Source organism: Nocardia sp. NPDC046473 (assembly GCF_040645995.1).
In the GTDB taxonomy this organism is placed as follows: domain Bacteria; phylum Actinomycetota; class Actinomycetes; order Mycobacteriales; family Mycobacteriaceae; genus Nocardia.
In genome coordinates this window covers 746,032-861,374 of sequence record NZ_JBEYZJ010000002.1, presented here as the reverse complement: position 1 = coordinate 861,374, position 115,343 = coordinate 746,032, and the positions used below count along the sequence as shown (strand labels likewise).

97 protein-coding genes (2 of these 97 only partly in view) are annotated in these 115,343 nt (G+C 67.2%); 50 read left to right on the top strand and 47 right to left on the bottom strand.

Going from position 1 to position 115,343, the window contains the following annotated elements:
* Positions 1-282: the 5' portion of an MBL fold metallo-hydrolase gene (locus ABZ942_RS09380; protein WP_357380215.1), read on the bottom strand. The gene continues 684 nt to the left of window position 1, outside the view; the window shows 282 of its 966 coding nt (coding positions 1-282); it begins with the start codon at positions 280-282; the stop codon falls past the left edge of the window.
* 165 nt (positions 283-447) lie between these two features.
* On the opposite strand from ABZ942_RS09380, the gene ABZ942_RS09375 reads away from it, so the two are divergent.
* The 5 genes from ABZ942_RS09375 to ABZ942_RS09355 all read left to right on the top strand — a co-directional run bounded on the left by ABZ942_RS09375 (position 448) and on the right by ABZ942_RS09355 (position 8,851).
* Entirely contained in the window at positions 448-687 is a 240-nt protein-coding gene (locus ABZ942_RS09375) for an acyl carrier protein (protein WP_357380214.1), read from the top strand.
* Entirely contained in the window at positions 684-5,552 is a 4,869-nt protein-coding gene (locus tag ABZ942_RS09370) for an SDR family NAD(P)-dependent oxidoreductase (protein WP_357380213.1), read from the top strand. The genes ABZ942_RS09375 and ABZ942_RS09370 overlap by 4 nt, the downstream gene beginning before the upstream one ends.
* On the top strand, positions 5,549-7,258 hold the full coding sequence (locus ABZ942_RS09365; RefSeq protein WP_357380212.1) for a fatty acyl-AMP ligase: 1,710 nt from the start codon (positions 5,549-5,551) through the stop codon (positions 7,256-7,258). Before ABZ942_RS09370 ends, ABZ942_RS09365 begins: the two co-directional genes overlap by 4 nt.
* A 61-nt stretch (positions 7,259-7,319) precedes the next feature.
* Positions 7,320-7,709, top strand: a complete 390-nt coding sequence (locus ABZ942_RS09360; protein WP_357380211.1) for a hypothetical protein — start codon at positions 7,320-7,322, stop codon at positions 7,707-7,709.
* A complete protein-coding gene (locus ABZ942_RS09355; RefSeq protein WP_357380210.1) occupies positions 7,706-8,851 on the top strand; it encodes a cation:proton antiporter in 1,146 nt (381 codons plus the stop codon). Before ABZ942_RS09360 ends, ABZ942_RS09355 begins: the two co-directional genes overlap by 4 nt.
* 3 nt (positions 8,852-8,854) lie before the next feature.
* Here ABZ942_RS09355 and ABZ942_RS09350 read toward each other — a convergent pair whose 3' ends face one another.
* The 3 genes from ABZ942_RS09350 to ABZ942_RS09340 form a co-directional block, all read right to left on the bottom strand.
* Positions 8,855-9,274, bottom strand: a complete 420-nt coding sequence (locus ABZ942_RS09350) for an RNA-binding S4 domain-containing protein (RefSeq protein ID WP_357380209.1) — start codon at positions 9,272-9,274, stop codon at positions 8,855-8,857.
* A gap of 3 nt (positions 9,275-9,277) precedes the next feature.
* Positions 9,278-9,913, bottom strand: coding sequence for an NlpC/P60 family protein (locus tag ABZ942_RS09345; protein WP_357380208.1), 636 nt, complete (start codon positions 9,911-9,913; stop codon positions 9,278-9,280).
* Between the two features lie 406 nt (positions 9,914-10,319).
* A complete protein-coding gene (locus tag ABZ942_RS09340; protein WP_357380207.1) occupies positions 10,320-10,598 on the bottom strand; it encodes a hypothetical protein in 279 nt (92 codons plus the stop codon).
* A gap of 159 nt (positions 10,599-10,757) precedes the next feature.
* Here ABZ942_RS09340 and ABZ942_RS09335 point away from each other — a divergent pair, with 159 nt between their 5' ends.
* The 4 genes from ABZ942_RS09335 (at position 10,758) to ABZ942_RS09320 (ending at position 15,974) form a co-directional block, all read left to right on the top strand.
* A complete protein-coding gene (locus ABZ942_RS09335) occupies positions 10,758-11,939 on the top strand; it encodes an ATP-binding protein (protein WP_357380206.1) in 1,182 nt (393 codons plus the stop codon).
* A 163-nt stretch (positions 11,940-12,102) separates the two neighbouring features.
* On the top strand, positions 12,103-14,058 hold the full coding sequence (locus ABZ942_RS09330) for an acyl-CoA dehydrogenase family protein (RefSeq protein WP_357380205.1): 1,956 nt from the start codon (positions 12,103-12,105) through the stop codon (positions 14,056-14,058).
* A gap of 405 nt (positions 14,059-14,463) precedes the next feature.
* Positions 14,464-15,429 (top strand): alpha/beta hydrolase, encoded by a 966-nt coding sequence (locus tag ABZ942_RS09325; RefSeq protein ID WP_357380204.1) that lies wholly within the window; start codon positions 14,464-14,466, stop codon positions 15,427-15,429.
* Between the two features lie 257 nt (positions 15,430-15,686).
* Positions 15,687-15,974, top strand: a complete 288-nt coding sequence (locus tag ABZ942_RS09320) for a hypothetical protein (protein WP_357380203.1) — start codon at positions 15,687-15,689, stop codon at positions 15,972-15,974.
* 84 nt (positions 15,975-16,058) lie between these two features.
* Here the strand turns inward: ABZ942_RS09320 and ABZ942_RS09315 are convergent, their stop codons facing one another.
* The gene (locus tag ABZ942_RS09315; RefSeq protein ID WP_357380202.1) at positions 16,059-17,282 is read right to left on the bottom strand and encodes an acetyl-CoA C-acyltransferase; all 1,224 of its coding nucleotides are present in this window, start codon (positions 17,280-17,282) and stop codon (positions 16,059-16,061) included.
* A 469-nt stretch (positions 17,283-17,751) separates the two neighbouring features.
* Here ABZ942_RS09315 and ABZ942_RS09310 point away from each other — a divergent pair, with 469 nt between their 5' ends.
* Genes ABZ942_RS09310 through ABZ942_RS09300 form a run of 3 tightly spaced genes read left to right on the top strand, consistent with a single transcriptional unit; the run spans position 17,752 to position 21,302 of the window.
* Positions 17,752-18,582, top strand: a complete 831-nt coding sequence (locus ABZ942_RS09310) for a hypothetical protein (RefSeq protein WP_357380201.1) — start codon at positions 17,752-17,754, stop codon at positions 18,580-18,582.
* Between the two features lie 30 nt (positions 18,583-18,612).
* Positions 18,613-20,553: a fumarate reductase/succinate dehydrogenase flavoprotein subunit gene (locus ABZ942_RS09305; protein WP_357380200.1), complete on the top strand. Its 1,941-nt coding sequence runs from the start codon at positions 18,613-18,615 to the stop codon at positions 20,551-20,553.
* Positions 20,554-20,555: 2 nt separating this feature from the next.
* A complete protein-coding gene (locus ABZ942_RS09300) occupies positions 20,556-21,302 on the top strand; it encodes a succinate dehydrogenase/fumarate reductase iron-sulfur subunit (RefSeq protein ID WP_357380199.1) in 747 nt (248 codons plus the stop codon).
* Between the two features lie 48 nt (positions 21,303-21,350).
* On the opposite strand, the gene ABZ942_RS09295 is transcribed toward ABZ942_RS09300, so the two are convergent.
* From ABZ942_RS09295 to ABZ942_RS09285, 3 genes are all read right to left on the bottom strand, one after another.
* Positions 21,351-21,488, bottom strand: coding sequence for a hypothetical protein (locus ABZ942_RS09295; RefSeq protein WP_357380198.1), 138 nt, complete (start codon positions 21,486-21,488; stop codon positions 21,351-21,353).
* Positions 21,489-21,633: 145 nt separating this feature from the next.
* A complete protein-coding gene (locus ABZ942_RS09290; RefSeq protein ID WP_357380197.1) occupies positions 21,634-21,861 on the bottom strand; it encodes a DUF397 domain-containing protein in 228 nt (75 codons plus the stop codon).
* Between the two features lie 99 nt (positions 21,862-21,960).
* Complete coding sequence (locus ABZ942_RS09285) at positions 21,961-22,860, bottom strand: helix-turn-helix transcriptional regulator (protein WP_357380196.1); 900 nt, start codon at positions 22,858-22,860, stop codon at positions 21,961-21,963.
* Between the two features lie 356 nt (positions 22,861-23,216).
* Between ABZ942_RS09285 and ABZ942_RS09280 the strand changes: the two genes are divergently transcribed.
* The 3 genes from ABZ942_RS09280 (at position 23,217) to ABZ942_RS09270 (ending at position 25,336) form a co-directional block, all read left to right on the top strand.
* Complete coding sequence (locus tag ABZ942_RS09280) at positions 23,217-23,537, top strand: hypothetical protein (RefSeq protein WP_357380195.1); 321 nt, start codon at positions 23,217-23,219, stop codon at positions 23,535-23,537.
* Positions 23,537-23,743, top strand: a complete 207-nt coding sequence (locus ABZ942_RS09275; RefSeq protein ID WP_357380194.1) for a hypothetical protein — start codon at positions 23,537-23,539, stop codon at positions 23,741-23,743. The genes ABZ942_RS09280 and ABZ942_RS09275 overlap by 1 nt, the downstream gene beginning before the upstream one ends.
* Positions 23,744-23,842: 99 nt before the next feature.
* Entirely contained in the window at positions 23,843-25,336 is a 1,494-nt protein-coding gene (locus tag ABZ942_RS09270; protein WP_357380193.1) for an alpha/beta fold hydrolase, read from the top strand.
* 108 nt (positions 25,337-25,444) lie between these two features.
* Here ABZ942_RS09270 and ABZ942_RS09265 read toward each other — a convergent pair whose 3' ends face one another.
* Together ABZ942_RS09265 and ABZ942_RS09260 are read right to left on the bottom strand one after the other, a co-directional pair.
* A complete protein-coding gene (locus ABZ942_RS09265; RefSeq protein WP_357380192.1) occupies positions 25,445-26,653 on the bottom strand; it encodes an FAD-binding oxidoreductase in 1,209 nt (402 codons plus the stop codon).
* Between the two features lie 314 nt (positions 26,654-26,967).
* Positions 26,968-28,848, bottom strand: a complete 1,881-nt coding sequence (locus ABZ942_RS09260) for an ABC transporter ATP-binding protein (RefSeq protein ID WP_357380191.1) — start codon at positions 28,846-28,848, stop codon at positions 26,968-26,970.
* A 142-nt stretch (positions 28,849-28,990) separates the two neighbouring features.
* Between ABZ942_RS09260 and ABZ942_RS09255 the strand changes: the two genes are divergently transcribed.
* Positions 28,991-31,831: an FAD-binding and (Fe-S)-binding domain-containing protein gene (locus ABZ942_RS09255; RefSeq protein WP_357380190.1), complete on the top strand. Its 2,841-nt coding sequence runs from the start codon at positions 28,991-28,993 to the stop codon at positions 31,829-31,831.
* 362 nt (positions 31,832-32,193) lie between these two features.
* Entirely contained in the window at positions 32,194-33,141 is a 948-nt protein-coding gene (locus tag ABZ942_RS09250; protein WP_357380189.1) for a DNA-3-methyladenine glycosylase 2 family protein, read from the top strand.
* 26 nt (positions 33,142-33,167) lie between these two features.
* Here ABZ942_RS09250 and ABZ942_RS09245 read toward each other — a convergent pair whose 3' ends face one another.
* Positions 33,168-33,884 (bottom strand): TetR/AcrR family transcriptional regulator C-terminal domain-containing protein, encoded by a 717-nt coding sequence (locus ABZ942_RS09245; protein ID WP_357380188.1) that lies wholly within the window; start codon positions 33,882-33,884, stop codon positions 33,168-33,170.
* Positions 33,885-34,010: 126 nt separating this feature from the next.
* Between ABZ942_RS09245 and ABZ942_RS09240 the strand changes: the two genes are divergently transcribed.
* Positions 34,011-35,522, top strand: coding sequence for an MFS transporter (locus tag ABZ942_RS09240; protein ID WP_357380187.1), 1,512 nt, complete (start codon positions 34,011-34,013; stop codon positions 35,520-35,522).
* Between the two features lie 66 nt (positions 35,523-35,588).
* Here the strand turns inward: ABZ942_RS09240 and ABZ942_RS09235 are convergent, their stop codons facing one another.
* Both ABZ942_RS09235 and ABZ942_RS09230 read right to left on the bottom strand, forming a co-directional pair.
* On the bottom strand, positions 35,589-36,584 hold the full coding sequence (locus ABZ942_RS09235; RefSeq protein ID WP_357380186.1) for an oxidoreductase: 996 nt from the start codon (positions 36,582-36,584) through the stop codon (positions 35,589-35,591).
* Positions 36,585-36,654: 70 nt separating this feature from the next.
* Complete coding sequence (locus tag ABZ942_RS09230; protein ID WP_357380185.1) at positions 36,655-37,725, bottom strand: DNA polymerase IV; 1,071 nt, start codon at positions 37,723-37,725, stop codon at positions 36,655-36,657.
* Positions 37,726-37,848: 123 nt separating this feature from the next.
* Here ABZ942_RS09230 and ABZ942_RS09225 point away from each other — a divergent pair, with 123 nt between their 5' ends.
* Complete coding sequence (locus ABZ942_RS09225) at positions 37,849-38,445, top strand: DUF1707 domain-containing protein (protein ID WP_357380184.1); 597 nt, start codon at positions 37,849-37,851, stop codon at positions 38,443-38,445.
* A 101-nt stretch (positions 38,446-38,546) separates the two neighbouring features.
* Here the strand turns inward: ABZ942_RS09225 and ABZ942_RS09220 are convergent, their stop codons facing one another.
* From ABZ942_RS09220 to ABZ942_RS09205, 4 genes are all read right to left on the bottom strand, one after another.
* Positions 38,547-40,166 (bottom strand): FAD-dependent monooxygenase, encoded by a 1,620-nt coding sequence (locus ABZ942_RS09220; RefSeq protein WP_357380183.1) that lies wholly within the window; start codon positions 40,164-40,166, stop codon positions 38,547-38,549.
* A gap of 95 nt (positions 40,167-40,261) precedes the next feature.
* Positions 40,262-42,622, bottom strand: coding sequence for an endopeptidase La (gene lon, locus ABZ942_RS09215; RefSeq protein WP_357380385.1), 2,361 nt, complete (start codon positions 42,620-42,622; stop codon positions 40,262-40,264).
* 176 nt (positions 42,623-42,798) lie between these two features.
* A complete protein-coding gene (locus ABZ942_RS09210) occupies positions 42,799-43,068 on the bottom strand; it encodes a Txe/YoeB family addiction module toxin (protein ID WP_357380182.1) in 270 nt (89 codons plus the stop codon).
* Between the two features lie 4 nt (positions 43,069-43,072).
* The gene (locus tag ABZ942_RS09205; protein WP_357380181.1) at positions 43,073-43,687 is read right to left on the bottom strand and encodes a type II toxin-antitoxin system Phd/YefM family antitoxin; all 615 of its coding nucleotides are present in this window, start codon (positions 43,685-43,687) and stop codon (positions 43,073-43,075) included.
* 270 nt (positions 43,688-43,957) lie between these two features.
* Between ABZ942_RS09205 and ABZ942_RS09200 the strand changes: the two genes are divergently transcribed.
* Positions 43,958-44,500 carry a hypothetical protein gene (locus ABZ942_RS09200; protein ID WP_357380180.1) on the top strand — a complete coding sequence of 181 codons (543 nt, stop codon included), beginning with the start codon at positions 43,958-43,960 and terminating at the stop codon, positions 44,498-44,500.
* Positions 44,497-45,540: a PrsW family intramembrane metalloprotease gene (locus ABZ942_RS09195; RefSeq protein ID WP_357380179.1), complete on the top strand. Its 1,044-nt coding sequence runs from the start codon at positions 44,497-44,499 to the stop codon at positions 45,538-45,540. The genes ABZ942_RS09200 and ABZ942_RS09195 overlap by 4 nt, the downstream gene beginning before the upstream one ends.
* A gap of 8 nt (positions 45,541-45,548) precedes the next feature.
* On the opposite strand, the gene ABZ942_RS09190 is transcribed toward ABZ942_RS09195, so the two are convergent.
* Entirely contained in the window at positions 45,549-46,262 is a 714-nt protein-coding gene (locus ABZ942_RS09190; RefSeq protein WP_357380178.1) for a cupin domain-containing protein, read from the bottom strand.
* A gap of 202 nt (positions 46,263-46,464) precedes the next feature.
* On the opposite strand from ABZ942_RS09190, the gene ABZ942_RS09185 reads away from it, so the two are divergent.
* The 6 genes from ABZ942_RS09185 to ABZ942_RS09160 all read left to right on the top strand — a co-directional run bounded on the left by ABZ942_RS09185 (position 46,465) and on the right by ABZ942_RS09160 (position 52,368).
* On the top strand, positions 46,465-47,820 hold the full coding sequence (locus ABZ942_RS09185; RefSeq protein ID WP_357380177.1) for a hypothetical protein: 1,356 nt from the start codon (positions 46,465-46,467) through the stop codon (positions 47,818-47,820).
* A 199-nt stretch (positions 47,821-48,019) separates the two neighbouring features.
* Complete coding sequence (locus tag ABZ942_RS09180) at positions 48,020-48,811, top strand: TIGR03084 family metal-binding protein (RefSeq protein WP_357380176.1); 792 nt, start codon at positions 48,020-48,022, stop codon at positions 48,809-48,811.
* Positions 48,812-49,333: 522 nt separating this feature from the next.
* Positions 49,334-49,921, top strand: coding sequence for a hypothetical protein (locus tag ABZ942_RS09175; protein WP_357380175.1), 588 nt, complete (start codon positions 49,334-49,336; stop codon positions 49,919-49,921).
* Between the two features lie 22 nt (positions 49,922-49,943).
* A complete protein-coding gene (gene lhgO / locus ABZ942_RS09170) occupies positions 49,944-51,152 on the top strand; it encodes an L-2-hydroxyglutarate oxidase (protein ID WP_357380174.1) in 1,209 nt (402 codons plus the stop codon).
* 162 nt (positions 51,153-51,314) lie between these two features.
* Positions 51,315-51,785, top strand: coding sequence for an SRPBCC family protein (locus ABZ942_RS09165; RefSeq protein ID WP_357380173.1), 471 nt, complete (start codon positions 51,315-51,317; stop codon positions 51,783-51,785).
* A 10-nt stretch (positions 51,786-51,795) separates the two neighbouring features.
* On the top strand, positions 51,796-52,368 hold the full coding sequence (locus ABZ942_RS09160) for a ribonuclease H (RefSeq protein WP_357380172.1): 573 nt from the start codon (positions 51,796-51,798) through the stop codon (positions 52,366-52,368).
* Between the two features lie 80 nt (positions 52,369-52,448).
* Here ABZ942_RS09160 and ABZ942_RS09155 read toward each other — a convergent pair whose 3' ends face one another.
* The 9 genes from ABZ942_RS09155 to ABZ942_RS09115 form a co-directional block, all read right to left on the bottom strand.
* A complete protein-coding gene (locus tag ABZ942_RS09155; protein ID WP_357380171.1) occupies positions 52,449-53,261 on the bottom strand; it encodes a hypothetical protein in 813 nt (270 codons plus the stop codon).
* A gap of 132 nt (positions 53,262-53,393) precedes the next feature.
* Complete coding sequence (locus ABZ942_RS09150; protein WP_357380384.1) at positions 53,394-54,563, bottom strand: MlaD family protein; 1,170 nt, start codon at positions 54,561-54,563, stop codon at positions 53,394-53,396.
* Positions 54,563-55,654 (bottom strand): MlaD family protein, encoded by a 1,092-nt coding sequence (locus ABZ942_RS09145; protein ID WP_357380170.1) that lies wholly within the window; start codon positions 55,652-55,654, stop codon positions 54,563-54,565. The genes ABZ942_RS09150 and ABZ942_RS09145 overlap by 1 nt, the downstream gene beginning before the upstream one ends.
* 8 nt (positions 55,655-55,662) lie before the next feature.
* A complete protein-coding gene (locus ABZ942_RS09140; protein ID WP_357380169.1) occupies positions 55,663-56,772 on the bottom strand; it encodes an MlaD family protein in 1,110 nt (369 codons plus the stop codon).
* Positions 56,769-57,767, bottom strand: coding sequence for an MCE family protein (locus ABZ942_RS09135; RefSeq protein WP_357380383.1), 999 nt, complete (start codon positions 57,765-57,767; stop codon positions 56,769-56,771). Before ABZ942_RS09135 ends, ABZ942_RS09140 begins: the two co-directional genes overlap by 4 nt.
* On the bottom strand, positions 57,767-58,810 hold the full coding sequence (locus ABZ942_RS09130; protein ID WP_357380168.1) for an MCE family protein: 1,044 nt from the start codon (positions 58,808-58,810) through the stop codon (positions 57,767-57,769). The genes ABZ942_RS09135 and ABZ942_RS09130 overlap by 1 nt, the downstream gene beginning before the upstream one ends.
* Positions 58,811-58,883: 73 nt before the next feature.
* Positions 58,884-60,374: an MCE family protein gene (locus ABZ942_RS09125; protein WP_357380167.1), complete on the bottom strand. Its 1,491-nt coding sequence runs from the start codon at positions 60,372-60,374 to the stop codon at positions 58,884-58,886.
* Between the two features lie 6 nt (positions 60,375-60,380).
* Complete coding sequence (locus tag ABZ942_RS09120; RefSeq protein WP_357380166.1) at positions 60,381-61,244, bottom strand: ABC transporter permease; 864 nt, start codon at positions 61,242-61,244, stop codon at positions 60,381-60,383.
* On the bottom strand, positions 61,245-62,063 hold the full coding sequence (locus tag ABZ942_RS09115; RefSeq protein WP_357380165.1) for an ABC transporter permease: 819 nt from the start codon (positions 62,061-62,063) through the stop codon (positions 61,245-61,247).
* 560 nt (positions 62,064-62,623) lie between these two features.
* On the opposite strand from ABZ942_RS09115, the gene ABZ942_RS09110 reads away from it, so the two are divergent.
* Positions 62,624-63,298: a serine protease gene (locus tag ABZ942_RS09110; protein WP_357380164.1), complete on the top strand. Its 675-nt coding sequence runs from the start codon at positions 62,624-62,626 to the stop codon at positions 63,296-63,298.
* A gap of 73 nt (positions 63,299-63,371) precedes the next feature.
* On the opposite strand, the gene ABZ942_RS09105 is transcribed toward ABZ942_RS09110, so the two are convergent.
* On the bottom strand, positions 63,372-64,835 hold the full coding sequence (locus ABZ942_RS09105) for an MFS transporter (protein WP_357380163.1): 1,464 nt from the start codon (positions 64,833-64,835) through the stop codon (positions 63,372-63,374).
* A gap of 60 nt (positions 64,836-64,895) precedes the next feature.
* Positions 64,896-65,516, bottom strand: coding sequence for a hypothetical protein (locus tag ABZ942_RS09100; RefSeq protein ID WP_357380162.1), 621 nt, complete (start codon positions 65,514-65,516; stop codon positions 64,896-64,898).
* A 231-nt stretch (positions 65,517-65,747) separates the two neighbouring features.
* Here ABZ942_RS09100 and ABZ942_RS09095 point away from each other — a divergent pair, with 231 nt between their 5' ends.
* From ABZ942_RS09095 to ugpC, 8 genes are all read left to right on the top strand, one after another.
* Positions 65,748-66,287, top strand: a complete 540-nt coding sequence (locus ABZ942_RS09095; RefSeq protein ID WP_357380161.1) for a DUF6764 family protein — start codon at positions 65,748-65,750, stop codon at positions 66,285-66,287.
* A 148-nt stretch (positions 66,288-66,435) separates the two neighbouring features.
* On the top strand, positions 66,436-67,641 hold the full coding sequence (locus tag ABZ942_RS09090; RefSeq protein ID WP_357380382.1) for a serine hydrolase domain-containing protein: 1,206 nt from the start codon (positions 66,436-66,438) through the stop codon (positions 67,639-67,641).
* A 48-nt stretch (positions 67,642-67,689) separates the two neighbouring features.
* Positions 67,690-69,075 (top strand): cytochrome P450, encoded by a 1,386-nt coding sequence (locus tag ABZ942_RS09085; RefSeq protein ID WP_357380160.1) that lies wholly within the window; start codon positions 67,690-67,692, stop codon positions 69,073-69,075.
* Between the two features lie 301 nt (positions 69,076-69,376).
* Positions 69,377-70,282, top strand: a complete 906-nt coding sequence (locus ABZ942_RS09080) for a L,D-transpeptidase (RefSeq protein WP_357380159.1) — start codon at positions 69,377-69,379, stop codon at positions 70,280-70,282.
* 170 nt (positions 70,283-70,452) lie between these two features.
* Positions 70,453-71,382: a sugar ABC transporter permease gene (locus tag ABZ942_RS09075; protein ID WP_357380158.1), complete on the top strand. Its 930-nt coding sequence runs from the start codon at positions 70,453-70,455 to the stop codon at positions 71,380-71,382.
* Between the two features lie 50 nt (positions 71,383-71,432).
* Complete coding sequence (locus tag ABZ942_RS09070) at positions 71,433-72,245, top strand: carbohydrate ABC transporter permease (RefSeq protein ID WP_357380381.1); 813 nt, start codon at positions 71,433-71,435, stop codon at positions 72,243-72,245.
* A 16-nt stretch (positions 72,246-72,261) separates the two neighbouring features.
* Complete coding sequence (locus ABZ942_RS09065; RefSeq protein WP_357380157.1) at positions 72,262-73,590, top strand: ABC transporter substrate-binding protein; 1,329 nt, start codon at positions 72,262-72,264, stop codon at positions 73,588-73,590.
* Positions 73,591-73,659: 69 nt separating this feature from the next.
* Positions 73,660-74,739 carry a sn-glycerol-3-phosphate ABC transporter ATP-binding protein UgpC gene (gene ugpC / locus ABZ942_RS09060; RefSeq protein ID WP_357380156.1) on the top strand — a complete coding sequence of 360 codons (1,080 nt, stop codon included), beginning with the start codon at positions 73,660-73,662 and terminating at the stop codon, positions 74,737-74,739.
* 47 nt (positions 74,740-74,786) lie between these two features.
* Here ugpC and ABZ942_RS09055 read toward each other — a convergent pair whose 3' ends face one another.
* From ABZ942_RS09055 to ABZ942_RS09045, 3 genes are all read right to left on the bottom strand, one after another.
* The gene (locus tag ABZ942_RS09055) at positions 74,787-76,805 is read right to left on the bottom strand and encodes a M13-type metalloendopeptidase (RefSeq protein ID WP_357380155.1); all 2,019 of its coding nucleotides are present in this window, start codon (positions 76,803-76,805) and stop codon (positions 74,787-74,789) included.
* A gap of 93 nt (positions 76,806-76,898) precedes the next feature.
* Positions 76,899-77,279, bottom strand: a complete 381-nt coding sequence (locus ABZ942_RS09050; protein WP_357380154.1) for a DUF397 domain-containing protein — start codon at positions 77,277-77,279, stop codon at positions 76,899-76,901.
* Between the two features lie 10 nt (positions 77,280-77,289).
* On the bottom strand, positions 77,290-78,141 hold the full coding sequence (locus tag ABZ942_RS09045; protein ID WP_357380153.1) for a Scr1 family TA system antitoxin-like transcriptional regulator: 852 nt from the start codon (positions 78,139-78,141) through the stop codon (positions 77,290-77,292).
* 138 nt (positions 78,142-78,279) lie between these two features.
* Here ABZ942_RS09045 and ABZ942_RS09040 point away from each other — a divergent pair, with 138 nt between their 5' ends.
* Positions 78,280-78,786 carry a hypothetical protein gene (locus ABZ942_RS09040; RefSeq protein WP_357380152.1) on the top strand — a complete coding sequence of 169 codons (507 nt, stop codon included), beginning with the start codon at positions 78,280-78,282 and terminating at the stop codon, positions 78,784-78,786.
* Here ABZ942_RS09040 and ABZ942_RS09035 read toward each other — a convergent pair.
* Complete coding sequence (locus ABZ942_RS09035; protein ID WP_357380151.1) at positions 78,773-79,258, bottom strand: DUF4190 domain-containing protein; 486 nt, start codon at positions 79,256-79,258, stop codon at positions 78,773-78,775. The genes ABZ942_RS09040 and ABZ942_RS09035 overlap by 14 nt on opposite strands.
* Before the next feature lie 186 nt (positions 79,259-79,444).
* A complete protein-coding gene (locus tag ABZ942_RS09030) occupies positions 79,445-80,230 on the bottom strand; it encodes a pirin family protein (RefSeq protein ID WP_357380150.1) in 786 nt (261 codons plus the stop codon).
* A 313-nt stretch (positions 80,231-80,543) separates the two neighbouring features.
* On the opposite strand from ABZ942_RS09030, the gene ABZ942_RS09025 reads away from it, so the two are divergent.
* Entirely contained in the window at positions 80,544-81,008 is a 465-nt protein-coding gene (locus tag ABZ942_RS09025; protein ID WP_357380149.1) for an NUDIX domain-containing protein, read from the top strand.
* Positions 81,009-81,130: 122 nt separating this feature from the next.
* Positions 81,131-82,501: an MFS transporter gene (locus ABZ942_RS09020; RefSeq protein ID WP_357380148.1), complete on the top strand. Its 1,371-nt coding sequence runs from the start codon at positions 81,131-81,133 to the stop codon at positions 82,499-82,501.
* Positions 82,502-82,509: 8 nt separating this feature from the next.
* On the opposite strand, the gene ABZ942_RS09015 is transcribed toward ABZ942_RS09020, so the two are convergent.
* Positions 82,510-83,112, bottom strand: a complete 603-nt coding sequence (locus ABZ942_RS09015; RefSeq protein ID WP_357380147.1) for a hypothetical protein — start codon at positions 83,110-83,112, stop codon at positions 82,510-82,512.
* Between the two features lie 251 nt (positions 83,113-83,363).
* Between ABZ942_RS09015 and ABZ942_RS09010 the strand changes: the two genes are divergently transcribed.
* Positions 83,364-84,869 carry a DUF4185 domain-containing protein gene (locus ABZ942_RS09010; protein WP_357380380.1) on the top strand — a complete coding sequence of 502 codons (1,506 nt, stop codon included), beginning with the start codon at positions 83,364-83,366 and terminating at the stop codon, positions 84,867-84,869.
* 1 nt (position 84,870) lies between these two features.
* On the opposite strand, the gene ABZ942_RS09005 is transcribed toward ABZ942_RS09010, so the two are convergent.
* The gene (locus tag ABZ942_RS09005; RefSeq protein WP_357380146.1) at positions 84,871-85,569 is read right to left on the bottom strand and encodes an allophanate hydrolase subunit 1; all 699 of its coding nucleotides are present in this window, start codon (positions 85,567-85,569) and stop codon (positions 84,871-84,873) included.
* A 37-nt stretch (positions 85,570-85,606) separates the two neighbouring features.
* Entirely contained in the window at positions 85,607-86,362 is a 756-nt protein-coding gene (locus tag ABZ942_RS09000; protein ID WP_357380145.1) for a 5-oxoprolinase subunit PxpA, read from the bottom strand.
* Between the two features lie 167 nt (positions 86,363-86,529).
* On the opposite strand from ABZ942_RS09000, the gene ABZ942_RS08995 reads away from it, so the two are divergent.
* Positions 86,530-87,345, top strand: coding sequence for a hypothetical protein (locus ABZ942_RS08995; RefSeq protein WP_357380144.1), 816 nt, complete (start codon positions 86,530-86,532; stop codon positions 87,343-87,345).
* On the opposite strand, the gene ABZ942_RS08990 is transcribed toward ABZ942_RS08995, so the two are convergent.
* On the bottom strand, positions 87,342-88,802 hold the full coding sequence (locus tag ABZ942_RS08990) for a CCA tRNA nucleotidyltransferase (protein WP_357380143.1): 1,461 nt from the start codon (positions 88,800-88,802) through the stop codon (positions 87,342-87,344). The genes ABZ942_RS08995 and ABZ942_RS08990 overlap by 4 nt on opposite strands.
* Before the next feature lie 99 nt (positions 88,803-88,901).
* On the opposite strand from ABZ942_RS08990, the gene ABZ942_RS08985 reads away from it, so the two are divergent.
* The 8 genes from ABZ942_RS08985 (at position 88,902) to ABZ942_RS08950 (ending at position 101,508) form a co-directional block, all read left to right on the top strand.
* Positions 88,902-89,438 carry an NUDIX hydrolase gene (locus tag ABZ942_RS08985; protein WP_107659875.1) on the top strand — a complete coding sequence of 179 codons (537 nt, stop codon included), beginning with the start codon at positions 88,902-88,904 and terminating at the stop codon, positions 89,436-89,438.
* Positions 89,435-92,086: a hypothetical protein gene (locus tag ABZ942_RS08980; RefSeq protein ID WP_357380142.1), complete on the top strand. Its 2,652-nt coding sequence runs from the start codon at positions 89,435-89,437 to the stop codon at positions 92,084-92,086. The genes ABZ942_RS08985 and ABZ942_RS08980 overlap by 4 nt, the downstream gene beginning before the upstream one ends.
* Positions 92,087-92,308: 222 nt before the next feature.
* Positions 92,309-96,718 carry a lipid II flippase MurJ gene (locus ABZ942_RS08975; RefSeq protein ID WP_357380141.1) on the top strand — a complete coding sequence of 1,470 codons (4,410 nt, stop codon included), beginning with the start codon at positions 92,309-92,311 and terminating at the stop codon, positions 96,716-96,718.
* A gap of 385 nt (positions 96,719-97,103) precedes the next feature.
* Complete coding sequence (gene sigM, locus ABZ942_RS08970) at positions 97,104-97,664, top strand: RNA polymerase sigma factor SigM (protein WP_357380379.1); 561 nt, start codon at positions 97,104-97,106, stop codon at positions 97,662-97,664.
* Positions 97,665-97,766: 102 nt separating this feature from the next.
* On the top strand, positions 97,767-98,558 hold the full coding sequence (locus ABZ942_RS08965; RefSeq protein WP_357380140.1) for a hypothetical protein: 792 nt from the start codon (positions 97,767-97,769) through the stop codon (positions 98,556-98,558).
* Positions 98,559-98,711: 153 nt separating this feature from the next.
* Positions 98,712-99,698: a thioredoxin-disulfide reductase gene (trxB, locus tag ABZ942_RS08960; protein ID WP_357380139.1), complete on the top strand. Its 987-nt coding sequence runs from the start codon at positions 98,712-98,714 to the stop codon at positions 99,696-99,698.
* An 88-nt stretch (positions 99,699-99,786) separates the two neighbouring features.
* Entirely contained in the window at positions 99,787-100,125 is a 339-nt protein-coding gene (gene trxA / locus ABZ942_RS08955; protein ID WP_150400455.1) for a thioredoxin, read from the top strand.
* 189 nt (positions 100,126-100,314) lie between these two features.
* A complete protein-coding gene (locus ABZ942_RS08950; RefSeq protein WP_357380138.1) occupies positions 100,315-101,508 on the top strand; it encodes an N-acetylmuramoyl-L-alanine amidase in 1,194 nt (397 codons plus the stop codon).
* A gap of 153 nt (positions 101,509-101,661) precedes the next feature.
* Here the strand turns inward: ABZ942_RS08950 and ABZ942_RS08945 are convergent, their stop codons facing one another.
* The 9 genes from ABZ942_RS08945 to rpmH all read right to left on the bottom strand — a co-directional run bounded on the left by ABZ942_RS08945 (position 101,662) and on the right by rpmH (position 112,992).
* Positions 101,662-102,393 carry a GNAT family N-acetyltransferase gene (locus tag ABZ942_RS08945; RefSeq protein ID WP_357380378.1) on the bottom strand — a complete coding sequence of 244 codons (732 nt, stop codon included), beginning with the start codon at positions 102,391-102,393 and terminating at the stop codon, positions 101,662-101,664.
* A gap of 294 nt (positions 102,394-102,687) precedes the next feature.
* Positions 102,688-103,737 carry a ParB/RepB/Spo0J family partition protein gene (locus tag ABZ942_RS08940; protein WP_357380137.1) on the bottom strand — a complete coding sequence of 350 codons (1,050 nt, stop codon included), beginning with the start codon at positions 103,735-103,737 and terminating at the stop codon, positions 102,688-102,690.
* Between the two features lie 70 nt (positions 103,738-103,807).
* Positions 103,808-104,818, bottom strand: coding sequence for a ParA family protein (locus tag ABZ942_RS08935; protein WP_357380136.1), 1,011 nt, complete (start codon positions 104,816-104,818; stop codon positions 103,808-103,810).
* Between the two features lie 4,499 nt (positions 104,819-109,317).
* A complete protein-coding gene (rsmG, locus tag ABZ942_RS08930) occupies positions 109,318-110,106 on the bottom strand; it encodes a 16S rRNA (guanine(527)-N(7))-methyltransferase RsmG (RefSeq protein ID WP_357380135.1) in 789 nt (262 codons plus the stop codon).
* A 156-nt stretch (positions 110,107-110,262) separates the two neighbouring features.
* Positions 110,263-110,769, bottom strand: coding sequence for a protein jag (locus tag ABZ942_RS08925; protein WP_357380377.1), 507 nt, complete (start codon positions 110,767-110,769; stop codon positions 110,263-110,265).
* Between the two features lie 150 nt (positions 110,770-110,919).
* A complete protein-coding gene (yidC, locus tag ABZ942_RS08920; RefSeq protein ID WP_357380134.1) occupies positions 110,920-112,014 on the bottom strand; it encodes a membrane protein insertase YidC in 1,095 nt (364 codons plus the stop codon).
* Between the two features lie 4 nt (positions 112,015-112,018).
* The gene (gene yidD, locus ABZ942_RS08915) at positions 112,019-112,417 is read right to left on the bottom strand and encodes a membrane protein insertion efficiency factor YidD (RefSeq protein WP_357380133.1); all 399 of its coding nucleotides are present in this window, start codon (positions 112,415-112,417) and stop codon (positions 112,019-112,021) included.
* A complete protein-coding gene (rnpA, locus tag ABZ942_RS08910; RefSeq protein ID WP_357380132.1) occupies positions 112,414-112,830 on the bottom strand; it encodes a ribonuclease P protein component in 417 nt (138 codons plus the stop codon). Before rnpA ends, yidD begins: the two co-directional genes overlap by 4 nt.
* A gap of 18 nt (positions 112,831-112,848) precedes the next feature.
* On the bottom strand, positions 112,849-112,992 hold the full coding sequence (rpmH, locus tag ABZ942_RS08905) for a 50S ribosomal protein L34 (RefSeq protein WP_005516618.1): 144 nt from the start codon (positions 112,990-112,992) through the stop codon (positions 112,849-112,851).
* 666 nt (positions 112,993-113,658) lie between these two features.
* Between rpmH and dnaA the strand changes: the two genes are divergently transcribed.
* A protein-coding gene (gene dnaA / locus ABZ942_RS08900; protein WP_357380131.1) for a chromosomal replication initiator protein DnaA crosses the window boundary here: on the top strand, positions 113,659-115,343 show its 5' portion. Its footprint extends 355 nt past the window's final position; the window shows 1,685 of its 2,040 coding nt (coding positions 1-1,685); the start codon lies at positions 113,659-113,661; its stop codon lies beyond the right edge, outside the window.

Sequence of the window (115,343 nt, the reverse complement as noted above, 5' to 3'; positions counted from 1 at the left end):
CAGGAAGGCGCCCATCGACATCGGCAACTCGCGCAAACTTCGCACGCCCTCGGCGACGATGATGGTCGGCGCGGCCATGGTGGCCTGCGGCAGCGCGGTCAGCCGGACCGTCGCGGTGGCCTTCGGGGCGGGCGCGACGACCAAGCCCGCCAGAAACGCCTGATCAGGGCGGCGCGGCCGGACCAATCGGCCGGGCGTCGCGGCCAGCGCGGCGCAACAGCGCCCCAGCGTGCGCAGAGTGCCGGGGCGTCCATCGGCCAGTCGGGTGGAGTTTTCGCTCACGTCGCAACGGTAGGTGATCGGCCTGGTCGGCGCAGCGGGACACAGGCCACGCAAAAGACTCTTCTCCATAGTGCGATATCTCGGCATAATCGCGGGGGTGTACCTGGGCGGTCGAGACGAGCCGCCGCTGCGGGGGTAGTGCGTCTCGGGATGGATCGGAGCTCGATGGTACGCAGTCGTGCGGCGCTCACGACCACGGCGATAGCGGCCGTGGCCGAGCTGCTCGGCGTCGACGCGGCCACCGTCAGCACCGACGCGCCGTTTTCCGATCTGGGCCTCAGCTCCACCCAGCTGGCCCGGCTGACGGCGCGGCTGGAGGATGCGATGGGTGTCGAGGTTTCGCTGACCGCGATATACGACTACCCCGACATAGACCAGTTGGTCGAGTATCTCGCGATGCGATGACCGGGATATCCATCGTCGGGATCGGCTGCCGGGTACCGGGAGCCGAGGGCGGCGACGAGTTCTGGCGGATGCTGCTGGCCGGACGCGATGCCACCGGGCCGCCACCGGCCGGGCGGCCCGGCACCGGGCGCGGCGGATATCTGGCCGGTGTCGACGCGTTCGACCACGAGTGGTTCGCCCTCACGGACCGAGAGACCGCGCTGCTCGACCCGCAGCAGCGGCTGGCCATGGAGGTCGCGGTCGAGGCCATCGATGACGCCGGGATCGGCTACCGCGCCAAGGGGTCCGGTGCGGCGGTGGTCTTCGGCGCGGGCAGCTACGACCATGGCATCGCCGTGCTCGGCCGGGACGGCTTCGACGCGCGCTACGCGGTCACCGGCGCCGCGCTCAGCATCATCGCCAACCGCCTGTCCTATGCGCTCGATCTGCGCGGGCCGAGCCTGGTGCTGGACACCGCGTGCTCGTCGTCGTTGGCCGCCGTCGATGTGGCGGTGCGGCTGCTCGCCGACGACGCGGTGCCCTTCGCGATCGTCGGCGGTGTCCATCTCATGTTGCTGCCGCATACCTCGAACTACTTGGCAGCGGCGGGATTCCTGGCGTCGGACGGGCGTGCCAAGCCGTTCGATGCCGCTGCGGACGGCTTCGCGCGCGGCGAAGGTTGCGCCGTGGTGATCCTGCAGCGCACCGAAGACGCGGTGCGCGAAGGCAATCGGGTGTACGCGGAGATCGCGGGGACGGCGGTCGGTTCGGACGGGCGCTCCAACGGACTCTACGCACCGAACTGTCGCGCGCAGCAGGACACAGTGCGCGCCGCTTGGTCGCGCGCCGAGCTCGATCCACGGACCGCCGGATACCTCGAATGTCACGGCGCCGGAACACCATTGGGCGATGCGGTGGAGGTCGGTGCGCTGGCTAGCGTTGTGGCACAGGATATTTCGGCACGTACCGCGCCGATCTGGATCGGCTCGGTGAAGTCCAATATCGGGCATCTGGCGGCGGCCGCGGGCGTGACCGGCCTGATCAAAGCGGCGCTGACCATCCACCACGGCGTCATCGCGCCCACCATCGGATTCCATACCGAGAACCCGCTGCTGAAGCTGGCCGAGCGCGGCCTGCGGGCGCCGACCGCGCCCGTCGACTGGAGCACAGTACCGCTCGGTGAACGCCGGGCGGGTGTCAGCTCGTTCGGCTTCGGCGGCACCAACGTGCATGTGGTGTTGCGCGGTGTCGAGGTTCCCCGCGTTGTCCGCGGCGACGACCCGCCGGTGCTGATCCCGGTCACCGGTCGCGACGCCGCGGAGCTGGGCGCCCAGGCCCTTCGGTTCGCCGACCGGCTCGAACTCGGCGGCGAGCCGCTGCGCGAATTCGCCTCCGCTGCCGCCAGATTACTGCCCGCCCGGATGCGAGCCTGCGTGCTGGTGCGTGACCGATGCGATGCGGTGCGGCAGCTGCGGGCGGTCGCGCAGGGCGATTCGGGCACGGCGGCGCTCGGTCCGTCCGCGATCCGGCGGCAGGGTGGCGTGCTGTTCCTGTTCGCCGGGCAGGGCGGCCGACATCCCGCGATGGGGCGGGCGCTCGCGGCGCGGCACAGCGCTTTCGCCGCCGCGTTGGCCGCGGCCGCCGACGCGATCGTCGCGGCCGGTGGGCCTCGGGTCTGGACGCCGCGACACGGGTTCGCGATGGCGGACTCGGGCGACGGGAGCGACGGAAACGGCTCGCGCGCTATGGCATTCACACAACCCGCGATCTTCGCGTTCCAGGTGGCGCTGGCGGAGTTGCTTGCGGCGTGGGGCATCCGACCGGACGCGGTGGCCGGGCACGGACTCGGCGAGCTCGCCGCTGCCGTCGCCTGCGGGGCGCTATCGCTGTCGGATGCGGCGCTGATTGTGGTGCGGCGCAGCATGATCCCGGCCGCCGGGGGCAGCACGGCAATGGCATTGCTGGCGGCGCCGCCGCACGAGGCGGCGAAGCTGGTGGAACCGATGCGCACGCAGGTGGGTATCGCGGCGGTCAATGGACCGCGGTCGGTGCTCGTCCGTGGGACACCGCGCTACATCGATACGCTGGTCCGGCGGGCCAAGCGCCGCGATATGTCCGCGCTGCGGATCGCCGACGAAGCCACCGCGTACAGCCCGCTGGTCGACGCCGTGCCACCGGAATTCGTCGAAGCGCTCGCGGACCTGGAGCCGATGACGCCGCGTGTCCCCGTGTATTCCACCGCCCGTCGTGCCGAATTGATCACCACGGCAGTCATGGACGGCGCGTACTGGGCCGAGAACGCCTCGGGAACAGTCGAACTCGCTGCCGCACTGGAGCGCGCCGCAGCGGACGGGCTGTCGACTGTGCTCGAAATCGCGCCGCAGCCGATGCTGAACCAGGCCGTCCAGGAGTATCCCGAATTCCGTGACGCCACCCACCCGGTGGCGACTCGTGACGACGAGGCGGGCGAGTTCCTCAGCTGCCTGGCCCGGCTGCATCTCGAAGGTCGACCGGTCGATTGGTCCGCGCAAGGCCCGTTCCGAATCGCGCCACGGCGAGTGTGGCGCAAACGGCGGTTCCCCTTGATTACCGCTCGTGCGGAGTCGGACGACGCCGAATCCGATTTTCCCCCTGACGATCTCACCGATCATGTGATCAACGGCGTGCCGGCGGTGCCCGTGGCGTTCTGGCTGCGCAGGCTGCTGCATCTGGCGCGCACCGGCACCGGGGCGACGACGCTCACCGATTTCATGGTGCACGAACGCACCGAGCTCTCGGCCCTGCCGCAGGTGCGTTATCGCGGGCACGGCGACGGAAGTCTACGGGCGGAGGTCACGGAGGCCGCAGCGCTGGCATCGGCGCGGCCCGGCGGTGACCCCACACCCGCGGATATCGTCGCATGGATGCGAGTCGTGGATGCCAACCGGGCTGGGCGACACCGCATGCGGATGATCGCGCCCGCCGCCTTCTACACCGAACTGCACGGCCTGCGGCTCGACTACGGGCCGCGCTTCCGGGTGCTGCGCGGCATCGCGACCGGGCCGGACAATGCCATCGGTCTGTTCGACGTCGCCGAATTGCACCGCACCGCAACGCTGGACGGCTGTCTGCAACTGCTCGTCGCGACCGTATACGACGATCTGCCCGCCGCGGTGGTCCCGCTACCGATCGGCCTCGAATCCGGATGGCTGTCCGCCGAACCGAATCGGACTGTCCTAGAAGCGCACGCGTTCCTGCGGGAGCGCACGGCCACCGGACTCACCGGCGATGTGATCGGTACCGACCAGCACGGGGTGCCGTGTCTCGCGTTGTCCGGCGTGCGCATCCGGTTCACCGGTCCGGAGGCGCCCGCCCGTGTCGCCGCGGCACCGCGCGCCGCCGAGCGTCCTCCACCCTTCCGCCAGGAGACTTGGCAGACAAGCGGACCCGAGTTCTTCGGCCTCGACGAGTCCGGCAGCCCGAATGTCCAGCGCGCCTTGGTGATCGGCGGCTCGGGCCTGGCCGAACAGTTGGCCGACGCACTGGCGGCCACCCTGCCCACCGACCGGCTGGCCCGAGAACCCGATGCCGCGCGACCTCTCGTCGCCGCCTTGCCGATCGGACATACCGGCCGTGCACACACCGCAGTCGTCCTCGTGTGGCCCACCGAAACAGACTCGGCAGCAACACCATCCGACCCCATCGGCCCCGGCCGCAGTGCCGCCGCGACGACCTGCCGGGTCCTCGATCTGCTCCAGCGAGTGCACGCCGACGACGGCACCGCGTCCTTGACGATCGTGCTGCCGGACCCCGCCGCGCCGGAGCCGCAGCACGGTGATCCCGATGTGCTCGCCGCCCCGCAGGCGATCGCCGGCCTGGCGCGCTCCCTGCAGCTCGAATCCGGCCGCGCGGTGCGCCTGATCTGGGCGGACGCGGATCGCCGTAGCCTCGCACAGCTCTGTCGGCTCGTCACGGAGAGTGCCGCGACCCAGATCCCCGAAGAATTGCGCCTCCGCGCAGGCGAACTCGCCGTCCGCCGCTTCACGCCCGCGCGGCTCCGGTCGACCGCGGCCAGCATCGATGCCACCGGAACCTACGTCGTCACCGGCGGATTGGGCACGGTCGGCGCGGTCGCGGTGCGCTGGCTGCTCGATGCCGGAGCCCGCGACGTGGTGGTGCTCACCCGCGCGCCCCGCCCGGTGCCGCCGCTACTCGACGGACTGGAGGACCGGATCGTCGTGGTCCGTTGCGATGCCGCCGACCGGCGCGAGCTGGCCAACGCGCTCAACGACATCCGCGAATGCGGCTCGACCATTCGCGGCGTCGTGCACGCGGCGGGCACGACGGCCGACGCCGACTTCGACGCGATCACACCCGGGCAACTGACCACACTGTTCGCGGCCAAACTGACCGCGGCAGGCAACCTGATCCACCTCACCGCGGCCGACCCGACCGACTTCATTCTGCTGTTCTCCGCCGCCACCGCAGCGCTCGGCGGGCCGGGCCGCGCCGCCGAGGCCGCCGCCAACGCGGCGATGGACTCGCTCGCGCTGACGTATCCGGGTCGAGGTGTACTCAGCATCGGCTGGGGCAGGTGGGCGACGGGTTCAACGGTGCGACAAGCGGGTATCGCCGCATTCGACACCCGGTATGGTGCCGCTCTGCTGTCGGAGGTGCTGCGGTATCCCGGAACATACCTCTCGGCAGTGGATTACACGCCGGTGGCGGACGCCTCGCCCCTGGCCCGGCGACTGTCGAAGCTGCTTGCCCCCATGAGTTCTCCGGCCGACCCGACACCGCTGGTCGAGCCTCGGCCACCAGCCGACATCGACCCACCTACGTTCTCGATACCGCCACCCGATACGACCGGCCCGCTAGTCGTCGCACACACCAGCGAGGCCACGTGACCCCAGCCAACAGCCTCGCCACACGGGTCGCCGAGTTGGCCGCGACCCGGCCGGACGACATCGCCTACACCGAGCTGCGGTACCGGATGCAGGAGCGGATACCCGTCTCCATCACCTACGCCCGCTTGCACTCCGCCGCAGGCGAACTCGCCGAGCGCGTCCGGGACGAGAGCGCACCGGGGGACCGAGTCGCCATCCTCTGCGCGCACGGACTCGACTATGCCGTCGCGTTTCTCGCCTGCCTGTACAGCAATCGCATTGCGGTGCCGTTGTTTCCGGCAGCAGGCACCCGCAACAAGGAACGGCTGCTCGCGGTGCTCGCCGACGCGCGACCCACCCTGGCGCTGCTGTCCTATGGCGACTCGACCAGCGCGTCCGTGCTCGGGCCCATGCTCGGCCAGGTGGCCGAGCTGCCCTCGGATGTCACAGCACCGTCGGCGGATTCGACCGAACCGATCGTCGAACCGCTGCGCGCCGAGCTCGCGTACCTCCAGTACACCTCGGGCTCGACGCAGTCGCCCGCAGGCGTCCGGGTCACCCACGCGAACCTGACGACGGCGCTGGAACAGCTGCGACAGGCGCTGACGCCGCGCAATCCCATTCTGACCTGGCTACCGTTCTTCCACGACATGGGCCTCATCCTCGGCATGGCACTGCCGCTCTACTGCGGCGTGCACGGGTTGACCATGTCGCCCGCGGAATTCGCGAAGCGGCCGATCCGGTGGCTGCGCGCCGTGAGCGACTACCGCGCCGGCATTACCGGCGGGCCCAATTTCGGCTTGGCGCTCTCGGTTTCGGCGACAACACCGCAGGAGCGGGCCGGGCTCGACCTGTCCGGGCTGGACATGCTGCTCAACGGCTCCGAGCCGATCCGGCCCGAGGCGCTCACCGAATTCACCGAGGCCTTCGCCGAATACGGCTTCCGGCACCGTGCGCATACGCCCGGCTTCGGTCTGGCCGAGGCGACGCTGACCGTGACCATCAGCGACTGGCGGGACGAGCCGATGGTGCGGCAGTTCGACCGCAGCGCACTCGCCGAAGGCCGGGCGGTGCCGCCGACCGCCGAGACACATCCGCTCGGCGCGACACCGCTCGTCGGCTGCGGCGCACCGATCGGCCAGGACGTGCGCATCGTGCACCCGGTGTCCTGTGCCGAGCTGCCCACCGGCCGAGTCGGCGAGGTCTGGGTCGCGGGTGCGAACGTGTGCGACGGCTACTACGGCAGGCCGGACGCCACCGCCGAAGCGTTCCACGCCACCCTGCGCGGCAGCGACGCCCGCTGGTTGCGCACCGGCGACCTCGGCTTCTGGTTCGACGACCAGCTCTTCATCGCGGGCAGGCGCAAAGACGTGATCGTCGTCGACGGCCGCAATCACTTTCCGGGCGATATCGAGGCGACGGTCGAGGCCTGCGCCACCGAGATCCGGCCTGGGCACGTGACGGCGTTCGGGCACGACGACGGACGCCGTGAAGACCTGGTCATCGTTGCCGAACTGCGAATCGTCGAGGCCATCGAACCCGCCGAACTCTCGGTGCTCGCCCGCCGGATCCGCAACGCGGTCGCGGCCGCGCACGAGGTGATTCCCGGCTCGGTCATGCTGGTCGAGCCGGGCCGCATCCCCAAGACCACCAGCGGCAAACTGCGCCGCGGCGAATGCCGGGCCCGCTATATCGCCGGTCAGCTCGACCCGGTAGCGATGATCTGAGCTCGCCCGAAACACCGCCGAAGTCCCGCTGATCCGGCCCGTCGGCCGGATGATGAGGTGCATGACGACCGACAACATCTCTGTGCAGTGGAAAGACGAACCCGAGGAGCACGACTACCCGGCAGCCGCCGACTACCTGGAGCTGCTTGCCGGGCCGAAGGTCGTCAGTGCCGTGGTGGACGATTTGCGGGCCGCTCCCATCGTGCACAAGAAAGCCAAGGATATTCTGCGAGCGGCCGGGCTCGAGCTGCTGCCGCCGGAAAATCCGCATGTCCGGCAGGACCTGATCAAGATCAACAATGGCAAGTCGCTGTCGCCGATCCTGTTGGTGCGCGGCGACTTCCGCACCGGCACGCCGATGGTGATCGCCGACGGCTACCACCGAGTCTGCGCGATCCACTGGGCGGATGAGAACATCGCCATTCCGACGAAGATAGCCGCCATGCCGTGACCTTCTCCACCCTCGCGCTCGTCCTCGCGCTCGGCCTGTGCGGACCGCTGCTCGCGCTGCGCAGTTCGTGGCACGTGCCGGTGATCCTCGGCGAGATCATTGCCGGAATTGTCTTCGGCGCCACCGGGTTCGGCGTGCTGCACAGCGCCGATCCGATCTTCACCTTCCTCGCGGACATGGGCTTCGCGGTCGTGATGTTCGTGGCGGGAACCCATGTGCCAGTACGGGATCCGGCGGTTCGCTCCGCACTCGGCGTCGGCGCGATACGCGCGGTGCTGGTCGGATTGCTCGCCGTCGCAGCGGGTTTCGGCATCGCGCACTGGTTCGACACCGGCCACGGCGCCATGTACGCGGTGCTGATCGCCTCCTCGTCGGCGGCGCTGGTGCTGCCGATCATCGACTCGCTCGGCCTGCAGGGTAAGCCGGTGCTGGCGATGACCGCGCAGGTCGCGATCGCCGATACCGCCTGCGTTGTCGCGCTGCCGTTGGCCATCGATCCCGGCAATGCGGGTCGCGCGGCGCTCGGCGCGTTGGCGGTCGCCGCGTGCGGGGTCGTGCTCTTCGTGCTGCTGCGGTGGCTGGCGGTGTCCGGTGTGCGACGCCGGGCGCACCGGTTGTCGGAGGATCGCAAGCTCGCGCTCGAACTGCGGGTGAGTCTCGCCGTGCTGTTCGCGCTGTGTGCCGTGGCAACCCAGACGCGGGTGTCGATCATGTTGGCGGGCTTCGCCGCCGGGCTCGCGGTGGCCGCGATCGGCGAACCGCGCCGGGTGGCCCGTCAACTGTTCGCGATCAATGACGGATTCCTCGGGCCGCTGTTCTTCGTCTGGCTCGGCGCCCGGCTCAACCTGCGCGATTTCGGCGAGCATCCGCGGCTCATCGCCCTCGGCCTGGCGCTCGGCATCGGCGCGGTGCTTGTCCATTTGATGCCACGGTTGCTCGGTCAGCCGGTCGGCTACGGCGCGCTCGCGGCGGCGCAGATCGGCGTTCCGGTCGCCGCGGTCACCGTCGGCACCGAATTGCAGGTGCTGGTGCCGGGTGAGGCGGCCGCACTGATGCTCGGCGCGCTGTGCACGATCGCCGCGGCCGCGGTGGCGGCGAATCGAGTGGCCGCGCGGGCTCCGAAAGCGCCTGCCGCGACGTAGCGTTCACTCGTCAGCGCGACCGAGTAGCCGATCGGTCTCGCGCCGTTCGCGCTTGGTGGGTCGACCGGACCCGCGGTCGCGACGCGGCATGGTGGCGAGAATCTCGCGGGAGGGCGGCGGCGGGCTGCGGTCGATCAGGCATTGCGCGGCCAGCGGCGCGCTGACGCGCTTGGTGACGATCTGCTCGACGATCACAATGCGTTCGATACCGCTGATCCGGATGCGCACCTCATCGCCGGGCTTGACCGACTGGGCCGGCTTGGCCGCCGCGCCGTTGACGCGGACGTGCCCACCTCGGCATGCCTCGGCGGCAGCGGATCTGGTTTTGAACAGGCGCACGGCCCAAGTCCATGAATCGACTCGGGCCTGCGTCGCGGTGCTCTTGTTTCCGTTCGCACGGATGCCGTTTTCGGCGGGGGTCACTCGTTAGACGATACGGCGTGCGGTGACGATATCGCCCTGGCGGAGCGGGGTGTAGGAGACGGGCGAGCCGGACTGAACGGCGTTGAGCAGCTTGCCGTCACCCGCGTAGATGCCGACGTGGCCGCCACCGTTGGTCACGACGATGTCGCCGGGCTGCAGGTTCTGGAAGGCCACCGGAGCGCCGACGTGCGACTGCTCGAAGCTGGTGCGGGGGAGTTCCACGCCGGCCTGACGGTAGGCCCACTGGACCAGACCCGAGCAGTCGAAGTTGGAGGGTCCTGCGGCGCCCCAGGAGTACATCGCACCGACCTTGGTCTTGGCGGCGTCGAGCGCGATATCGCTGGCACTGGGTGCGGGATTGAACAGGCCGGGCATGTTCGGCGCGAAGTTCGGGATGCCGGGCGCCGCCTGCTGCTGCGGTGCGCCGGGAACCTGCGCGTTCGGCATGGCCGACACGGCCTGCTGGATCTGCTGGTTGAGTTGCTGGACGGGCGCCTCGTATTCCTGTGGCACAGGAACATCGAAGTTGCCGAGTCCGGGGAGGTTGATGGTTGCCGCCATCGCGGGGATCGCGGGCATCGCGCCGGTTGTCGCGGCCACCGCGCCCATGACGAGGGCACCCTTGACGGAATTCGGCAAGCGCGAATCCCGCTGCATGCTGTGTTTACCCACCGAGCTACGTCTCCGATCTTCGTACTCTCCCGCCGACCGGTGAGCGACCAGAAAATGGCCGCAAGGAATCACCCAGACGAACACTGTGGGTGTTCCCGGCACGGCAGGCGGGAAGATGGCCCCGACGGCCGCTAAGGCGGTAACTGTGTGGCGCCGCTTCTCTTTCGAAACGACAGGACTCCACTAAGTCACGAAGAGATTACGATGCCGACGCGGTGTTGTCCAGCGCAACGACCTGGTAGTTTTCCGGCCCCGACAAACTCCCTGGACGATCGCCCGGAATCCCGACACGCCCATCGGGTCACGACACGATATCGGCGAATAAGTGTCTGTTACCGATCGGCGGCAAATGTCCGAATCGTCCGCTGGGAATTCAGGATTCGCGACCGTTCGAGGCTTCGCCGCCACGTTCGGCGAGCGTCTGCTCGAGTTCGGCGATCCGGCGCCGCGCGTCGGCGAGCCCGACTTCGAGCTGCCCGAGCGCCATCACCAACGGCCCGACCGCGAGGTCGGCCACCAGCTGCGGGTCGTCGTAGCCGCGCTCTATCGCCACCAGGATGTTGGCGCGGATGCGCCGCGCCACCGTCGCGCCGGCCGGCACGTTCCAGGATTCGACCACCTCGGCGGTGGTCGGGGTGGGCTCGTCGGACATGACCCTCCGATACTCGCTGGAAACGCCACCAGCGTAATGACTTCCGTGCCCATCTCAACCGGGCGAGAGCAATCGTGCAATACCAACCGCTAGCAATATCTAGGACGCGCCGTAGATACCGACAGATTTCACGGACATAACGCGCTACGGTGTTAGGGCATGGACCCCGTGCGGAATCCGTATGCTCCCGGAGCCGGACAGCGCCCACCCGAATTAGCCGGGCGCGACAAGCAACTCACCGCTTTCGACATCGTGCTGGAGCGCATCGCGCGCGGCCGCCCCGAACGCAGCGTCATGCTCACCGGCCTGCGCGGCGTCGGAAAAACGGTGCTGCTCAATCAACTTCGCTCCACCGCCATCTCGCGCGGCTGGGGCACCGGCAAGATCGAGGCGCGACCCGATCAGGAACTGCGCAGGCCGCTGTCCTCCGCGTTGCACATGGCGGTGCGCGCGATCGCGATGGCGCACCGCAACCCGGAGCGGGTCGACGACTTCCTCGGCATCCTCAAGGCTTTCGCGCTGCGCGCCACCGCGGACAAGGGGATGCGGGAACGCTGGCAGCCCGGCATCGATGTGCCGGCCGTGACCGGCCGCGCGGATTCCGGCGATATCGAGATCGACCTGGTCGAGCTGCTGGTCGAGGCGGCGGCGCTGGCCAGCGAAATCGGCGTCGGCATCGCGATTTTCATCGACGAGATGCAGGATCTCGGTCCCGCGGATATCTCCGCGATCTGCGGCGCCTGCCACGAATTGAGCCAGGACACCGCGCCGCTCATCGTGGTCGGCGCCGGACTGCCGCACCTACCCGCGGTGCTGTCCGCGTCGAAGAGTTACTCCGAGCGACTGTTCAGTTATCACCGCATCGATCGGCTCGACCGGGAGTCGGCCGACCTCGCGCTGATCGCGCCCGCTGAGCGCGAGGAGGTGAAGTTCACCGACGAGGCGCTGGATGCGCTGTACCACAAGGCGGATGGTTATCCGTACTTCGTGCAGGCCTACGGCAAGGCCGCGTGGGATCAGGCGCCGGAGAGCCCGATCTCGGCCGAGGATGTCGAGGTGGCCGCGCCGACCGCGGAGGAGGAACTGGCGGTCGGCTTCTTCGGCTCCCGCTACGAACGGGCAACGCCGGCCGAGCGAGAGTACATGCGCGCCATGGCCGATCTGGCCGGCGACGACGGTCCGGTGGCGACCTCGGCGGTGGCCAGCGAACTCGGCCGCAAGCCCGCCTCGCTCTCGCCCGCCCGCGACGGACTGATCAAGAAGGGCCTGATCTATTCGGCCGAGCGCGGCACCATCGGATTCACCGTGCCGCACTTCGGCCGCTACCTGCGCAGTGTTTGAGGTCGAGAATCGGGCAATACGAACAACGCGGGATAGCGACGTATTAGCTTGTCTACCAAGATCATTAGAGATCGATAGAAATCAATCGACCTGCGGCCCTACCGGCCGGTAACTAAAGTTCTTACACTCGAATGTGATCCTGATCACGTCCGAGGAGGACATCATGGCGACAGCCGCGAAAGTCGACGCCACCGAAGAGCAGGCCCGCGCACTGGTCGAGGAATCCCGCGAAACCAGCTGGGCCAAACCATCGTTCGCGAAGGAGATGTTTCTCGGCCGGTTCCGGCTCGATCTGATCCACCCCTACCCCGTGCCGGGCGCGGAGGATGCCGCCCGCACCGCGGCCTACCTGGCCAAGCTGCGCCCGTTCTGCGAATCCATCGACGGCCGGGTGATCGAGGCGGAGGGCCGGATCCCGGACGAGTACGTCAAGGGGCTGGCCGAGCTCGGCTGCTTCGGCCTGAAGATTCCGGAATCCTATGGTGGACAGGGTCTTTCCCAGTTCGGCTACAACCGCGCGCTGATGCTGGTCGGCTCGGCGCATCCCAGCCTCGGCGTGCTGCTCTCGGCGCACCAGTCCATCGGCGTGCCCGAGCCGCTGAAGCTGGCCGGCACCGACGAGCAGAAGGCCGAGTTCCTGCCCCGCTGCGCCGCGGGCGCGGTGAGCGCCTTCCTGCTCACCGAGCCCGACGTCGGCTCCGACCCGGCCAGGATGGCGAGCACCGCGACCCCGATCGAGGACGGCACGGCCTACCAGCTCAACGGCGTCAAGCTGTGGACCACCAACGGTGTGGTCGCCGAACTGCTGGTGGTGATGGCCAGGGTGCCCAAGAGCGAGGGGCATCGCGGCGGCATCTCCGCGTTCGTGGTCGAGGCCGATTCGCCGGGCATCACGGTGGAGCGGCGCAATGCGTTCATGGGCCTGCGCGGCATCGAGAACGGCGTCACCAGGATGTACAACGTGCGGGTCCCGCGCGCCAATCTCATCGGCCGCGAGGGCGACGGCCTGAAGATCGCGCTCACCACCCTCAATGCGGGTCGGCTCGCCATCCCGGCGCTGTGCACCGCGTCGGCGAAGTGGTCGCTGAAGATCGCCAGGGAGTGGAGCACCGAGCGAGTGCAGTGGGGCAGGCCGGTCGGCGAGCACGAGGCGGTCGGTCAGAAGATATCCTTCATCGCCGCAACGACTTACGCGCTCGAGGCGGCGCTGGATCTGTCCGCCGCCATGTGCGACGAGGCGCGCAACGACATCCGGATCGAGGCGGCGCTGGCCAAGCTCTGGGCCAGCGAAATGAGCTGCACCATCGCCGATGAGCTGGTGCAGATCCGCGGCGGGCGCGGCTACGAGACGGCGGCCTCGCTCGCGGCCCGTGGCGAACGCGCGGTCGGCGCCGAACAGCTGGTCCGCGATCTGCGAATCAATCGCATCTTCGAGGGTTCCAGCGAGATCATGCGGCTGCTGATCGCCAGGGAGATGGCCGACGCGCACATGTCCGCCGCGGGTGCCCTGGTGGACCGCAACGCCGAGTTCAAGGACAAGGCCAAGGCGGCGGTCGGTGCGACCGGCTTCTACGCCAAGTGGTTCCCGCAGCTCGCGGTCGGCTCGGGGACCGTGCCCGCGACCTATACCGAATTCGGCACGCTGGCAAAGCATCTGCGGTTCGTCGAGCGCAGCGCGCGCAAGCAGGCGAGGTCGCTGATGTATGCGATGGGCCGCTGGCAGGCCGGGTTGGAGTACAAGCAGAACTTCCTCGGCCGGATCGTCGATATCGGCGCGGAGTTGTTCGCGATGTCCGCAGCCTGCATGCGTGCGCAGTCGCTGCGCACCGCGAACGCGCCGGAGGCCACCGCGGCGACCGAACTCGCGGACGCCTTCTGCAAGCAGTCCAGGGTCCGGGTGCGCAGGCTGTTCGACGCGCTCTGGGACAACACCGACGACGATGACCGCACCCTGTCCCGCGGCGTGCTGAGCGGGCGCTACACCTGGCTCGAGGAGGGGGTGTTCGATCCGAGCGAGGGCACCGGGCCGTGGATCGCCGAATGGCAGCTGGGTCCGTCGACCGAAGAGAACCTGCTGCGCCCGTTCCTACCGTCCACGCGCAGCCACTCGGCACCCTGATCTGAGCCGCGCTACCGGGCACCACGTTCTGTGACGAACGTGGTGCCCGGAGCTGCCATCATCATGCGAATATCCATCTGTATCGGCAAATTGCTAGATAGTCGTAGATTTCCATAACAGGGGAGAGGTGACTGCTTCGTAGCCGAATCTAGGAGACTCTAGGAAATCTGGTCGACAGGCCGATACTCGGCAAGCGAGGGCTGATCATGGCTCTCTACCGGAATCTAGGACTCGACCTAGCGATCCGTAGATTCTCCGAGGGCCGCGCGGCCCGTACATACGTCCCATGCGTCAGTTGGACAACTTGTCCATAACGCCGGGTATGAGCTGGTAACGCAGCGGAAATGTATATCGACAACCGGGCAAGAACGCTCCGCAAGGATGCACCCTCCTAGGAGGAACGTCATGTCCACGACGATCGCGCGCTGCGCCGCCGACTACGACGGTCACCGTGTCACGGTGTCGGCCGAGGACGGTATCCCGATCTCGGTTCGCACCTTCGGCACCGATTCCGCATCCCTCACCGTCGTCTTCGTGCACGGGCACTGCCTGCGCACCGAATCCTGGTCCTTCCTGCGCGACCAACTGCTGCGACAGTGGGGCGCCGAGACCAGGATGGTCTTCTACGACCATCGCGGTCACGGCGAATCCGGCGAGGCGCACCCGTCGACGTACACCATCGACCAGCTCGGACGCGATCTCGACACCGTGCTGCGGACGGTCGCGCCGACCGGGCCGGTGATCCTGATCGGACATTCGATGGGCGCGATGGTCGTGCTCGCCTACTCCCGGCTGTTCCCCGAGACGATCGGCACCCGAATCGTCGGCGTCGGCCTGATCGCCGGCGCCGCGAACGGTCTCACCGAGGTGGGGCTCGGCCGGTTCCTGAAGCGGCGCGCGGTGAACTCGCTGCAGGTGGCCGTGGTGCGCGCGCCGCGGGTCATGCAGGGCTCGAAGCGGCTGTCCCGCAGGCTCTTCGAGCCGATCATGCGCGCGGCGAATACCGGCACCCGGCGGGTGAATCCGCGGATGGTCGCGGTCGCCACCGCCATGCTGAACGACACGCCGCTGCTGACCATGTCGAGCTTTCTCGCCTCGCTGATCACCTTCGACGAGACCGCGACCCTGCACCGGCTCGGCATCATCCCCACGCTGGTGCTGGCGGGCACCGCGGACATCGTGGTGCCGTTCGCGCACTCGGTGGTGCTCGCCTCGCAGCTGGCCGGTTCGCAGCTGGTGCCGCTGGAGGGCGCCGGACACAGCGTGATCTTCGAGCGGGCCGAGGAGGTGGCGCTGTCCATCGTCGGATTGGTCGATCAGGTGGTCGCCGGGATGCGCGGGCAGGGGCCGGAGTACGCCGTCGCCGGATGAATGCTGGGCGGTCCCGGATCACCGAAATTGACCGATCAGTGGTTCACACCAAGCACGACGACCGAGCGCGAGCAACAATTGGGCGAACTGCCGAACTTTGGCAGCTGACGAGCCAGATCCGAATTCTTTATGTACTGTGTTAAAGATCACGTTGTGTGCTGAGTCACACGACTTGGTGCAGCGCGCTTCCAGGCAGACCATGGAAGTACCCGTTACCCACCGAGTTCGCAGGTCTGCCAGGAACACAGGAGGTATCGATGACACGCAGCGAAATCGCTGAACTCCGCTACACGGTCGGCCAGCTCCGGCAATCCATCGGCGCACTGCGGGCCCACTACGGCGACGCCAATATGGTGCGGCGGCTGGAGAACGACCTCGAACGGCTCGTCATCGACGCCGACGAGCTCGAGCAGTCGCCGCCGCCCGAGGTGCGCCGTCGCCCGCAGGACACCATCTACGTCCCGGACAGCAAGTCCGACGAGGCGGCCTGGATGGGCGCCCAGGACGAGGGCTTGGGCTTCCACTCCCGCCCAAGGACCAAATAACGCAAACCTGACTTCGCGGGCCCATTCCGTGCCGGTGGGCCCGCGACTTCCTTCGCCCCATCCCTTCGGTCGGTGGGGGTGGGGTTAGGCGCGGTGTCGGCCGAAGCGGCGGGCGGGGCGGGCGCCGTGGAAGCGGGCGCCGCGGGGGGTCTCGACCACCGGGTCGGCCCCGGCCGATTCGAACAGGGCCGCGATGCCGTGGTCGTGGCCCAGGGCGATGGCCTCCAGGCCGTAATTGCCGCCGGTGCGGGATAGTTCGTGCAGCATCGTGGTCATGATCCGCAGGCCGGTGGCGCCGACCGGATGTCCGAGGGCGATGGCCGAGCCGTTCACGTTGAGCCGGTCGCGCGGATCGAAATCCCATTCCCGGGCCAGCGCAAGGACTTCCACCGCGAAACCCTCGTTCACCTCGACCAGATCGATGTCGTCGAGCGTGATCCCGGTCCGCCCGAGCAGCTTGGCGACGGCGGGTGCCGCACCGAGAGTCGCGGTCTCCGAATCACATCCGGCCGCGGCCCAGCCGACCAGATACGCCATCGGCGTCAGGCCGAGATCCACCAGGCGGTCCTCCGCGACGACCAGGCAGGCCGACGCGCCATGCCGGTGGGCGCTCATATTGCCCGCGGTGACCACGCCGTTCGCGAGCAGCGGGCGCAGCGCGGCCAGGGTGTAGGTGGAGACGTCGTCGCGTAAACCCTCGTCGCGCAGAATGCGGTGTCCGCCAGTGCCTTCGAGACCCGGGTCGGCCCAACCCGGCTCATCCACTACGCCGACCGGAATCACCTCGGCGGCGAAATTACCCTGCCGCCAGGCGCGCGCGGCCTTGCGATGGCTGGCCACCGCGAACTCGTCGGCCTCGATCCGGCTGATGCCGTAGTAGCGCGCCAGGTCCTCGGCGTTCATCAGATCGGACGTGGTCCCCGATTCCCCATGGCAGGCAGCGGCATCCGCAGCGCACTCGACGCCGCCGGCCACCACGACATCGGCCGCGCCGGTCTGCACCATCATGGCCGCGGTGATCACCGCCTGCAGGCCACTGCCGCAGCGTCGATCGGTCAGAAACCCGGGAACGGCGAACGGCAGACCCGCGCCGCGCGCGGCAAGCCTGCTCAACTCGGGCCCGGTAGCCAGACCCCCATCGATACACGCCATGGCGACGTCCTCGATCCGCATCGGGTCGATCCCGGAGCGTTCGATTACCGCCGACAGCACCGTCGAAGCCATCCATTCCGGCGGCATTCCGGACAGCGCGCCCCCCTCGATCCCACTCGGCGTACGCACCGGCGCAACGATCGCGGCTCTTCTCACCTTGGGCTCCTTCCCCCGGCCAAGTCCGGCGCGACGTGGACATCAGCGCACGTCAGCGGGTACATCTCGAGAAAAGAGGACCACAATTATGTTGCCTCCGTGTGACAACCGGCGCGTCGGTATTTCGACTTCAGGTTTCGTTCAGTCGGGCAGCCCTCGAATGCTGTTCTGTTTTAGTCGAGTTCGAAGAGTTAGCGGTCTGTTCACCGCTCGACCGCAGTTGTTGAAGTGACAGCCAATGTGGCGCAAATCACGGGCATCCGGCTGGGTCGGGTATACCGGGACCCCGCTCGAGCGATAGCGGGGGTGTCGTATGGTGCTGGGCATCACATTCAATTTGCGGAGGTATCGATGACCACCCGCACTGCAGATCAGCGAGGCATCCACCCGTGAGTGAGCGCAGCGATCGAACCAAAAACACAGCGCCTTCGGCATTCACGACGGTGCCGAGCGCTAGCGAGGCACGGTCGTGAGTGCCGCTTCGACCACCACCCCGGAAACGGGGACCGGCGTCTTCAGCAAGACCAGGGCCCGAATCTCCGAACGCACGCTGCGCACCGATCGATGGTGGGTGCCACCGGCGATCACGGTGCTCGGACTCGGCGCGTTCGTTATCTACGCGACGATCAGATCCTATGTGCGAACGGCATATTGGGTTCCGGACTACCACTACCTGACGCCGTTCTATTCACCATGCCTGAGCACCTCGTGCGTCGAGGGCGCCAGCCACTTCGGCACACCGTTCGGCGACTTGCCGGTGATCCTGCCGCTGGGCTTCGTGGTGCTGCCCTTCCTGCTCGGCTTCCGGCTGACCTGCTACTACTACCGCAAGGCCTACTACCGGGCCGTCTGGTTCTCCCCGCCGGCCTGCGCGGTCGCCGAACCGCACGCCAAGTACACCGGCGAGACCAGGCTGCCGCTGATCATCCAGAACGCACACCGCTACTTCTTCTATGTGGCCATTGTGGTTTCGCTGATCAACACCTACGACGCGATCGCCGCGTTCCACGGCAAGGACGGCGGCTTCGGGCTCGGCCTCGGCAACTTCGTGCTGTGGCTCAACGTGATCCTGCTGTGGGCGTACACGCTGTCCTGCCATTCCTGCAGGCACATCGCGGGCGGGCGGCTCAAGCACTTCTCCGCCCATCCGGTGCGCTACTGGTTCTGGACCCAGGTCTCCAAACTGAACACCCGGCACATGGCGCTGGCCTGGACCACCCTCGGCACCCTCGTGCTGACCGACTTCTACGTCATGTTGGTTGCCAGCAAGACGATTTCGGACTTGCGGTTCATCAACTGATCCGTCCCAACCCCAGGAGTATTCGCGGCCATGCCAGAAGTAGAACGGCACAAGTACGACGTCGTCGTCATCGGGGCCGGTGGCGCAGGATTGCGCGCGGTGATCGAGGCCAGAGAACACGGCCACTCCGTCGCGGTGGTGTGCAAATCCTTGTTCGGCAAGGCGCACACCGTGATGGCCGAGGGCGGCTGCGCCGCGTCGATGGGTAATGCCAACGAAAAGGACAACTGGCAAACGCATTTCAAGGACACGATGCGTGGCGGCAAGTTCCTGAACAACTGGCGCATGGCCGAACTGCATGCCCAGGAGGCACCCGACCGGGTGTGGGAGCTGGAAACCTATGGGGCACTGTTCGATCGGACCGCCGACGGCCGGATCAGCCAGCGCAACTTCGGCGGCCACACCTATCCGCGGCTCGCGCACGTCGGTGACCGCACCGGCCTGGAAATCATCCGCACCATGCAGCAGAAGATCGTCTCGCTGCAGCAGGAGGATTTCGCGGCGACCGGCGACTACGAGTCGCGCATCAAGGTCTTCTCCGAATGCACCATCACCGAACTGCTGAAGGATGGCGACCGGATTTCCGGCGCGTTCGGCTACTGGCGCGAATCCGGCCGCTTCATCCTGTTCGAAACGCCCGCAGTGGTTTTGGCGACCGGTGGCATCGGCAAGTCGTACAAGGTGACCTCGAATTCGTGGGAGTACACCGGCGACGGCCACGCGCTCGCGCTGCGGGCCGGGGCGACGCTGATCAACATGGAATTCCTGCAGTTCCACCCGACCGGCATGGTCTGGCCGCCCAGTGTGAAGGGCATCCTGGTCACCGAGGGGGTGCGCGGCGACGGCGGCGTCCTGAAGAACACCGACGGCAAGCGGTTCATGTTCGACTACATCCCGCCGGTCTTCAAGGGGCAGTACGCCGAGACCGAGGAGGAGGCCGATCAGTGGTTGCGCGACAACGACTCCGCACGCCGCACCCCCGACCTGCTGCCGCGTGACGAGGTGGCGCGCGCGATCAACGAGGAGGTCAAGGCCGGTCGCGGCACGCCGCACGGCGGCGTCTTCCTCGATATCGCCTCGCGGATGCCCGCCGACGAGATCAAGCGCCGCCTGCCGTCCATGCACCACCAGTTCAAAGAGCTTGCGGACGTGGATATCACGGCGGAGCCGATGGAAGTCGGGCCGACCTGTCACTACGTGATGGGCGGTGTCGAGGTCGATCCCGATACCGGAGCCGCGACGGTGCCCGGTCTGTTCGCCGCCGGTGAGTGTTCCGGCGGCATGCACGGCTCCAACCGGCTCGGCGGCAACTCGCTGTCGGACCTGCTGGTGTTCGGCCGCCGGGCCGGGCTCGGTGCCGCCGCGTACGTCGAGCAGCTCGACGAGCGGCCGACGATCACCGACGCCGACATCACCGCGGCCGCGAAAGTCGCGCTCGCGCCGTTCGATCCGCCCAGCGATGGCGCGGGCGAGAACCCGTACACCCTGCACACCGATCTGCAGCAGACGATGAACGACCTGGTCGGCATCATCCGCAAGGAGCACGAGGTGCGGGAGGCGCTGACCAAGCTCGACCAGCTGCGGGCCCGGTTCAAGCAGGTCACCGTCGAGGGACATCGGCAATTCAACCCGGGCTGGCACCTCGCGCTGGATCTGGAGAACATGCTGCTGGTCAGCGAGTGCGTCGCGAAGGCGGCGCTGCTGCGCACCGAGAGCCGCGGCGGGCACACCCGCGACGATCATCCGGCGATGGATCCCGACTGGCGCAACAAGCTGCTGGTCTGCTCGGTGGAACCGAGCACGGCGGGGGAGACGATCCCCGACGTCACTGTGACACCTAAGGATCAGACCCCGATGCGGCCGGAGCTGCTCGCCCTGTTCGACCTCAGCGAGCTGGAGAAGTACTACACCCCGGGCGAAACCGCTGGGCATCCGGCGGCGGCCGGGCAATCGACAGAGGGAAAGGCGTAGCGATGGGTTACGACGCCAAATTCCGCGTATGGCGCGGCGACCTCGACGGCGGTGAACTGCACGACTTCACCGTCGCGGTGAACGAGGGCGAGGTGGTGCTCGACATCATCCACCGGCTGCAGGCCACCCAGGCGCCCGATCTGGCGGTGCGCTGGAACTGTAAGGCTGGCAAGTGCGGTTCCTGTTCCGCCGAGGTGAACGGGCGGCCGCGCCTGCTGTGCATGACGCGGATGTCCACCTTCACCGAGGCCGAGGTGATCACGGTGACTCCGATGCGCACCTTCCCGGTGATCAAGGACCTGGTCACCGACGTGTCCTTCAACTATCAGAAGGCCAGGGAGATCCCGTCGTTCACCCCGCCCGCCGATCTCAAGCCGGGTGACTACCGGATGAAGCAGATCGATGTGGAGCGCTCGCAGGAGTTCCGCAAGTGCATCGAATGCTTCCTGTGCCAGAACACCTGTCACGTGGTGCGCGACCACGAGGAGAACAAGACCTCGTTCGCCGGGCCGCGGTTCCTGATGCGGATCGCGGAGCTGGAAATGCACCCGCTCGACGTCGGTGATCGGCGCGATCTGGCCCAGGATGAGCAGGGGCTCGGGCTGTGCAACATCACCAAGTGCTGCACCGAGGTCTGCCCCGAACACATCAAGATCACCGACAACGCGTTGATCCCGATGAAGGAGCGCGTAGCGGATCATAAATACGATCCGCTGGTGTGGCTGGGCAACAAGCTGTTTCGTCGCTGACGAGGTGACCTCCGGCCGGGCATTCCCCTCGGCCGGAGCACGCACCCTTTACAACATCGCCACCACACCGACGGCGACAACTCCGACGAGTACGCCGATGAACAGTGATGACATCAGCGATCCGGTAAGGATGAACAGCCCGATCGTCGTCACGGCAAACAGCAACGCGACGATCAGCCATTCCACCCAATCACCAGGTCGCAATTTCTTGTACCGGGAGTGGGAGCCTTTGAGCCCACGGTCCACAAAGAGTGGTCTACCCAATTGTTATCAAAACTAATCCGCCGCTCCGCGTTGGCAAGAGCGAACGGCCCGGCGCGCCGGGCCGTGGTCAGCTGGTCGGACGGTCGAACTCGCCGTCGTGCACGCCCGCGGTGAACGCGGCCCACTCGGCCGGGGTGAAGACCAGCGCCGGTCCGTCCGGGTTCTTGCCGTCGCGCAGGCCGACGTGACCGTCCGCGAGCAGGGCCACCTCGACGCTGTCCCTGCCTTCGCCCTCGCCCGCCTTACGCCAGATCGCGCCGGTGAGGTCGACATTCGCGCCATTATTGATGCTCACGACAAAAGCTCCTTCGTTAGCGCCGGGTGCAGCGCGGTCGAATATCCACGCGGCACCCGGCTGTGCACGTAAACTATTGCGCCCCAATTAGATCGATATTCACACTGCGAACTCTTTGGCCACCTGCCGGAGCAGCTGCCGACTGGTTTGGATATCCAGCGCGGCGCGCTGCAGGCTCTGGTGTGCCCGATGGTACCGCTGCACGTCGACCGGTCTTTCCAGATACAGATCTCCGGTGAATCCCTCCACGTACACCACCGGCGGCTCGATCGGCTGTCCCTTGCCGTCGGTACCGAACTCCAGCACGGTGAACGGGCCGGTGGGATCCCCGAGCGGAATGCCCGCCGTGAACGGCAGGATGCGCACCGAGACATTGTCGCTGGTGCTCAAATCCGCGAGGTGTCGCAGCTGTGCCGCCATCACCTTCACGCCACCGACCACCCGGCGCAGCACCGACTCGTGCAACACCACGGCAACCTTCGCGGGGGCGGCCCGCCTGGTGATCAACGCCTGGCGCTGCAACCGCAGTTGGACGCGTCGCTCCAATTCCGACTCGGAATCGTTCGGATAGCCGAGACGATGCAGGGTCCTGGCGTAGTCCGCGGTCTGCAGCAGACCGAGCACCAGTTCCGATTGGTAGGAACTCAGTTGCTGGGCCGATGCCTCCAAACCCACGTAGACATCGAAGTTTTCGGGGATCAGGTCGCCGTAGGCATGCCACCAGCTCTTGACCGCGGCTTGCTGGGCCAGGCCCTTGAGGCCGTCGGCCAGGTCCTCGTGGATGCCGTAGATGCGGCACAGTTCCTGAATGTCGATGGTGCGGATCCGATCGGCCTGCCCCTTCTCCAGGCGCTGCAAAGTGCTTGCGCCCCACTCCATCAGCCGCGAGGCCTCGGCGATGGTGAGGCCGGCCTGGGTGCGCCAGTCGCGTAGATACCGGCCGAGCTGCCTGCGCGGTAGGGTGGAGGAGACGCCCTCGATACCGGTCGGTTTGTCCAATCCGGGCAGTCGCTCCGAACTCGTTGACGCTCTTGCCGAACTCGCTGACACAGCACGCTCCGTTCTGTGTTCGGCTGCTCACCCGTGATTTTCCGGGGGCAACCAGCAAGCTCGGTTCCCCGTCACTTCGCTTGGGCAGCGGGCTCTTTCGTCCACTATGGAGAATCCTCCCCTCCCGGCTGGTTTTCGTGCTGGGAATTCGCGCGAAATCTTTGGATATCCATCGCGGGCGTTGTTTCCCACCCCCGGCAATGGTGTGCTGGAAGTATGCCCGGACGGATCGAACGCCATCCTCGGCGTCGCCGCCTCGAGACTTCCGGGCACTCAGCACGAGTCGCCCGCAGGAACGAGGAGTCATGGCTGTACATGTCATTGCGTCGTCCTTGATGACCAGCGATCTCACCGCGCATCGCGCGCGCAGCGTCGGACACGGGAGCTGGGTGGTTTCCTACCTGCCCGGCCGCACCCTGACGTGCGAGCAGGCCGTGGCCGCGCTGCGGGTTGCCGAGGTGGTGCCCGCGCTGCTCGACCTGGTCGGCGACCTCGCCGACGAGGTCGGGCTGACCGCGCTGGAGGCGGTCGGCATGGCGGTGCGGCAATCCTCGTGGCCCGAGGAACGTCCGCACCCGGCCCGACATCGCTGGAGCGTCGGCGCGCATCCGGCGGGAGTCGCCTGATGCAACTCACCAATCTGAATATGCATGTGGCGGCGATGCTGGCCTGCGGCACCGATCCGGGCGTGCTGAATATCGACCAGGCCCATGCGGCCATGCAGTTGCACCTCGATTGCACGGTGGATCGGTGCCGGGTGCGGCGCCGGGCGCGGGCGACGCTGGTCGAGGCGGGCCGCTGCGTGCTCGACGAGCGGGCGCTGCCGTCCTGAGCTACACCTGACCGAAGCCGGGCCGATCCGCTACCGTTCTCTGCGCGAGACGGTATGTGAGAGGCGAGTGTGGTGTTGGTTCGGGTATTCCGGCGGTCGGTGGCAGTAGTTGCGGTTTCGGTGCTGGCCGCGGTGCCGGTGTACAGCAATGCGGCGCCGGGCGGCGAGGCAAAGCCAGGCGGCATGGAACGCTTCTACGGCCAGCAGCTGCAGTGGCATCCCTGCGAGATCGCGAATCTGGACAAAGCCGGCGGCGAGTGTGCCGACGTACAGGTGCCACTCGACTACGGCAGGCTGGACGGCCGGACCATGACCGTGGCGATATCGCGGGTCAAGGCCACCGATCCGGCGCGGCGCCAAGGGATTCTGCTGGCCAACCCCGGCGGGCCCGGCGGCGAAGGACTGGACAGCATCGACCTGCTCGGCGATGTGCTGACGCCGGACGTCACGGCTACGCACGACCTGATCGGGATGGATCCCCGCGGGGTCGGGGAGTCGGGGCGGAGTCCGCGGTGCGGCTGGCCGGTGGGCGAGATGATCCGCTCGGCCGGTCTGGATCCGCTCGGGTTCGTGCACGACACCGTGCAGTCGGTGGGCATGGCCGCGGGCTGCCTGGTGCACGACCCGGAGATGATGCGCCAGTTCACCACTCGCAATACCGCCAGGGACATGGACGTCGTGCGCGGCGTGCTCGGCGAGCCGACGATCGACTACTTCGGGCTGTCCTACGGCACCTACCTCGGCGCGGTGTTCACGCAGATGTTCCCCGAGCGCAGCGGGCGGATCGTGCTGGACAGCGCGATCGATCCGGATCGGTATTGGGAAGGGCTCGTGCAGGATTGGGGTCCGGCGAACGAGCGTGCCCTGGACGACTGGGCGATCTGGGCGGCGACGAAGGACGACACCTACCGCCTCGGTGCGACGCCGCAGCAGGTGCGGGCCACGGTGGAGGGGCTGGTGCGCAGCGTGGCGCGGCAACCGGTCGTCTTCGACGGCTTCGCGGTCGACGATCATTGGCTGCCGTTCCTGCTGCACGGGATGCTGATGAACTTCCGGCTGAACGAGAAGCTGGCCGATGTGGTGCGAGAGATCGCCGATGCGGTGGGCGGCCCGCCGACCAAGGCGCGTACGCCGTGGCTCGCGGCGATTGTCGAGTCGTTGCGGGACGGCGAGGATTCGACGTTGGCGCAGATCGCCTGCGGAGACGTTGGGGCACCGCGGGATCCGGGCTGGTACTGGCGCAATATCGAGCAGACCCGGGCGACGCAGCCGGTGTTCGGGGCGTTGGCGAGCAACATCCAGCCGTGCGCGTTCTGGGCGGGGCCGGTCGAACCGGCCACCGTGGTGCGCAATGCGGTGCCCGCGCTCATCCTGAATTCGACCGGGGACCCGCGGACTCCGTACGGCCATGCGGTTCGGCTGCATCAGGACATGTCCGGGTCGCGGCTGGTTACGTTGCAGGATGTGCGGATTCACATGACATTTCGGCCTGGGCTCAGCTCCTGTGTGAACGATGCGATCAACACCTATTTCGGTGCGGGGACGTTGCCTGCCGAGGACACGACCTGCCACGCGGATCAAGCAAGCCAGTAGCAGACAGCGCTATATAGGAATTCGACGAACAGCGGTCCATTCACGTATCTCGTAGGGGGATATCGGAATTCCACCTCGAAGATAATTCTCAGCGAGTCGTCTTGGCGGTCAATGCGAAACAGTGAGATCGGCGGGATCGGTGTACGGATTGTCGTCGACCCATAGTTGACCGTCGGCGAATCGGGTCGACCGGAACGGTGCGAGATCGACCAGCTTCGGGGCGCCGTCGGTGATCCATTCGGCCAGGCAGATGCCGATCGCGGGTGCGGTTTTGAAGGAGGTGCCGCTGTCACCGGTCATCACCCAGAGACCGGGCACGGTCGGCGCCTGATCGATGATGGGATGGCCGTCCGGGCTGCGCATGTAGGTACCGGCCCAGCCACCGCGCATTGTCGCCGCGGCGAAGCTCGGGAAGCGGTGCGCCATCGCAGCTCTGGCGCGGGCGATCGCCGCAGCATCGATGGTTTCGTCGATCTCGTCCGGATTGGTCGGGCGGGCCGCCGATCCGACGCCGACTAGTGTCGCGGCGCCCGCCTCGGGCCGGAACCAGGAGCCGCGGGCCGAGTCGACGATGACCCGATGCCTGCGTTCGTGGCCTGCGGCGGCGGGCCAGCGGAAGATCACCACCTGGGTGCGCACCGGCACCAGGCCGAAGTCGAGACCGAGTGGGCGCAGCAGTTGATCGGACCACGCACCGGCGGCGAGCACGGCGGTCCCCGTCGAGATCGGTCCTGCCGACGTGACCACGCCGGTGACGCGGTCGCCGCGCGTCACGATCTCCATCGCGGGTGTCTCGGTCAGGATGGTCACGCCGAGTTCCCTTGCGGCCTCGGCGAAACCGTAGAGCGCGCCGTTGGGATCGGCGACACCCGAACCGGGCTCGAACGCCGCGACGGTCAGATCGTCGGTGCGGATCAGCGGTTCGATTGCGCGCAGATCATCGGCGGTGACGACGCTCGTTTCGATCCCGATCGCCTGCTGCGCCGCGACATTCGCGCGCAACTGAGGTTCGTCCCTCGGCGCCACCAGACGCAGGAAGCCGACCGGATCGAAGTCGGGCGAACCGGCACCGACCTCATCGTCCCAGGAACGGAAGACGCGCAGGCTCTCGTGGGCGAGGCGGGCCTCCGGAACATTCGCGTAGTGGCAGCGAATGAGGGCGCCCGATTTCCCGGTCGCGCCCGCACCCAACTGTTCCCGTTCGACCACGACAATGTCGCGGATCCCGCGTTTCGCCAATTGCAAGGCGGTCGATACGCCGACAATGCCGCCGCCGATAATCACCACATCGGCCGTTTTCGGCTGCTGGACCGCCATTACCGTCCTTTCGCTCGTCGCACGCTTTCTTCGACCGCAGAAAGAACATACGCGCGGCCACTCAGCGGATGCCGCACCTCGATATCTTGCATATCGGTGTGTCGGAATCGGTGGTGCTGAACGGTTTATGACTTCGATCGACGCGTCACGAGAGCGATGGGCTCAATTATCCCGAGCCCGTTACCTGACCGGGTTTATCGCGTGGCGACGGTTACTGTCCTGCGCGCCAGGCGCGATACAGCTCCGCACCGCGGCCGTCGGCGGCCCAATGGCCGAGTGTGTTTGCAGCACTCAGCGATTGGGCCGCTCCCTGGTCAGGCGGCGGCCGGCGCCGGTTCGTCGGCGAATTGGGTGCGGTACAGCTCGGCGTAGCGGCCCTCTTCCGCCAGGAGCTCAGTGTGCGTGCCGCGCTCGATGATTCGACCGTCCTCCATCACCAGGATCTGATCGGCCGCGCGGATGGTGGACAGGCGGTGCGCGATCACCAGTGCGGTCCGGCCGTCCAGGGCCTCCGAGAGTGCTTCCTGCACTGCGGCTTCCGAGGTGGAGTCGAGCGAGGCGGTGGCCTCGTCCAGGATCACCACGCGCGGCTGCTTGAGCAGCAGGCGGGCGATGGTGAGGCGCTGGCGTTCACCGCCGGAGAGGCGGTAGCCGCGCTCGCCGACCACGGTGTCCAGACCGTCCGACAGCGAGTCGACCAGATCACGTAACCGGGCCCGCTGCAACGCGTCCCACAGTTCCGACTCCTGCGCCTCCGGGCGGGCGAGCAGCAGATTCGCCCGGATGGTGTCGTGGAACAGGTGCCCGTCCTGGGTGACCAGACCGACCGTCTCCCGGATCGACTGGGTGGTCAGGTCGCGCACGTCGGTGCCGTTCAGCCGGACCGCGCCGCCGTCCACGTCGTACAGCCGGGAAACCAGCTGGGCGACAGTGGATTTACCGGCGCCCGACGAGCCGACCAGCGCGATGAGCTGGCCGGGCTCGGCGCGCAGCGACACGTTGTGCAGTACGTCGACGCCGCCGCGGGTGTCCAGGGTCGCGACGTCCTCCAGCGAGGCCAGCGACACCTTGTCGGCGGACGGGTAGCCGAACGTGACGTTGTCCAGTTCGACGGCGACCGGCCCGTCCGGCACCGACACCGCGTCGGGTGCGTCCTCGATCAGCGGCTGCAGGTCGAGCACCTCGAAGACGCGCTCGAAGCTCACCAGCGCGGCCATTACCTCCATGCGGGCGCTGGCCAGTGCGGTCAGTGGCGTGTAGAGCCTGGTCAGCAGCAGCGACAGGGCGACGACGGCGCCGGCGTCCAGCTGGCCGCGCAGCGCGTACCAGCCGCCGAGCCCATAGACCAGGGCGACGGCCAGCGCCGACACCAGGGTGAGCGAGGTGACGAAAATGGTCTGCAGCATCGAGGTGCGCACGCCGATGTCGCGCACCCGGCGGGCGCGCACCTCGAACTCGCCGGATTCCTGCTGCGGGCGCCCGAAGAGTTTCACCAGCGTCGCGCCGGGCGCGGAGAACCGCTCGGTCATCTGGGTGCTCATGGCGGCGTTCAACTTGGCGGCCTCGCGCTGCATATCGGCCAGCCGGTTGCCCATGCGCCGGGCGGGCAGCACGAACACCGGCAGCAGGACCAGTGCGATCAGGGTGATCTGCCAGGAGATGCTGAGCATCACGCCGAGGGTGAGTGCGAGGGTCACCAGGTTGGCGACCACGCCGGACAGGGTGTCGCTGAACGCGCGCTGGGCGCCGATCACGTCGTTGTTCAACCGGCTGACCAGTGCGCCGGTTCGCGTCCTGGTGAAGAACGCGATCGGCATCTTCTGCACGTGATCGAAGACGGCGGTGCGCAGATCCAGGATCAGGCCCTCACCGATGCGCGAAGACAACCAGCGGATGCCCAACCCGAGCGCGGCATCGAAGACCGCAAGGACCGCGATGATCAGCGCGAGGGTGACCACCACCCGCGGCGCCGAACCGCCGATGATGGTGTTGACCACTCGGCCCGCCAGCACCGGCGTGGCCACCGCAAGCAGTGCCGAGACGACGCTGAGCAGCAGGAACACCCCGATCCGGCGCCGATGTGGCGCGGCGAATCGAAGGATGCGGCGCGCGGTGGCCAGGCTGAATTGCCGCTGCTCCTGCGGCGCGTTGGCCCGCCGGTACATCTGGCTCCAGGCCACCGATTCGATACTCACGTTTATCTCCCTCTCGCTCCCCACCCATCAAAGCCTTCGGCACTGACACTAAGACCTCAACAATGGTTGAGAGCAAGTCGTTTCCGCCGGATTCCGATTCCGCGCTCAGCGAAATTTCCGTACCCGCGCTTAGGCTGGCCAGGTGACCAAGGACCGGGTGGTGGAGGTGCTGGGCGGCAGGCTCGACGGTGAGGTCGACGCCTCCGACCGCCGGCGGGCGGAGTATTCGTCGGACGCCTCCAATTATCGCGTACCGCCGCGGGCCGTTGTCTTTCCCCGGACGGACGAGGACGTGGCCGTCGCGCTGGCGGTCGCCACGGAGAACGGGCTGTCGGTCACCGCACGCGGTGGCGGGACCTCGGTGGCGGGTAATGCCATCGGCCCCGGGCTGGTGCTGGATTTCAGCAGGCATATGAATCGGATCCTGGAGGTGGATCCGCAGGCGCGGATCGCCCGGGTACAGCCCGGTGTGGTGCTGTCGGAATTGCAACGCGCGGCTCGGCCGCACGGGCTGCGGTTCGGGCCGGATCCGTCCACGCAGAACCGGTGCACCCTCGGCGGCATGATCGGCAACAACGCCTGCGGCCCGCGTGCGGTCGCCTGGGGACGCACCTCGGACACGGTGCGAGTGCTACGGATTCTCGACGGGACCGGCGTCGAGCGGACACTCGCCAACGATCTGTCGGTGCTGCCGGGTCTGGCCGAGTTCACCGGCGCACATCTCGCGGTGCTGCGCACCGAGCTCGGTCGCTTCGAACGTCAGGCGTCCGGCTACGGGCTCGAACATCTACTGCCCGAACGCGGTTCGGCGGTGGCGAAGGCGTTCGTCGGATCCGAGGGCACCTGTGGGCTGCTGCTCGACGCGACGGTCGAGCTGGTCGCGCTGCCGAAAGCCGCGGTGCTGACGGTGCTCGGCTACCCCGATATCGCCACGGCCGCAGACAATGTCGCCGCGGTGATGGCGTGCGAGCCCACCGCGGTCGAGGGCATCGACGCGCGGCTCGTAGATACCGTCCGGGCCCATCGCGGCGCCGTTCCAGACCTGCCGCGCGGCGGCGGATGGCTGTTCGTGGAGACCGCGGGCGACACCCCCGCCGAGGCGCTGGCCATCGCCGAACAACTGCGCGGGTCGGTCGATGCGCTGGACTCGCGCATCGTCACCGATCCCGTTGCCGCGGCGGCACTCTGGCACATCCGGGCGGACGGAGCGGGCCTGGCCGGTCGCACGCCGGACGGGCAGCCCGCCTGGCCGGGCTGGGAGGACGCGGCGGTGCCGCCGGAGCGGCTCGGCGATTACCTGCGTGACTTCGCCGACCTGACGCGCGAGCACGGTGTGGATGGATTGCTGTATGGGCACATCGGTGACGGCTGCATCCACGTGCGCCTCGATCTGCCGATCGCCGATGCGCCGCAACGCTTTCGGCGGTTCCTGTTCGACGCCGCCGAACTGGTTGTGCGGCATGGTGGTTCCCTCTCCGGTGAGCACGGTGACGGTCGCGCTCGCTCGGAGTTGCTCGCACTCATGTACTCCCGCCGGGTGCTCGACGTATTCGCCGGATACAAGGCCATTTTCGATCCCGCCGATGTGCTGAACCCCGGCGTGCTGGTCGCGCCGCGGCCGATCGACGCCGACCTGCGACTGGCCGGGCTACCACTGGTCCCCGCCTCGGGCGGCTTCGCCTTCCCGCACGATCACGGCGATCTGAGTACGGCGGTGCATCGCTGCGTGGGAGTCGGCAAGTGCCGTGCCGATACGCGCGCGACCGGTGGTTTCATGTGCCCGTCGTATCTGGCGTCCAAGGATGAGAAGGACAGCACCCGCGGCCGGGCCAGGGTGCTGCAGGAGGTGGTCCGCGGCGCGCTGCCATGGTCGTCCGAGGCGGTCGCCGAGTCGCTCGATCTGTGCCTGTCCTGCAAGGCATGTCGCTCCGACTGTCCGGCGGGCGTCGACGTGGCCACCTATAAGGCCGAGGCGCTGTACCGCCGATACCGGCACCGGCCACGGCCCCTCGATCACTACTCGCTCGGTTGGCTGCCGCGCTGGCTGGCGGCGGCGACCCGGATGCCGCGCGCCGCCAACGCGCTGGCGGACAACTCGGTGCTACGCCGAATCGGATTGCGCGCGGCGGGCATTGACCCGCGCCGAGAGGTACCACGACTGGCGGAGCGCAGCTTTCGGCGCAGGTGGCGTGACCTCGGCGGAGTTGTTCCGCCCGCGGTGTCGGTGGATGAGCTCGATGCGGCCGAGAGTCCTACCGCCGCACCGGAAACCGATACTGAGCGGCCCGAGGTAATGCTGTGGGTCGACACCTTCACCGACGCCTTCGATCCTGAGATAGCTCTGGCGGCAGCGCAATTGGTGCAGTCGCTCGGCTACCGGGTGCGCATTCCCGCGCGACGCGTGTGCTGCGGGCTCACCTGGATCAGCACCGGTCAACTGGACGGTGCCCGCGCGCGGCTGCGCGCCACGCTGGACGCGCTGGATGAGCATGTGCGCGGCGGCGGCCTTGTGGTCGGGCTGGAACCGTCCTGCACCGCGGTGCTGCGGTCGGATCTGCCCGAACTGCTACCGGAGGACCCGCGCGCAGCGGCCACCGCACGCGCGGTGCGCACGCTCGCCGAGTTTCTGACCGAACAACCGGACTGGCAACCGCCGCAATGGCCGGGCCGGACCGTGCTGGTTCAGCCGCATTGTCATCACCATGCGATTCTCGGATTCGAGACCGATCGCCAGCTATTAGCCACAATGGGAATCAATGTGACTGAAATCACCGGCTGTTGCGGTCTCGCGGGAAACTTCGGAATGCAGCGGGACCATTACGACATTTCGGTCGCGGTGGCCGAGAACGGCCTGCTACCCGCGCTGCGTACCGCCGACAGCGAGTCGACTTTCCTCGCGGACGGCTTCTCTTGCCGCACCCAGGCCGCACAGTTGGCCGGCCGCCGAAGCCGCCACCTGGCCCAACTCCTGTTGGAGCGGTGAGACTTTCGCGCACTCGCCGGGACGACGGGTCCCGGCGTGTGCGCGCGACCGGTCAGCTGCCGAACGGCAGGGTGCCCGGCGGAATCTGATAACCCGAACTGCCTGCGGAAACACCGCCCCAGGCGCTGAGCAACCAGTTGAGCAAGTTGGTGATCATTCGATACCTCCATGTGGCGACTGCCAGCTGTTTGCCGATCGAACCAATATCGCCACGTCCATTCTTAGCGTTACAAAATACCGGGTACCTGCGATGATGCATATTCGGCATCGGATAGCGGCGAATTGTGTTGCGCGCGAATAGTTTCTCGACCGAGCGCGGACGGGCGCGCATTCCGGGCCGCGTCATCGGGCAGAATGGTCCGATGCGTAACGCGATGGTCGAGCCGGTAGGTGAGCCAACCGGCCTGGCCAGAACCGTGACGTCCGACCACCCGATCGACCTGGCGTGCACGATCGCGCCGCTGCGCCGCGGCACCGGTGATCCGTGCCATCAGACGACCGCCGACGGCGCGCACTGGCACGCCTCACGCATGTCATCGGGCCCGGTCACCTACCGGTTGACGCAATCCGGACCGTCCTCGGTGCAGGGCCGCGCCTGGGGTCCGGGCGCCGAGGAATTCCTCGACGGACTCGACCACATGCTGTGCCTGGACGAGAACATGGACGGCTTCGTCCCGGACCACCCCAAGATCGTCGAGGCGCATCGGCGCTTCCCCGGCCTGCGCATGCTGCGCACCGGCCTGGTGCTCGAGGCGCTGATCCCCGCGGTGCTGGAGCAGAAGGTGCACACCATCTCGGCCCGCGGCTCGTGGCGAAAGCTGGTGCGGCAGTTCGGCGATCCCGCGCCCGGCCCGGCGCCGGAGGGCCTGCGGTTGCCACCCGACGCCGATACCTGGCGGCGGGTGCCGTCCTGGGCCTTCCATCGGGCCAACGTCGGTCCGCAGCGGGCGCAGACGATCGTGCGGGTCGCCAGGGTGGCGAGCTCATTGGAGCGGGCCGCCGGTGTCGACCCGGCCGAAGCCGCCCGCAGGCTGCGGACGATCCCGGGAATCGGCGTGTGGACCGCCGCCGAGACCGCGCAGCGCGCGTTCGGCGACGCGGATGCGTTGTCGGTCGGCGATTTCCATCTCGCGGCCATCGTCGGCTGGACCCTGCTCGGCCACCCGATCGATGACGACACGATGGTCGAATACCTGGAACCGCTTCGGCCGCACCGCTATCGGGCGGTACGACTGCTGGAGATCAGCGGGCAGGCGCACAAGCCGAAGTTCGGTCCGCGCACGCCGCTCACCGATCACACCTGGCACTGAGCAGTTCCGCGGCCGCGGGTTTCGGCTCAATCCCGGCGAGCGTCGAGCCCGTCCAGTACGCGGTCCAGGCCGTAGCGGAACTTCCGATCCCGCCGCTCGATCGGGTCCGTGTCCCAATCTTCCTGCTGAAACCTGGGATAGTCCTTGGCGGCTTCCTCGGCGGCAGGGCGCAACGCGGCGACGAACTCCCGCTCCGTTTGCCCGGAACGGGCGAGTAGAGCCAGCCAGGCGGCCTCGCTGATCCCCATCCCGACGACGTAGCTCATGACGACACTGATGGCGTCGCTGGTCTCGGCCGCCGGGAATCCGCCCGCTTCGAACAGTCCGACCAGGCCGTCGTTGAGCCGCATGACGTTCGGGCCCAGGTAGGACAACCCGACCTGACCGAGGGTCGATGCCATCCACGGGTGCCGCAGGATCATCGCGCGCAGGCTTTCCGCACAGTCCTCGGTGGCCGAGCGCCAGGCCGCCGGGTCGGCGATCTCGGGTACTCGGATCTCGCCGTAGACCTCGTCGACGACCAGTTCGATCAGCTCGTCGCGATTGGCGACGTGCCGGTAGAGCGACGTCGCACCGGCGTTCAGCCGGGCGCCGAGTTGGCGCATGGTGAGCGCCTCCATGCCCTCGGCGTCCAGCAGAACGACGGCCTCGGCCACGATCTGCTCCCTGGTCAGCGCGGGTTGCTCCCGCCCCTTGCGCGGACGCGTCCATACCGATCCGACCTGCTGCTTTTCGACGGCCACGTCGACTCCCTTCCGTTGCCACCAGCCTAGCGCACAATGTTCGCACTTGCGAACGTCCTCAAAGTCTGCGTACAGTGTTCGCAACAAGAGAACGACGTACGCAACACCGTGAGAAGAGAGCTACCGATGAACGCGATCGAGACCCGCAACCCGAGACGCTGGTGGATTCTGATCGTGCTGTGCCTCAGCACGCTGGTCCTGGTCATCGACAATTTCGTGCTGGCCGTCGCGGTGCCGGCACTGGCCGAGGATCTGCACGCGAGCGCCCAGGACATCCAGTGGATCCTGGACTCCTACATCCTCGTTTTCGCGGGCCTACTGCTCACCTCGGGCAGCCTCGCCGATCGGTTCGGCAGACGGCGGGTGATGCTGATCGGGCTCGTCCTGTTCGGCGTTGCCTCGCTCGGGGCCACGCTGGCCGCCAGCCCGATCGAGATGATCGTGGCGCGCACCGTGATGGGCATCGGTGGTGCGCTGGTGCTGCCGAGCACGCTGTCGATCCTGATCACGGTGTTCGACGACGAGGAGCGGCGTAAGGCGATGAGCTTCTGGAGTGCCGCCTCGGTGCTCGGTCTGGTCGGCGGTCCAGTGCTCGGCGGCGTGCTGATCGCGCACTTCTGGTGGGGTGCAGCGTTTTTGATCAATATCCCGGTCACGGCCGTTGCCATCATCGCCGCGCTGGCGCTGATGCCGGAATCCAAGGGGCCGTGGACCAAGCCGGATGTGCCCGGTGCGGTGCTGTCCATGGTCGGGATGATCGCGCTGGTCTGGACCATCATCGAATTCCCCAAGGGCGGTTTCGATCACGCGTCCACACTGGTCACGCTGGCCATCGCCGTGGTAAGCCTGGTCGCGTTCATCGTGTGGGAGAAGCGCGTCGAGCATCCGATGGTGCCGCTGGACCTGTTCCGCAACCATGACTTCGCCGGTGGCAGTCTGTCGCTGACGCTGGTGCAGGTCGCCAATGGTGGTCTGCTGCTGGTGCTCACCCAGTACCTGCAGTTCGTGCTCGGCTACTCGCCGACCAAGGCCGGGCTCGCGTTCATTCCGATGATGGCCGCCTCCATCGTGTTCAACGGACTGGGCGCCGGTCTGGGCAGCAAGGTCGGCAACCGCACGCTGGCCGTCACCGGCATGCTCGTCTCGACCGTCGGGCTCGGCCTGCTGGCCGGTCTGTCCGCGGACACTGGGTTCGGCGTGCTGTCCATTGCGCTGGTGGTGCTCGGTGCCGGCGCGGGCCTGGCGCAGCCCGCGGCCATCGCGGCGCTGATGGGGGCCGTGCCGCCGGAGCAGGCCGGTGTCGGGTCCGCGTTGAACGACACCATTCAGCAGGCTGGGGCCGCCCTCGGCATCGCGGTGCTCGGCAGCATCCTGTCCAGCACGTTCACCAGCAGCATGCCGGATTCGACCCCGGAGCTCGCCCGGCATTCGATCGGCGACGCGCTGGCGCTGGCCGCGCGGACCGGCGACAGCGAACTCCTCGGCACTGCGCGCGAAGCGTTCACCACCGCCATGTCGGTCAGCTTTATCGCGGGTGGTGCCGGAATCCTGGCCGGAGCAATCGTCGCCCTGTTCGTCATGCGCAACAACAAGACCGCTCCGGCGGAGGTGCTCGAGGAAGCGGCACTCATCCAGTAGGACAACCGAATACGGCGAAAGACCGGCTCGATGATCGAGCCGGTCTTTCGCTGTCGTACTGTCCGTTCAGAATTCGCCGAGGACGTTGAACACGGTGCGTCCGGTGTGGGTACCGCTCTGGATCGAATGCAGGACCTCGGCCGCGTCGGTGATCGACGCGAACTGGGTGAGCGACGAAAGATGTTGCGGGCGCAGTTCGTTGGCGAGGCGGGTCCACAGTTCGCGACGCTTCTCGATCGGGACGAACACCGAGTCGATGCCGAGCAGCGCGACGCCGCGCAGGATGAACGGCAGCACGGTGGTCGGCAGACCCGAGCCACCGGTCAGGCCGCTGGTCGCGACCGCGCCGCCGTAGCCGATGGCGCTGAGGATGTAGGCGAGCGACTTGCCGCCGACGCTGTCCACCGCGGCGGCCCAGCGGGCCTTGTTCAGCGGGCGCGGCTTGGCGTCGGGATCCTCGGGCAGGCGGCCGATGATCTCGTTCGCGCCGAGTTCACTGAGCAGATCGCCCGCGTCGGCCTTGCCGGTCGAGGCGATGATCTCGAAGCCGAGCCCCGACAGGATGTCGATGCTCACGCTGCCGACGCCGCCCGTCGCGCCGGTGACCAGCACCGAGCCCGTCTCCGGGGTGATGCCGCGGTCGAGCAGCGACTGCACGCTCAGTCCCGCGGTGAAGCCCGCGGTGCCGAGCGCGGCGGCGTCCCTGGGGCTCAGGCCGTCCAGCTTCACCACCCAGTCGGCAGGCACCCTGGCGTACTCGGCGAACCCGCCGTTCTGCGAAACCCCGATGTCGTAGCCGTGCGCCACCACCAGGTCGCCCGGGGCGAAGTCGTCGTCCTCCGACGAAACCACCTCGCCGGTGATGTCGATGCCGGGAATGATCGGATACTTGCGCACCACCCCACCCCCCGGCGTGATCGCCAACCCGTCCTTGTAGTTCGCGCTGGAGAAATGCACCTTGATCGTGACCTCACCAGCCCCGAGGAATTCCTCCCCGACCTCCTGCTTGGTCAGCACGATCCCGCTATCCGATTCATGCGCCACCATCGCCCAGAACTCCATGCCGACGAGCATACGATCGTCCGCCCCCACCCGCGCAGCTCCCACCGCCCGCGAATCGACGTGGCCCGGTCTACTCCGGGACGAGTTCGAGGCGGACGCCGAGGAGGCGGATGGGGCGGTCCAGGGGGAAGCGGTCGATGATGCGGAGGGCGGTTTCGGTGATTTGGGCGGGGTCGATGGTGGGGGTCGGCAGTTTCTCCTGTTTGCTGCGGGTGTAGAAGGTGTTGGTGCGGACGGTGACCGAGACTCGGGTGCCGATGCGGCCCGCTTCGGCCATTTCCTCGGCTACCTCGGTGGCCAGGCGGGCCACCTGGGCGCGGATTTCGACGGGGTCGGTGAGGTCGTGGGGGAAGGTCTCGGATTTGCTGCGGCCCACCGGGATTCGGGGTTCGGTGGTGACGTCGGTGTCGCCTTTGCCGTGGCCGAGGACCCAGAGGTAGGGGCCGGTGTTCGGGCCGAATTCGGCGGCGAGGCGGTGCCGGTCGGCGGCCATCAGGTCGGCGACGGTGTTGATGCCCAGGTCGGCGAGGCGGGTGGCGATTCGAGTGCCGATGCCCCACAACGCATTTGTCGGGCGGTGTGCCATGACCTCGGTCCAGTTCGCGGCGGTGAGGCGGAAGACTCCGGCGGCCGCCCCCGCGTCGGTGGCCGGGCCTGCGGCCGACTTGCCGGTCGCTTTCGCAAATCCGGTGGCGAGTTTGGCGGTGAGCTTGTTGTCGCCGATGCCGATCGAGCAGGACAGCTCCAATTGCTCGATGGCGCTGCGGATTTCGCGGGCCAGCGCCTCCGGGTCGCCGGTGTCGGCAGCGAGGAACGCCTCGTCCCAGCCCCACACCTCGACGCGGCCGGGAAAGGTGCGCAGCAGCGACATCACCTCGTCGGACGCCTCCTCGTAGCTGGTCATGTCCAAGGGCAGGAACACGCCCTCGGGACACTTGCGCTGGGCGCTGCGCAGCGCCATCCCGGCCCGCACGCCGAACGCCCGTGCCGGATAGGACGCGCAGGTGACGACCTTGCGCGGCTCGGCAGGGTCACCATTACCGCCGACGATGACCGGCAGGCCGCGCAGCTCCGGGTGGCGGCGGAACTCCACCGCCGCCTGGAACTGATCGAGATCGACATGCAACAGCCATCTGGCCATAAGACCGTCTTACCCCACCGGTGTGACAAGCAGCCGGAATACCGGCGCGATCGGCCGCCGACGGCGGCGTCGAGCGGGATCATGGCCGTACGATTTCCCTGAGCACGAGCAAGGAGCAGATCGATGACCGATGCGCAGGACAAGCCCGGCGCGCTGCCCGCGGTCCGGGTCGCGGACACCGACCGGGAGGTGGCGGTACGACGGCTGCACATCGCGGTGACCGAGGGCCGCCTGGATGTGCTGGAACTGGACCGGCGACTCGTCCTGGCCTACGCGGCCCAGACCAGCGCCGAACTGGTCGCGGTCACCGCGGATCTGCCGACGGCCACCGAGCCGATCGAGTTGCGCACCAAAAGCGGGTCGCGCGACAAGCGCGGGCAGTGGGTCGTCCCCGCCGAGCTCACTGCCGAGTGTGGTTCCGGCAGCATCACTTTCGACTTCACCCAGGCACTCTGCGCACACACCGAGATCGCGCTGCATGCCACTGCGGGCTCCGGCAGCATCAAGCTGATCGTGCCGCGCGGCTGGCGGGTCGATGTCGATCGGGTGCGGACCAAGAGCGGCAGCGTGTCGAACCGCGCGACCGAGCCACTGCTGCCCGGTGCGCCGGTACTGCGGGTCGACGGGAAGGTCGGCTCCGGTTCCCTCAGCGTGCGGTACCCGCGGCCGCCGCGCCGTTCCTTCCTGGCCTGGCTGCTCCGCCGGCCGCGTCCGGCCTGACCTGCCGGGTCACGTTCGACTATCGCCCCGGACGGCGCGATCGGGAGATAGCTGGTGGCATTAACCGGTCACGCGTGACAGTCGTCGCAGTGCCGCCCAGATCAGGCACCGGCGGTTGCGTCATCGAGAGACCTTGCACCGCTGGACAACCCGCCGACGATCCGGCACAGCGCCGCGGTGAGTGTGCTCGGGCACAGACCTTCGTCGGAGCGGCCGGCGACGATCCCGTCCGGCCGGACGAGCAGCGCGCCGCCCTCGGGCAGGCCGGTGCGCGCGAACCATTCGGCGACGGGTAGCGCGTGCACCGTGATGTCGATTCCGGTGTCCCACTGGGCTTCGCCGACCGCGTCGCGCCATCCGGCACAGGTGCCGGTCACCAGCAGCGCGAAGCCGGGACCGTTCAGATCCAGCGTCGAGATCCGCTGCGACCCGTCGATCCACAGATGCGGCACCCGGGTACCGACCTGGCCGGTCAGCTGGTCGACATGCGGTGCATCGGCGGTGCCGCCCAGGACAGCGGCCGAGACATACCGGTACCGGGTCATCACCGTGTTGGTACTCAGCTGACTGGCGAGATCGGCTGCGTTGTCCGGGGTTTCGATGCCGTAGCGGGTGGCGAAGTCGGTGCCGAGCCGGGCTTGCTCGGCGGCGATCAGTGCGCGCGGGCGTCGCTCGGGCTGGTAGCTGTCGAGCAGTGCGGGCGCTGCCGTGCCGGACAGCACCGCCGCCAGTTTCCAGATCAGGTTGTGCGCGTCGGCGATTCCGGTGTTCGCGCCGTAACCACCCCACGGCGCGTGCCGGTGCGCGGCGTCGCCGACCAGGAAGACCCGGCCGCTACGGTACTCGTCCGCGACGAAAACACCGGTGTCCCATGCGGTTTTCGCCAGCACTTCGACCTCGATGTCGGGTACGCCGATCGCGGCACGGACCAGCTCGACGCAGCGTTCTGTCGGATAGTCGGCGAGATCCGTACGCACGGCATCGTATTCGAGGTGGAACGACCACTCGTCGGTGTTGTTCTTCGCCAGCACCAGCCCACGCACCTTGTCGTTGGTGATCTCGCACTGGCTGAAGGTGCGGCCGTTCAGCACCTCGGCGAGATCGGTCCGCACGAAAAGGTTGAGGTAGTGATGCGTCGGCGGCAGCTCCCAACCGGTGATGCCGAGCGCTCGCCGGATCGGGCTGCCCGCGCCGTCGGCGGCGATGAGGTAGTCGGCCTGGATGATCGAGGTCGCGCCGGTCCGATCGCGCAGCGTGGCGGTTATACCGCGATCGGTGGCCTCGAATTCGCTCAGCTCGACGCCGAAGCGCAGGTCACCGCCGCGCCCGCGGGCCACCTCGATGAGCAGCGGCTCCAGCTGCGCCTGCGGCAGGAAACAGAAGCTGGACGGACTCGGCTCCGGGTTCTGCAAACTCTTCATGAAATTGGCCAGCTCGAGTTGCTCGGCGGCCAGCAGCGTGGCGCCCCGGCTCGCGCCGCCGAATCGTCCGGCCTTCATCGCGGTCGCGGCGGCCTGCTGGACCCGATTTTCGATGCCGAGCTGCCGGAACAACTCGATGGTCCGGGTGTGCACGCCGCGGGAGCGTGGCAGTACCGATGCACCGGTCCGCTTCTCCACGAGCACGAAGGGCACCCCGTGATATTCGAGGAAGAGGGCGGCGGACAGTCCGACCAGACCACCGCCGACGATGAGAACGGGCACCTGCTGCGTCGAAGTCATGCACCGATCTTGGGCCCGTCCACTTGCACCGCCCTTGCATGCCGATTACACGAGAAAGGCCGGGCACCCGAGGTGCCCGGCCCTTTTCCCGCACGTCAGGCGGTGGCCGCGAAGGCCCGTCCGTCCAGCGCCGGCTCGGCGACCGGCTCGATGGCGTAGGCCAGGATGTCGGCCACGTCGGCGACGGGGCGAACCTCCAGTGCGGCAAGCACTTCGGCCGGGACGTCGTCCAGGTCCGGCTCGTTGCGAGCCGGGATGAACACCGTCTTCAGGCCGGCCCGCTGCGCGGCGAGCAGCTTCTGCTTGACGCCGCCGATCGGCAGCACCCGCCCGTTCAGCGTGACCTCACCGGTCATGCCGACATCGGCGCGCACCTGCCTGCCCAGTGCCAGCGACACCAGCGCGGTGACCATGGTGACGCCCGCCGACGGTCCGTCCTTGGGGACCGCGCCCGCCGGGAAGTGCACGTGGATATTGCGATCCAGCACCGACGGTTCGATGCCGATCTCCGCCAGATGCGAGCGCACGTAGGTCAATGCGATCTGCGCGGACTCCTTCATCACATCGCCGAGCTGACCGGTCAGGGTCAGCGAGCGCTCACCCTCCGCGGCGTTGGCCTCGATGTAGAGGACATCGCCACCGAGGCCGGTGACCGCGAGGCCGGTCGCCACGCCCGGGACCGCGGTGCGTTCCACCGAGTCGGGGGTGAAGCGTGGGCGGCCCAGGTATTCCTTCAGGTCACCCAGGTCGATCGTCAGCGACTTCTGCAGGCCGCTCTCGGACTTCACCAAAGCGTCGTAACCCAGCTCGGACTCGTAGCCGAGATCGCCTGCGGGCGTGCTGGTTCCGTCCTCGGACAGGCGAGTCGCGGCCTTACGCAACGCCTTCGCGATCAGGCGCTCCATCTGCCGCACGCCGGCTTCCCTGGTGTAGTTGGCGGCGATCTCGCGCAACGCCTCGTCGGTGACGGTCACCTCGTCGGTGGTCAGCGCGTTGCGCTCCAGCTGCCGTGGCACCAGGAAGTCGCGGGCGATGCCGACCTTGTCGTCCTCGGTATAGCCGTCGACGGTGATCAGCTCCATCCGGTCCAGCAGCGGGCCGGGGATGGTGTCCATGACGTTGGCGGTCGCGATGAACAGCACGTCGGACAGGTCCAGATCCAGATCCAGGTAGTGATCGCGGAACGTGTGGTTCTGCGCCGGATCCAGCACCTCGAGCAGCGCCGCCGCCGGGTCGCCACGGAAATCCGAGCCGACCTTGTCGATCTCGTCCAGCAGGACAACGGGATTCATCGAACCCGCCTCCTTGATGGCGCGGACGATCCGGCCGGGCAGCGCGCCGACGTAGGTGCGCCGGTGGCCACGGATCTCGGCCTCGTCGCGCACGCCGCCCAGGGCGACGCGCACGAACTTGCGGCCCATGGCACGGGCCACCGATTCGCCGAGCGAGGTCTTGCCGACACCGGGCGGGCCGACCAGCGCGAGCACCGCGCCGGAGCCGCGGCCGCCGACAATGTCGAGCCCACGTGAGGCCCGCCGGGAACGCACCGCCAGGTACTCGACCATCCGGTCCTTGACCTCGTCCAGACCGTGGTGATCGGCGTCGAGCACCGCGCGGGCGGCCGAAACATCGGTGCTGTCGGTGGTTTTCACCGTCCACGGCAACTCGAGCACGGTGTCCAGCCAGGTCCGGATCCAACCGGTTTCCGGGCTCTGATCGCTGGACCGCTCCAGCCTGCCGACCTCGCGCAGCGCCTCTTCGCGGACGTTGTCCGGCAGGTCGGCCTGCTCGACCCTGGTGCGGTAGTCGTCGGCGCCGTCGGGCTCGCCCTCGCCGAGTTCCTTGCGGATCGCGTTGAGCTGCTGGCGCAGCAGGAACTCGCGCTGGCTCTTCTCCAGGCCCTCGCGGACGTCGTCACTGATCTTCTCGGTGACCTCGGCCTCGGCGATGTGGTCCTTGGTCCACTCGATCAGCGTGTTCAACCGCTGGATGACGTCGGGGGTTTGCAGCAGTTCGCGCTTCTGATCGTCGGTCAGGTACGGCGCGTAGCCCGCGGTGTCGGCGATCGCCGACGGGTCGGTCAGCTGATTGACCGCGTCGATGATCTGCCAGGCCTCGCGACGCTGCAGTACCGAGACGACCAGCTTCTTGTATTCGGCGGCAAGTTCTTTCGTCCGGCCGTCCGGCGCGGGGATCTCGACCGGCTCGGCCTCGACCCACAGCGCGGCGCCCGGCCCGGTCACCCCGTGCCCGATCTTCGCGCGCCGTTCCGCCTTCAGCACGGCCGCCGGTGCGCCACCGCGCATCCGGCCGACCTGTTCGATAGTGGCGACCACGCCGTAGGAGGCATAGCCCTCGGTGAGCCGCGGCGCCAGCAGCACCGCGTCGGTCTTGGCTGCGCGCGCGGCATCGATGGCGGCCTGCGCCGATTCGTCCAGTTCGATGGGCACGACCATGCCCGGCAGCACGATCGGATCGGTCAGGAACAGCACCGGCAGGTTCTGTGGTGTAGTCACGTGTTCGACCCTTCCAAAAGTTGAGCGATACCAACTCAACCCCGGGACTTTCTCCTTTGTTCCGAATACTTCCCCACGTTCGCTGTGGGCGAAGTAGTCGATACCAATCGCGCGAATCAGTCGTCGTAGTGGCTTCCCACCTGCACGATGACAACCTCGGTATCGGTGACGTAGTAGATCAACCGGCGCTCGTGGCTGATCCGCCGCGACCAGTGCCCGGCAAGCTGATACCGCAGCGGCGCGTGCTTGCCGATCCCGGCGAACGGATCGGCAAGCACGGCGTTGATCATCTTGTTCGCCGCCTTCAGTACCGCACGATCCCGCGGCAGCCAGGATGAATAGCTACGCCACCCCTGGGCGGTGAACATCAACTTCCGATCGGCCACGCCATCACGCCTTCCGTCGGCGCGGACGTACAGACCCGGGAATTTCGGTTGTGTCGTCCGGGTCGTCGGTCTCCAGCAATGACACAAAGTCGTTTTCGGCTACGCGAGACTGCAACTCCTCCACAAAACGCTTGAAGCGATCCGCAGAGTTGGTTGCTCCGGCGTTGTCGGCATAGACCTTTTCCACGATTGCCCACAGCGCCGCACCCGGCACAACCGCGTATTGCTTCGCGCCCTCGACGAGAAGCTTGTCCGGTACGTCGTCATCGGTGGCAGATTCGTTGTGGAGCTTTGGCTCGATCGCCCAGATCACGTCACCGCGCCGGAGCATGAAGGCGCGTGTCGGCGGTTCGGCCGCCGTCTCGTCGTCCGGGTCGATCAGGGCGTGGGCTGCCGTGCGCCCGGCCCGTGCGTCCTCGGCAGAGGCCAGCAATCGCGCGCCGCCGTGGGTCTGGAGCACGTACAAGGTCTCCATGATCGAGTTCCAATCGGACTCGGCCACGAGCACGGCATTCTCACCGGTCTTCGTGACCACCGTCACCTGATCGTGGTCGTCATTGACCTTCTTCACCATTCCGAACAAGTCCTGACGAACGGTCGAGATCGGTAGCGCCGACATCAGCAATCACCCCTAAGAAGTTGTACGACATACCGTACATCTAACTCGTACAATATGTCGTACAACTGTAGTGACGACGGGGCGGAGGGGCTGGTAGGCGCCCAGGGCGAAGACGGGGAGCGGATTGTTTGCGGTCTGCTGTGGGTTGGCGCGGTGCGGTGGGCGTGTTCGCGGGCAGATTGCGGGGGCTCGCTTATCGTTGAGCTGGCTGCGCCGCTGGTCGGTGGCAGTTTTCGATGGGCGCAGCGGACCCTCGATGGGAGCATGTGCATGAGTTGGCCGATCCGGACCGGGCATGACTGGAGACAGGCCGGACTGGTGATCGCGGTGGTCGCGGCGTTGCTCGCGGTGCCGTCGGCGGTCGCCGCGCTGGTGCCGACACGGGAGACGGCGGTTGCCCCCGATGCGGAGATCAAGGTGACGGCGCCGGGGGAGGAGCCCGACACGGTCGGGTTCGGTGGCGTCGGCGGGTGGCAGCGCAGGCCGACGGGGGATCGGACGACGGCCGTGCTGATTGCTCCGGATGGTTCGCGACTGGCGGTCAGTGTGATCGACGGCGTCACAGACTTCGCCGATGCGGCGGACTGGCGGTTGAAAGTGCTTGGTGCGCAGGGTTTCAAGGCGGATTTCGACGGTGGAGAGGTCAAGACGCCGAACGGATTCAGCGGGCGGACCTGTCGCGGCACGGACCGAGCCGGGGTGTGCGCCATCGTCGGCAACGAGAAACTGGCGGTCACGCTGGTGCTCATCGGTGACGACGCCACCTTGCCCGAGCTGACGCCGGTCCTGGAAACGCTGACGGTGCGGCGATGAGATGGTTCCAGCCGAAGTCGGCGCTGTTCTGGGCCTACTGTCTGATCTCGTTCCTAGGGCTAGCCGGGCTGGTGCTCCAACTGGCCCCGGTGGTAGCGCTGACCTGGCGCGACATCCTGGTCGGCCTGCCGTTCACGCTCGCGACCCTGCTCGTATTCGGTGGGCTGGTCCTGCATTTGGATCGGCTGCGCGCGCGGCGGCGAATCCGGACACCGCTGGTCCTGGGCTTTCTCTGGGGTGCGCTGGCCGGGCCAGGCATCGCGATGTTCGCCAACGACAACAACATGCGCATCATCCAGAACCTGGCCGGCGACGCGTTCGCCATCGACTGGCAGGCACCGATTTCCGCAGCGATCGTGGAGGAGGCAGTCAAGGGCATCGGCGTGTTCGCCGTCGCGTGGCTCGCCCGGCCATTGCTGAATCGACCGATGCACGGCTTGCTGCTGGGCGGCTGCACCGGCCTCGGCTTCCAGGTCGTCGAGAACATCACCTACTCGGCCAACGCCGGATTGCTGTCAGCGCAGGACAATTCGGCGACCGCGGTGCTGGTCGGCATCGTGCGACTGCTCACCGGCCTCACCTCGCACTGGATGCTGACCGCGCTCGCCGGCATCGGCATCGTGCTGGCGGTGGCGCGATCGGATTGGTCGGCCGGTCGGCGCGCGCAGGTCTGTGTCACGTTCTATCTGCTCGGTGCCGCACTGCATTTCGGGTGGGACGCGCCGAGCCCGGCGAACATCCCGATCGGCTCGATTCTCGCCAGGACGATCCTGTACATCCTGATCTTCGCCGTCGTCTATACCTGGGTGGTGCACACCGAACGGCAATGGTTCCGCGCCGTGGTCGACTGGGCGGTGACGCGGGGAATCGCCCCGGCCGGTGAATTGAGCACGTTGATCTCGCGGCGAAGTCGACGCCGAGCCCGAAGAGCAGAGCAGCTGAGCGGCCAGTACAACCGTCGCCATCAGGTGCAGCGGCAACGCGTACTGCTCGACTGGGTCCAGGACACCGGCGCGGGATCTGGCATTCGTATTCCGTAGTGCGGCAACTACTTACGCCTGGTGATCACCACCGGCCGCACCTCGGTCGGGATGCTGCCGAACGCCGCGACCGGAACACCGAACGCGGCCGCGAGAATCTCCCTCGGCAGCGAATTCACGGTGGCCACGATGCCGATGTCGTCGTTGGGTTCCTGCGCGCTGGTATTGAAAACCACCAGGACCTGCAGAGACTGTTCGGTACTCGAATTACCGAAGTAATGGAAGAAGCCCTGCGGCACGAACACCAGATCGCCCTGCTTCGCCTCGAAGACGTCGTTGCGATAGGTGCCGTCGGGATGGGTACCGAGGATCGTCCAGTCGGCCTTGCCGGAAATGATGTAGTTGAGCTCCCACGCGGTCGGATGCCAATGCGGCTCCCGGATGGCGCCTACCTCCAGTTCGACGAAATAGACCGACGCCTGCTGACCGGTCAGCACCGGAAAGGTGCCCTCGTGCGCGCCGCGCAACGTGCCGCCGTCGTAGCGGTCCGGCTCGGCGGAGGTCAGGTGGTACAGATGCGAGTCGGTGTCCAGCTTGGTATCGGCCGCCGACGCGGGCATCGCGTTGCCCTGCTCGGCTCGGGCCGCCCCGCCCACCGTCGCGGCGAGCGCCCCGCTGAGAGCCGCCCCGCCGAGAGCCGCGCCGGTGCCGATGATCCGGCGGCGGCTCAGCCGCTCGTCGTCCTCGCTCGGTAGCTCGTCGGGCACTGGCGTTTCGGACACGCGACCTCCTGCGACGTCGGCGGTCCGGGACCGCGCGTGGGGGATGTCAGGCTCACGCCCAGGTCCAGCTCGGGCGCGCTCATGGTAGCCCCGCCGCGCTACCGTGCGCCCGCGTTGACACTCGCTCCGGCGCAATGACAATGTTGGGGCCTTGATACCTCATACCGGCGGTTCCGTCGGTTCGGCCTAGGGAGATCCATCGATGAGTTCACTCGCCGCCGGCGTGTTCATCGATTGGGAAGATCTGACGGGCCAGTCCAAGTTCGTGGTCGATCTGGTGACGTTCCCGATCTTCAGCGCGCTGGCGGGCTGGCTGACCAACTGGACCGGCGTGCTGATGTTGTTCTGGCCGGAGCGATTTCGCGGCTTCCGGATCCCGGGTCTGCATCTGCTCTATCCGTATTTCCCGCGCCGGGTGCAGGTGCTGCCGACGTTCTCCGGAGACGGGCAGCAGCTCGGATTCCAAGGCTTCATTCCGGCACGGGCCGAGAAGATGGCCAGCATCTGCGTCGACAAGGCGCTGATGCGGATCGGCAGTCCGCGCGACTTCATCCACGAACTCGACCTGGACGGCATCGCCGACTACGTCGCGGTGCTCGCCCGCAAGCAGGTGCAGCCGCTGGTCGACGAGCTGATGAACCGGGAGAACCCCGACCTGTGGCGCACCGTGCCGCGCGCGGCCAAGCAGATCATCTACCAGCGGGTCGATCGGGAGATGCCCGCGCTGTCGCGACGCGCGTTCGAATCGCTGGGCGACAACGTCGATCAGCTCATCGACATCAAAAGCTTCGTCATCCGGTACCTGCAGGACAATCCCGGCATCCTCAAGGACCTGACCACCACGATCGCGGCGCCGGAGCTGCGCTTCATGGTCCGGATCGGCCTGCTCGGCGCGCCGTTCGGTCTGCTGCTCGCGCTGTATATGCATGTGCACCAGCACATTCCGGTGCTCGGCTGGGTGCCGGGCTGGGTGATCGTGTTGCTCGCCTCGGCGGCGATCGGCGTGATCGTCAATGTCATCGCGGTCAAGATGGTGTTCGAGCCCGGCGACCCGCAGCCTTGGTACAAGTACCTGTGGCAGCAGGCGCTGCTGGCCAAGCGGCAGCCGCAGGCGGCGACCGACCTCGCGCACATTCTGGCCTACCAGGTGCTCACCCTGCCGAACCTGTCGCGGGAGCTGCTGGACGGACCCAACGGCGACAAGACCCGTCAGCTGCTGGAACGGCTCGTCTCCGACGAGATCCATCGGCAGCTCGGCCCGACCACCTCGTTCGTGCGCGCGGCGCTGGGCCGTCGCCAGTTCGACAACCTCAAGGCGGGCGCGGCCGGTGCCGCCGTCGGGCTCGCGCCGAGCCTGGCCGAGGACGAGGAATTCATCCTGGAGCAGGCCAAGACCATCGACGTGTTCGCGGCGCGCAAGCTTCGCCAGCTGACGCCGGGGGAGTTCATGGAGATGTTCTATGCCTCGGTCGAGCAGGACGCGTGGCTGCTCTATCTGCACGGCGCGGTGCTCGGGCTGGCGGTCGGCGCCTCGCACCTGATCATTTTCGGCTGGTAGCCAAGCCTTCTGGGCAGTCGGTCCAAATACAAGCACGCGTGCTTGCATTTTTGAGCGGCCGCTGCGATGCTGAACCGCGACGGCACACGAGGTGGTGTGCGTTCGACTGATCGGCACGCGGCGTGAGCGACGGGCCCGGAGGCGGCAGCCTGCGTGACCACGGAGGGACCCGTGAACGCCGCAAATAGACAGGGAACAGATGGCTGACCTCGAGGCGCTGCTCAACGATTTCGCCGACGAGTGCGCGGACCTGGAACGCATCGTCACCCCGCTGGCGGCGGCCGACTGGGCCCGCCCGACACCCGCGGCCGGCTGGACCATCGCCCATCAGATCGGCCATCTGGCCTGGACCGATGAGGTCGCCACGCTCGCCGCCGCCGATGACGAAGGCTTCCAGCGACTGGTCGCCGAGGCCGCACCCAAGGCGACGACCTTCGTCGACGAAGCCGCCGAAGCAGCCTCGACCACGCCGCCCGCGGAGCTGCTGGACCGGTGGCACCGCGGCCGGCAGGCCCTCACCGACGCACTGCGCATGGTCCCCGCGGGCAGCAAGCTGCCATGGTTCGGCCCGCCGATGAGCGCAGCCTCGATGATCACCGCCCGCATCATGGAAACCTGGGCGCACGGCCAGGACGTGGCCGACGCGCTCGGCATCACCCGCACTCCCACCGCGCGGCTGCGCACCGTGGCCCACATCGGCGCGCGGACCAGGAACTATGCCTACACCGTGCACGGAAAGACGCCCCCCACAGCCGAATTCCGGATCGAGCTCACCGCGCCCGACGGCACCATCTGGTCCTGGGGACCCGAGGACGCCGCGCAGCGGGTGACCGGATCGGCCCTCGATTTCTGCCTGCTGGTGACCCAGCGCCGCCACCCCGACGACCTCGCGCTCGAGACGGTCGGCGCGGACGCGGCGGAATGGCTCACCCTCGCACAGGCTTTCGCGGGACCGACGGGCACGGGTCGCACGGCGGGTCAGTTCGCCTGAAATATCGCCGGAAACGGCAACGACGGCCGGATGCGTACATCCGGCCGTCGCGCACCCGACCCGATCCATCGTTTTCTGGAGCGGGCGAGCGCCACACTTGGGTGCGCCGTTCGTGTCGGCCGGACGCCATTGGCCGGGTGTCTCGATGTGGCAGTCGAGGATGACGCTCGCCAGCTAGTGAGTTATTTACCCGCCCTTGAGGTGCTGGAAACATAAACAATCGACGGATTCGGCGATGATTCAGCGGCCGATCCGTCTACGACTGTGATCCTGGTCTCTCCGGGGCGGTACCCCGTACGACCGCGCCGTAACCTGGACAACCGTACGGCTTTCAACGATGCGAGCCAGCTGCCAGGGGAAGCAGGGAAGGAACGCATCGTGACCAGAAATAAACAGGGAGCGCTTGCGAGTCGCGGATGGGCGAGGCCGCATGTCCAGGTCGCTCGGCACGCAGCGATCGTCCTCGCTGGTGCCGCCAGCCTCAGCCTCACTGTGGTCGCAGGCTCTTACATCGTGCACCAGATGGCCGACCTCAACCGGCCCGGCGGCGATGTCGCCACACCTTCGGCGCAAGCCGTCGAGGATTCGACCAGCGATGCCGGATGGACGGACACCGTGCTGACCGGCGGCCACCACGAACTGCCCGCCGTATTCACCCGGCACCCAGTAGATGTGGTCGTGCCGAGCCCGAAAGCGGCTGACCATGGCCCTGATTCGGCGGTCGTATCGCACCCGAGCACCGTCGGCGGCAAATGGCTGCTCGGCGACGCCTACGTGGACGCGCAGGTCGCCGCCGTGCGTACCGACACGATCTCGATCACCGTCGGCACCAACGCCTTCACCGTGCTGACCGGCCGCACCCCGCTCGACGAGCACCCGAAGTCCACCGGCGTGACCCGGCTGCGCACCGAATTCGACACGCGCAGTGGCGAAGTGGTGCTGATGCTGACCGATCCGACGCTCGGCGACCACGACCTGCACCTCAACCGCACCCCGGCACCGAATACCAAACCCGCGCCGGACACGACCGCGGTGCACGATCCGACCACGACGGACCCGGCGACCGCACCGAGCACACACCGCGGCACGGAACCCACCGTGGCGGTATAACTCTCGGCCTACTGTTCTCGGTATGCCGAACAGTACGTACGACTTCTGTGTGATCGGCGGTGGCATCGTCGGGGTGGCGACCGCGCATCGAATACTGCACCGCCATCCCGGCGCGACCCTCGTGCTGCTGGAGAAGGCCGACGCGCTGGCCACCCACCAGACCGGCCACAACAGCGGCGTCATCCACTCGGGCATCTACTATCCGCCGGACAGCCTGAAGGCGCGACTGTGCCGCCGCGGCGCCGAGTGGACCAAGAAATTCGCTGCGGCGCACGGGATTCCGTTCGAGGTGTGCGGCAAGCTGCTGGTCGCCACCGATGCGGCCGAGCAACGCAGGATGCTGGCGCTGCACGAGCGTTCGGTCGCCAACGGCGTCGCGGTCGAGCTGCTCGACGCCGCCGAACTCCATCGACGCGAGCCGAAAGTGACCGGCGTCGGCGCGTTGTTCGTGCCGGACACCGGCATCGTCGACTACACCGCCATCACCACCGCGCTGGCCGACGAGGTCCGTTCGGCGGGCGGGCAATTGGTCTTCGGCGCCGAGATCACCGCGCTCACCGAAACCGACGGCACGGTCACCGCCGCAGGCCCGGCCGGATCGTGGACGGCCCGCACCCTGGTGGCGTGCGCGGGCCTACAGGCCGATCGACTGGCTCGAATGGCCGGGCTGCGCAACGATTTCCGGATAGTGCCGTTTCGCGGCGAGTACTACCAGCTGCCGCCGGAGCGGGCCGGGCTGGTGCGCACGCTGATCTACCCGATCCCCGATCCCACGCTGCCCTTCCTCGGCGTGCATCTGAGTCCGACCATCGACGGCACGTTGACGGTCGGCCCGAACGCGGTGCTCGGGCTGGCCAGGGAGGGCTATCGCAAGGGCAGTTTCGACGCCAGGGACGCGCGGGCGGTGCTCGGTTTTCCCGGCGTGCACCGGGTGGCCGCGGCGAATGTCCGGACCGGGCTGCGCGAACTGCGCAACTCGCTGTTCAAGCGCGGTTATCTGGCCGAATGCCGGCGCTACTGTCCCGAGCTGACCCTGGCCGATCTGCGGCCGCGCGAGGCGGGCATCCGCGCGCAGGCGGTGCTGCGCGACGGAACGCTGGTGCACGACTTCATGATCGAGCGCACGCCACGCTCGATGCATGTACTCAACGCACCGTCGCCGGCGGCCACCTCCGCCATGCCGATCGCGGAGCACATCGTCGATCAACTGTGCGCCGATAACTCGCCCTAGAAGAAGACCGACCGGTCCAATACAGCTATTGACCGGCCGCGAGCAACCAAGCAACCGCCCGGTAGCAATGTGGAAAACCGGCACACCAAATACCGCGCAACCACCCCAATAAAGAGGAGAGCTGTAGTACTTTTAACGCCAGTCGTGGAACAGGGAGGGCCTATGGGCCACATCAAGTACGCGAGTGACGTCGGGGCGCCGGTCGAGGTGGCCTTCACCTACACGGACAATCATCTGTTCGTACCGGACTGGATGTTCGCGGTCGCCGCCTTCGAGCCGACCGGCGAACTCGACTCCGGCCTCGGCGCCCAGTTCACGACCAGCGCGCGGCTGGTGCTCTGGCGGCCGACGATGACATGCGAGGTCACCGAATATCGTCGCAACGTGGTGATCGGGTATACGCTGCGTGGGCGTTTGTCCGGGACCCTGACGCTGCGCTTCGATCCGCTCGGATACGGGCGGTCGGTGCTGACGTCCGAGGCGGAGTACAGCCCCCCGCGTGGCTTGCTGGGGCGCCTCTGTGTCGGTCTGGTGGATTCCGCCGTGAAAACGGCGCTCCGCCGCACCGAGTCCCAATTGCGAAGGGAGATAGAAGAATTCCACGGTACCGATCTTGTCGGTCGGATTGCGTAGGGTGCCAGCCATGATCATCGTGAGCACCGACGGATCCTGCCTCCGCAACCCCGGCGGCGCCATCGGCTGGGCTTGGGTCAATCATCAGGGCTCCTCGTCGAGCGGCGGCGGCCCCTCCGGCACCAATCAGGTGGCGGAGCTACGCGCGGTACTGGAGGCGATTCTCGCCCATCCCGGCGCCGAACCCCTACTGATCGAAAGCGATTCGCTCTACGCGATCAAGTGCGCGTCGGAATGGATCTCCAGTTGGCGGCTCAACGGCTGGCGCACCTCCACCGGTGGCGCCGTGAAGAACGTCGAACTCATCCGACAGATCGATAAATCCATCGCCGGCAGGCCCGGCCCCGTCCGGTTCCGGTGGGTCCGTGGACATGTCGGCAACTACTTCAACGAGCAGGCCGACGCGCTTGCCGGTGAAGCGGCTCGGAAGGTGGCCGCGACCACGGCCGTCGCCGAGGCGAACACTGCGGAAATTCCCGCGGTGACTGTGGTAGAAACGCCGACGGCGCCGGAAGCGCCGATCGACCAGGCCGCGGGGAAGGCGGCCGCGCCGTCGGCGCCGCAGGCTCTGATGCTGTTCTGATCGGGGAGTGCGGATAACGAACTGCCCGAATGACCTCCGGCGGTGGTGGCTCGGCCCACCGCCGGAGGCACTCGTTACCGCTAGTTGCCCGGAGCCGGGGCAGGTGCGGGCTGGCCGCCCGGAGCCGGCGTTCCGCCGGGCGCGGGCGCACCCGGAGCAGGCGCACCGGGCAGCGCGGTGCCGGCACCCTTGAGCATCGGCGAATCGAGCTTCTCGACCAGCCACTTGTCGCCGGACTTGGTCAGCTGCGCGATCACCACGACGAACTGCCGCTCCGGCGTCGTCTGGGTGAAGTTGGTCCGGTACTGGGTGAGCGTGACAAGCACCTTGGCCTCGGTCTTGTCACCGGACTGGTAACCGCACTGCACATCGTCGACCCAGGACTTCACCTGCGCCTGCACCATCGCGTCCTTGAGCGCCTTGGTCGCATCGTCGAACTCTTTCAGGAATTCGCCGCTCGCACCGGACTTCACCTTGGTGAAGTAGTCGTCGAGGTTCTTGGTGTAGTCGTAGATCGAGACGTCCTTGCCGAAGTTGCAGCCGGCCGCCGTCGCATCGTGGATCGCGTCGATCTTTTCGCCGCGGTCCTTGCCCTGCAGGAAGAACACCACCACTGCGGTGATCGCGGCCACCGCGAGCACGCCCGCCACGAACGCGGCGATCAGCGGCACCGAGGTGGACCGACCCGAGGTGGCGGGACTGCCCGCGCCCTTACCGAGATCGGTCTTCGGCGCCTCATCGACCTTGTCGGTCGCTACCTTGTCGGACTTCGACGGCGCTGGGTCCGCCTTCGACAGTTCGGGCTTCGCCACCGCGGCATCCTCGGCCTGATCGGCCGTGGTGTCCGCAGCGGTCTCGGCATCCTTGTTGGTGTCGGCGTCGTCGGTGGACATCGATACAAACCTGCACTTTCCCGGCGCGCGGGCGCACCGATCGACTGACGGGCCCGCATCTCGGGCGAACCGTACGCGTTCTCTCGGCGAGTATGCCCGGACCCACGGTTTCGCCGCGGGACCGGGGGCACCTCACTTCACCGGGGGCAGGGTCCGCTCGTTCGGATCCACACCCGGCGGCATATGCGCGCCGTTGTTCGGCACATCGGGTCGCGGCGCGTTCGCCGCGCCACGGATTTCGGACCCGGGCGGCGGGTTCTCGCAGTAGTTCCACTTGCGAATCGTGCCGTCCTGGACGACCTCGTTGCGCAGCTGCGTCACGTTGTACGTGCAGTACGGCCGCGGCCAGATGTCGATGATGGCGTGGAACTCGCCGTCGTGCGCGGGCACACCCAGCGCGTCCGCGCCGAGCGCGAGCGAGGGGAACAGCGCGCGCAACGCGGGCAGCCGCAGCTGCGCGGCCTTGGTCATCGCCGCGAAATTGGTGGCCAGGCTGGTGATCGGGTCGCTGGTCTTGTCGAGCACCGCGCCGAGGCTGCTCAACTGTCCCGGCGCCTTCTCCAGGATGCCCTGCAGCTCGGCGTTGGCATTGTTGAACTGGCTGAACAGCGTGCCGGAATTGCGGGTCAGCGTGCCGAGGTCGGGCTGGGCATTCGAGGTGGTGTCCGCGATGGTGCGCAGGTTGGCGATGAGGTTCGTGGTCTGCGGCAACAGACTGTCGAAGCCCGCCATGGCCAGGCTGATGCCATTCACCATGCCGCGCAACTGATCCGGGCCGCCGCTGAGCGCGGTGTCGAGCTCACGCAGGATGACGCCGAACTTGTCCGGATCGACCTGTGCGATGAGCGCGCTGGAGTTGTCCAGGACCGACCAGATCGGGGTCGGCGTCTTGATCTTGTCCGCGTCGTACTTGATCACCGCGCCGTCGCCGAGGAACGGCGCCTGCTCGGTGCCGGGACGGAAGTCGATGTACTGCTCGCCCGCACCGGAGAGCGCCTGCACCGAGATCGCGGTGTCGACCGGGATCTTGTACTTGCTCTCGATCTCGGCCGCCGCGGCGATGGCCTGCCCGCGATCGGTCAGCTTGATCGAGGTGACCTTGCCGACCCGGTAACCGCGCAGGGTCACATCGTTGCCCGGCTGCAGCCCGCCCGAACGATCCAGGTTCACCGTCACGGTGTAGGTGGACTTGAGCGGGTTCACCCGCATGATGCTGATCATCAGGTAGGTGGCGCCGATCAGGAACACCAGCACCAGGCCGATGCTCGACAGCACCAGCTTGTGCCGCATCAGTTTCGCCATCATCGGTGGCCCCCCTGCACTCGACCCTGCACGATCTGCAGGACCTGGATCAGGCTGCCCGCGAGGTCTTGGATGTCGCGCAGATCCTGCAATCCACCATGTTGTGGATCGGTCAGCGCGCTGAGATCGAGGTTGGTCGCGGTGGCGTAGACCGCAAAACTCTTGCCGCGGAAGGTGGCATCGACCTTGGGCCGGATCACCTTCAGCCGATCGAGCAGGATGCCGAGGTTGTCACCGGTGTTGGCCAGCGCGTCCATCAGCTGGTGAGTGTTGTCGAGCAAGCTGCCCAGCTGCTGGCCCGAGGTGTCGGCGTAGTCGCCGAGCGCGGCGCTGGTGGTGGACACCTTGGTCAGCAGATCGCCGATGGCCCTGTTGTTCTCGGCGATGGCGCCGATCATCTGCGGCAGCGTATCGGCCACCTGACCGAGCTCGCCACGGCGGGCCTCGATGGTGTTGGCCAGCGCGCTGAACTCGTTCAGCACGCCGTCGACCTTCGCGCTGTTGTCGTTCAAACTGCCGACCACACCGGTCATCTCGGTGATCAGATGCGACAGCTGACCGCCACGACCGCCGACTATCGAGTCCAGCTCCGAGGTCAGCTTGCTCAGGCTGGCCACGCCACCGCCGTTGAACAGCATGGAGATCGAGATCAGCAGCTGCTCGACGGTCGCGCCCGCGGAGGTCTTGTCCAGGCCCAGGGTGTCGCCGTCGTGCAGCATGTTCGTGCCGGGCTCGGTCTTCGGCTTGGACACCGCGACGAACACGTCACCGAGCGGGGTAGCCTGGCGCAGTTCGGCGGTGCTGTCCCTGGGCAGCTCGATGTCCTTGCTGATGGTCAGGTCGACGACCGCCTGAAAATTCTTGGTCTTGATGTTGGACACCACGCCGACATCGGAGCCGCCGATCTTCACCTTCGCCTGGTCCGGCAGGTTCAACGCGTTCTCGAAAACCGCGTGCACGGTGTAGGTGTCACCGGAAACGCCGGGCTTGGGCAGTGGCAGTTTCTCCACCGTGAGACCGCAACCCGAGGTGATGCCGACACCGGCCACCGCCGCGACGGCGATCAGCGCGCGGCGTGCCTTGATCGTCATTCGGTACGTCATTTCGTCAGCCCCAGCAGCGCCGCGGTGAGACCGTAGTCGGGTCCGAAGTCCTGCATGTTCCCGGTTCGGCACCCGTCTGCCTTCATCTGGATCCGCTCGCAGAACAGGCTCACCAGTTCGCCGCTCAACGTGGTGCCGATGAGCGCGCTCAGCCGGACGTAGCCGTGCTCGCGATTCATGATGTTGTTGACGTTCTGGAAGACCATCGGCGCCACGTCGACGATTTCGGTGAGGCCGTAGGCGTTGTCGCGCAGCTGCTGGGTGACCTTGGTCAAGCCGGCCAGGCTGCTACCCAGCTGGTCCTGATGCTGCGCGAGAGTGGTGCTGGTATTGGCCAGGAAGTCGTTGATCTGGTTCAGCGTCGCCTCCAGGCCGGGCGCCTGATCGGCGAGCAGGCCGGTCATCTGGGTCATCCGGTTGCTGAAGTCGCGCACCGACTGGTCGTTGTCGGCCAGCATCGTGGTGAGCTCGTTGAGCTTGACGATGATGTTGGAGACCGCGTCCTTGTTGTCCACGCCGACCTTCAACGCGCCGGACAGCGCGTTGAGGGTGTCGCGCATCTTCTCGCCGTTGCCGTTCACCATCGGGTACAGCACCCGGCCCGAGAGCGGGCCGATGCCCTCGCTGCCCGGTTCCGGCTTGAGCGCGGCGGCGAACTGATCGATGGTCTTGATCATCGTGTCGAGTTCGACCGGGGTCTTGGTCTTGGCCAGTGGCAGGTGCGCGCCGTCGGCCAAGGTGTCGCCCTTGGTGTAGACGGGGGTGAGCTCGACGTGCCGGTCGGTGACGATGGACGGTGAAATGATCGCGGCCATCGCGTCTTTCGGGATCTTCACGTCCTTGTCGATCGACATGTGCACCTCGATGAAGGTGCTCTTCGGCACGATCTTCTCGACCTTGCCGACGTCGAGCCCGAGCACGGTGATCGGGTTGCCCTCGTAGATGCCCGCGATGTTCTCGAAGTCCGCGGTGACCTGAATCGTCTGGCCCAGCGCGTTGTTCACCGAACTCGGTACCAGCGAGCAGCTGCCGACGGCCAGTGCGGCGGCGCTGACCATGAGCATTTTTGCGACGGTCCGTACCTTGACGGCCTTCAGGAAGGTCATCCCTGGCACCCCTCTATAACTTGAGCGAAGCACAGCCAGTTGTCCGGGAAGATCCACGGCAGCCCGACGCTGCCGTACGGTCCGTTGCCACCCCAGGAGTTCGCCAGGTAGCGCACCGTCGGCGGCATCAGCGACAGCAGGCGGTCCAGGTTGTCCTTGTTCTTCTGCAAGCCCTCGGACATGGTGTTCAGCTGCTCGATGGTCGGGCCGAGCTGGTTGTCGTTCTGCGCGCCGATCTGCTGCAGCTGTTTGGTCAGCGATGCGACATTGTCGAGCAGCTGGCGCAGCAGACCCTGACGCTCCATCACCCGATTCGCGATGGCTTCACCCTGGGTGATCACCAGCAGCACGCTGTTGCGGTTGTCGCCGAGGATCTGGGTGACCCGATTCAGATCCTTGAGCAGGCTGTCGACCTCGTCCTTGCGGGTGTCCATCACCTTGGCCAGGGCACCGACGCTGTCCAGCGCCTGCGCCATCAGCTGGGGAGAATCGCCCATCTGCTGGTTGATCAGGTTCAGCGAGTCGGACAGCTTCTTGGTGTCGAGCGCCTCGAACTTCGGCGTGCCCTGCTGCACCACGTCGGCCAGGTTGTACGGAACCGCGGTGTTGGACACCGGGATTCGGCCGCCCTTCAGGCCGGAGCCGTCGCCGGGATCCAGATCGACGTACCTGGCGCCGAGCAGCGTGGCCATCTTGATCGAGGCGCGCGCGTCGGGGCCGAACTTCACGCCGTTGTCGACGCTCAGCGTCAGCAGCACGTGGTCACCCTCGAGCTTCGCGCCGTCCACCCGGCCGCTGGTCACGCCCGCGACGTTCACCCGGTCGCCGACCTTGATCCCGGCGGCCTGCACGAACTCGGCCTTGATCGACTGCTCACCGACGCCGACCAGCTTGACCGCGCTGGACGCGAGCAGCAGCGCGACGATCAGCGCACCGCCGAGAATGCCCAGCCAGAAGTAGCGGTTGGCGGCGAACCTTGCCTTCATCTTCGTCATCATGGGCGGCACACCGCCGAGTGCGAAGTGCCACCGATCTGCGAGAACAGGCCGCGCGGGAACAGCACGCCGTAGAGCGAGACGTCCAAGCCGCAGAGGTAGGCGTTGGCGTAGCCGCCCTCCTCGGTATGCCTGCCCGCCGCCGAAATGATGTTCGGCAGGTCGATCGCGGCCTGATCCAGCTTGGCGCCGTTGGCGAGCAGCAGGGTCAGCGCGGCGCTGGTGGAGTTCTGGGCGGCCTGCAGCTTCGGCTGGATCTGATCGACCATGCCGACCAGCGAGCTGGTCGCGTTGGCGATCTGCACCGTCGAGGTCTGCAGCGACTGGCCCTGCTCGTACAACCCGCCGATCAAGGCCCGGGTCTGGGTCACCAGGGTCTCCAATTCATCACCTCGTCTGGCCAACCCCGCCATCACACCGGAGAGGTTGGAGATCACATCGGACAGGATCGCATCGCGACGCTGGAAGTCGGTGGCCAGCTGCGCGGCCTGAACGATGAACGCGCTCAACGAGACTCCGTCACCCTGCAGGGCCTGGATGAAGGTCTCCGAAAGGCGGTTCACCTGCTCGGGCTGCAGCGCCTGGAACAGCGGCTGAAAACCGTTGAGCAGACCCGAAACGTCGAACGACGGCTCGGTCCGGTCCAGCGGAATCGACGCATTGTTCTTCAGCTGCGCCGGGCTGGACGACTTGCCCGGCGCCAACGCCACATAACGCTGGCCGATCAAGTTCTGGTAGCGGACAAGGGCTTTGGTGTCGTCGAACAGCGTTTGATCCCGCTGCACGACGAAGGTCACCTTGGCCACTTGCTTCTTCGACTTCGGGTCCCGTTCCAGCGCGATCTTCTCGATCTTGCCGACTCGCACACCGGCCATTCGGATGTCGTCGCCTTCGTGCAAACCGAGCACGTCGGTGAAGGTCGCCGAGTAGGTGTTGGTGTCACCATCGACGATGCGCGCCAAGGTATTCCAGACGAGCACCGTGACGAGAATCGAAACGATCGCGAAGATGCCGAAGCCGATCAGCGGTTTACGAATACTCATGACTCCACCTCGCTAGCGCTCGGTTCCGTCACGCGCATTGCACGCTGGCACATGATTCGCTCGCTGCGCTCGCTCATCGGCCTACCCGGTTTTCGGCCACGTGCATGGTCCCGCCCTTCAAAATCGAGCTCAGCAGCAGGTATTCGGCGGTGGTCGGTTGACGGCCGAGCAACATGGCGATGGCCGCGTCACCCTGGTAGGAGATATCGCCCGCGGCCGGGGTGCGCGCCGCGGCCGGCGCCACGGGGGCAGGAGCGGGGGCGGGCGCCGGGGCCGGTGGCTGACCGAGGCCGGGCAGCATCGGGAACAGCCCCTCGAGCGGCGTGCCCGCGAACGGACGCGGCGCAGCGGGCACGATGCCCTCGGCCGGCCGCGAATCCGGCGTGGTGACACCGGGAATCACCGGCAGGCCCGGCATCGGCACCACCGGCGGCAGACCGGCCGCCGAGTCGAGCGCCCTTGGCTTCAGGTTGTCCGGCAGCGGGGGCAGCTCGTTCACCGCGGGCGCGGTGGCACAGCTCGGTCCGGCCAGGTCGCCGTAGCGCGGGCAGTCGGCCACCGTGTACGGCTTGTACGGGGTGAGTGTGATGCCCGCGTCCCACCGTTGCTGCTGCTGCGGACCCCAGGTGAAGGTGGAATCCATCTTGCGGGTCATCTCGCTGAGATTCAGGATCGTCTGGGTGATCGCGTTCGGGTCGGCGGCCACCGCACCGAACATGTCGCTGGTGCCCGCGGTGACCTGCTTGCCGATGTCGCCGTTGCGGGCGAACAGATCGTTCACGGTGTCGACCGTGCTGCTCGTCCCGGTGATCAGCGCGACGAGCTCGCTGCGCCGATCGGCGATGGTGCGCGCGGTCTGCACCGAGGTGCCGAGCACGTCGAGCAGCTCCGGCGAGGATTCGTTCAGCGCGTGGAACGAGCTGGAGAAGTCGCCGAGCATCACGCCGAGGTTCGGGATCGCGTCGTCGACCGACTGCAGCCAGTGGTCGAACCGCTCGACGGTCGAGCCGGGCATCCGGCCGCTGCCGTCGAGCGCCTGGGACAGCGTGCCGAGCACGCGACCGAACTGCACCGGATCGATCCGGTCGAGGATGTTGCGCACTGTGGTGAGCGTGTCCTGCAGCGCGAGCGTGCCCTTGCTGCGGTCTTCTTCGATGATCGAGCCCTCGTGCAGGTACTGGTCGGCCGGTCCGTTGAAGACCAGCTCGACCGAGGTGACGGCGAACAGGTTGCTCGGCACCACCCGGGCGGTGACGTTGGCGGGCACGCCCTTGGCGAACTCCGGCTTCACCTCGATCTGCACCTTCTGCAGCTCGCCCTTGGCCGCCACCTCGACCTGCTTGACGGCGCCGACCAGCACGCCGCGGAACTTCACGTCGGCCTGCGAGGGCAGACCGTCACCGGTGGTGGTGAGGTTCGCCGTGACGTTCACCTTCTCGACGAAGTAGCCCTGGTATCGCAGCGTCAGGAAGCCGAGCACCAGCGCGAGCACGATCAGGCCGGCCAGGCCGGCGACAAGCAGCTGACGCATCGTGGGTCCACGCCCACTGGGATCGATGATCATCTGGTGCTACCCCGAGATCCTGATGCCGGGGTTGATGCCCCAGATCGCCAAAGTCATGAACAGGTTCGCGAAGACGACGGCGATGATGCACACCTTGATCGCCCGGCCGGCCGCGACGCCGACGCCCTCCGGTCCGCCGGAGGCGAAGAAACCGTAGTAGCACTGGATGAACGTGGTGATCGCGACGAACAGGATCGCCTTGAGCAGCGAGTAGATCACGTCGGTCGGCACCAGGAATTGGTAGAAGTAGTGCTGGTAGGTGCCGCTGGCGGTGCCGCCGATCAGCTGCACGGTCAGCGAGCAGGAGATGTAGGCCATGGCCAGGCCGAGGCAGTACAGCGGGATGATGGCGACCATCGCCGCGAACATCCGGGTGCTGATCAGGTAGGGCAGCGGCCGGATCGCGATGGACTCCAGCGCGTCGATCTCCTCGGAGATGCGCATGGCGCCCAGTTGCGCGGTGAACCGGCAGCCCGCCTGCGCGGCGAAGGCGATGGTGGCGAGCAGCGGGCCGAGTTCGCGCGTGGTGGCGAAGGCGGAGATGGCGCCGGTGATCGGGCTGAGCCCCAACAGGTTCAGTGAGTTGTAGCCCTGGATGCCGACGGTCATCCCGCCGAACGCGCTGAGGATGACCACGACTCCGATGGTGCCGCCGCCGACGACCAGGTTTCCGTTGCCCCAGCTGACGTCGGAGAGCAGCCGCCACACTTCCTTGGGATAGTGCTTGAGCGCCAACGGGATCGAGCCGATCGAGCGCAGCAGGAAGAACACCTGGTGGCCCAGCCTGGCGAGCAGATCGACCGGCGCGTTCGCGGACCTGCGAAGCTGCTGGAACGGCCGCAGCAGCGGGGGAACATATGTCGACGACACTCAGACCACCTGTGACGGGAACAGTGCGTTGTACACCTGGGTGATGACGAGATTCACGCCGAACAACATGATGGCGGAACTCACCACCGCGGAATTCACCGCGTTGGCCACGCCGCCGGGGCCACCGCGAGCGTTCAATCCGTTGTCGCAGGCGATGATTGCGGCGAGTAGCCCGAAAATCAACGATTTGACCAGCGCGACAAAGAGATCGGTAGTAACCGCGAACGACGAGAACGTACCGATGTAGGAACCCGGCGTACCGTTCTGCGCGAAAATGTTGAAGATGTAACCAGTCAAGAATCCGACAAAAACGACGAAGCCACAGAGCAGCACACTGACCAGCATCGCCGCGCCGAGCCGGGGGGCGACCAGCCTGCGCATCGGGTCGACGCCCATCACCTTCATCGCGTCGATCTCTTCGCGGATGGTGCGCGAGCCGAGATCGGCGCACACCGCGGAGCCGACGGCGCCGGCGATCATCAGCGAGGTGACGAGGGGAGCGCCCTGCTGAATGATGCCGAGGCCGTTGGCCGCACCGATGAACGAGGTGGCGCCGACCTGGCCTGCGATCGAGCCGACCTGGATCGATACGATGACACCGATCGGGACGGCGACCAGCAGGGTGGGCGCGGCGGAGACACTCGCCATGAACGCGCACTGGCGGATGAACTCATGAAAGGGGAAGCGGCGCCGGAAGATTGCGATGAACAGTTCGGCGACCGCCGCGATTCCCATGGTGATCTGGCGGCCGAAGGTCTCCAGCGAAGCCTTCGGATGGTCGGCCCAGTAACCCTTGGTCCAATCGACCGCATCACTCATCCGTGATCCTGTTGGAGGACTCTTGGTCGACTGCACTGGCTAACCCCTCTCGACGCCGGTTGGCTGCCCCGACGACTTGTTTGCTTGACGCACCTTACTACGTAGTAAGCCAGAACACACCACCCTCCTGTGATTGCAGTCATAGACCTCGGTCACTGTGCTCTAAACGCTATGACGCAGGCCACCGACATTGGGTCGGCGCCCAAAAAACAGGGTGGATCTTCTGGAACAAGTTACAGGTCAACCCGGCGAATCCGCCGCCCAGACATGATCATGACGCTAATTTATTCGGAAAGAGTTCATTCAAAATCGCATTTGTTTCCGGAACCGAACAGAACGGGCTGTACTACTGTTCGAGTACAAACTCGAAGCGGCCATCGACCTTTTTCATAGCTGGTCGCTATTATTACGAATAAGAGACATAATGTGCTTATGTCTAAAAATGGGGTTAAGGCTCGCCCGCGTGGACACCCCGCAGTAGATGACGCGCCCGGACACGAATACTGACACGATGGGTGCGACAGATTGATATCGTGCGGGCTTCCGACGTCTGGAGGGACATGTTCAGCAAACTCGCCAAGGTGGCCACCGCCGCCTTCGCCGTAGCCCTCGGTGCGGCGCTACTCGGGACGGGCGCGGGGGCCGCTCAGGCCGAGCCGGGCCCGCCGGTCGTGGGCGGCGGTTCCGGCATCATCATCGACAACCAATTCGAGTGCACCGTCACCACCGTCGGCCACGACAACGCGGGGCGGCTCGTCGGCCTGACCGCGGGCCACTGCGGTGATCCCGGTGCCGAGGTTTTCGCGGAGGCCAACCGCGGCGCCGGTGTGATCGGCCGGTTCGTCTACTCCAACCATGATCTGGACTACGCCGTGATCCAGTTCGAGCCGGGCAAGATCGTCCCGGTGAACCGGGTCGGCAACGTCACCATCACCGGACTCGGCGCGCCCGCGGCATTCCCCAACATCGTGTGCAAGGAAGGCCGCACCACCGGAAACACCTGCGGTATCAGCTGGGGCGACGTGTTCGGGTCGAACATGGAGACCTGGAGCCAGATGTGCGTCGTCGAAGGCGATTCCGGCGCGCCGGTCGTCATCGGCTCCACCCTCGTCGGCATGGTGAACGCCTACCTGGCCATGGCCTGCTTCGGCCCCGAGGTCGGCACGAACATGAGCACGATCATGGACGACATCAACGCCCGTGGCGGCGTTGGCGCTGGCTATATACCGATCTGAACGTCTCCACCAGACCTGAGAAGTGGGCGGGCGCCCCCGGTTGATCGAACCGGGGGCGCCCGCTCATTTTTCGTTATGGCGCCAGTTTCTCGTCGTGCACCGCTGGGGCGAGCGCGGGTCCGGCCACCGCGCACTGCGGCATGCAATCGACGCTGTCCAAGGTGGCGGGGTGGCGCGGCTGCCGCAGCAGTGCGGCCGCGAGTACCGAACCGGCGAGTAGCAGGCCGACACAGATCCACATGGCGGTGCCGAAGCCATGGTTGAAGGCGACCGGATCGCCCAGCGCGCCGGAGATTCCGGCCAGGCCGGGCAAGGCCGCGACGGCGAGCAGCTGCGCGGTCCGCGCGACGGCGTTGTTCACCCCGGACGCGATACCCGCCTCGCTGGACGGCACCGCGCCGAGCACGGCCCCGGTGAGCGGGGCGACCAGCGCCGCGAGACCGAAGCCGAAGACGAGCACACCGGGCAGCACATCGGTGAGATACGTGGTGTCCGGCCCGATTCGCAGCAGCAGCACCAGGCCGCCCGCGGCGAGCAGCGGACCGATCGTCATCGGAATGCGCGGTCCGTGCTGCTGTGCCCAGCGCCCGGCGGGCGCCGACAGCACCAGCATGATCAGCGTGATCGGCACCGTCGCCACGCCTGACATCAGCGGCGAATATCCCGCCACCAGCTGCAATTCCAGAATCAGCAGGAAGAACACACCGCCGAGCGCCGCATAGACCGCGAGGGTGACCAGGTTGGCCGCGGTGAACACCCGCGACGCGAACAGCACCGGCGGCACCAGCGGGTGGTCGCTGCGCATCTCGATCACCACGAACGCGGCGAGCAGCAGCACGCCCGCCACGATCAGCAGCGGCATGGTCTCGATCAGACCGAAGGTCAGCGCGCCCAACGCGAGCGCGACCACCACCGCGCCCGGCACGTCCAGCCGTGCCTTGGCATTCGGATCATGGCTCTCCGGCACGTGTTTCAGCGCGACGAGCACCACCACGAGGGCGAGCGGCACATTGATGAAGAAGATGGCGCGCCAGCCGGCCAGCTCGATCAGCCAGCCGCCGAGGAACGGCCCGAGCGCGCCGGCCACCCCGCCGAAGCCCGACCACAGCCCGATCGCCGCGCCTTGGTCACGCCGGTCGATGGAGGAGGAGATCAGCGCGAGGCTGCCCGGCGTCAGCATGGCGCCCGCGATGCCCTGCAGGATGCGCGCGAACACCAGCATCTCGATGTTCATCGCGGCGCCGCACAGCACCGAGGCCACCGCGAAACCGATGGTGCCCCAGACGAACACCTTGCGCCTGCCGAGCCGGTCACCCAGCGAGCCGCCGAGCAGGATGAACGAGGCCAGCGTCAGCGTGTACCCGTTCAACGTCCATTGCAGCCCGGCCACATCGGTATCCAGCGACTCACCGATGCGGGGCAGCGCGATATTGACGACGGTGGCATCGAGCGAGGCCACCGACGAACCGAGGATGGTGGCCAGCAGAATCCAGCGGCCGGTGGTGGATTTCAGCCGGGGCAGATCAGTCGTGCTCACCGACCCAACTTAGCTGCCCGGCACCTGGTTGCCTGGCAGTTCACGCTGGGCGCAACGGTGTCAGATCTCTTGGACGCAGACGACGAAGTGGCGCTTCTCGTAGACGTATCCGGTGCCGCTACCGCAGACGTTCACATCGTCGGCGCCTTCCACCCGCTTGACCACCTTGACACCCTTGACCGGCGAGGCGCCGGTGCAGTCGACCCGCTTGGGGTCGTCCCCGCCGACGTCCATGCAGCCGCCGACCACCCAGTCGATGTCGAGGCAGTACGCGCCCTGCTCGATGCCGTTGAGCGTCTCGGCGTAGTAGTTGTCGGCGTCACCGACGCACTGCGTGCTCTTCGGCGCCTTGCCGATCACCTTGTAGTTCGCCGCGCGGCTACCGCAGGACGCCTTCGCGATGGTGGCGTTCGAGGTGGTACCGCCGAGGGTGACGCAATCGCCCTCGTTGGCCTGGAAGTCGGTGTTGCCGCCCTTGCTGGTCGGCGTCGGCTTGCCGGTGGTCGGCCGGCCCGGGGAGGGCTTCGGCGTGCTGGTGATCGATACGGCGTTGATGGTGCCGTTGTCCACCGCGGGCTGCGCGTGGCCGCTGACCGTCGAACTACAGCCGACTAGTGCCAATGCGGCCGCCGCGATAAATGTCGTAAACGCGACACGACCCCAGGTCAGTTGACCAGACACGAAACAGTCCTCCCGAGCTGTCACGCTCCGAACTCACGCCCCCGTAAGAATCCGAAGTAAACAAAATAAAGCTGTGCTTGAAATACACGCCATGCATACACCATGGAACGCGCACACGTCGACTCGACCGTGCGGCTTCGCGCATTCGCGACTCGCAAGCGCTCTGTGGAATCGAGGTTCCAGCAACCGATCTGAGTACAGTGGGGTTTCAGAGTTGGAGAGGAGGTACCCGTGAAGCTGATCAGCGTGATCGTTTGCTCGGCCGCCGCGGTTATCACCTCCCTTGTACTGCCGGGCGTCGCCTCAGCTACCGATGCGCACTGCACTTCGGAGAACGGGACGGACATCACAGTCATCGACGGGCGCACCGCCTGCCGGGCCGCTACCGACCTGCTCGGACAGGCGAAATCCCTGGGCATCGACGGTGTCGGTTATGCGAGCGCCACCACCGGGGCCACCGCGGTCGGCGTCGGTGTGCGCGGTGGCGTCGGCGCCAGCAACGGTGCGGGCGGGATGCCCATCGCGATCGGCATCGGCCAGGACGCGATCGCCCTGAGTTCCATTGACAGCGACGAGGTTTCGCAGAGCCCCGGCGTGCCGGTCGTCGCGATATCGGTCGCGCTGGACGGGTCGCGGGCCGGCGCGCAGAGCGCCGATCACACGGTGGTGTGCCTCGGTGGCGGGGCTTTCGCCTGGAATTCGCGGACCGGCGACACCTGCCTCAGCACGCCCTTCGGCCGCTGGCAGACCCCGGCGCACCAGCTACCCTGAGGGACGCACCCCGCGACAGGTGGTGCGGCCTCGCGCATTCGCTCTCGCAAGCGCTCCGAGGAGGTGAGACCCCATGGTTTCGGCAATGGCACCCGGCGGTTTCGACGCCGCCGATTCGGCGAACGGCAAGCTGGCCGCGCCCAAAGAGATGCTGGTCGACCCGCGATTCATCCGCCTGGCCGATCAATTCTTCGGCATGTTCAGCCAACCGAATCGTGGCGGCGGCGCCTTGGCCGTCTATCTCGACGGCAAGCCCGTGGTGGACATCTGGGGCGGCTGGGCCGGCCAGGATCGGCGCTGGAACGGCGAGACCGTCGCGCTGACCTTCTCCACCGGCAAGGGCGTCGCCTCAACCGTGGTGCACCGGCTGGCCGAACGCGGCCTGATCGACTACGACGCGCCGGTCGCCCGGTACTGGCCCGAATTCGGCGCGCACGGCAAGGACGACATCACCGTGCGCGATGTGCTCTCGCACCGCGCCGGACTGCATCGGGTACGTGGCCTGGTCCCCGGCCGCGAGGGCATCCTCGACTACGACGCGGTGATCCGGGCGCTGGCCGACAGCCCGCCGGACCCGCGCCGCATCCGCACCTCCGGCTATCACGCGATCACCTTCGGCTGGCTGGTCGCCGAGATCGTGCAGCGGGTCACCGGCGATCCGTTCATCGACGTGGTGCGCCGGGAGATCGCCGAGCCGCTCGGCCTCGACGAATTCTGGTTCCGGGTACCGGAATCCGAGCGCTATCGGATCGCCAAGATCTTCCCGCACCTGAGCCCGCCGGGCATCCGCTGGAACACCGCCTCGTCGGTGCTGTCCTGGGTGCGCCCGATCCGCGGGCTGGCCGAGGCGGGCATGCCGGAGAGCTTCGACGAGCTGGTCCGCGACCCGCGGGTGCACGATGCGGTGATGCCCGGCTGGAACGGCGTCTTCTCGGCGCGGGCGCTGGCCAGAATGTATGGGGCGCTTGCCGACCACGGCCGGGTTTACGTACCTGGCACCGGCGCGACAGTGCAGTTCCTGCGGCCGGAGACGATCGAGACCATCAACCAGGTGCAGCCCGCCGAGAGCCGCGACTACGTGCTCGGGCTGCCGCTGCGGTTCACCCTCGGGTATCACCGCCCGGTGCTGATGTCCAAGCAGCAGCCGCGAAAGGCGTTCGGGCACTACGGCGTCGGCGGGTCGGGGGCCTATGCCGATCCGGAGCTCGGCATGTCGATCGCCTTCGTCACCAACCGGTTGGGCAACGCGGTGACCGCGCTCGGCGACGCCCGGCTGGCCCGGCTGGCCGCGACCGCGCGAAATACGGTGCGCAGGGCCAAACCTACGGTTGTCGTCGACGAGACCGATTCCTAGACCGCGTCGAACCGACGGACCGGTGAGTTCGTACCTATAGATATGGACGTGGGCACAGCCGAAGTCGACACCGAGGTGCCGCGGACGCCGCGGCTGATCGTGCTGCACGCACTGGCCGCGGGGATCGACTTCGAGCGGTACTTCCGCTGGCGCCGGGCGCGCGAGGGCGATCCGTTCTTCGTGCGCTTTCCCGGCTTCGGGTCGGGACTGTTCACCGGCACGGCCGCAGGTGCGCGTGCGGTCTTCCGGGCACCGGTGGACGCGCTCGAGCCGCCGCGGCCGAATCCGATCGAGCCGCTGGTCGGCACGGCCTCGCTGATCCTCGCCGCAGGCGAACGGCATCGTCGCGACCGGGCGCTGCTCGCCCCGGCCTTCCACGGTGCGCGGATCCGCGCGTACGGGGAGATCATCCGCGATTCGGTGCTCCAGGAGATAGCCGGTGACACCGGCCGGGCGTGGCGGCCCGGCGTGCGGATCGATTCGCAGGCGGCGGCGCGGGCGATCACGCTGCGGGTGATCCTGGCGGCGGTGTTCGGGGTGGACAGCAACGAGCGGCGGGCCGAATACACCAGGGCGGTCAGCGAATTCCTCACCGCGTTCTCCGGGCCGCTGATGCTGGTGCCGCTGCTGCGGCACGGGTTGTTCGGGCAGGCGCCGTGGGATCGGTTCGTCGCGGCCCGCGAGCGGCTCGATCGGTTGATCCGCGACGACATCGCGCACCGGCGGACGGCCAACGGGAGTCTGGCCACCGACATCCTCGGCATGTTGCTCAGCACGCACTACGACGACGGCACCGCGATCACCGACGACGACCTGTGCGAGCAACTGCGCACGCTGCTGGTCGCCGGGCACGAGACCACCGCGACGACGCTGGTCTGGGCACTGTTCCACCTGCACCGGGAGCCGGCCACGCTGGAACGGCTGCGCGCGGAGTTGCGCGCCGCCGGGCCCGAGGTCGGCCCGGTCGAGCTGGCCCGGCTGCCCTATCTGGACGCGGTGTGTCAGGAGGCGCTGCGCCTGCACCCCGCGGTGCCCATCGTGGTGCGCAGGCTGACCGCGCCGTACACGCTGCGCGGGGTCGACTTGGCGGCGGGCGACACGATGGGGGTCGCGGTGCCGCTGCTGCACTCGGATCCACAGGTGTGGCCGGACGCGCAACGATTCCAGCCGGAGCGGTTCCTCGACCGCAAATACAGCCCGTTCGAGTTCGCGCCGTTCGGCGGCGGGCATCGGCGCTGCGTCGGCGCCTCGCTTGCGGACTACGAACTGCGAATCGCATTGGCTACCATCGTGAATCGAGTACGGCTGCGATTGGCCCCTCGATATGCGAACGGCCGTGCGCCAATGTCGGTGCCGCACAACATAGCAACCGGTCCGCATCGCCCGATTCCGTTCGTCGTCGAGAGTGATTTACATCACGAAGGCGTTTGGTAACACCGGCAAAGCGACCTACCTGCGGCATCGATCCACACAGCGGACTCGCCGACGTGACCGGTACCTTTCGGGAAGCCGGACAACCACCGCCGGGTTATGTGACGGCTACCACACCGAGCGGTATGAACGAATCATTATGAAACGCAACTGGCTTCGAGCCGCACCGGGACGGTAGGAAGGAGGTCGGGTCGGGCCGTCAATACCCGTGGGGTGAGCTCTGCCCGCTCCACGCCGATGAGAGATCTCGTGGCACTTGTGCGCCTGCGCGGGTGCGGCGAGAGATGGAATGGACGAGAAACCTATGCATGTCGCTTCGCACACCGGGTCGCTACCTGCCCATCGCAGGGGAGCACAGCTAACCCGCAGGCTGCGGGTAGGCGCCCTGTTGTCCGCGACGATCGCGGCGGCGGGCGTCCTGCTGGTCGCACCCGCGGGCGCCGACCCGTTCCCGTTCGGTTCCGGTTCCGCCGGTTCCGCGACGGACCCGGCGCCGCAGCAGCCGAACTTCGCGCCGCCGTCGATCAACATCGCCGACGGCGAGGTCGTCGGGGTCGCGCAGCCGATCATCATCAACTTCAAGGACCCGGTGCCCGATCACGGCGCCGCCGAAAAGTTCATCAAGGTCACCTCGTCGAAGGACGCGCCGGGCCACTTCTACTGGCGCGGCGACAAGCAGGTGCGCTGGCGGCCGAACGAGTTCTGGCCGGACAACACCGACGTGACCGTCGAGGCTGGCGGCACCCGCAGCGCCTTCAAGATCGGCGATGCGTTCGTCAGCACCGCCGACGACAACACGCACATGATCACCATCACCCGCAACGGTGAGGAGGTGAAGACGATGCCGACCTCGATGGGCAAGACCAAGCACGAGACCCCGAACGGCACCTACGTGGTCGGCGAGCAGCTGCGCAAGATGATCATGGATTCGTCCACCTACGGTGTGCCGACCACCGACCCCGAGGGCTACAAGCTCGAGGTCGAGTACGCGACCCGCATCTCCAACAGCGGCATCTTCGTGCACGCCGCCCCGTGGTCGGTCGGCCAGCAAGGCGTCTCCAACTCCAGCCACGGCTGCCTCAACGTGAGCACCGAGAACGCCAAGTGGTTCATGGAGAACTCACGCAAGGGCGACCCGGTGGTCATCGTGAACACCAAGGGCGGCTCGATCGGCACCAGCGACGGCCTGGCCGGAGACTGGAATGACTAGCTAACTCGCACAACCGAAGACACGTCATCGAGCCGAACATTACGATCAATTAGCTGATTTGCTGATCGTGATGTTCGGCTTCTTGATTCACTTGGCCCGTGCTCGAGAAGTTCAGCGTCCGGCAGGATAGCGTTAACCGATTGTTTGCTCCTGTCCGTAGAGTGCGCGACGTGCGAGCGAAGCCGGAACGAGTATTACCCCCACCGCGCGGACGCGGTTTGCGGAACCGGCCCTGGCAGGATTACGCCCTGTTCCTGGTGCTCGTGGTACCCAATCTCGCACTGCTGACAGTGTTCGTCTACCGGCCGTTGATCGACAACATCCGGCTCTCGTTCTACGACTGGAACATCTCCGATCCGGTCGCCACCTTCATCGGGGTGCGCAACTACACCGAGTGGTGGGGCCGGTCGGATTCCTGGGACATCGTCACCAACACAGTGGTATTCACCCTGGCCGCGGTGGTCGGCAGCATGGTGCTCGGCCTCGCGCTGGCGCTGCTGCTGGACCGGAAGCTGTTCGGCCGCAATGTGGTCCGCTCGGCGATCTTCGCGCCGTTCGTCATCTCCGGCGCCGCCATCGGCGTGGCCTTCCAGTTCATCTTCGATCCGAGCTTCGGCCTGGTCCAGGATGTGTTGCACCGCTTGGGCGTCGACAATGTGCCGGACTTCTACCAGAACCCGCACTGGGCGCTGTTCATGGTGACGGTGACCTACATCTGGAAGAACCTGGGCTACAGCTTCGTCATCTATCTGGCCGCGCTGCAAGGGGTTCGGGCCGAGCTGATGGAGGCGGCCGAGATGGACGGCGCGAGCCGGTGGACCACCTTCACCAAGGTGCTGCTGCCGCAGCTGCGCCCGACCACGTTCTTCCTGTCCATCACGGTGCTGCTGAATTCGTTGCAGGTCTTCGACATCATCAACGTGATGACCCGCGGTGGGCCGCTGGGCACCGGCACCACCACGATGGTCTACCAGGTCTACGAAGAGTCTTTCCGTAACTTCCGCGCCGGATACGGCGCGACCGTGGCCACCATCATGTTCGTGGTACTGCTGGTCGTCACGCTGGTGCAGGTTCGTGTCATGGATCGGAATGAGCAGTGAAAAGCGCAGGCGCTGAAACGGTTTCCTACCAACGTCGCCAGCGCGGGGTGATGCTGCTCGGCTACGCCGCCATGGTGTGCGTGCTGATCATCGTCGGCGTCCCGCTGTTCTGGATCTTCATCACCTCGTTCAAGGCGCGCCCGGACATCTACGTGCAGCCCGCGGTGTACTGGCCGCACAGCTGGCACCCGGAGAACTACGGCGACGCCACCACGACGCTGCCGTTCTGGACCTTCCTGCGCAACTCGCTGATCGTCACCGGGATCATCGCCGCGGTGAAGTTCGTGCTCGGCGTGCTCAGCGCGTACGGGCTGGTGTTCCTGCGCTTTCCGGGCAAGACCGCGGTGTTCCTGATCATCATCGCGGCGCTGATGGTGCCCAATCAGATCACGGTGATCTCGAACTACGCACTGGTCGCCCAGCTCGGCTGGCGGAACTCGTTCCAGGGCATCATCATTCCGCTGTGCGGCGTGGCCTTCGGCACCTTCCTGATGCGCAACCACTTCCTGTCACTGCCCTCGGAGGTGATCGAGGCGGCCAGGATGGACGGCGCGAGCTGGTGGCGGCTGCTCACCAAGGTGGTGCTGCCGATGTCCGGGCCGACCATGGTTGCCTTCGCGGTGGTCACCCTGGTGAACGAGTGGAACGAATACCTCTGGCCGTTCTTGATGGCCGACGACACCTCGGTCGCGACGCTGCCGGTCGGTCTCACCCTGCTGCAGAACACCGAGAATCCGAGCGTCACCAACTGGGGGCCGGTGATGGCGGGCACGTTGCTGACCATGCTGCCGATTCTCGTGGTGTTCCTGCTACTGCAACGCCACATGATCAAAGGCCTCACCTCGGGTGCGGTCAAAGGTTAGATACAGGAGAAACCACGTGTCCACTTCTCAGTTCCCCGCGCTGTCCCGGCGCGGATTCATCGGGCTGGCCGGCGCCGTCGCCGCCGGCGCGGCACTGACCGCATGCGCGGGCACCGGCGGTGGCGCCAAGCAGACCGGCGACGGCAAGACGCTGACCTTCTGGTCCAACCACCCCGGCACCTCGAAGGACATCGAGACCGAGCTGATCAACCGGTTCCAGGCGAAGTACCCCGACCTCAAGGTGAACCTGGTCGACGCGGGCAAGAACTACGAGGAGGTGTCGCAGAAGTTCAACGCGGCGCTGTCCGGCGGCGATCTGCCCGACATCGTGGTGCTCTCGGATGTCTGGTGGTTCAACTACGCCCTCAACGGCACCATCGAACCGCTCGACGCGCACTTCGGCGACGCGGGCGTCAAACTCGACGACTACGTCGACTCGCTCGCCGCGGACTACCTGTTCAACGGCAAGCACTACGCGCTGCCCTACGCCCGCTCGACGCCGCTGTTCTATTACAACAAGGACGTGTGGAGCAAGGCAGGCCTGCCGGACCGCGGCCCGCAGAGCTGGCCGGAGTTCGACGAGTGGGGCCCCAAGCTGCAGGAGGTCGTCGGCGCGGGCAAGCTCGCGCACGGCTGGGGCGACGCGAAGAACTACCTGGCCTGGACCTACCAGGGCCCCAACTGGACCTTCGGCGGCGCGTACTCCGACCAGTGGAAACTGAAGTTCACCGACCCGGGCACCATCACGGCGGGCACCTTCTTCCGCGACATGATCAACGCCAAGAAGTACGCGGGCATCAACCCGCAGATCGCCGTCGACTTCGGCGCCGGCGTGATCGCCTCCACCATCGCCTCGACCGGTGACCTGCGCGGCATCACGAAGAACGCGGCGGGCAAGCTGCAGTTCGGCACCGCCTTCCTGCCGCACCCGAACGGGCCCGGCGTCACCACCGGCGGTGCCGGTCTGGCCATTCCGTCGCGCATCTCCGATGAGCGGAAGGTGAACGCGCTCAAGTTCATCGAGTTCATCACCAACGCGCAGAACACCGCGTACTTCTCCCAGGGCACCGGGTACATGCCGGTGCGCAAGTCGGCCACCGCCGACCCGACCGAGCAGGACTTCCTGGCCAAGAACCCGACCTCCAAGGTCGCCATCGACCAGCTCGCCGTCACCAAGTCGCAGGACTACGCCCGGGTGTTCGTGCCGGGTGGCGACCAGATCATCGGCACCGGACTGGAGCAGATCGGGCTGCAGAACGCCGACCCGGCAACGGTTTTCGCCAATGTCACCGGCCAGCTGCAGGCGATCATCGACCGGCAGATCACGCCGAAGCTGCCCAAGTAATACCCGCACCCCGGTGGCGGCCACCCTGCGTGGCCGCCACCGTGAGTTCACACGAGGAGATCGACGCCCATGGCCACAGTGCAGTTCGACGGGGTGACGCACCTGTATCCCGGTGCGCCGACACCGGCCGTCGACAGCCTGGAAATCGACATCGCCGACGGCGAGTTCATCGTGCTCGTCGGGCCATCGGGCTGCGGCAAGTCGACCAGCCTGCGCATGCTGGCCGGGCTGGAATCGGTGGAAGCCGGGCGAATCCTGATCGGCGGCAAGGACGTCACCGGTCTGCCGCCGCGCGCCCGGGATGTGGCAATGGTGTTCCAAAGCTACGCGCTGTACCCGAATATGACGGTCGCGGAGAACATGGGCTTCGCGCTGCGCAATGCGGGCATGAGCAAGGCCGACACTCTGGTCCGGGTGCAGGAGGCGGCGAAGATGCTGGAGCTCGAGCAGCTGCTCGACCGCAAACCGGCGAAACTCTCCGGCGGACAACGGCAGCGGGTGGCGATGGGCCGGGCGATCGTGCGCAGGCCACAGGTGTTCTGCATGGACGAGCCGCTGTCCAACCTGGACGCGAAGCTACGCGTGAGCACCCGGTCGCAGATCGCCGCGCTGCAGAAGCGGCTCGGCACCACCACGGTGTACGTCACCCACGATCAGGTGGAGGCGATGACCATGGGCGACCGGGTGGCGGTGCTGCTCGACGGTAAATTGCAGCAGATCGCCGCGCCCCGTGAGCTTTACGACAATCCGGTGAACACCTTCGTCGCCGGTTTCATCGGCTCGCCCGGGATGAACCTGCTGGAGGCACCGGTGCGCGACGGCGAAGCCGTTCTCGACGATCTGCGAATTCCCTTGCCCCGCACCGCGAAAACCGGCGACCGGGTGATCGTCGGCATTCGCCCGGAATCGTGGGAGGTGACCACCGAGGACAGTGGTCTCACGGTGGCCGCCGAACTGCTCGAGGAACTCGGCGCGGAATCGTTCGTCTACAGCCACGGCGTCGCCGCGGACTGGAACAGCCGCTCCGGCAAGGTGGTTGCCCGCGTGGACCGCCGGTTCCAGGTCGCGCTCGGCGATCAGCTGCGTCTGCGTCCCAAGCTCGACGACGTGTTCTTCTTCGACGCGGAGACCGAGCAGCGTCTGCGTTGACCGGGCGAGGGCATTACCCGGGTAATGCCCTCGCCTGAGTCCTCGATCTACCAGATCTTCACGCGCTCCGCCGGATCCAGATACAACGCGTCGCCCGAGGTGACCTCGAAAGCCTCGTGGAAGCTGTCGATGTTGCGAACCACTGCGTTGCAACGGAATTCGGGCGGCGAGTGCGGGTCGACGGCGAGGCGGCGGATGGCCTCCTCGCTGCGGGCCTTGGTGCGCCAGACCTGCGCCCAGCCGTAGAAGACGCGCTGCAGGCCGGTGAGGCCGTCGAGCACCGGCGCCTCGGCGCCGTCGAGGGAGATCTTGTAAGCCTGTAGCGCGATGGAAAGGCCGCCGAGGTCGCCGATGTTCTCGCCGATGGTGAATTCGCCGTTGACGGTGTGCTCGTCGGACAGTTCCTTCGGCGAGAGCACGTTGTACTGGTCGATCAACGCCTTGGTGCGCTTGCCGAATTCGGTGCGGTCGTCGTCGGTCCACCAGTCGACCATGTTGCCGTCGCCGTCGTACTTGGCGCCCTGGTCGTCGAAGCCGTGGCCGATCTCGTGGCCGATCACCGCTCCGATGCCGCCATAGTTCGCGGCGTCGTCGGCGTTCATGTCGAACATCGGCGGCTGCAGAATCGCTGCGGGGAAGACGATTTCGTTCATGCCGGGGTTGTAGTAGGCATTCACGGTCTGTGGCGTCATGAACCATTCGTCGTGATCGACCGGGCCGCCGAGCTTGTTCAGGTCGCGATCATGATCGGCGGCATAGCCGTTGCGGTAATTGCCGACCAGGTCGGCCGGATCGATCACGACGTCGGAGTAGTCGCGCCACTTGTCCGGGTAACCGATCTTCGGCGTGAACTTCTCCAGCTTGGCCAGCGCGGCCGCCCTGGTGTCGGCGCCCATCCAGTCCAGCTGGGCGATATTGCGGCGGTAGGCCTCCTGCAGGTTGGCGACCAGTTCCACCATCCTCGCCTTGGCCTCCGGCGGAAAGTGTTCGGCGACATACAGTTTGCCGACCGCCTCGCCGAGCAGGTCCTGTACCAGCGAGACGCCGCGCTTCCAGCGTTCCCGAATCTCCTGGGCGCCGGTCAGCGTGCGACCAGCGAAGGCGAAGTTCTCCTCGATCAGCGCATCGGTGAGATACGGTGCGCGCGAACGGATCAGCCGCCAGGCCGCCCATGCCTGCCAGTCCGCCAGCGATTCCGCCGACCACACTTCATTGAACGTGCTCAGGTAATCCGGCTGGCGGACAATGACTTCGGCGAACAGGTCGGGGCCGGGCCGGTCGACGCCCTCGGCGAGCGCCGAAGTCCACGCCGCCCAATCGAATTCGGGGTAGTCGGCGACCAGCGCGTCGAAGGTGGTCAGGTTGTAGCTGCGTTCGGCGTCGCGGCGGCGGACCACGTCCCAGTGCCCGGCGGCGAGCTTGCGCTCCAGCTCGAACACCCGCTGGCCCACCGTGTCCAGGTCCTGCGGGAGCAATGCGGCGATCCGGGGATCGGCGGCGGCCAACGCGAACATCCGGCCGATGTGCGCGATGTATTCGGCGCGGATCTCGGCGGATTCGTCCTGGCGGTAGTACGCCTCGTCGGGCAGCCCGATGCCGGACTGGGAGGCATGCACCAGGTAGCGGGTGGAGTTCTTGTCGTCGGTGTCGACGTAGCAGCCGATGGCGCCGCTGACGCCGGTGCGCTGCAGCCTGCCGAGCAGGGCCGCGAACGCGCTGCGGTCGGTGACCGCGTAGATAGCGGCGAGCTCGGCCGAGATCGGCGTCAGCCCCGCGGCGGCCACGGTGTCGGTGTCCATGAAGCTGGCGTACAGGTCGCCGATCTTGCGGGCATCGGTACCCGGCTCGGCCAATTCGGCGGCGGCGTTCTGAATGATCACCTGCACGTCCCGCTCGGCCTGGTCGTACAGCGTGCGCAGCGCGCCGTCCACCGCGCGGTCGGCCGGTATCTCGTGGTCGGCCAGCCATTTGCCGTTGACGTGCGCGAACAGGTCATCCTGCACCCGTACGCCCTGGTCTAGATAGGACAGATCGATACCGGAGGGACTGCTCAACTCGGAAGTCACGATCTCCAGTATGCCGACGATGGGCAAAAGTCGGCCCCCGGCCGCGAACGGCCGGGGGTAAGCGGTCAGTCGTTCAGGAGATCAGTGCGTCGTTCAGACGGTGAGTGCGATGCGGTCGAACTCGCCGTCGTGCGCGCCGAGCAGGAAGGCGTCCCACTCCTGCGGGGTGTAGCCGAGCACGGTCGAGCCGTGCCGGAGCAGGGTGTGACCATCGGCGGCGGTGTGCGCGGTCAGCGCGCCGGGCGTTCGGCCCGACGTGCGCAGGGTGTCGAGGAACGCGGTCCATTCCCGCGCGGTGACGGTGATGATCGGTTCGTCGGCGGGATGGTTGGCGGGATCGCGGCGGTATTTACTGTCACGGACGAGCACCGCGTCACCATCGAAGCGGACCTCGACACATTGGTTGCCGTTGTTCGATCGAGTCGACCGGAACCAGTCGGTGTAAACCGACCGGGGAGTAACCGTGGTGGCCATGGGCAGGATTTTACACTCGGGCATACCGCCTGATCAGGGTCGATGACTCGACACGGTCCAGCGATTGCTCTTGTGCGCGAACGTAAGCGAAGCTCAGATCACGCACCAGTTCCGGGTCGTCGACCGCCCCGCCGAACACGGCGCTCTCCGCCCAGCCGAAGGTCGGCAGCTGCTCGCCTGCGAAGTCGATCAGATGGAAACTCGACCCACCGAGCACCGCACCCGCGGTGGCCGCGAACGGGATGACCCGCACCTCGACGGTGTCGAGCTCGTCGATCAGCTCGGCCAGATGTGTCAACTGCGCGCGCAGCACGTCCGGTCCGCCGGTCTGCTGCAGCAGCGTGCCCTCGCCGATTACCGCGGTGAGCTCGACCGGCTCCTTGCCGCGCAGCCGTTCCTGCCGGTGCATCCGAATCGCGACCAGCTGTTCTACCTGGACCGGGCGAATCATCACGTCAGCGCTGATCAGCGCGCGGGCATACGCCTCGGTCTGCAGCAGGCCCGGCACCACCAGGCTGTCGTAGCTGCGGATGCTCTGCGCGCCGTATTCCATGCCGTACAGCCGCTGCAGTTCGGGACCGATCAGCGCGGACGACCTGGTCCACCAGCCGCGCTGCTTGCTGGCGTCGAGCAGCGCGAGCAGCTCTGCGCGTTCCTCGGCCTCCACCTCGAGCAGCTCGAGCACCGGGCCGATGGTGTTGCCGGTGAGCACCCGCCGGCCCTTCTCCACATGCGACCAGTTGGCCGGGGTGAAACCGACCCGCTTGGCGAAACCCGCCGAATCGAAGCCGCGCTGTTCGCGCAGCTCCCGCAGCCGCAACACCAATTCCCAACGGGCAACGGCGGGCGAGACGGGTGCCATGACAGGCGATCGTACGCGGGTTCGACTCACCGGCGTGTGACTATTGTCAATGCAGTAGTGCGGCATTAGGGTCTGGTTTCAGCGGTCGATTCTCTCTCCCCCTTCACGCGATCCACCCGCATCGAGGCGAGGTTCGTCATGAGTTTGTCCCGCACTGAATCAGGCAGTCACCCGGCATCCGATTACACGACGATGCAGGATGCCATCGCCCGCTGCCGCCGCTACCGCAAGGACCACGGGCTGTACGGCGTGGTCGATCCGGCGCTGGGACGAATCATGTTGGAGGTAGGCGCGGTCGGCGCCGTCGTCATGCCCGCCGCGCTCGGTCGCCGAGTCCGGGCGCGGCTGATCGAGCAGGCACCCGATGACCGGGCCGGGCCGATCGTCGGGCACCCACGCTCGGACCGGTGGACCTTCCTGACCGGCCCGACCGACAACTCCTATCTGGACACCGAGCTGTTCGCCGACCTGTTCCGAGTCTGCGCCTCGGTCGCGCTGCCCGGCAGCAACATCGTGCTGCCCTCGCCGGCCGACGAGGGCAGCGGCTACCGGAAGTGGATTGCCCCACCCGAGAGCGACTTTCGCCCGGAGATGGGCCACGTCCTGGCGGCTACCCGAGCCTGCGCGGCGATCAGCGAGGCGTAGGTGCCGGTGTGAGGGTGACGCTGTACTTGTCCTCGAGCCGCTGATTCCAATCACGCTCGCACTGGTCGATCTTGGTTTGATCGCCGTTCGCCTTGTTCACGCAGTCGACGAAGTCCTTGCCGCCGCTGTTGACGAAGAAGCTGTAGCCGACGACGGTGACCACGATGGCACCGATCAGGCCGAGCGCGCCGAGGATCAGACCGGTGATCGCCAGGCCCCCGCCGCCCGCGCGACCCGACCGGGTCTTCACCAGCGCGACGATGCCGAAGATGATGGCGAAGGCGCCGAACAGGTAGCCGCCGACCAGCGTCCAGAAGCTCAGCAAGGCCAGGATGCCGAGCACCAGTGCGGTGATCGCCAGGCCCTTGCCCTTCGGCGACTCCTGCCAGTACGTGGGCTGACCGGGCTGCCCGCCCGGCGGCGGGTACCCGGAGGGCGGCGGGTATTGGCCGGGAGGCGGATATTGCGACATGGACTTCCTCTCCGTCGGTGCCTCGCGCCGCTCGATCCGGACCAGGTGGCCCGGCGGGTGCGCGGGGATCGCCTACTGATCGCCCGCGCTACGAGCGGATGTTAATGCGAGGTATGCCCATTTTGTCGCAACCCAGCGGACTCTGTTCCCTGGACGCGCCCGGTCGCAGCGATTTCGGCGCTCCGCCTACTGCGCGCCCAGCCGGGCGTGCATCTCCCAGACCAGGATCTCCGACGGCCTGCGGGCGATCACGCGCTGGCCGCCGGTTCTGGTCAGCCGGACCGCGTCGCCCTCGTCCAGGGTGCCGACGCCCTCCATCTCCACCTCGCCGTTGGCGACGAAAACGTGCAGGTAAGGGGCGTCGGGCAGATCGATGGCCTGCTCGGGATCGCCGGACATCCTGGCCACGTGGAACGCCGCGTGACTGCTGTTGATGGCGATGGCGGTGCGGTCGCGGTAGCGCGGCAAGCCCGCGGCCACCGTCACCAGGCCGCCGGTCGCGAGCGCGTCATCGATCTCGAGCTGTTGATAGCCGGGCGTCAGGCCCGGCTCGTCGGGGACCACCCACATCTGCACGAAATGCACCGGCTCGTCGTGCTCGGCGCCGTCGATGCGCCACGCGTCGTTCTTCTCCGAGTGCAGGATGCCGGTGCCCGCACTCATCCGCTGCGCCAGACCCGGGTAGATGATGCCGCTGTGGCCGAGCGAATCCTGGTGCACCAGGCTGCCGCCGAGCACCCAGGTGACGATCTCCATGTCCCGGTGCGGATGGGTGTCGAAGCCCTGACCGGGGGAGACGACATCGTCGTTGTTCACCAGCAGCAGGCCGTGGTGGGTGTTGTCGGGATCGTAGTGCTCCCCGAACGAGAACGAATGCTTCGAATCCAGCCAGGACACCCGCGTCTTCATGCGGTCGCCTGCTCGATGGACGTCGGTGTGTGGTGTCATCAGCGAACGAAGTGAGCGAGTCATGTCGCAGCGTGCGGCACGCAAGCCGGAGCTGAGCGCCAGCGAGGCGCAGGCTGGAGTGTGGACATCAAGGTCCTCCTCTCGGGACCGTGCACCGATCACCTTTCAGGGTAGGAGCACATACGTCGCGGTACTCCACATTCCTAGTAAATTGTCCTGCACTCGGCATTTTACGCGAGCGACCAGCGGGTGAACGTCAGGCGAGCAGAACCAACCGGTACGTCGAAACGGCGGGCGAACACGGGATGCGCCGGTGCGGTGTCCGGGCCGGATTCGTAAAATGATGCGCCGCAATGCAACCGGAGGTGACGAACAGATGCGACCCGAGGCACTTGCGCGCATCGAGCGACAACTCCGCAGCGAGGCGCGGCGCGACGGTATCGCACATTTCGTCGTCGGCGTCGCGGTGTTTCGCGACCGCAAACTGCTGGTGGTGCGCCGGGTGCCGGACGACTACCACGGCGGCATGTACGAACTACCCGGCGGCGGAGTCGAATCCGGCGAGACCTTCGCCGAATGCGTTGAACGTGAGCTGTTCGAGGAAACCGGCCTGCGGGTGCGCCGCATCACAGATTTCCTCGGCGGCATCGACTACGCCACCAGAACCAAGTCCAGGGTGCGTAAATACAGCTTCGTGGTGGACGTCGAACCGGGCGAGGTTGCCCTGGAACCCGGTGAGCACGACGCCTTCGCCTGGATCGACGCCGACGCCCTCGACGAACTGCCGATGGCCCCGGACATGCGCGAGGCAGTCAGCGCCCTGGTCACCGACGCGCACTGATCAGGCTGCGATCAGCATTACCCCACCAACCACGCGCGAGTCTCGGCCGCTCGAACGCGAGACACCAAGGGGCCGCGAACACCGCCGCGCCCGCGCGGCCCATAACGCAGTACCCTCGCGGCGTGTCGACTGGTCGCTCGGAGAGCTCCATTCCCTCGGACGAGCGGCCGGAGCCGCTGTGGACCGCGCTGCGCGAAAGCCCCGGTGTGTTGCGGCTGGCCGTCGTGCGGTTCACCGGGCAGTTCGGGGACGGGATGTTCCAGGCGGCGCTGTCGGGGGCGATTCTGTTCAATCCCGAGCGGCAGACCGATCCGCTGGCCATCGCCGCCGGATTCGCGGTGCTGTTGTTGCCGTATTCGCTGATCGGGCCGTACGCGGGGGCGCTGCTGGATCGGTGGGATCGGCGCACGGTGTTGCTGGTGGCCAATGTGGCGCGGGCGGTGCTGATCGCGCTGGTCTGCGCGGGGCTGCTCGCAGGGATCGGGGAGACGCCGCTGCTGTTGCTCGCGCTGGCGGTGGTGGGGATCAGCCGATTCGTGTTGTCGGGTGTGTCGGCGGCCTTGCCCAGAGTGCTCGCCCAGCACTGGCTGGTGCCGATGAATTCGGTGCTCGCGACGGTGGCCTCGGGTTGTGCCGGGATCGGCGCGGCCACCTCGGTGGCGGTGATCGGGCTGATCGGCGCTGGGGATTTCGCCTCGGCGGTGGCGGTCGCGGTGAGCGGCATCGGGTCGGTGGTCAGCGCGGTGCTCGCGGCCGGGTTCGCGCCGCGGGTGCTCGGACCGGACGCGGGGGCGACGGCGAGCGAGAGTGCGGTGCATGCGATTGCCACCGGTCTGCGCACAGGGGCGACGGCGGTGTGGGAGTCGGTGCAGGTGACCACGGCGATGCTGGGCATCGGGACGCACCGAATCGTGTTCGGGCTCAACACCTTGATCATGGTGCTGGTGCTGCGGCAGGCGCCGGCGGATGGTTCCGGGTTGAACAGCGGGCTGCTCGGGTTCGGCGTGGCCATCGCGGCCACCGCGTCCGGCATGCTGGTGGCGGCTGTTGTTGCGCCGCTGCTGATTCCACGGCTCGGCCGGTCGAAGACGGTGCTGGCGGGTCTGCTGACCGCGACGGTGGTGCAGTTGACGCTGGTCACCCCGATCGGCCTCGCGGACGCGGGGTCGGCCGTGCAGCGGGCACATCAGCTCCTGCTGGTCGGGGCGTTCCTGCTCGGGCTGGCCGGGCAGACGATCAAACTGACCGGCGACGCGACGATGCAGATCGATATCGACGACGCGCGGCGCGGGCAGGTATTCGCCTTGCAGGACACGGTGTTCAATATTGCGTTCATCCTGGCGATTGCCGCTGCGGCGCTGGTTATCCCGGACGACGGTCGGTCATTGCCGGTGATTGTGGCCGGCGCCGGAATCTATTGCGCGGGTATTGCCGCGATCGCGCTCAATATGCGACGGCGGAAGATCGGCGATGCGCCGATGAATAGTCGGTGAGGTCGAATTCAGGTGATGATCGGATCGTCGTCGAGGTGGCGGCCGGTCGGATTCATCCACTGAGCTGGATAGCCGGATAGGTCGTCCGGGGGTCGGTGCGACGGCGGCGCGTCGGTGAGTGAGGGATGATCGGGCCTCGGCCACTGGTCGGCGTCGAGACCTGCGGGCGCGGGCATCGAATCCGGCTGGCCGGCACCGACATCGGTGTGCTGCTCGGCCATCATGTGCTCGGTCATCATGTGCTCGTCGGTCATCTCCTCGGTGCGCACGATCCAGCCCAGCGGCTCGCTGCTGGCGTCGGAGGCGGTACCGGTGATGGGGTGATCCCAGGTGCCGAGCCCGGTGGGGTCGGTATAGAAGTGGTCCAAGACGCCGTCGTCGTCCAGGTCGAGGGCCGCCACGTCGGCGATGCCGGAACCACTGGTGTCCCACATGGCGTCGTCGGCAAAACCGTCGCCGTCGAAGTCGAGCCGGATCGCGTCGGCCGCGGCCGAGGCCGGTCCGGCCAATTCCAAATCGGCCTGGCTGTGCCAGACGTGCACCGTGCCGTCGCCCGTACCGAACACGTACTCGATCTCGTTCATATGTGTTTGGACGCGCGCGACCGACATTCGGTTCCCTATTTCTCAGCCGTTATTCCGGTACGTTCGTTTCGCTTCCGCCCGATTCGACAGGAGTCAGCCAGCCATGGGTTTTCCGGCGCAGCATCCCGATAACGCGCGAAATCTACTAGCCGAGTGGGTAACCCGGCCGCATCCGCGCACTCGGATCGCGGAATAGCCCGGCCCCGCCCGACGTGACGCGCCGCCTCGGCATCCAATCCTCTTGTGCACCGGCCTTGTTCGGTGTGCTGCTCGGCGGGTTGCTCACCCTGCCCGTCCCGGCCGCACAGGCCGCCCCGTTTCCGTGGGCGCCGTCGCCGGTGAACAGCTGCGGTGAGGTCGGTTTCGATCCACGGAATCGCGAGCGCGATCCCGCGCTGCCACCGCTACCGCCGGTGGTGCTACCCGAGCGTATCGATATCCCGGTGCCGATCCCGCAGCTCACACCGATCACGGTGCCCGGCCCGGCACCGGACAACACCAGGATCGACGCGGCGCCGCAGGCCGCCGATCCGTGCCACACCCCGTGCCCGGACATCCGCGACATCTCGAAATCGCCTGAGCAGGAACCAGATCCGAGTCTGGCCCCGGAGACCGGCAACCGGCCGAGTTCTGCCGACCCGATCAAAGTGCCGCACATCGAGTTGAAGCCGGAGATCGAGCCCATCCCGGTACCGGTACCCGGCGGCCCCGGCGTCGAGCCGCAGCCCGCACCGCCGCCGGTGGTACACCCTGCCGAACCGGGTCCGCCGGTCGCACCGGTGGCCGAGCCGCGCGTCGCGTCGGTGGATCTGGCCGGCCAGATCACCGGGCACGGCTCGCAGAATCGCACCGACCTGCGCTGGCAGGTGGACGGCACCGACCTCGGCGTGATGTGGGAAACCAAGCCGGGTGAGGTCGCCGTCGCCTTCGGCGACACCTTCGGCAAGGGCTGGCAGGCCGGCGGCGCCGGGCACGACGACCAGGACTGGCGCAGCAACGTGCTGGGGTACAGCACCGATCACGATCTGTCCGACGGCCTTTCGCTGGACAGCATGGTGCAGGACAGCCGCTGCCACGCGGCCGAGATCCTGGACAGCCGCAAGCTCAAGAACTGGGAGACCACCACCATTCCGACCTCCGGCTTCGCGCTGGGCGATCGCCAGTATCTGAGCTACATGTCGGTGAATCGGTGGAGCCGGATTCCCGGCCTGTGGTCGAACAACTACGGCGGGCTCGCCTACTCCGACGACAACGGCCGCACCTGGACCAAGGATCAGCATGCCAAGTGGGACAACCTCTTCGGTGTCGGCCGCTTCCAGGTCGCGGCGATGGTGCCGCAGGGTGACTACGTCTATATGTTCGGCACACCCAACGGACGCGTCGGCGTGATCGGGCTGGCGCGGGTGCCGAAGGACGACGTGCTCAACACCTCGGCCTACCAGTACTGGGTGAACGGCAACTGGGCGCCCGCGGTCGAAAACCAGGCGACGCCACTGGTTCCTGGCCTGGCCAGCGAGGTGTCCGTGCGCTACGACCGGGACAACGCGCAGTGGCAGATGGTATATCTCGACTCCGCCCGCGGTGCGATCGTGGTGCGCAATGCGGCCGTCCCGCAAGGCAACTGGACCGAGGCGGTGCCATTACTGTCCACCAACGACTACCCCAAGTCCTACGGCGGCTTCATTCATCCGTGGTCGACCGGTAAGGATCTGTACTTCACCATCTCGTCCTGGGACAGCTACAACGTGTATCTCATGCACGCGCAGCTGGATTCGGCGAACTGAGCTAGTCCGCCACGACGAAACGGACGAAACCACCCGCGCGGATCAGCGCGGGCGGATCGCGGTTCACGTCCCACATCCGCAGGTCAGTGGTTCCGATGAGGTGCCAGCCGCCGGGGGTACTGCGCGGGTAGACGGCCGAATATCCGCCGGCCAGTGCGACCGCGCCCGCCGGGATGGTGGTGCGGGACTGTGGTCGGCGCGGCACGGTCAGTCGGGCGTCGGGTGACTCCAGGTAGCCGAAGCCGGGGGCGAATCCAACGAAGGCGCACCGCCAAACCGTCCCGGTGTGTTCGGCGATCACCTCCGCCTCGGTCCGGTCGAGTAGTCGCGCGACCTCGGCGAGGTCGGCGCCGTCGTAGCGCACCGGGACGATCAGGGGCTCGTCCGGAGAATCGTTGTCCGGCAGTGTTCCACGGGAAACAATGTCCGAATCCTGTGCTGCCGTGGACTGTTGCAGTTCGTGCAGCAGAGTCACGATCTTCCGGCGGACGGATTCCGCATGCTCCGGCGAAAGCAGCGTCACGAGAACGGTTTCGGCGGCGGGCAGGACGTCCCGCGCTCCCTCCGGCAGGCGGACACGCAGGGCCGCAACCAGTTTCGCTACCTGGTCACGGCGGGACGGCAGCACCAGCAACGCGCCGTCACCTGCCGCCCGGATCAGCCGATCCGGGTCGAAATCCATGGGTGCCGAATCGGTCACCGGACCGTGCCACTCGCCGAGACGGCGCCGATCATGCTCAGCAGAACGACTCGACCGGCACCCCGACCTCGTCCAAGGCGGTGCGAATGAGCCGGGCCATCTCGACGGCGGCCGGGGTGTCGCCGTGCACGCAGATGCTGGCCGCGTGCACCGTGACCTCGCCGGAACTCTCGACCGTGCGCGCCGTGCCCGACGTGGCGATCGAAACCGCCTGTGTGACGGCCGCATCGGTGCCGAGCACGGCACCGGGCACACCGCGCGCGGCGAGCGTGCCGCCCGGCGTGTACGCGCGGTCGGCGAAGCCCTCACCGACGAAACGCACCTTCGCCGCCTCCGCCGCGTGCTCCAGCTGAGATCCGGCGGGGCCGAGCAGCGCCAGTTCCGGGTCGTAGTCGACGATCGCGGCGAGCACCGCGTCCGCGAGCTGCCGCTCGCGGGAGGCCGAATGGTAGAGCGCACCATGCGGTTTCACGTAGCGCACCCGATCGCCCGCCGCCTTGGCGAAGGCGTCGAGACTGCCGATCTGATACAGCACCTCGTCCCGCAACTCGGCGGGGTTCATCGTCACCTCGCGGCGGCCGAACCCGGCCAGATCGCGGTAGCCGACGTGGGCGCCGATCCTGACCCCCTTTTCCACGGCGAGCCCGCAGGTCCGGCGCATGATCGAGGGGTCGCCCGCATGAAACCCGCAGGCGATGTTGGCGCTGGTGACGATGTCGAGCATCGCCGCGTCGTCGCCCATCTGCCACGGGCCGAAGCCCTCGCCGAGATCACTGTTCAGATCCAGCGGCATATGCACCCTTTCCGTGGCGGTGTGTCGGAGACAGCACCCCGATTGTCGTTGTGACGGTGCGTCACAAGCAAGAATGCCCGGTCAGCGGGGTGCCCTCAGTGGCAATCGCGACCTGGGTCACAGCACGATGGTCCCGTTCCGCGTCGGCAAGTACGCTCGGAGCAATCATGGCCACGTATTTCGATCCGAAGTCCTGGTCGCCGCTACGGGCCGTCGATCTCGGCAAGCGCCTGTTCGAGCAATCCTGGCTGGAGCAGTGGATCAGCGTCACCACCTCCTGGGTGGACGCGGGCGCCGACCTCGGTGCGGGCACCGTCACGGCGCTGATGCCGGATGCCCTGATGACCGTGCTCAGCGAGGGCATTCTCAGCCGGTTCGGCGGACAGGAGGTCAGCGCCACCCTGCTCGGCCACGACCTGCACGCCACCCTGCAGGTGTTGAAGGTCCGCCGCCGCGGCGCGCACTTCCAGACCAAGACCGTGCTGTCCCGGCTGCGCTGGGACGACCACCCGATCGAGGTCGTGACCGTGATCGCGCACGGCGTCCGGCTGATCCCCGGCGTGCCGACGAAGGTGCGAGCCGCGCAGCTCGACCTCGACGGCACCGTCACCACGGCCGCGCTGGTCGGCTGGATCAACAGCCAGCCGCTGGACTGGGTGCTGGATATAGATGACAGCGGACTGATCCGGGCCAAGCACCGCCGCCGACGGCTGACCGCGCTGGTGGACGCCTCGGTGACGGACAACCGGGTCACCGTCGACCTGCATCGCGCCACCTGGCTCGGCCTGCGGATGCCGCGCCGGATGATCGGCACCCCGGCGCTGCTGCTGGAACAGCTACCGAATCAGGCGCGCATCGTGCACGCCACCCGCGAGGACGACCTGGTCCGGTTCCGGATCGAGCTGCCGGAGATCACCGGCTCGTTCGACCTGGCCCAGATCCGCTCCGCCATCGTCACCGGAACGACGCTGATCGTCTTCTAGCCCTGGGCTTTCCACCACTCCTGCAAGGCCGACTCCGCCTCGTCGCGGGTCATCGGGCCGCGATCCAGCCGCAATTCCTTGAGGTGGCGCCACGCCTTGCCGACCTCGGGTCCCGGTGGCAGGCCCAGCAATTCCATGATCGCGTTGCCGTCCAGGTCCGGGCGGACCTTGGCCAGATCCTCCTGCTCCTGCAGGGTCGCGATCCGCGACTCCAGATCGTCATAGGTGCCCCGCAACGCGGCGGCCCGGCGCTTGTTGCGGGTGGTGCAGTCGGCGCGGACCAGTTTGTGCAGGCGGGGGAGCAGCTCGTCGGCGTCGGTGACGTAGCGGCGCACCGCGGAATCGGTCCACTGGCCCTTGCCGTAACCGTGGAAACGCAAGTGCAGGAACACCAGTCGGGCCACGTCCTCGGTGAACTGCTTCGGGTACTTCAGCGCCCGCATCCGCTTGCGCACCATCTTCGCACCGACCACCTCGTGGTGGTGGAAGCTGACGCCGCCGCCCGGCTCGTTGCGTTTGGTGTCCGGCTTGCCGATGTCGTGCAGCAGCGCGGCCCAGCGCAACACCAGGTCCGGGTCACCCTCCTCCAGGTCGATGGCCTGCTGCAGCACGGTGAGCGAATGCCAGTAGACGTCCTTGTGCTGGTGATGCTCGTCGATCTCCAGCTTCATCGCGGGCACCTCGGGCAGCACCCGCTGGGCCAGCCCGGTCTCGCACATGATGTTGATGCCATCGATCGGGTGCGCACCGCCGATCAGCTTGTCCAGCTCCACCCGGACCCGTTCGGCGGTGATCCGATCGATCTGATCGGCCATCGCGGTGATCGCCGCGTGCACCCGCGGATGCAGCTCGAAACCGAGCTGAGAGACGAAACGGGCGGCGCGCAGCATCCGCAGCGGGTCGTCGTTGAACGAATCCTCCGGCGCCGCAGGCGTATCCAGCATGCCGGCGAGCAGCGCGTCCATCCCGCCGAGCGGGTCGACGAATTCCAGCGAACCGTCCGCGCCGATCCGCACCGCCATCGCATTGACGGTGAAGTCGCGACGCACCAGGTCGTCGTCGAGATTGTCGCCGAAGGTGACCTCGGGATTGCGCGAGACCCGGTCGTAGTTGTCGCTGCGGAAGGTGGTGATCTCCAGCTGCTGGCCGCGCTTGGACCCGCTGACCGTGCCGAACGCCAAACCGCCGGTGTCCCACAGATGATCGGCCCAGCCGCGTAACAGCTCCTGCACCTGCTCGGGTCGCGCGTCAGTGGTGAAGTCCAGATCGGTGCCGAGCCGCCCGAGCACCGCGTCGCGCACGCTGCCGCCGACCAGGTACAGCTCATAGCCCCGCGCCGCGAACATCTCGCCGAGCGGTTCCAGTACATCCGACAGCCTGCCAAGCGTCACCGCCGCGGCAGCCAGCAATCGGGTACGTCTATCCAGCTCTGCGTCCTCGGACTCGGTCGAAACCACGAATCAGCAGCTTACCGAGCCCTGGCAACCGAGATTCCAGCGCAGTGTCGGATGCGCGGGGCGTGCGTCAGCGCAAATCCAACACAGTAGGATTGCTTGGTGTCTCCGGCCGATCGTGCGAACAGTCGACGCCGCCAGCCTCGGCGCCGCGGTTCGGCCGCCAACGCGGCGAAACCGCGCATGCGCACGGTCCGGGAAACCTCAGCTGGTGGGCTTGTCGTCGACGGCCTGGACGGTCCGCGGGAAAAGCGCAGCGCAGCACTGATCGGGCGGACGGACCGGCGCGGGCGGTTGCTGTGGTCGCTGCCGAAGGGGCACATCGAAGAGGGGGAGACCTCCGAGCAAACCGCGATCCGTGAGGTGGCCGAGGAGACCGGCATCAACGGGGTGGTGGTCGCCGAACTGGGCAGCATCGACTACTGGTTCGTCACCGATGGGCGGCGGGTACACAAAACCGTGCATCATTATCTACTGCGTTCCACCGGCGGCGAACTGTCCGACGCCGACGTGGAGGTCACTCAAGTGGCGTGGGTGCCGTTGAGCGAGTTGAATTCTCGACTGGCGTACGCGGACGAACGCCGGTTGGCCGAGGTGGCGAACAAGCTGATCGACCGGATGGAGACCGGCAAGCGATGACCCAGACTTTTCGGCATCGCGCAGCGATTCCGTTGGGGGTGGTGGCCGGGCGACGGGTGGGCCTGTCGGGTGGGCTGCTCCGGATCATCGTGGCGGTCCTGATCGCCCTGGGTTCGGCGACGACGCTGGTGTCGCCCGCAGCGCAGGCGCAGCCCACCGGGACCGGGACCGCGTCGGGGCCGAAATTCCTGAAGCTGTCCCTGGATTCGGTGACCCCGACCGCGGTCACCACGACCAGCGATCCCACGCTCACCGTGTCGGGCTCGATCATGAACATCGGCGATCGGATGGTGAAGGACGTCACCGTCCGTGTGCAGCGCGCGGCCGTAGTCGCGGCACCGCGCGACCTGCGCGCGACGTTGCAGCAGGACCAGGTCAATTACGAGGTGAACGGCGACTTCGAGGACGTGGCGCCGCAGCTCGACAAGGGCGAGCGCACCAAATTCACCGTGACCATCCCGCTGCGCCCCGGCGAGAGCACCACCAAACGCTCGCTGAACATCAGCGAACCGGGTGTGTACCCGCTGCTGTTGAACGTGAACGGCAAACCGGACTACGGCAATCAGGCCCGGCTCGACGACGCCAGGTTCCTGCTGCCGGTGCTCGGCGTGCCGCCCGCGTCGAAGGGCGCCGACGCGCCCGACGCGAGTCAGGCGGTGACCGCGCCGACCGACGCGCCGGTGGCGACGACGATGCTGTGGCCGCTGGCCGACCGGCCGCGCGTGGTCGCCGGCATCCCCGGATCGGCGGACCGGAAGGTCGAACTCACCGACGACGAACTGGCCGCCTCGCTCGCCAAGGGTGGCCGCCTCGATCAGTTGCTCGGCGCGTTGGAGACCGTGTTCGACACCACGCCGACCCGCGACCGCGCCCTGGCCAGCGCGGTATGCCTCGCGATCGATCCCGATCTGCTGGTCACCGTGCAGGCGATGACCAAGGGTTATCGGGTGCTGGCCAGCCCGTCGGATCCGGAAGGCGCGACGCGGCCGGGTACCGGTGCGGCCCAGGCGCAGACGTGGCTGGACCGGCTGCGTGCCCTCGCCGGGACGATGTGCACCGTGGCACTGCCGTTCGCGCAGGTCGACCTCGACGCGCTGGCCGCGGTGAACGATCCAGACCTCTCGGCCAGGGCGATGAACGCGCCCGCCGAAATCATCGACTCGATTCTGGCCACCAAGCCGGTGCGCGGCGTGAGCCTGCCGGATTCCGGCAGCATCGACAGCGGTGCGGGAATCCTGTTGCGCAGCCACGGTTTCAGCACGGCCGTGCTCGCCGACTCCGCCGTCACGCCGGAGGGCACGGCGGGTACGTCGGAGGCGGCGGCGCCGACCACCAGCCGCGGCGACAGCAAGAACCAGCCGACCTCGAACCAGACCACGATGAGCCAGACCTCGGATGTGGCGAACCCGGACGTGGTTCGACTGCCCGCGATCACCGCGCCCGTGCCGCCACCTGCCGCGCCGCCCGCCAATCCGGCTGCGCCGAACGGGAATCCGACGGCGACTCCGGCCGTCGATCCGGCGCTGCACGTCGCGTCGTTCGACATCTGGTCCGCCACCGCGCTCGCCGCGCTCGGCTCGAACCCGCCGACGCCCTCGTTCACTCCTGCCAAAGTCCGCTACGAAGTCACCAACGACTCCCGCGTCGCCCGGTTGCAGGACGCGCTCGGCGCGATCTCCTGGTCCGCGCTGAATCCGCAACCGAATCAGCCGCGTTCCCTGCTGCTCGTCCCGCCGCAGCAGTGGAGTGCGAGCAAAGACGAGGGCACCAGCCTGCTGCGGCAGATCGAACTGCTGGTGCGCAGCAACCTCGCGACGCCGCGTCCGTTCCAGGATCTGGTGCAACAACCCCCGGACCCGCAGCCATACGAGCTCGACTATCTGCCGCAGGCCGCGGCCGACGCGGTGCCGGACCGGTTCATCGCGCCGGTGGCCGAGCAGGGCCGCCGGATCAGTGAGCTGATGCGCGCGCTGGTCGAGGTGCCGGACGCCGATCCGACGCCGGGCCAGTTCCTCGACCCGCTGCGCGACGACCTGATCCGGATGCTGAGCCTGTCCGATCGGCGGACCGGCGACGCCACGCAGGCCGATACCTTCGCCCAGCGCCGGACCGATCAGACCACCAAGGCGTTGGACAGCATCTACCACTCGGTGACCGTGCTGCCGCCCGGCGGTGTGTACACCCTCGCATCCGAGCAGAGCCCGTTGCTGCTGGTCGCGCGGAACAATCTGCCGGTGTCCATCCGGATCAAGTTCCGCATCGAGGCGCCGCACGAGGCGAAGATCACCGACCTGGGCGAGCAGCAGCTGCCGCCGAAGGGGACACGCTCGTTCCAAATCCCGACCGAGGTGAGCGACAGCCGTAACCTGGTAATTCCGATCTCCCTTACCACACCGGACGGCATTCCGCTGGGGAATGCCACCTCGGTTTCGGTGCGCTCGAACGCCTATGGTCAAACCCTGGCAATAATTACCGCATGTGCCGGAGTTCTGCTGTTCCTGTTGGCCGGGCGCCGCTTGTGGCGCCGGTTCCGCGGCCAGCCGGACCCGGCCGACGAAGGTTTCGATCCGAGCACCCGGCGTCGGGTCAATCGGTACCGGCGGGCCAAGAACCGGGTAATACAGCAGGAGCAGCAGGAGGCACAGTGAGCGACGGTGAGCTAGCGCCGTCAGTTGTGTCACCGGCCGCGTCTACCGGATTTGGACGTCCGACAAACCACAGTGGCAGAGTGGAGGACAATCGCGGAAGGCTCGCGCCGGCGCAGGGGCGGTGTGAGTAATGGGCAGTACCAGGAGGAACGGTGAGCGATTCAGCGGTGACGCCGCTCGCCGAGCCGACCGGGATGCACTGCCGCGCCGGGCGCAGGAGGCATGATGAGCGACGATGACTCATCGGCGCATCGGCCTCGATCCGATCGGCGGGACGGGCCACCGGCTCGTCGAGCGCCGGTTGCGCCGTGGGAACGGCTACCGCCGCAGGCGGAGGCCGAGGACCCGGACATGAACGCCGGCCCCTACGAAACGCCCCCACCCCGAGTGCCGCACATCAGCAGACCCTCGGCACCGCCACAGCCGTGGCCGGGCCAGCGGATGCCGCCCGGGCCACCCCAACGGCCACCGGGCCCGCCGCAACGGCCCGCACCCGCTCCGCACCCCGGACAGCGGCAATATCCGGCGCCGCCGCCCGCGCAGCCGCGCCCGCTGCCACCCGTCCAGCGACCAGGGCCGCCGCCCGGCCAGTCCGGCGCGATGCCGGCCAGCCCACCGCGTCCGGCACCCGGTCAGTCCGGGCCGATGCCGACCAGCGCCCCGCACCCGGCGCCCGCGCGCCCCGCACCCGGTCAGTCGGGCCCGATCCCGACCAGCGCACCACGTCCCGGACCGCCGCCATCGGGCCCGATTCCTGTTGCGCCGCAGTCCAGCCGGATGCCACCGCCGCGCTACGCCCCGCCGCAAGCGCGGCCGGAGCCGTACCCACCGCCGCATCGCCGCGCCCCCGCAGCGGTCGCCGAGCCTGCCGAGGTCGGCCATCGGCCGCGGACGCATGAGTTCCCCGCCGCCACGAGGACGGCCGACAAACCGAACTCCAGCGCCAGGCTGCTGAGCGACTCCGGCTCGATGGCGGTCGTGACCCTGATCAGCCGGGTCACCGGCTTCGGTAAACAGCTGCTGCTACTGACTGTGCTCGGCCCGGCCATCGCGTCGGCGTTCACCGTGGCCAGCCAGATCCCGAACATGATCGCCGAGCTGGTGCTCGGCGCGGTGCTCACCGCGATCGTGGTGCCGACCCTGGTGCGCGCGGAACAGGAGGACCCCGACCACGGGGTGGCCTTCGTCCGACGACTCGTCACGGCGGCGTTCGTGGTGCTGGCCACCGCCGCGCTGCTGGCCACGGCCGCCGCGCCGCTGCTGACCACCTATGTGTTCTTGTCGGATGACGGCAAGGTCAATACCGGGCTGACCACCGCCCTGGCCTTCCTGTTGTTGCCCGCGATCCTCTTCTACGGCATGTCCGCCCTGCTGACGGCCATCCTCAATACTCGGCAGCAGTTCAAGCCCGGTGTCTGGGCACCGGTGCTGAACAACCTGGTCGTGCTGAGCGTGCTCGGTCTCTATGTCTTGATGCCGGGCGAGATCAGCCTGAATCCGGTGCGGATGGGCGAGCCGAAACTGCTGGTACTGGGCGTCGGCGTGACGCTCGGCGTGGTGGTGCAGGCGGTGAGCCTGGTGCCTGCGATTCGGCGCGAGCACATCGATCTGCGTCCGCTGTGGGGTGTCGACGCGCGGCTCAAGCAGTTCGGCGGCATGGGTGCGGCCATCATCCTGTACGTCCTGATCAGCCAGGCGGGGTTCGTCTTCGCCACCCGTATCTCCTCGCATGCCGATGCCGCGGGGCCGGCGATCTACAACAACGCGTGGTTGCTGCTGCAGCTGCCGTACGGCGTCCTCGGCGTCACGGTGCTCACCGCGATCATGCCGAGGCTGAGCCGCAACGCCGCCGCCGACGACACCCCCGCGGTGGTCGACGACCTCTCCGCCGCCACCCGACTGACCATGATCGCCTTGCTGCCGGTGGTCACCTTCCTGACCTTGGCCGGACCGCAGGTCGGGCAGGCGCTCTATGGCTACGGCAACTTCGGCAGTGGCGACGCCGCCCGGCTCGGCCTCGCGGTCAGCTGGTCGGCCTTCTCGCTGATTCCCTACGCGCTGGTGCTGATTCATCTGCGCGTGTTCTACGCCAGGGAACAGGCCTGGATCCCGACCTGGATCATCCTCGGCATCACCGCCGCCAAGATCACCTTCTCGGCGATCGCGCCGATGGTCACCGATGCCGAGCACGTGGTGATCGCGCTGGGCGTGGCGAACGGTCTCGGGTTCGCGGTCGGCGCCGTGGTCGGTGGCTTCCTGCTGCACCGCAGTCTCGGCGATCTGCGGATGTCGAACGTGAGCCGGACGATCACCCGGGTCCTGTTCGCCTCGGTGGCCGGCGGCGCCGTGATGTGGATCGTGGACCGCGTGCTCGGGCTCGAGCGCCTGACCGCCTCGTTCGGCGGTCCCGGCTCGCTCATCCGGGTCGCGATCACCGCGATCGTCATGTTCTCGGTCGCCTTCGGCCTGATGCGCCTGGCCGGTGTCCCGGAGGTCGTCGCGATCACCGTCGCCATCTCTCGGCGCCTCGGTTGGACCCCGCCCGCACCCGATCTGGACCTCGACGGTCCGGTCGACGACTACGCGACTCAGGTATTGCGCAGGCCGGATCCGTATCTGGCATACCCTGGGTACGACCCGTACATGGACGCTCAGACCATGGTCTTGCCCGTGATCCGAGCCGATGCCGTTGACATCACCGGCATGGGCGAGTTCCCGTACCCTGTTCGGCAGAGAAGCACAAGTGGCGAAATCGCCGGAACCTCGACATACCAGGGCGAAGGAGGACCGAGGGTGAGCGACGACGCGGTGGGCGGCGCCCCGGCCGCTGATTCTTCCGGCACCACGGCAGGCGGGCTTTCGACAGACGCACCGCCTCCCGGTGGCGAGCCGTCGGATCCCGCGTACGCGAACCGCGAGACCGGCACCGGTCCATCGGATCACGATGCGGCTGCGCCGGAGCATGATGCGGCCTCACCGGGGCCGCACGATCGTCAGAGTCAGATACCGGACCGCGATCCGATGTACGACACCGGGATGATCCCGATCGGGTCGCCGGAGATGCCACCGCTCGGTGGCGAGAACCTCGGCTCGCGGCGCACGCCACGCGGTCCGAAGCTGATTCCCGGCGCATCGGTGGCCGGCGGCCGGTACCGGCTGCTCGCCGGGCACGGCGGGGCTCGCGGTCTCAAGTTCTGGCAGGCCCTCGACATCAAGCTCGACCGCGAGGTCGCGTTGACCTTCGTCGACGCCGACCAGAAGTCGAGCGAGAACTCCGGCCACGACGGCCCGCAGGCGATTCTGTCCCGCACGCTGCGGCTCGGCCGGATCAACTCACCCGGCCTGGCCCGGGTCCTCGACGTGGTGCGCGGCAGCTCCGGCGGCATCGTGGTGGCCGAGTGGACCCCTGGTCGCTCGCTGCGCGAGATGGCCGAGACGGTGCCGTCGCCGATCGGCGCCGCGCGGGCCATCCGCGCGCTGGCCTCGGCCGCCGAACTGGCCCATCGCGGCGGCGGATCGCTGTCCATCGACCACCCGGACCGGGTGCGGATCAGCGCCACCGGCGACGCGGTACTCGCCTTCCCCGGCACCCTGGCCGATTCGGACGCGCAGTCCGATGTACGCGGTCTCGGTGCGATGCTCTACGCCCTGATCACCGCCCGCTGGCCGATTCGCTCCGGTGGTGTCACCGGCACCGCCGCGACCGTCGGCGGGTTGCGGCTCGCCGATTTCGGCCCGGACGGCACCCCGGTGGAACCGCGCCAGATAAGACCCGAGGTGCCCTTCGAGATCTCGGCGGTCGCGGTGCGGTCGCTGGAGTCGAACAAGGGCGTGCGCACCGCCGCGACCGTGCAGCACGTGCTCGAGCAGGCGTCGGTGGTGGATCAGAAGACCGATTTCATTCCGGTGCTCCGGCTCGGCCAGCGGCCGCCGTCGGCCCCCGACGAGTCGCTCGCCGACCCGGAATTGCTTGCGGCCGAACGCGAGAGATCCCAGCGGATGATGTGGATCATGGTCGGCCTGGGCATCCTGGCCGCGCTGGTGGTCGGCATCGTGATCTGGTGGATGGTCAGCGTGTTCGCACCGGGCGCTTCGGACGCGCCGCTGAACGAGCAGCGCAATATCGGTCTCACCACGAACAACAATCCACCGGCTACACCAGCGGCTGCCGGCCCGACCACTGCCGCGGGTGGGGTACCGATTCCGGTGACCGGAGTGTCGGTGTTCTCGCCGGAGGGCACCCCGGACGGCGTCGGCAACGTCAACGCGGTGCTGGATCAGAATCCGGCCACCCTGTGGCGCACGGATCAGTACTTCCAGCAGTTCCCGGCGCTCAAGAAGGGCGTCGGGCTGCTATCGACGTTACCCAGCCCGGCCAAGTTGACGAACGTCTCGATCAACTCGCCGAGCCCGGGAACCTCGGTGGAGATCCGCACCTCGCCGACCGCGCAACCGACCTTGGATCAGACCCAGCTGATCGGCACCGCCAAGCTGGGCGACGGGGTCACCGACATTCCGGTACGCACCGATCAAGCCGCCCGCTACGTGCTCGTCTGGATCACCGGACTGGGCAACTCCGGCGGCCAGTTCCAGACCTCGATCGCAGATATCCGTTTCGACGCCGCGCCTTAGTACGTGTTTCACTGATTGCCACGCCTCAACGCGTGATTTCGCGAGTACAGGGGTAACTCGCCGGGGACGGGCTGACCCGACCCATTCACCTGCCGCAAGCCGCCAAATCTGCCGCTGCGCGCTCGAGTCCGGCCTGAATCCTCGGAGCGGCGGACAAGCTTGCTGCTCAATCGCGAGGGACGATATGATCTGCTCGCGCTCTCAGCACAGGGGAGCTTCCCGGGTTCTGGTTTTTCGATCCTGGATGCTGCGAAATTTCGGTGATGGTCGTCCATGTCCGTTGCCACCGTGAGCGCTGTCCAAGGGGTTGGCATTGTCGTCGGAACTGAACGAGGAAGTCCGCGGGGGGACATCGCGGCCTGCCGCGTACCGCGAGCGTTCGTTCGTGGGCGAGGACTACACCGATATCGAGCTGCTGCAGGCGCATGTGCGCGGCCAGCGGCACGCCTTCGCCGAGCTGCTGCGCAGGCACAACGATCATCTGTGGCAGACCGCCATGCGCACCTCCTACACCCGCGAGGACGCGGCCGATTCGCTGCAGGACGCGCTGCTCTCGGCCCATCGCACGGCCGCGACGTTCCGCGCCGAGGCCGAGGTGCGCAGCTGGCTGCACGCGATCGTGGTGAACGCGTGCCTGGACCGGATCCGGCGCAACAAGATCCGCAAGGCCGTCTCGCTCACCCCGGAGACGATGCCGGAACCCCGCGATGAGCGGGACGCGGTGGCCGAACTGGAGATGTCGCTGGTGGTCGATCACGCGCTGTTCTCGCTACCTCCGGATCAGCGGACCGCGCTCGTTGCCATTGATCTCGAGGGGTATAGCGTGGCCGAAGCCGCCGCTATGCTCGGAGTCCCGGAGGGGACGATCAAGAGCCGCTGTGCCCGCGGGAGGCAACGTCTGCAAGAACGATTGGAATTTCTGCGCGATCCGGGGAACCGGAGGTAGTTGAGATGCGTCATTAATAGTGACGGACCCGTAGACGATGTCCCTATAGTCCCCGTCCCCGAGGCGATCCCCGCGATGTCAGATGAGAACACTGGAGGTGCGATGGCAACCCGGTCGATGCCACAACCTCCGTTCTCGCCCGAGCTGCTCGCCGACCTGCACGCGGACAACGTGACGCCCGAGCTACGGGAACAACTGTGGCCCGCGGTCCGGCAAGACGGTGACGCGCTGCGCTTCGTGCACGCCCTGGACGACGTGACCACCGAACTGCGCGCGCTGGGCCATAGCGACCGGATCATCCACGCGATGCCCGACGATATCGCCGCTCGGCTCGAACAGTTCGTCGATGGTTTCGACCTGAACGAGGAACCCACCGAGGCGGGCGCGACCATCTACCAGCTGCCGCGCTCGGCAGCGTCCGAAAACACCGAAGCCACAGTGGTTTCCACGCCGCCCGCCGCGCCGATCTCGCTCGACGAGCGCCGTCGCAACCGGCTGCGCTGGTTCACCGCCGCGGCCGCCGCGGTGGCGGTCGTCGCCTGCGCCTCGATCGCGCTCACCGTGGTGCGCGGCAACGACGGCACCCCGTCGGCCCAACCGACCTCGAACAGCGTCCCACTCGGCGACGACCTCAACGCACCCGCGCTGCTCAGCGCGCTCGGCCGCAACGATGCCACCGGCCTGCTCGGCAATCCGGCCGCCAGGGAACGCTGCGTGCACGCCAACGGACTCGACCGCACCATCCTCGGCTCGAACAACTTCCGCTACCAGGGCCAGGACGCGGTGCTGATCCTGCTCACCGGCCCGCGCACGCCGAAGATCACCGCACTCGTCGTCGGAACCGGTTGCAGCACAGACGATCCGCAACGTCTCACCGTGCAAGACATCGGTTGAGTGACCCACGTAACAACCGCGCTCGCTGCCGCCTGAACGCCTATGTCACCGCACTGAGCCGAACCTCACGTGGGACCGGGTCGGCCCAGGAACAATAGCCATTACCCTGTTGTTGACCGAGACGTCCATTGATTTCTCCCCCGGAAGGGCCTCATGAGTGCGCCAGTTCGCGACCTGATCATCGTCGGCTCCGGACCTGCCGGCTACACGGCTGCCGTGTACGCGGCCAGGGCCGAGCTCCAGCCGCTGGTGTTCGAAGGCACCCAGTTCGGCGGCGCCCTGATGACCACCACCGAGGTGGAGAACTTCCCCGGCTTCCGCGAGGGCATCATGGGCCCGGACCTGATGGAGGAGATGCGGGAGCAGGCCAAGCGCTTCGGGGCCGACATCCGCACCGAGGACGTCGACGCCCTCGACCTCAGCGGGCCGATCAAGACGGTCACCGTCGGTGACGAGACCTACCAGGCCTACGCGGTGATCCTGGCCATGGGCTCGGCCGCCCGCTACCTCAACGTGCCCGGTGAGCAGGAACTGCTCGGCCGCGGCGTGAGCGCCTGTGCCACCTGCGACGGCTTCTTCTTCAAGAACCAGGACATCGTGGTGGTCGGCGGCGGCGACTCCGCGATGGAGGAGGCCACCTTCCTCACCAAGTTCGCCGCCAGCGTCACCATCGTGCACCGGCGCGAGGAGTTCCGGGCCTCGCGCATCATGCTGGAGCGGGCCAAGGCCAACGAGAAGATCAAGTTCCGGCTCAACGCCGAGGTCGCCGAGGTCAAGGGCGACAGCAGCGTGACGAGCCTGGTGCTGCGCGACACCCGCACGGGGGAGACCTCGGAGCTGGCCGCGACCGGGCTGTTCGTCGCGATCGGCCACGATCCGCGCAGCGAGCTGGTCCGCGACCAGGTCGAGCTGGACGACGAGGGCTACGTGCAGGTGGTGCATCCGTCCACCGCGACCAAGGCGGCCGGCGTATTCGCCGCGGGCGACCTGGTGGATCACACCTACCGCCAGGCGATCACGGCGGCGGGCACCGGCTGCCGCGCGGCCATCGACGCGGAGCGCTGGCTGGCCGAACAGGGCGACATCAGCTCGAACACCCTCGATCACGCGGGCCACACGGTCGCCGTGCCCGCCAACTGACCTCGCTCTTCCCCTCCACCCGCGCTGCGGGCGGAGGGCTTGGGGCCCGCACTGATCCGTGAGCCCGCCATTCAGCAAGGAGAATCCCATGTCCGACAGCGCCACCAAGAACACGATCACCGTCACCGACGCGACCTTCGCCGACGCCGTACTGCTCAGCGAGAAGCCCGTCCTCGTCGATTTCTGGGCCACCTGGTGCGGCCCGTGCAAGATGGTCGCCCCGGTGCTGGAGGAGATCGCGGGCACCCATGCGGACAAGCTGACCGTCGCGAAAGTGGACGTCGACGCCAATCCCGGCACCGCCCGCGATTACAAGATCCTCTCGCTGCCCACTATGATGCTGTTCCGCGGCGGTAAGCCGGTGAAACAGATCGTCGGCGCGAAGGGCAAAGCCGCCCTTTTGCGCGAACTCGACGGCGAAATCTGACACCTGTCGCGCAGATGCCATAGGCGCCAAAGGCCGTCGAGAACGATCGACGCGCCGTAGGATGCCTGGACCCGGGAATGCCGAATTCCCGTCCGGGTCTGAGACAATCGACCGACACCGGTCGTGCGCAGGGTGTATCCCATCGCATGAGTGGGTACCCGGATTGACGGAAGGAAAGGGCTCTCACGCATGCACCGACTTCGTCACGGCGATAGCGGTCCAGCCGTAGCAGAGGTTCGGAGCACCCTGGCAAGTCTCGGGTTCTTACACGCACACGTCGATACCGAGCACGCCGACGCGCGCGAGTACTGGAAAGACACCGAGGCCTCCTTCGACCACCGGCTCGACTCGGCGGTCCGCGCGTTCCAGCAACATCGCGGGCTGCTCGTCGACGGTGTGGTCGGCCCGGCCACCTACCGAGCGCTGAAAGAGGCGTCTTACCGCCTCGGTGCGCGCACGCTGATCTATCAGCTCTCCGCGCCGCTGTACGGCGACGACGTCGCGACGCTGCAGCGCAAGCTGCAGGACCTCGGCTTCTACGTGCATCGGGTCGACGGCTACTTCGGCCCGCACACGCACGAGGGACTCTCCTCCTTCCAGCGCGAGATCGGGCTGGCCGCCGACGGTATCTGTGGACCGGACACGCTCCGCTCGCTCGACCTGCTCGGCGCTCGCGTCACCGGCGGCAATCCGCATCGGATCGCCGAGGAAGAAGTGGTGCATCGGGCCGGGCCGCAGCTCACCGGCAAGCGCATCGTCATCGACCCTGGCCTGGGTGGACCCGACAAGGGACACCCGGTGCCGACTGAATTCGGCGAGGTGTACGAGTCGGAAATCCTGTGGGACTTGGCAAGTCGGCTCGAAGGCCGGATGGCGGCCACCGGCATGGAGACCTTCCTGTCGCGCCCGTGGGGCCGCAACCGGACCGACGCCGAGCGCGCCGACACCTCGAACACCTTCGATGCCGATCTGATGATCTCGCTGCGCTGCGCGACCAATCCGAGCCCGCTCGCCAACGGCGTCGCAGGCTTCTACTTCGGCAACTCACACGGCTCGGCGTCGATGATCGGCCAGGTGCTGGCCGGCTTCATCCAGCGCGAGGTCGTTGCGCGCACGTCGCTGCAGGACTGCCGGACGCACGCCAGGACCTGGGATCTGTTGCGGCTCACCAAGATGCCGACCGTCCAGATCGATATCGGCTATCTGACAAACGAATACGACGCCGCCGTGCTCACCAATCCGCGCATGCGCGACGTGATCGCCGAGGCCATCCTGATCTCGGTCAAGCGGCTGTACCTGCTCGGGCAGGATGATCAGCCAACGGGCACATACACTTTCGCGGAACTGCTGGCGGAGGAACTTGCCGCCGCGGACCGCATGTAGAGCTGGGTCACGTCTACCCACTGTGGCACCTGATTTCGTGAGCACATGGGTAACTCGTCGGGTACGCCCAAGGCCAGTCACCTGCACGACCGCGTGCCGCCAACGTCATTGTTGGCGGCACCCAAGTCTGGCCTGAAGACGCGGAGAGGCGGGCTAGCCTCCGACGCGGGCCGGGGGAGTCATTGCCGCAGCCGCAAGTAGCTGGTCGAGCGCGCGCTCCACGTCTTCCTTCCACCCGTGATCGGAGTCGAGTTCCAGGCGCAGTCGCGGGAACCGGTGGTGTGGCGCGATCACCTTGAAACCGACCTCTTCCAGGAAGTCGGCCTCGATCATGCAGGTCTCCGGCGAGCACTCGGTCATCGCACCGGGTGCGTTCGCCCCGGAACTCTTGATCGGCGAGATGATCCGCTCCATCAGCGTCATCGAGCCGAAGCGTTCCGACAGCGCCTGCGACGGCGGATCGGACCGGATGCCGAACGCTTCCAGCGCGCGCACGCCGCGACGCACCAGATCAGCCACCACGGCCTGCATCAGCTGGTGGGCAACCTCGTTGTCCTGGTACGGGAATTCGGCCTGCAGCGTGGTCAGCAGGACCGCGTCCGGGCTCACCGGTGAGGTGGGGAAGAGGGTGGCGCGCGGCACCGCGCTCGGCGGCGAATACAGGGCACACCCCGCGACGTTGCCGTCGACGTTCGCCACCTGTCCGCAGGAGCCCCACTCCAGCAGCACCGTGGAGAGCCATGCCTCCTTTTCGAAGACCGGATCGCTGAAGCCGCGGGAGTCCTCGGCGACGGCCGGATCCATCTCCCAGAACACGCAGCGCCGGGAGTGCGCGGGGAGCTTGTCGAGCCCGCCGAGGGTAAGTGCTGTGACGCTGGTCGACACTGCTCTGCTCAGCCTCCAGCTGTCCGATTCGTCCACGCTCATGTCCGCGCCTCGCTCGCGCTCGGCCCGAGCCTGCGCGAGGCACACTGACGCACGGTTCGCACTCTCACACCGCATCACTATGTTCTTGCCAGCAAGAATAAGCGATCAACAGAACCCGCCTCATTCCACGTCGCTGTGCTGTTGGTTAAGAGCTTGTGTTGGTCCGTCCGGGGAGATCGTGCGGTCCGCTGACTCACGGAATCGCGCGCCGTCACAGTGACGTTTCGGCTCCCGGGGTCGTACCTGTCGCTTTCACAAGTCTTTTTCTGTCACTTCCGTCACAAGCTGAGGGTTCTGGCCCATCAGGCTGGCAATGCGCTCGAGATCCTCGAGCGAGCCGAACTCGACGACGATCTTGCCCTTGCGCTTGCCCATACTCACCATGACCCGCGTATCGAACGAGTCGGCCAGCCGCTCCGCGAATCGCTGCATGCCCGCGGCGATCAGCGGCTTGTGCTTCGGCTCCGGCGGCACGGTCGGATCCGCCACCGGCTCCGGGGTCGCTTCCTGGTTTGCCAGGATGACGGCTTCCTCGGTGCTGCGAACGGATAGTCCTTCCGCCACAACGCGCTTGGCTAGTTCTTCTTGCGCGTCCACTCCGGCGTTCAGTCCGAGCAGCGCTCGCGCGTGTCCGGCTGAAAGCACACCCGCCGCCACGCGACGCTGCACCGAGATCGGCAGCTTCAGCAACCGGATCATGTTGGTGACCGCAGACCGCGAACGACCGATGCGGTCGGCAAGCACCTCGTGGGTGACGCCGAACTCTTCCAGCAGCTGCTGATAAGCCGCCGCCTCTTCCAACGGGTTGAGCTGCACCCGGTGGATGTTCTCCAGCAGGGCATCGCGCAGCATCGACTCGTCGGCGGTCTCCCGGACGATCGCGGGGATCGCGGCCAGACCAGCGACCTGCGAAGCGCGCCAACGGCGTTCGCCCATCACGAGCTGATACTTGTCCACGCCCGGCTCGACCCGACGCACCACGATCGGCTGCATCAGACCGAATTCCTTGATCGAGTGCACCAGCTCGTCCAGTGCCTCGGCCTCGAAAACCTGACGCGGCTGCTTCGGGTTCGGCTCGATCTGGTCCGGCGGAATCTCGCGGTAGACCGCGCCGCCGGCGGAGAGGTCGTCGTCGGCCGGGTCGGGGACCCGATGCAGGTAGGCCGACGCGGGCTGCGGCCCGATCGGATCCAGACCGATGACGCTGGCCGCTTGACTGCTGAGCCCCGGCGCAGTCGCCGGTCCCGTCGGGATCAGCGCGGCAAGACCGCGCCCTAGCCCACCCTTCTTCGCCTGACTCATCGGTCTACAGACCCCTTCCTCGTTCCGCCACCAAACCGGGTCTTGCCGACCCGGCGCTCATCCAGCCAGATCACTCCGCGGCTTCGGCGGCGGCATGCGCCAACGCCGTCGCCCTGGCCGCCATTTCACGCCCGGCATCGAGGTAGCTCATCGCGCCTCGGGAACCTGGATCGTAATCGAGCACCGTCATGCCATAGCCCGGCGCCTCGGACACCTTCACACTGCGCGGAATCACCGACCGCAGCACCACGTCACCGAAGTGCCCGCGAACCTCTTCGGCGACCTGGTCGGCCAGCTTGGTCCGGCCGTCGTACATCGTGAGGATCACCGTCGACACGTGCAGGTCCGGATTCAGGTGCGCCTGCACCAGACCGATGTTGCGGAGCAGCTGCCCGACACCCTCCAGCGCGTAATACTCGCACTGGATCGGGATCAGCACCTCCTTGGCCGCGACCATCGCGTTGACGGTCAGCAGGCCGAGCGACGGCGGGCAGTCGATCATCACGTAGTCGATGTCGTAACCGGCGATATTGGCCTCCTGGATGGCGGCCTTGAGCCGACCCTCCCTGGCCACCATGGACACCAGTTCGATCTCCGCGCCAGCCAGGTCGATGGTCGCCGGGATGCACAGCAGCCGCTCGTTGTGCGGGCTCTGCTGGATCGCGTCCTTGACCGACACCTCGCCGATGAGCAGTTCGTAGCTGGACGGAACACCCGAGTGGTGCTCGATGCCGAGGGCGGTGCTGGCATTGCCCTGCGGGTCCAGATCGATCACGAGGACCGTCATCCCCTGATGCGCCAGAGCGGCCGCGAGATTAACCGCGGTGGTCGTCTTGCCGACGCCGCCCTTCTGATTGGCGATGGTGATGATGCGCTGCTCGTGCGGTTTCTGCACTGTCACCTTTCCTGGATGGAGAATCTGGCTGGCGCGTTGTGCTTCGGCCGCGATCGGGGTCTCGCTGGGGGAGATGTTCCCGAACGGTGTGCTTCCGAATGTCTCCGTGTCGAAATTGCTGGAGTCCAGCATTCCCGGCACGCGCGACGTAGTTTCCCGTGAAACATTCGCCGGACCGCTCGACATAGACAGCTCCTAACCCGAGAACTTCAGATCACGTGCTTCCGACGAGCGTCGGCGCCGTGTCATCAAACAGCTGGTGTCGGTACGAACATGATGCTCAACCGGGTTCGCGGCGCCCGATCGACCGAGCGGAGCACTCGTCGCGACACCAATTCCTCCGTGGCACCTACGCTCACGCCCGACGCCCACTAGCTTGCCAGCACCGAGCGCGATAAGAAAGCTGAATCGCGGCAATGCACACACGACACGCGAAACTGTGCCGATTCCACCCCCGATCCCCGATGTTTCACATGAAACACCGCGTCCGGCAACAGGGTTACGAGTCATCCCAAGCGGATTCACGCCTGCGGACCCTGGCATGCCGACCCGAAACCAGCGCACTCCGCTGACCATCGGCGAGCGTGATAGCTCCGCCGCAACGCGATCGGATGAGTGCCTGCCGATCGGCGAAGGGGGCCCTGCAAGTTCCGCGGGAGCGTGCCCAGCCCATAGGTGCGAACCCGCAACAGAACCAGAGCTGCGAACTCCTCAGGACACGATCACGACGAGTCGGGCTCGGCCTTACCCGCCTCACTCACGCGCAGACCCCGGTGCCCATACACGCAAGCGCGCCGAGCCGTGCCTCGGGGCTCGCCCGCTCAGCCGGTCCGACTTCCGTCACGCGAACCGAGACTCGATCTCCGAGTGCCCCCGTCCGGCGAACACAACAGGCCCGCACCGCCTCCGATGTTTCATGTGAAACCACCCGACACGAGCCCCTCCAAGAGTCGCTCGCCCGGCGCTGTCCCCGCACCAGGGAGTTCCGATTGTGGTGGAAGAAGACCGAGCCCATGAATCGACCGACAGCTTCGCTGCTTTGGGAGCCGTGCGGGGGAGTGTTCGATCGTGTCCGATCGACGGAAACTCACGAGTCGTGGTGAATCGGTGCCGGGTGGTTGCGTGCGAACCGTTGCGCCCCCGGTGCGTCCAACGTCAGCGGGGCTAAGTCGTACGCCCCCACCTCGGTCGGGCTCACGCGCGTGATCGTCCCGAGGCGCCTTGACGACCGTTCGCTGAGTTCGGGGCCGCTGCGTGAGACCGACTAGTCAAGGGCTTGGTAGCCGCACCCGAGCACGGCCAGGCGAGCGCCGCGCGGGCGAACTACATCGCAAACCCACAGGTGCACGAGCCGGCCACACGGATGGATCGCCACGGGATCAGACCGACGTACACCCATGAGGCGACGTGCGATCGAGACGGGATTCAACTTGCTTCAACCGGCCTCGCCGCACGTACGAACCGTCGCACCCGGCCCGTCCGACACCAGACGGCGCTGAGTCCTACAGCGGTTCGCCGCCTCAGTCGGCCGCACGGTGCCTGGTCCTCTCAACGCGCCCTCGGTGCCCCTTCGCTGAGTTGGGGCGCTGTTAAGAGCGACTAGCCGCCGCTCGGTGGCCACATCCGAGCGCGGCCAGGCGAGCACCGATCGGGCGGAGCAACATCGTGCGTCCTCCAGATGCACGAGGCGGACCACGCGGGCGGACCGTCGCGCCCCGGGATGCGTCCAATGTCAGGCGGCGTTGAGTCGTATTCCGGTCGCCGCTTCAGTCGACCTCGACGTGGGTGCCCCGCAAACCGGCACCCTGCGATCGTTCGCTGACTTCGGGCGAATTGCATGGAGGGCGTCCCCGCCAATCGGCGGAGCAGCATCGTCAATCCCACAAGGCACACAACCTGGCCGCGCGGGTGGCCGCGATGGAATCAGACCGACGTACACCCATAACGCAACGCGCGATCGTGCTCGGATTCGGCTATCTCAACCGGCCTCGCCGTACAGACAACAGCCAACACATCCCGCGGCCGGGGACAGTCCGACACAATCCGAAGAGTCACTCGCCCGTCGCAGAAACGCGGAGAGTTGGTTTCCCGTGAAACCGGGCGAGCTCGCCACCGACCAACCCGCTCCTGGTCTGGGAAGCAAAAGGAACAAACGGGGGCGAGTATGCCCGATCGACAGAGGCTTGCGACTCCGCTGAGTGTACGAGAGCTGGTCTGTGTGTACGGACCGCCCACGCAACCGATCGCCGCTCGCCCCCTGTGCTTACGCGCGGGGATCGGTTGCGCCAGAGCGTGCCCATCGACGGGAACCTCATGGGGGCGTACAACAGTCCCGCGTAAACCACAGGACAGCCCAGAGCCAGGGTCGGGTCCGCCTCGGTCGGCCTGCTGGTAAGCGACGCGACCTTGGTGCCTGGTGCGCAGGTTGGTTGAGCACTGCGGGGAACGAACCAGACAAGCGTGGGCCGATCAGCCGAGACTTACGACTACACAACCGAAACTCGGACAAGCCACAGGGCAACGCGCACAGTTCGGATCGACGCAGCGACCGCAGTCGACCGGAACCGCGCGAAGTGCGCAATCGACGCCGCCGCACGTCCGTTCGCAGACTTGATCCACGCTGCGCGGGAACGGGCCAGACAAGCGCGGGGCCGATCGACAGAGACTCACGAGCGCGCGGCCGAACCCCGCACATGCCACAGGGGCAGCACAAAATTCGGATCGACTCAACGTCCTTCAGGACCGCAAGGCGACTGCAATCCACGCCTCCTCGCAACCGTTCGCCAGACTCGGTGCGGACAGGCGGGAACGAACCGGGGAAGCACGCGGCTGATCGATAGCGACCACAAGTGCGCTGCCTCGACCCGCGCACGCTACAGGGCAGCACACAGTTCAGATCGGTTCGGCCGCCGCAGTCGGTCGACCGAGCGCCCGGCCCGCAATTGACGCAGCCTCTCAGGACTGCTCGGGAGGAGTCGCGTCGATTGGCGGGAACCTCACGAAGGGGAGCACGCGGCCGATCCGCATACGCGATGGATCGTCGCGGAGCCAGAATCGGGTTTGACTCCTCGGTCTGCCCGGCCATGCGTGGCCACAATCGACGCAGTCTCCGCGATCGCTCTGGAGCTTGATGAACGCGCCGAGCGGGAACTGCCGGGGGGAGAGCACGCCGATCAACGGACGCCTCGCAAGTTCTAGATGTGTGCGATCCAGCCCGACGTGCAGACCTGGCAAGGACAACCCCGAACCGTGAGCGCACTGAGGCGACGCGCTGAGCTCGGGCACCGGACCCTGTCGTCCTCAACCGGTTTTGTACGTGCCGGCCTTTGGCCACACCATGCGTCGTGTCTCGCCCCCGGCGAGCACCACGAGGCATCATCGCCTCCCGATGTTTCATGTGAAACCGCCCGACACGAAACCCAGGGGGCGTCGCCCATCCACCCTTGCAGCAGGGAGATTCGGCTCCCCGTCCAACAGTGCGGGCTGGGGCGATAACTGACGCATCCCGATGCAGCCAGCCTGTGACGATCGCCCACCGGCTTGGTGACCGCCAAGCAGGGCGTGTCGGGGAGCGCCTACTTGCCGACGGACACCTCGCGAGTCCTACCGGCACGCAGTCCGACCCGACGTACGGACCGGCCACGGGCAACCCGACCCGCGTGCGCACTGATTCCATTCACCGAGTTCCGGCATCGCGCTCGGCTGCCCCAACCTGATCTGCACATGCCAATCTTTGGACCTTCACTACGCATCACGTCCCGTCGAACCGCACCCCCTGCGAGCACGACCTGACGCCTACCGCTGTCCCGATGTTTCATGTGAAACCGTCCGAAGCGAAGCCGGGGGAGGGGGTGCACATCCGACCTTCCCGGCAGGGGAGATTCGGCTCTTGATCTAGCGGAGCGGGCCTGGCACCAACCGGCACAATCCCGATTCAGCCTTCCCACTAGCCGCCCCAAAGCGAGTCACGTTTCCCGTGAAACTTCCGACGCCGATCGATGCGCCCGCTTGCTTGCCGACGCACCCCGGCGACCCGGCGACCCGGCGACCCGGCGACCCGGCGACCCGGCGACCCGGCGACCCGGCGACCCGGCGACCCGGCGACCCGGCGACCCGGCGACGGAAAGCTAGCGGGGTGCTCGCGTTCCTGGCAACGGCTCGTGCATCTCAATAGTGCAGACAGATCTTCGCCGATCCTCATGCCGACGCGCTCCTGCAGAACACCATCGGCGGGAGAACTTCTCACATGGTTCCTAGACTGCCCACCACCGCATGCAGGCCCCGAACCAACTCGTTCCGTCACGTGACTCTTACACCAGAGGGTGCTGGGACTATCCCCGCAGGCGGTATCGAAGGTCTGTGTTTTCCTATGAAACCACCCCGAGCGACTTGATCCGCCGGGGAGCGATCGTCATCCATTCGACGCATCACGGGCGTCCGATCCGCCCGCTCTCACCCTGCCCGACTCGACGTTCCGATGCGACGCCGCCTCGGCTTGCCGACGGATCCGGAAGCTCGGGTGCGCTCCCGACTCCGCCGCGAATCGGGCACATGCTATTGCCTCGTGTCGCGCAAGCAGCGGAGCTGGAGAACGGACAACCAGGAAGGTTCATGCGAATTGGGTGGAGTCATCCGCACTGCACCATCGCCCGCTCCCGACCCTCGCCGCGAGCAATCGTGCCGCCCTACTTCGACTTCCGAGCCCGATCCGGCGCGTCCGCGCCAGCACGCTTCGCCGCCTTCGCCTCCCGACGGGCAGTCGCATGCTCGCTCCGCCGTCGCGGCGCTCGCTCGGCGCGGGGGAGGCGCTCGGCGCTGATGATCAGCGTGGGGGTAGAGACGATTCCGGCTCCGCATTCAACGACCATCGCGTTGCCGGCGCCCGCGCGCTCCAGCGCCTCGCCGTCGCGGGCGAGCTCCTCGGCAGCGCTCACGCCTTTGAGCGCGAGCATCCGACCGTGGTCGCGTAGCAGGGGAAGGGACCACTGGGCGAGCTTGCCGAGGGGGGCTACCGCGCGGGAGGTGACTACGTCGGCGCCGCCTGCTTCCTTCAGTACGCCGGATTGTTCGGCCCGGCCGCGCACGACGGTGACGTCGAGTCCGGCTGCTTCGATGAACTCGCTCAGGAAGATGGTGCGGCGCAGGAGCGGTTCGACCAGGGTGATGCGCAGGTCCGGACGGGCGATCGCAAGGGGGATGCCAGGTAGTCCGGCGCCGCTGCCGATGTCGACGACGGAGGCACCTTCGGCGATCAGTTCGCCGATCACCGCGCAGTTGAGGATGTGGCGATCCCAGAGGCGGGGGACCTCGCGGGGGCCGATCAGTCCGCGCTCGACGCCGGCGGTGGCGAGTGCCGCGCAGTATCGGCGGGCGAGATCGAGTCGGTCGCCGAACACCACCGCGGCCGACGCCGGCGGTGCCAGCTCGGCGGGCAACGCGGTGGTTTCACCGAGATCTCGTTCCACGTGAAACATCCTTCCGGACTCAGGTCGAGCAGGGGACCGGCGACGCGCGGACAATCGGGTGCCGGACATGAACAAGGCCCCCGATCCGAAGACCAGAGGCCCTATCCAACCATTACCCGTCAGGGTGACGAAATACGCCGTGCCCCTAACGTGTCTGGCTTTCGCTCAGGACGGAACAACCACAACATGCCGATTCGGCTCGACGCCTTCGCTCTCGCTCGCGACACCGTCGATCACCGACACCGCGTCGTGCACGATCTTGCGCTCGAACGGCGTCATGGGGGACAGCGACTCCGGCGCACCCGACTCCAACACCCGCTGCGCGGCGGCGGTACCGAGCGCGCTGAGGTCTTCCCGGCGCTTGGCGCGCCAGCCGGCCACGTCGAGCATCAGCCTGCTGCGCACACCGGTGGCCTGCTGCACCGCCAGCCGAGTCAACTCCTGTAGCGCGTCGAGCGTTTCACCGTTGCGCCCCACCAGCTTTGACAGATCCCGGCCACCGTCGATGCTGACGATGGCGCGGTCGCCCTCGACGTCGAGATCGATGTCGCCGTCGAAGTCGAGCACGTCGAGCAGCTGCTCGAGGTAGTCGCCCGCGATCTCGCCCTCTTCGATCAGGGCTTCCTCGGCATCGTTCACGACATCGTCGGCGTCCGTTCCGGCGTTCACCATCGTCGTCGCCACTGTGGCGTCCCCTCCGTCGGTCTCAACTGTCATTTGATTTCCTTCATCTGCTCATCGCGCTCGCCGTGCGCTCGCCGCCGGACGGTGCGCGATCAAGGGGTTGCTCAGCGTGGTGGCCGGCCGACCACCGAAATGCGATCAGCGGCGGCGCTTTTGGTTCGCCCTGCCTCGGTTGCCGCCCGGTCGCTTCTGACCACCCGGCCGACGCTGCCCGGTGGCCTTCTTGGCGGTCCCGTTGGTCGAGGGCGCCGCGTCGACCGCGGTGTCCACCGCATCAACAGCGTCTTCGACCGCATCAGCTGTCGGCTTCTTCCGCGTGTTGACCGGCTTGGCACCGGGTTTCGGCGCGTTCTGGGCGCGCTGCTCCAGCTTGGCCTGTTTCTTCTCTTCCGCTTCGCGCTCCATGCGACCGAAGACGAGATGCTGCTGCCCGTAGGTCCAAATGTTATTGGAGACCCAGTACAGGAGGATGGCGATCGGCAGGAACGGACCACCGACGAGCACACCGAGCGGGAAGACCCACAGCGCAAGCTTGTTCATCATCGCGGCCTGCGGGTTGGCGGCCGCCTCCGGCGTCTGCCTGGCGACCGAGGCGCGCGCGTTGAAGTGGGTCGCCAGACCGGCGATGATCATCAACGGGATCGCGACGACGGCGATGCTGACCTTGTTCGGCAGGCCGAGGCCGTCGATGGCGAAGGCGCGCAGCTCGGTGTCCGGGATGGTGATGAAGGCCGAGATCGGCGCACCGAAGATACGGGCGCTCAGGAAGGACTGGACGTCGGCCGCGTTGAACACGTAGTTCGGCGTGTTCGCGTTCTGGTCGATCGACATCGCCAGCTGGCCGAACCCGTGACCGGTCCGGTTGAACGAGCGCAGCACATGGAACAGACCGAGGAACACCGGCACCTGGGCGAGGATCGGCAAGCAGCCCATCAGTGGGTTGAAGCCGTGATCCTTCTGCAGCTTCTGCATCTCGGTCGCCATCTTCTGGCGATCGTTCTTGTACTTCTTCTGCAGCTCCTTGATCTGGGGCTGCAGCTCCTGCATCTGCTTGGTGGTGCGCACCTGCTTCACGAACGGCTTGTAGAGCAGCACACGCAACGTGAACACCAGGAACACGACGGCGAGTGCCCAGGCGATGCCGCTGTCTTTACCGAGACCGGGCACCAACGAGAACGCCCGATGCCAGAACCACAAGATCCAGGACACCGGATAATAAATGAAGTCGAGCACGGCTCTATGCACTCCCGTCGTTCGTATCGCCGATCACCGCGCGCGGTGATCCTTTCCAAGCGTTCGGCTCCGACACCGGGTCGGCCTGCAGGTTGGCTTCCTGCGGCGCCGGATCGGTGGCTGCCACGGTCCCGGGCGCGGTGCGAACGGTGCTTCGCTTCCGCTCCGGAACGGGGTCCCACCCACCAGGGTGCCAGGGCGCACATTTGGCCAGTCGCACGGCTGCCAATCCGAGGCCGACGAACAGCCCGCGCGTCCGCAATGCGGTGACCGCATACTCGCTGCAGGTCGGGGTGAAACGGCACACCGGCATGCGGGTGGGGGAGACGTAGGTCCGATACAACTCGATCAGAAAGATCAGTGCATTCGCCGGTAGCCGGCCGATCTTCGCGGTGCGGCTCATGACGATCCGACGCTTGCCGCGCCGACACCGAGCTTGCGTATCGCACCGCGCAGCTGGCGCAGCAGTTCCTCCGAGGAGGCGGTCGCGGCGCCGGGCAACGCGCGAATCACGATGTCGGCGTCGACGGGCAACTCGGGGACTATCTGGAGGCACATATGACGCAGGCGGCGGGCCACACGGTGTCTGATCACCGCGTTGCCCACCGCCTTGCTGACGATCAGCCCGAAGCGTGGCCCGCCTACGCGGACCAGCGCGTCGGCTGGATCACCATGTCGTCCATTCACGTCCACGACTCCGTCATACCCGTGTGTGAGCACGTGTACGACCAGATCGCGCCTCCCGATTCGCTGGCCGCGGCGCACCGTCCGGGAGAAGTCGGCACGATGATGCAACCGATACGGCTCAGGCAACACCCGAGCGTCCGCGGAGGATCAGGCAGTGAGTTCGGCGCGGCCCTTGCGGCGACGCGCCGAAACGATGGCGCGACCCGCACGGGTGCGCATCCGGAGACGGAAGCCGTGGACGCGCGCCCGACGACGGTTGTTCGGCTGGAACGTCCGCTTGCCCTTGGCCACGGTCAACACTCCTCGAGTCAGTGGGCACCAGTTAGTGCCCGAAGCTTTTTCGGTGAAACAGGTATTCGCGATGAATCGCAGGTCTGGTCATCATCGGCGCGTCGGTCTTGGCGCACAGTCGGTCGATAACGACCTACACGCGGTCAGCACAAGACCGCCACCGCACCAAAGGGTGACTGTACGAGGGTACTGATCGCCTCGGAGCGGGTCAAACTCGCCCCACCCGGCCTGCCCCGAACGCCCGACCAGCACGAACCCGTTCGGCCCATCCCGAAGCTGTGCATATCACGGTCAGACCCTGTGGACATCAGCGTGAGTTCGTCCACACCCCTAGCCACGCCCGAGCGGATCGGCAACCTGCGTTGCCGGAGGGTTGCTACACAGTCGCAGGTCAGAGCGTTATCGGCGGGCCGCGCAGCCGCATTTCACAACTCCCCAGGGTTCTCCACATCTGTGGATAATTGTGTGGAAAGACCCCTGGAGTGGCATATTCGTAGGGCCGACGGTGCCACGCCGCCGCCCGGAATGGGGATCCGGGCAGCGTCCGAACCGGTTACGGACGTACGCAGGATCACGGTACCGACCCGAGCATGGTCGTCACCACATGTTGTCCCCGCGTGCCCCGGCCGTCTGCTCCTATCGACCTACTTCCGGGGAGGAAACTGCATGGACGACGAGCAGAACGTGTTGGCCACGGTGTGGCCCGAGGTAGTTGCCGAGCTGACCACCGGCTCACCGGACGGTGCCATTCCGCCGGTGACCAGAGCGCAGCAGGCCTGGCTGAAACTGGTCAAGCCGCTCACGGTGGCGCAGGGATTCGCCCTGCTCTCGGTGCCTTCCTCGTTGGCTCAGGAGGCCATCGAACGCGATCTGCGCGAGCCGATCCTGCGGTCACTGGCCCGGCGCCTCGGTCCTCAGGTGGAGGGACTCGGCGTGCGCATCGCCGCGCCGACCGCCCCGAACAACGAGCGGACCAGCAACAACCCCAGGCATGCGCGGATGACGAGCATGCCGGAACGCCCAAGGAACAGCGGACCTCGCGACAACGGACCTCGCGACAACGGCCCCAGGGACAACGGCCCCCGAGACAACGATCCTCGCGACAACGGACGCGGCCAGGGCGGTTATCCGGGCGAGTACCAGGGCCGCGACGAATACCAGCAACCGCGCTACGCCCAGTCCAACGACTACGCCCCGGCCCCCAGCTACAACGGTGGATCCGACTACTCCGACAACGAGTACGCGCCGGAATACGCCGCCGCGGGCGAGTACGACCGCCAGGACTACGCCCGCGACGAATACCAGGGTCGCGACGAATACCCGGCCCCGGCCGAAATGCAGTCCGCGCCGAGGCACGAACCCACTCCCGCGCAACGCCGCGAACAGGGCCTACCCCCACGCCGCGAATCCATCCCGCCCGGCCAGGAGTCCCTGTTCACACCCGAACCCGGCCCTGCGGCGATGCGCGGTCCGGTCCGTGCGCCGGTGCGCGAGGCCGCGGAATCCGACGATCAAGGTCTGGCGGCCGCGCACGAGCCGGTCCGGGAATCCGACAGGTCCGTCCGGGAATCGGAGAACCCCCGCGCCGATCGCGACGACGAACCCGTGGTCAACGCCCGCAATTCCTGGCCGACCTACTTCACCAAGTCGCAGGAGAGTGCCGCGCCGTCGAGTTCCTCGGCCAGCCTGAACGCGAAGTACACCTTCGAGACGTTCGTCATCGGCGCGTCCAACCGCTTCGCGCACGCCGCCGCGGTCGCCATCGCGGAAGCGCCGGCCCGCGCCTACAACCCTCTATTCGTCTGGGGCGCTTCGGGTTTGGGCAAGACGCACCTACTACACGCGGCTGGCCACTACGCCCAGCGGCTGTTCCCAGGCATGCGGGTGAAGTATGTCTCGACCGAAGAATTCACCAACGACTTCATCAACAGCCTGCGGGACGACCGGAAGGTGGCGTTCAAACGCCGCTACCGCGAGACTGACATCCTGCTGGTCGACGACATCCAGTTCATCGAGGGCAAGGAAGGTATCCAGGAGGAGTTCTTCCATACCTTCAACACCCTGCACAACGCCAACAAGCAGATCGTCGTCTCCTCCGACCGCCCGCCAAAACAGCTGGCCACGCTGGAGGAACGGCTGCGGACTCGGTTCGAGTGGGGCCTGATCACCGATGTGCAGCCGCCCGAGCTGGAGACGCGTATCGCCATCCTGCGCAAGAAGGCTCGGATGGACCGCCTCGACGTGCCGCACGACGTGATGGAACTGATCGCCACCAGAGTGGAACGCAATATCCGCGAGCTGGAAGGCGCGCTGATCCGGGTCACCGCGTTCGCGTCGCTGAACGGTCAGCC

What these genes read in the sequence shown, in the direction of transcription:
- ABZ942_RS09110 (WP_357380164.1), top strand. Translation starts at nt 62,624, where the DNA reads ATGTTCAGCAAACTCGCCAAGGTGGCCACCGCCGCCTTCGCCGTAGCC.
- ABZ942_RS09200 (WP_357380180.1), top strand. Translation starts at nt 43,958, where the DNA reads ATGAGTTGGCCGATCCGGACCGGGCATGACTGGAGACAGGCCGGACTG.
- ABZ942_RS09225 (WP_357380184.1), top strand. Translation starts at nt 37,849, where the DNA reads ATGACCGATGCGCAGGACAAGCCCGGCGCGCTGCCCGCGGTCCGGGTC.
- ABZ942_RS09115 (WP_357380165.1), bottom strand. Translation starts at nt 62,063, where the DNA reads ATGAGTGATGCGGTCGATTGGACCAAGGGTTACTGGGCCGACCATCCG.
- ABZ942_RS08940 (WP_357380137.1), bottom strand. Translation starts at nt 103,737, where the DNA reads ATGAGTCAGGCGAAGAAGGGTGGGCTAGGGCGCGGTCTTGCCGCGCTG.
- ABZ942_RS09125 (WP_357380167.1), bottom strand. Translation starts at nt 60,374, where the DNA reads ATGATCATCGATCCCAGTGGGCGTGGACCCACGATGCGTCAGCTGCTT.
- ABZ942_RS09160 (WP_357380172.1), top strand. Translation starts at nt 51,796, where the DNA reads ATGATCATCGTGAGCACCGACGGATCCTGCCTCCGCAACCCCGGCGGC.
- ABZ942_RS09040 (WP_357380152.1), top strand. Translation starts at nt 78,280, where the DNA reads ATGAGTTTGTCCCGCACTGAATCAGGCAGTCACCCGGCATCCGATTAC.
- ABZ942_RS09330 (WP_357380205.1), top strand. Translation starts at nt 12,103, where the DNA reads ATGGCGACAGCCGCGAAAGTCGACGCCACCGAAGAGCAGGCCCGCGCA.
- ABZ942_RS09025 (WP_357380149.1), top strand. Translation starts at nt 80,544, where the DNA reads ATGCGACCCGAGGCACTTGCGCGCATCGAGCGACAACTCCGCAGCGAG.
- rsmG (WP_357380135.1), bottom strand. Translation starts at nt 110,106, where the DNA reads ATGTTTCACGTGGAACGAGATCTCGGTGAAACCACCGCGTTGCCCGCC.
- ABZ942_RS09180 (WP_357380176.1), top strand. Translation starts at nt 48,020, where the DNA reads ATGGCTGACCTCGAGGCGCTGCTCAACGATTTCGCCGACGAGTGCGCG.
- ABZ942_RS09375 (WP_357380214.1), top strand. Translation starts at nt 448, where the DNA reads ATGGTACGCAGTCGTGCGGCGCTCACGACCACGGCGATAGCGGCCGTG.
- lhgO (WP_357380174.1), top strand. Translation starts at nt 49,944, where the DNA reads ATGCCGAACAGTACGTACGACTTCTGTGTGATCGGCGGTGGCATCGTC.
- ABZ942_RS09130 (WP_357380168.1), bottom strand. Translation starts at nt 58,810, where the DNA reads ATGAGTATTCGTAAACCGCTGATCGGCTTCGGCATCTTCGCGATCGTT.
- ABZ942_RS09185 (WP_357380177.1), top strand. Translation starts at nt 46,465, where the DNA reads ATGAGTTCACTCGCCGCCGGCGTGTTCATCGATTGGGAAGATCTGACG.
- ABZ942_RS09265 (WP_357380192.1), bottom strand. Translation starts at nt 26,653, where the DNA reads ATGGCGGTCCAGCAGCCGAAAACGGCCGATGTGGTGATTATCGGCGGC.
- ABZ942_RS09015 (WP_357380147.1), bottom strand. Translation starts at nt 83,112, where the DNA reads ATGTCGGTCGCGCGCGTCCAAACACATATGAACGAGATCGAGTACGTG.
- ABZ942_RS09280 (WP_357380195.1), top strand. Translation starts at nt 23,217, where the DNA reads ATGGCTGTACATGTCATTGCGTCGTCCTTGATGACCAGCGATCTCACC.
- ABZ942_RS09235 (WP_357380186.1), bottom strand. Translation starts at nt 36,584, where the DNA reads ATGGAGTTCTGGGCGATGGTGGCGCATGAATCGGATAGCGGGATCGTG.
- lon (WP_357380385.1), bottom strand. Translation starts at nt 42,622, where the DNA reads ATGGTCGTGCCCATCGAACTGGACGAATCGGCGCAGGCCGCCATCGAT.
- ABZ942_RS08950 (WP_357380138.1), top strand. Translation starts at nt 100,315, where the DNA reads ATGCACCGACTTCGTCACGGCGATAGCGGTCCAGCCGTAGCAGAGGTT.
- ABZ942_RS09205 (WP_357380181.1), bottom strand. Translation starts at nt 43,687, where the DNA reads ATGTCGGCGCTACCGATCTCGACCGTTCGTCAGGACTTGTTCGGAATG.
- trxB (WP_357380139.1), top strand. Translation starts at nt 98,712, where the DNA reads ATGAGTGCGCCAGTTCGCGACCTGATCATCGTCGGCTCCGGACCTGCC.
- ABZ942_RS09000 (WP_357380145.1), bottom strand. Translation starts at nt 86,362, where the DNA reads ATGCCGCTGGATCTGAACAGTGATCTCGGCGAGGGCTTCGGCCCGTGG.
- ABZ942_RS09370 (WP_357380213.1), top strand. Translation starts at nt 684, where the DNA reads ATGACCGGGATATCCATCGTCGGGATCGGCTGCCGGGTACCGGGAGCC.
- ABZ942_RS09090 (WP_357380382.1), top strand. Translation starts at nt 66,436, where the DNA reads ATGCTGGTCGACCCGCGATTCATCCGCCTGGCCGATCAATTCTTCGGC.
- ABZ942_RS09145 (WP_357380170.1), bottom strand. Translation starts at nt 55,654, where the DNA reads ATGACGATCAAGGCACGCCGCGCGCTGATCGCCGTCGCGGCGGTGGCC.
- trxA (WP_150400455.1), top strand. Translation starts at nt 99,787, where the DNA reads ATGTCCGACAGCGCCACCAAGAACACGATCACCGTCACCGACGCGACC.
- ABZ942_RS08935 (WP_357380136.1), bottom strand. Translation starts at nt 104,818, where the DNA reads ATGTCGAGCGGTCCGGCGAATGTTTCACGGGAAACTACGTCGCGCGTG.
- ABZ942_RS08965 (WP_357380140.1), top strand. Translation starts at nt 97,767, where the DNA reads ATGGCAACCCGGTCGATGCCACAACCTCCGTTCTCGCCCGAGCTGCTC.
- ABZ942_RS09305 (WP_357380200.1), top strand. Translation starts at nt 18,613, where the DNA reads ATGCCAGAAGTAGAACGGCACAAGTACGACGTCGTCGTCATCGGGGCC.
- ABZ942_RS09275 (WP_357380194.1), top strand. Translation starts at nt 23,537, where the DNA reads ATGCAACTCACCAATCTGAATATGCATGTGGCGGCGATGCTGGCCTGC.
- ABZ942_RS08975 (WP_357380141.1), top strand. Translation starts at nt 92,309, where the DNA reads ATGATGAGCGACGATGACTCATCGGCGCATCGGCCTCGATCCGATCGG.
- ABZ942_RS08995 (WP_357380144.1), top strand. Translation starts at nt 86,530, where the DNA reads ATGGCCACGTATTTCGATCCGAAGTCCTGGTCGCCGCTACGGGCCGTC.
- ABZ942_RS09300 (WP_357380199.1), top strand. Translation starts at nt 20,556, where the DNA reads ATGGGTTACGACGCCAAATTCCGCGTATGGCGCGGCGACCTCGACGGC.
- ABZ942_RS09250 (WP_357380189.1), top strand. Translation starts at nt 32,194, where the DNA reads ATGCGTAACGCGATGGTCGAGCCGGTAGGTGAGCCAACCGGCCTGGCC.
- ABZ942_RS09320 (WP_357380203.1), top strand. Translation starts at nt 15,687, where the DNA reads ATGACACGCAGCGAAATCGCTGAACTCCGCTACACGGTCGGCCAGCTC.
- ABZ942_RS09150 (WP_357380384.1), bottom strand. Translation starts at nt 54,563, where the DNA reads ATGGCGAAACTGATGCGGCACAAGCTGGTGCTGTCGAGCATCGGCCTG.
- yidD (WP_357380133.1), bottom strand. Translation starts at nt 112,417, where the DNA reads ATGAGCCGCACCGCGAAGATCGGCCGGCTACCGGCGAATGCACTGATC.
- ABZ942_RS09155 (WP_357380171.1), bottom strand. Translation starts at nt 53,261, where the DNA reads ATGTCCACCGACGACGCCGACACCAACAAGGATGCCGAGACCGCTGCG.
- ABZ942_RS09080 (WP_357380159.1), top strand. Translation starts at nt 69,377, where the DNA reads ATGCATGTCGCTTCGCACACCGGGTCGCTACCTGCCCATCGCAGGGGA.
- ABZ942_RS09360 (WP_357380211.1), top strand. Translation starts at nt 7,320, where the DNA reads ATGACGACCGACAACATCTCTGTGCAGTGGAAAGACGAACCCGAGGAG.
- ABZ942_RS09335 (WP_357380206.1), top strand. Translation starts at nt 10,758, where the DNA reads ATGGACCCCGTGCGGAATCCGTATGCTCCCGGAGCCGGACAGCGCCCA.
- ABZ942_RS09140 (WP_357380169.1), bottom strand. Translation starts at nt 56,772, where the DNA reads ATGACCTTCCTGAAGGCCGTCAAGGTACGGACCGTCGCAAAAATGCTC.
- ABZ942_RS08925 (WP_357380377.1), bottom strand. Translation starts at nt 110,769, where the DNA reads ATGGTGAACGCCGGAACGGACGCCGACGATGTCGTGAACGATGCCGAG.
- ABZ942_RS09070 (WP_357380381.1), top strand. Translation starts at nt 71,433, where the DNA reads ATGCTGCTCGGCTACGCCGCCATGGTGTGCGTGCTGATCATCGTCGGC.
- ABZ942_RS09240 (WP_357380187.1), top strand. Translation starts at nt 34,011, where the DNA reads ATGAACGCGATCGAGACCCGCAACCCGAGACGCTGGTGGATTCTGATC.
- ABZ942_RS09230 (WP_357380185.1), bottom strand. Translation starts at nt 37,725, where the DNA reads ATGGCCAGATGGCTGTTGCATGTCGATCTCGATCAGTTCCAGGCGGCG.
- ABZ942_RS09325 (WP_357380204.1), top strand. Translation starts at nt 14,464, where the DNA reads ATGTCCACGACGATCGCGCGCTGCGCCGCCGACTACGACGGTCACCGT.
- ugpC (WP_357380156.1), top strand. Translation starts at nt 73,660, where the DNA reads ATGGCCACAGTGCAGTTCGACGGGGTGACGCACCTGTATCCCGGTGCG.
- ABZ942_RS09045 (WP_357380153.1), bottom strand. Translation starts at nt 78,141, where the DNA reads ATGGCACCCGTCTCGCCCGCCGTTGCCCGTTGGGAATTGGTGTTGCGG.
- ABZ942_RS09035 (WP_357380151.1), bottom strand. Translation starts at nt 79,258, where the DNA reads ATGTCGCAATATCCGCCTCCCGGCCAATACCCGCCGCCCTCCGGGTAC.
- ABZ942_RS09175 (WP_357380175.1), top strand. Translation starts at nt 49,334, where the DNA reads ATGGCCGACCTCAACCGGCCCGGCGGCGATGTCGCCACACCTTCGGCG.
- ABZ942_RS09220 (WP_357380183.1), bottom strand. Translation starts at nt 40,166, where the DNA reads ATGACTTCGACGCAGCAGGTGCCCGTTCTCATCGTCGGCGGTGGTCTG.
- ABZ942_RS09135 (WP_357380383.1), bottom strand. Translation starts at nt 57,767, where the DNA reads ATGACGAAGATGAAGGCAAGGTTCGCCGCCAACCGCTACTTCTGGCTG.
- ABZ942_RS09195 (WP_357380179.1), top strand. Translation starts at nt 44,497, where the DNA reads ATGAGATGGTTCCAGCCGAAGTCGGCGCTGTTCTGGGCCTACTGTCTG.
- ABZ942_RS09050 (WP_357380154.1), bottom strand. Translation starts at nt 77,279, where the DNA reads ATGGCCACCACGGTTACTCCCCGGTCGGTTTACACCGACTGGTTCCGG.
- ABZ942_RS09165 (WP_357380173.1), top strand. Translation starts at nt 51,315, where the DNA reads ATGGGCCACATCAAGTACGCGAGTGACGTCGGGGCGCCGGTCGAGGTG.
- ABZ942_RS09030 (WP_357380150.1), bottom strand. Translation starts at nt 80,230, where the DNA reads ATGACTCGCTCACTTCGTTCGCTGATGACACCACACACCGACGTCCAT.
- ABZ942_RS09340 (WP_357380207.1), bottom strand. Translation starts at nt 10,598, where the DNA reads ATGTCCGACGAGCCCACCCCGACCACCGCCGAGGTGGTCGAATCCTGG.
- ABZ942_RS08980 (WP_357380142.1), top strand. Translation starts at nt 89,435, where the DNA reads ATGACCCAGACTTTTCGGCATCGCGCAGCGATTCCGTTGGGGGTGGTG.